Raw genomic sequence first — 113905 nt, forward strand, 5'->3', positions numbered from 1 at the left:
TGCCTTTGGGGGGCAATCGATGAAACGCAAACCGGATTTACTATGGATTCTGGTCATTTTATTTGGCCTTGGCGTCGTGACCACTGGCTATGCCCAAAGCCTGTGGGCCAACAAGACCGATGCGCCGGTCGAGCTCGCGCAATTGCAGCAACAGTCGACAGCCTTCAAGCGCTGATCCTGTTGTTTCGGCGCCGCTGATCGAAGTGGCGCCTAACCTGCGTAATACCAGGCCTTGTCCGTCACCGTTCCTTGCAGCGGCACATCCCAGCTCGCCTGAGCCAATCGCCCCACTTTCTGACATTCATGGGCCAGCCCCAACAGCGTCGGCTTGCGCCAGCCGTTTCGTCGCGCCAGGTAGGCCAGGCTCCGATCGTAGAAGCCACCCCCCATCCCCAGGCGTCCGCCAACATCGTCAAAACCCACCAATGGCAACAGCACCAGATCCAGCGCCCAGATCTTGCGCTGCCGTGCGATGTTTGCCCGTGGTTCAAGAATACGGAAGCGGTTGGGTTTGAGTTTCTCTCCGGGCCGGATGCGCTGGAACACCATTTTGGTTCGCGGCCAGGCACTCAGCACCGGTAGATAGGTGGCCTTGCCCCGGCGTTGCGCGGCACGCAGCAACAGGCGGGGATCGATTTCACCGTCGGTCGGCAGGTAGAGCGAGATGTGCTTGGCGCGGCGGAACAGCGGTTGCTGGGCCAATTGCTTGTACAGCCCGCGGGCAGCCCGGCGCTGCTGACTGGGTGTCAGGGCGCGGCGGGCCTTGCGCAGCATGCGTCGAAGTTGCGGACGGGGAAGCAGCGCAGGTTCGGTCATGGATTCGGGCTTCGCTGGTCAGGTACATGAAGCGTAACTGTAAAAAGCGGATCTATAAAAACGCCGATGCCGGTATTTAAACCGGCATCGGACTGGAATCAGGCTCCCCGAATGTGTCGCTGTCGACTTAGCCCTTGAACCCGAAAGTTCAAGGTGGAAGATGCAGTAAGCTTTAAGGCTTTCCGTCTAGCGGACATGCACACCAGCCCAACGTGCAACTTCCAGGGTATAGCAAATCGGCTCAGGGACATCGCCAACTGGCAAGCACCCCAGGGAGTGAAGGCAGTATACCGCAAGCAGCGACGTGAATCAGCCTTTGGTGACGTCCGGATCAGTGGCGAGCACCAGGTCGACGCGATCGAGCAGGTCGCGCACCTGTTCGCGGGTCGAGCCGCTGGCCTGGATATCCGGGCGCTCTTCCTTGTGCAGCAGGTCATGGGTGATGTTCAGCGCAGCCATCACGGCGATGCGGTCGGCGCCAATGACTTTGCCGCTGCTGCGGATCTCGCGCATCTTGCCGTCCAGATAACGGGCGGCGCTGACCAGGTTGCTGCGCTCTTCCTGAGGACAGATGATCGAATACTCTTTGTCGAGGATCTGCACGGTGACGCTATTGCTTGAACTCATGAGTCTTGCTCCAGGGCCTTGAGGCGCGAAATCATCGATTCGACCTTACGCCGGGCGATTTCGTTTTTTTCAATGAGGTGCGCGCGTTCCTCGCGCCAGGTCTTTTCCTGAGCTAGTAAGAGTCCATTTTGACTCTTAAGTTGCTCGACTCGGGTAATCAGTAGTTCGAGTCTGGCCATCAGCGCTTGCAGATCGGTGTCTTCCATTGTGTTCACTGTCTGATGGGGGGGCGGACTGTAGGAGCGAGCTTGCTCGCGATGAACCCGAGAACGCCGCGGAGTGTCAGGTACCCAGCGTTATCGTTGGCGACCATCGCGAGCAAGCTCGCTCCTACAGGGGTAGTCGATGTAGGATACAAGGCCTTCATTCTAGACATAGCGCCGTCTGGCGCCTAGCTGCCCATGACCATTCAGAATTCCCCGTACCAAGCCTTCGCCACCCTGCTGACTTCCAGTGGTCACAATGTCTCGCCTGCCGAACTGCACGGCCTGCTGCTCGGCCGCAGCTGCGCCGGCGCCGGTTTCGATGCCGAAGGCTGGCTGATCGATGCCGCCGAACTGCTCGAAAACGAGCCACAGGACAATGTTCGCAGCGCCCTGATCGGCCTGCAAGAGATGGTAAAAGGCGAGCTCACCGGCGATGACGTGACCGTCGTGCTGTTGCTGCCGACCGACGACGCGCCGCTGGCCGATCGCGCCGCTGCACTGGGCCAATGGTGCCAGGGTTTCCTCAGCGGTTTCGGTCTGAACTGCCGTGACAGCAGCGCCTTGAGCACCGAGGCCACCGAAGTGCTGCAGGACCTGGCGGCCATTTCCCAGGTGCAAGACGCGCTGGAAGAGTCCGACGACGGTGAAAACGACTATATGGAAGTCATGGAGTACCTGCGCGTCGCACCGCTGTTGCTGTTCTCCGAGACCAAAAAAGACGTGCCGGCCGCCGCCAAACCGTCTCTGCACTAATCGTTTGCCAGGGAACGCCATCTGCCCATGATCCATATCCCGAAATCGGAATACAGCCGTCGCCGCAAGGCCCTGATGGCGCAGATGGAACCCAACAGCATCGCCATCCTGCCCGCCGCCGCGGTGGCCATTCGTAACCGCGACGTCGAGCACGTTTACCGTCAGGACAGCGACTTCCAGTACCTCAGTGGTTTTCCCGAGCCCCAGGCCGTACTGGTGTTGATACCGGGCCGAGTGCATGGGGAATACATTCTGTTCTGCCGCGAGCGCAATGCCGAGCGCGAGCTGTGGGATGGCCTGCGTGCCGGGCAAGAAGGCGCGATCCGCGACTTCGGTGCTGACGACGCCTTTCCGATCACCGATATCGACGACATCCTGCCGGGCTTGATCGAAGGCCGTGACCGGGTGTATTCGGCCATGGGCAGCAACCCCGAATTCGACCGCCACCTGATGGAGTGGATCAACGTGATCCGCTCCAAGGCCAACCTCGGTGCCCAGCCGCCGAACGAATTCGTTGCCCTGGATCATCTGCTTCACGACATGCGCCTGTATAAATCGGCGGCAGAAGTGAAGGTGATGCGCGAGGCGGCGCGGATTTCCGCCCGGGCGCATGTGCGGGCGATGCAAGCCTGTCGCGCCGGGTTGCACGAATTCAGCCTGGAAGCCGAGCTCGATTACGAGTTCCGCAAGGGTGGGGCGAAGATGCCGGCCTACGGGTCGATCGTCGCGGCGGGGCGCAACAGTTGCATCCTGCATTACCAGCAGAATGACGCGACACTCAAGGACGGTGACCTGGTGCTGATCGACGCCGGTTGCGAGATCGACTGCTACGCCAGCGACATCACCCGGACCTTTCCGGTCAGCGGCAAGTATTCAGCGGAACAGAAAGCGATTTACGAATTGGTGCTGGCTTCCCAGGAGGCCGCCTTTGCCGAAATCGCCCCGAACAAAAACTGGAACCAGGCGCATGAAGCGACGGTCCGGGTCATAACGGCCGGGCTGGTCAAGCTCGGGCTGCTCCAGGGCGACGTTGACGAACTGATCGCCAGCGAAGCCTACAAAGCGTTTTACATGCACCGCGCCGGTCACTGGCTGGGCATGGATGTGCATGACGTCGGCGAGTACAAGGTCGGCGGCGAGTGGCGCGTGCTGGAAGTCGGCATGGCGCTGACCGTGGAGCCGGGGATCTACATCGCCCCGGACAACCAGAACGTGGCGAAGAAATGGCGCGGCATTGGCGTGCGCATCGAGGACGACGTAGTGGTCACCAAAACCGGCTGTGAAATATTGACGGGCGGCGTGCCGAAAACCGTCGCCGAGATCGAGGCTCTGATGGCCGCCGCGCGGACACAAGCGGCATGAGTCGAGTCAATCTGGCAATCATCGGTGGCGGCCTCGTTGGTGCGAGCCTGGCACTGGCCTTGCAGGCCGGCGCCAAGGCCCGAGGCTGGAAGATCGTGTTGATCGAGCCGTTCGCCCCTGGCGATACGTATCAACCGAGTTACGATGCCCGCTCTTCGGCGTTGTCCTTTGGCTCGCGGCAGATTTATCAACGGCTAGGCGTCTGGCAGGCAGTCTCCCGCCGCGCCGAGCCGATCAAGCAGATTCATGTTTCCGACCGTGGGCGCTTCTCCACCGCCCGATTGTCGGCGATGGAAGAGGGTGTTCCAGCGCTGGGTTATGTCGTTGAAAACGCCTGGCTCGGCCAATGCCTGTGGCAAGGCCTGGACAAGGACGTGATCAGTTGGCGCTGCCCGGCGGAAGTCACCCGCATGGAGCCGCTGACCGATGGTTACTGCCTGACCCTCAACGATGAAACCACCCTGGAGTGCGATCTTGCGGTACTCGCCGATGGCGGTCGTTCCGGCCTGCGTGAGCAACTGGGGATCGGCATCCGCAAGCGTCCGTACAACCAGAGCGCGCTGATCGCCAACATCACCCCAAGTGAATCTCATAACGGGATGGCCTTCGAACGTTTCACCGACGAAGGCCCGATGGCGTTGCTGCCGCTGCCGGAAAACCGCTGCGCGCTGGTCTGGACCCGCCTGGGCATGGACGCGCAACGCCTGGCGGCCCTCGATGAGCGCAGCTTCCTCAGCGAGTTGCAGGGTGTGTTCGGTTATCGCCTCGGCACGTTGAAACAGGTCGGTGCGCGGCATCTGTATCCGCTGACGCTGGTGGAGGCCGAGGAACAGGTACGTCCGCATCTGGCGGTCCTCGGCAACGCGGCACACAGCCTGCATCCGATCGCGGGCCAAGGGTTCAACCTGTCCCTGCGCGATGCCCAGGCCCTGGCCGATGCCTTGCTCGCCAGCGAAAAGCCCTTGGGCGATTTCGCCACGTTGCAAGCCTATCGCGAACGCCAGCGTCTCGATCAGAACCTTACCGTGGGCTTCTCCGATCAGGTCACGCGCCTGTTCGGCAGTACCCAGCCGCTGGTGTCCCTGGGGCGCAACATCGGCTTGCTCGGGCTCGATCTGTTGCCACCGGCCAAACGCTGGTTTGCCCGGCAGGCGATGGGCCTGGGTACCCGTCCAGATGCGTAACTGGTTGATCCGCGGGTTCGGCAAGGCGCGATTGATAAAAATACCTGCCGCAATTGCAGGTCGACATTCATGACGGCGCCGGCCACCTTGGCGCGGGTCGGGATAACCCTTTACGTGCGGCTCAAGCCGCAAGAGAGACAGGCTTAAAGCATGGAAATGCGTGCAGATCTGCTGATTGTCGGAGCCGGAATGGTCGGCAGCGCCCTGGCGCTGGCGTTGCAGAACAGCGGGCTGGAAGTCCTGCTGCTGGACGGCAGCCCCATGAGTGTCAAACCCTTCGACGCACAGGCCGCGTTTGAGCCTCGCGTGAGCGCCTTGTCGGCTGCCAGCCAGCGGATTCTCGAACGCCTTGGCGTCTGGGACGGCATCGCCGGACGGCGCAGCAGCCCCTACACCGACATGCAGGTCTGGGATGGCAGCGGCACCGGGCAAATCCACTTCTCGGCGGCCAGCGTGCACGCCGAGGTGCTGGGGCATATCGTCGAAAACCGAGTGGTCCAGGATGCCTTGCTTGACCGCTTGCACGACTGTGACCTGGGGTTGCTGGCCAATGCACGGCTGGAACAGATGCGCCGCTCCGGCGATGACTGGCTGCTGACCCTGGCCGATGGCCGCACCCTGCGCGCACCGCTGGTGATCGCGGCGGATGGCGCCAACTCGGCAGTGCGGCGCCTGGCCGGGGTCGCGACCCGCGAATGGGATTATCTGCACCATGCCATCGTCACCAGCGTGCGTTGTGCCAAATCGCATCAGATGACAGCCTGGCAGCGCTTTACCGACAATGGTCCGCTGGCGTTTCTGCCACTTGAGCGCGACGGACAACAGGATTGGTGTTCGATCGTCTGGTCGACCACGCCCGGCGAAGCCGAACGTCTCATGGCGATGGATGAACAAGGCTTCTGCAAGGAGCTGGAGCGGGCCTTCGAAGGTCGGCTCGGCGAAGTGCTGAGCGCCGACCCGCGCCTGTGTGTGCCCCTGCGCCAGCGGCATGCCAAGCGATATGTGGCTGAAGGCCTGGCATTGATCGGCGACGCCGCCCACACCATTCACCCGTTGGCCGGGCAGGGTGTGAACCTCGGATTCCTGGATGCCGCCGTACTGGCTGAAGTGTTGCTGCAAGCGGCAACCCGTGGCGAACGCCTGGCGGATGTGAAAGTCCTCAGCCGCTACGAGCGTCGGCGCATGCCCCACAACCTGGCGCTGATGGCGGCGATGGAAGGCTTCGAGCGGTTGTTCCAGGCGGATCCGTTGCCGGTGCGCTGGTTGCGTAACACCGGGTTGAAAGTGCTTGAGAAAATGCCCGAAGCCAAGGCGTTGTTCGTGCGTGAAGCGCTGGGGTTGACCGGGGATTTGCCGGCACTCGCCAAGCCCTGAGATTTTCGTTGAGGCTTATGGCCCCATCGCGAGCAAGCTCGCTCCCACATTGGTTTTGTTAACGCCAAAAAACCTGTGGGAGCGAGCTTGCTCGCGATGGCGGCAGCTCGGTCACCTTATATTCCAGCTCAAGCAACATCTGGTAACTCCTCCGCGAACGGGTTCGATTGAGAAGCTAAATGTGAGTCCTTATCATTTGCCCTCATTTTTCAATCGAGAGACCGCTCCCATGTTGGCACCGAAGCGTCTACTGACTGCACTGGCCCTGACCCTGATCGGCAGTACCGCCGCCCAGGCTGCTGACGAGGTGGTGGTCTACTCCTCGCGTATCGACGAACTGATCAAGCCAGTATTCGATGCCTACACCGCCAAGACCGGCGTGAAGGTGAAGTTCATCACCGACAAGGAAGCGCCGCTGATGCAGCGGCTCAAGGCCGAGGGCGCGAATACGCCGGCCGACCTGCTGCTCACCGTCGATGCCGGCAACCTCTGGCAAGCCGAGCAGATGGGCATCCTCCAGCCGTTCACCTCGAAAACCATCGACGCCAACATTCCGCTGCAATACCGGGCAGCCTCTCATGCCTGGACCGGCCTGAGCCTGCGGGCGCGGACCATCGCCTACTCCACTGATCGGGTGAAGTCAGGTGAGTTGACCACCTACGAAGCGCTGGCCGACAAGCAGTGGGAAGGCCGCCTGTGCCTGCGCACGGCGAAGAAGGTCTATAACCAGTCCCTGACCGCGACCATGATCGAAGTGCACGGCGCCGACAAGACCGAGGAAATCCTCAAGGGCTGGGTCAAGAACCTGTCCACTGACGTGTTCTCCGACGACACCGCCGTGCTGGAAGCGATCAATGCCGGCCAGTGCGACGTCGGTATCGTCAACACCTACTACTACGGCCGCCTGCACAAGCAGAAGCCAGACCTGCCGGTGAAATTGTTCTGGCCGAACCAGGCTGACCGTGGCGTACACGTCAACCTGTCGGGCATCGGCCTGACCCAACACGCGCCACACCCGGAAGCGGCCAAGGCCCTGGTGGAGTGGATGACCACCCCTGAAGCGCAGAAGATCTTTGCCGACGTGAACCAGGAGTTCCCGGCGAACCAGGCCGTGCAGCCATCGGCTGAAGTCGCCGCATGGGGCAAGTTCATCGCGGATACCTTGCCTGTGGAAATCGCTGGCAAGCGCCAGGCTGAGGCGATTCGTCTGATGGACAAGGCTGGCTGGAACTGACACATGCTGGTCTAAAGAGCAAAAGATCGCAGCCTTCGGCAGCTCCTACAGGGTGATCACCAACCCACTGTAGGAGCTGCCGAAGGCTGCGATCTTTTCGCGTTTCACGTACATTTCGTTGATTTATCCAGAGAGCTTTTCCTTGGCCCACCCCGCCCAACGCCGCTGGTATCCCGTCGTCTTCGCCATCGCTGCGCTGGTCCTGTTGCCCCTGAGCGTCCTGCTGCTTTCCTGGCAAACCATCGATCAACAGATCTGGTCCCATCTATGGGACACACAGATGCCGCGTTTGCTGGGCAATACCCTGACCCTGGTGCTAGGCGTCGGTGTCGGCGTGACAGTCCTGGGTGTCAGCCTTGCCTGGCTGACCAGCCTTTGCGAATTTCCCGGCAGACGCTGGCTGGACTGGGCATTGATGCTGCCCTTCGCGATTCCGGCTTATGTGCTGGCGTTCGTGTTTGTCGGCCTGCTGGATTTCGCCGGGCCCGTGCAAACCCTGCTGCGCGAGTGGTTCGGTAGTGGTCTGCGGCTGCCGCGCGTGCGCTCCACGGGCGGGGTGATTCTGGTGCTGGTGCTGGTTTTCTATCCCTATGTGTACTTGTTGGCCCGTACGGCCTTCCTGGCCCAGGGCAAAGGCCTGATGGAAGCGGCACGGGTCCTTGGCCAATCGCCCTGGCAAGCGTTCTGGCGGGTAGCGCTGCCCATGGCGCGGCCAGCCATTGGAGCGGGCGTGGCATTGGCGCTGATGGAAACCCTGGCGGATTTCGGCGCAGTGTCGGTGTTCAACTTCGATACCTTCACCACGGCTATCTACAAGACCTGGTACGGTTTTTTCAGCCTGTCCTCCGCTGCGCAACTGGCCAGCCTGTTACTGCTGGTGGTGATGCTTGTGCTGTACGGCGAGCGGCGTGCTCGCGGGGCCAACCGGGCGGGCAACGAGCGACCACGGGTCAAGGCGCTGTATCACCTGCGAGGCGTCAAGGCGCTGGCAGCCATGACATGGTGCGGGCTGGTGTTTGCCTGCGCCTTTGTCATTCCAATGCTGCAACTGTTGGTGTGGTTCTGGCAGCGTGGGCGCTTCGATCTCGACGAACGTTACGCCGGGCTGATCGCCCATACCTTGTACCTGGGGGCGATGGCGGCGTTGATCACGGTAAGCGTCGCCTTGTTATTGGCGTTTGCCCGACGACTGGCGCCCACTCGCGTCATTCGCGCCGGGGTCAGCCTGGCCAACCTCGGTTACGCCTTGCCGGGCTCGGTGCTGGCAGTGTCGATCATGCTGGCGTTCAGTTACCTGGATCGTGAACTGGTCATCCCGCTCTCGAGCTGGCTCGGGGGCACGGGCAAACCGCTACTGCTCGGTAGTCTGGCGGCGTTGCTGCTGGCGTATCTGGTGCGCTTCATTGCGGTGGCCTACGGGCCACTGGAAAACAGCCTGGCGCGTATACGGCCATCTTTGCCCGAAGCGGCACGTAGCCTGGGCGTCAGTGGGCCACGACTGTTTTTCAAAGTGTATCTACCATTGTTGTTGCCCGGCACGTTGAGTGCTGCGCTACTGGTGTTCGTCGACGTGCTCAAGGAAATGCCCGCGACCCTGCTGATGCGCCCGTTTGGCTGGGACACACTGGCAGTGCGGATCTTTGAAATGACCAGCGAAGGCGAATGGGCGAGGGCGTCTTTACCGGCATTGACCCTGGTGCTGGTCGGGCTGTTGCCGGTCATCGGATTGATCCGGCGCTCGGCACATCGAAACAGCTAGGTGTCAGTCCTACACCTTGCGGCTACAATGCGCGGCATTCGGTGCGGTCCGTCTGACAGACCAGGTGGCTGAAATCGGCTAAAGGCCTTTTGTTTCAAGGCATTCAGTCCGTGCAGCGCTTGTCCGCACCTTCGCCACGCCCGGAAGGAGAAACCCATGGGACAGCGTACGCCTCTGTATGACCTTCATCTCGCGCTCGGCGCAAAGATGGTCGATTTTGGCGGTTGGGACATGCCTCTGCATTATGGATCGCAGGTCGAGGAACACCATCAGGTGCGTCGCGATTGCGGTGTCTTCGATGTATCCCACATGACCGTAATCGATGTCTGTGGCTCCCAGGCCAAAGCCTGGCTTCAGCATTTGCTGGCCAATGACGTCAAACGCCTGCACAGCCCTGGCCGTGCGTTGTACAGCGCCATGCTCAACGAGCAGGGCGGGATCGTCGACGACATGATCGTCTACCGCCTCGATGAGGGTTATCGCCTGGTGGTCAATGCCTCCACCCGCGATCAGGACATGGCCTGGATGCAAGCCCGTCTCGACGGTTTCGACGTGCAACTTCGCGAACGTTCCGAGTTGGCGATGCTGGCCATCCAGGGCCCTCACGCCCGGCAAAAAATTGCCGAACTGGTCACCCAGTCCCGTAGCAACCTGATCCAGCTCCTCAAGCCTTTCGAAGGCCTGCCCGACGGTGACTGGTTCATCGCACGCACCGGTTATACCGGCGAAGACGGCCTGGAAATCATTCTGCCGGCCGATCAGGCACCAGGCTTTTTCAACGATCTGGTCGGTGCCGGGATTTCTCCCATCGGTCTTGGTGCGCGGGATACCTTGCGGGTCGAAGCCGGCATGAACCTTTACGGTCAGGACATCCAGCAGGATATTTCACCGCTGGCCTCCAATATGGCCTGGACCATCGCCTGGGAGCCTGCCACCCGGCAGTTCATCGGGCGCAAGGCGCTGGAAACCGAGCAGGCCGCCGGCGTACAGCACAAACTGGTCGGTCTGGTCCTTGAGGAGCGCGGTGTTTTGCGTGCTCATCAGGTGGTTCGTATCGCTGATGTTGGCGAAGGGGAGATCACCAGTGGTAGTTTCTCTCCTACGCTAAGCAAGTCGATTGCACTGGCGCGCGTGCCGATGGCAACTGCCGACCGCGCTGAAGTGGAAATCCGTGGCAAGTGGTACCCGGTTCGGGTGGTCAAACCGACCTTCGTACGCCACGGCAAAACCTTGATCTAATCTTTTCTGGCGGGTATGCCCGCCGACTATTTTCCTGAGGACACAGAACATGAGCGATATCCCTGCCGAACTGCGTTTTGCCGAAAGTCACGAATGGGCACGTCTGGAAGCCGATGGCACCGTCACCGTGGGCATCAGCGATCACGCGCAGGAAGCGCTGGGCGATGTGGTGTTCGTCGAGCTGACTGAAGTCGGCAACGTGTTTGCCGCTGAAGATCAGGCTGGTGTCGTTGAATCGGTCAAGGCCGCTTCTGATATCTACTCCCCGATTGCCGGTGAGGTGATCGCGGTCAACGAAGACCTGAGCGCTTCGCCGGAACTGCTCAACAGCGACCCGTACGGCGCGTGGATCTTCAAGCTCAAGCCAAGCAACACCGCCGATCTGGACAAGCTGCTGGACGCCGCCGGTTACAAGGCTGCCATCGGCGAATAAGCCTGATGCAACATCCCAAAGCCCCGATCCGTCGGGGCTTTTTCATTGCAGGCTCAGGCGTCGCGCAAAACCGCTTTCACGGCCGCCACCGAACGCTCGACATCTGCTTTGCTCATCGCCGTGAACATCGGCAGCGAGACAATTAGCCGGCCGACCCGCTCGGCGACCGGGAACATGCCCTCCTTGAAACCGCGCTCGCGGTAAAGGCTCAACAGGTGAATCGGCGGGTAGTGATAGCCGATCCCGACACCCAATGCCTGCATCTGCTCCATGAACGTCGCCCGTGCCGGTTTGCCATCTTTGCGTTCCGGTAGTACCAACTGGAACAAATGCCAGTTGCTTTGGGTGAAATTCGCCGGAGGCAATTGCGCCCCGTACTGCGCTTCGAAATCCTCGCCAAAGCAGGCGAAGTAATGCCGTGCGAGGTCACGGCGATGAGCGGTGATGGCTTCGATATGAGCAAATTGCCCAAGGCCAATGGCCGCCGCGACGTCGGTCATGTTGAATTTGCCGCCCAGCACGTCGACGTCCAGGCCATCGAAGCCGTTGCGGGTCACGCCCTGCAGCCGGTACTTCTCCGCCAGTCGTACTTCTTCGGCCGTGTTCAGCACCAGGCAACCGCCCTCGGATGAGGTGACGTTTTTGTTCGCCTGGAAACTGAAGGACACGAAATCACCGGTCGAGCCAATGCGCTGGCCGTTCCAGCTGGAGCCCAATGCCTGGGCCGCATCTTCGACAATCCGCAGGCCGTGCTTTTTCGCCAGGGCGTACAAACGCGTCATGTCCACCGGCAGCCCGGCGAGGTACACCGGGATGATGGCTTTGGTGCGGGGGGTAATCGCCGCTTCCAGTTGATCGAGATCGATATTGCGGGTCACCGGGTCGATGTCGGCAAACACCGGGGTGGCGCCGACTTCCAGGATGACGTTGGCGGTGGCCACCCAGGAAATCGGCGTGGTGATCACTTCATCGCCCGGCCCGACCCCGGCAATACGCAAGGCGATTTCCATGGTGCAGGTGCCGGAATTGAAGGTGCGCACCGGGCGCCCGCCAAAATACTCCGAGAGTTGCGCTTCGAAGGCCTGGACTTTTGGGCCACTGGTAATCCAGCCCGAGCGTAATACGTCGCCAACGGCGGCGATCGTGGCTTCATCGATGGTGGGTTTGGAAAACGGCAGGAAAGGCAGTTGGCTCATGGATACAGTCACCCGATCAGCGGACATTAGAGAGGCGCCGGACATGATGATCCGGATTGGTCGAGCGCGCCACGTCATCCATGCGGATATCGACTGCTATGCTGGTTTGACCGTGTTGCATCGACGCTGAGCGCCAGTCAAGAGAGAGCCCGTCATGTCCCAGTTGCCGTCCCTGAGCCAGTTACGCGATTCCAATGCCTTTCTTCGTCGCCATCTCGGACCCGATGCCGCCGAGCAACAGGCGATGCTCGATAGCCTCGGCCTCGGCAGCCGGGTCGAATTGATTGAGCAAACCGTGCCTCCAGGCATTCGCCTCAACCGGGCGCTGGACCTGCCCCCGGCACTCGACGAAGAGGCCGCGCTGGCCAAGCTGCGTGGTTATGCCGAGCAGAATCAGGTCTGGACCAGCCTGATCGGCATGGGCTACCACGGCACCCTCACACCGGCCGTCATTTTGCGTAACGTGCTGGAAAATCCCGGTTGGTACACCGCGTACACACCCTATCAACCGGAGATCGCCCAAGGGCGGCTCGAAGCGCTGCTGAACTTCCAGCAACTGACCATCGACCTGACCGGCCTGGAACTGGCCAATGCCTCGCTGCTCGATGAAGCCACCGCCGCGGCGGAAGCCATGGCCCTGGCCAAGCGGGTCGCCAAGTCCAAAAGCAACCTGTTCTTTGTCGACGAAAACTGCCACCCGCAAACCATTTCCGTGGTGCAGACCCGCGCCGAAGGTTTCGGCTTCGAGCTGATCGTCGATGCTGTGGATAACTTGAAGCAGTACCAGGTGTTCGGCGCGCTGCTGCAATACCCTGACACCCACGGCGAAATCCACGACCTGCGGCCGCTGATCGATCACCTGCACGCGCAACAGGCCCTGGCCTGTGTTGCCACGGATTTGCTGAGCCTGCTGTTGCTGACTCCGCCGGGTGAACTGGGCGCCGATGTGGTGTTCGGCTCGTCCCAGCGATTTGGCGTGCCGATGGGCTACGGCGGGCCGCATGCGGCATTTTTTGCCAGCCGCGATGAGTACAAGCGAGCGATTCCCGGGCGGATCATCGGTGTTTCGAAAGACGCGCGGGGCAATACCGCCCTGCGCATGGCCCTGCAAACCCGCGAGCAACATATCCGCCGGGAGAAGGCCAACTCCAACATCTGCACGGCCCAGGTGCTGCTGGCCAATATCGCCAGTTTCTATGCGGTCTACCACGGCCCGGAAGGGCTCAAGCGGATCGCCCAGCGGGTTCATCGGCTGACCTGCATCCTTGCCGCCGGGCTTGAGCGCAACGGTATCACCCGGGTCAACCGGCACTTCTTCGACACCCTGACCCTGGAAGTCGGCGGAGCCCAGACCGCCATCATCGAAAGTGCCCGGGCCGCGCAGGTCAACCTGCGCATTCTCGGGCGCGGACAACTGGGCTTGAGCCTCGACGAGGTCTGCGACGAAACCACGGTGGCGAAGCTGTTCGATGTGTTTCTGGGGGCCGATCACGGGCTCAGCGTCGAGGACCTGGACGGCGAAGTCTTGCCTGGCGGAATTCCCGAAGGGCTGGCGCGAACTTCGCCTTATCTGCGCCATCCCGTGTTCAGCGCCCATCACAGCGAAACCGAGATGCTGCGCTACCTCAAGCAACTGGAAAACAAGGACCTGGCGCTCAATCAATCGATGATCCCGCTGGGCTCCTGCACCATGAAGCTCAACGCCACCAGCGAGATGATCCCGATTACCTGGCCGCAGTTCGCCAACCTGCACCCGTTCGCGCCCAGGGAACAGGCTGCCGGTTATGGGCTGATGATCGAAGAACTTGAGCGCTGGCTGTGTGCGATCACCGGTTTCGATGCGATCTGCATGCAACCCAACTCCGGTGCTCAGGGCGAATACGCCGGGCTGCTGGCGATCCGCAAATACCATGAGAGTCGGCAACAGGGCGGCCGCGATATTTGCCTGATTCCTTCGTCGGCTCACGGCACCAATCCCGCGTCGGCGCAAATGGCCGGGATGCGCGTGGTGATCGTCGAGTGTGACGAGGCGGGCAACGTCGACCTGGAGGACCTCAAGGAAAAAGCCGCGCAGGCCGCCGACAAGCTCGCCTGCCTGATGGCGACATACCCTTCGACCCACGGGGTGTATGAGGAAGGCATCAGCGAAATCTGTGAAGTGATCCACCATCACGGCGGTCAGGTGTACATGGATGGCGCCAACCTCAACGCCCAGGTCGGGCTGGCGCGGCCGGCCGATATTGGCGCCGATGTCTCGCACATGAACCTGCACAAGACCTTCTGCATTCCCCATGGTGGCGGTGGGCCGGGCATGGGGCCGATCGGGGTACGGGCGCATTTGGCACCGTTTGTGGCCAACCATCCGGTGGTGCCGATCGACGGGCCGCATCCGCAAAATGGCGCCGTCAGCGCGGCGCCCTGGGGCAGTGCAAGCATTTTGCCGATCAGCTGGATGTACATCGCGATGATGGGGCCGCAACTGGCGGACGCCAGCGAGGTGGCGATCCTCGCCGCGAATTACCTGGCGCGGCATTTGTCCGGTGCCTTCCCGGTGCTCTACACCGGGCGCAACGAGCGGGTGGCGCACGAATGCATCCTCGACCTGCGACCGCTCAAGGCGTTGACCGGCATTACCGAGGAGGACGTGGCCAAGCGCCTGATGGACTACGGCTTCCATGCCCCGACCATGTCGTTTCCCGTACCGGGGACGCTGATGGTCGAACCGACCGAAAGTGAATCGAAGGCGGAGCTGGACCGGTTCATCGGGGCGATGCTGAGCATCCGCGCAGAAATCAACGAGGTGCAAAACGGTAACTGGCCGGCTGAAGAAAACCCGCTGAAAGGTGCGCCGCATACGTTGGCCGATATCACCGGCGTGTGGGAGCGGCCGTACAGCATCGTCCAGGCGGTCACGCCGGACGCGCACACCAAGGCTCACAAATACTGGCCGGTGGTGAACCGGGTGGACAATGTGTATGGGGACCGGAACCTGTTTTGTGCATGTGTGCCGGTCGATGATTACCGCTGACCCCCCAGGCAACACATAACCAATGTGGGAGCAACTGTCTTCCCCCTGCCGCTCGTCACCGCCATTCGGTGCCGTCCCTCAACATGGCATTCAGCCGGATAAGTAGGATCCGCATGCAGGCGATGAGCGCAACTTTCGCGCTCTTGCCTCGCTCCCGAAGAGCGTCATAGCGTGCCTTGAAGTTTGGCTGATGACGGATTACGACCCAGCAAGACATGTAAAGCGCACGTCTGACGCGGGCTCTGCCTCCGTAGATTTGACGTTTTCCGCTGTGATTGCCGCTGTCGTCGTTGTACGGCGCAATTCCCGCCAAGGCCGCCACTTCACGACGATCAAGCGCGCCCAATTCGGGCAGGTAAACCAGCAAGCTGGCTGTGGCCACCGTACCGATGCCTTTAACGGAAATGAGTCGTTCGGCTTTTTCGGCATCCAGCTCATGCATGCTCTGATGGATGGTTTTATCGAGCTGCTTGATTTGCACTTGCAGGTAGTGAACAAGGCCTTTGATCGCCTCGCTAACAGCGGGTAACTGAACTTGCTGAAGCCGGCGCTTGTTGTCGTCTCGTTGCTGAACAAACTGCTCGCGCAACTGGATCAACTCGCGCAGTGCTTCACGTTCCGGCGAAATGATCTTGTCGCGGGATGCATGCAGCACTTCAGCGAAGTCCGCCAGCACGGCCGCGTCGATGGGATCGGTCTTGGCATTCTTGCCCATGGCCACGGCGAAGGCTCTGGCCCGGCGGGGATTGATTCTAAGCACTTTGAAGTCGGCGCCCTGCAGTGCCGCCATGACCTTGCATTCGTAACCACCGGTGGCCTCCAGCAGAACCCGGTCAACCTCGTACTGGCTCAGGCGCTCAATCAGCTCAACAAAGCCTTCTGACGTATTGGGAAGGTCAAAACCTTCACCCTGAGGTTGAACCCATACAACCAGGTTTGATTTGGAGATATCGATGCCGACCCAGGAAATCATGGCAAAACCCTCTTACACTCAGGAGTGAGAGTGCTCTGGCCTTGCCCACGCTTGTGATTCGAGTGGCGCTCGTCCAACTGTTCGGGCTTATGGGCCAGAGTGGAAAGGTGGATGGCAGCTTGGCTCCCACACGTGCTTTTAGCACTGCGGACTCACAGCTTGCCATTCACCTCTCTCACCCCAGAGCTTATCCCTAGATCTAGACACAAGCGGGCTTGCTCGCGAAGGCGTCGTGTCAGCCAGATTTATGCTGAATGACACACCGCTTTCGCGAGCAAGCCCGCTCCCACAGGGTTTTGTGTCGGGCAAAAAAATGCCGCTCATGTGAGCGGCATTTTTCATTCGCAACGCTTATTCAGAAGCCACGGCATTCTTCGCCAGGATCGCGTTCGCCAGTTCCATGTCCGTGGCCTGCAGGCCCGGGTTGTCGGTGCGGACTTTCTGCATGGCCGCTTCCAGGTACGGACCGCGGATCCCGCCGTCACTGGCGACGAAGTTGCGCCAATGTGGGAGCGGGCTTGCTCGCGAAGGCGTCGTGTCAGCCAGATTTATGCTGAATGACACACCGCTTTCGCGAGCAAGCCCGCTCCCACAGGGTTTTGTGTCGGGCAAAAAAATGCCGCTCATGTGAGCGGCATTTTTCATTCGCAACGCTTATTCAGACGCCACGGCATTCTTCGCCAGGATCGCGTTCGCCAGTTCCATGTCCGTGGCCTGCAGGCCCGGGTTGTCGGTGCGGACTTTGTGCATGGCTGCTTCCAGGTACGGACCGCGGATCCCGCCGTCACTGGCGACGAAGCTGCTGGCGTCGTCCTGGGCCGCGACGATCAGCTTGTGATCCCTGGACGTCAGATAGCTCGAACCGGTGGTTGCGCCGGACGTAAGAATGTTACGCCAAAAAGTATCGGCCATCGCTGAACCGACAGGCAGAGACAACAGGGCGACGGTAGCGACAGCAAGTTTGAAACGCATGAAAGGGTGACTCCACTGGGTTAACTACGCGGTTGGATTGCCAACCCCCAATCGAGTTCCGTGGTCGCCGATTCCGCCGTTTCGACCAGCAGGATCACTTTGCTGTTGTTGGCCGAAGACAACTTGCCCAGCGCATCGATGTATTTCTGCGCCACGAAGTAATTGACCGCTTGCACGTTGCCACTGGCGATGGCTTCGGACACCACTTTGGTGGCCTGGGCTTCTGCCTCGGCTTGCCGCTCGCGGGCTTCGGCTTCCAGGAAGGCGGCCTGACGACTGCCTTCGGCTTCGAGGATCTGTGCCTGCTTCTTGCCTTCGGCGGTCAGGATCGCTGCGGCGCGCAGGCCTTCGGCCTCAAGGATCTGTGCGCGCTTGATCCGTTCGGCTTTCATCTGCCCTGACATCGCCACCATCAGGTCGGCGGGTGGGCTGATGTCCTTGATCTCGATCCGGGTGATCTTGATGCCCCATGGCGTGTTCGAGGTTGTTGACCTCGTAGGCAGCCTGGGCCGTGTTGACCACCTGGAAGAAGCACACGGCGTCGATTTGCACCGTGGCGTTGTCGGCGGTGATGACTTCCTGTGGCGGAATATCCAGCACGCTTTCCATCACATTCATCTTGCGCCCGATGCGGTCCATGACCGGAATGATGACGTTCAGCCCCGGTTTGAGTGTGTTGGTGTAGCGCCCGAAACGCTCGACGGTCCATTCAAAGCCCTGGGGCACGACCTTGAAACCCATGAACAGAATGGCGACCACCAGGCCGACAAAAAGCAAAAGCACGCTACCGATCTGCATAACGATTCCTTGTTGATGAGGATCTGTGGAGGTGCATTCGCTGGAGTGTAGCGCTCCCGGGTAAGAACAGCGGGGCTCAGTTCTGCTCGCTCTGGGGTGTCACTCGCAGAACCTCCTCGATGGTCGTCAGCCCGGCGGCGACTTTTTGCGCCCCGGACAGGCGCAGGCTGCGCATGCCTTCCTTGAATGCCTGACGCCGCACGGCCAGCAGATCGGTGTCGGGACTGATCAACGCTTTGATGCCATCGCTCAGTTGCATGATTTCGTAGACCCCGGCGCGACCGTGATAACCGGTGTCACGGCATTCCAGGCAACCCGTGGCGCGCTGGGCATTACCCGGCAAGGGTGCTTGCCAGGGCCGGGTCAGGGTTTGCCAGTCACCTTCGCTCAGCGTCAGTGGCGCCTTGCAGTGCAGGCACAGGGTTCGCACCAGGCGCTGGGCCATGACGCCGAGCACCGTGGCCTTGATCAGGTAGTGCGGCACGCCGAGCTCCAGCAGGCGGCTGATGGCGCCGGGCGCATCGTTGGTGTGCAGGGTCGACAGCACCAGATGCCCGGTGAGCGCAGCCTGGATTGCCATCTCCGCGGTTTCGAGGTCGCGGATCTCGCCGATCATGATGATGTCCGGGTCTTGCCGCATCAGTGCGCGCACGCCGGCGGCGAAGGTCAGGTCGATGTTGTGCTGGACCTGCATCTGGTTGAACGCCGGCTCGACCATTTCAATCGGGTCTTCGATGGTGCAGAGGTTGACCTCCGGCGTCGCCAGTTTTTTCAGGGTGGTGTAGAGGGTGGTGGTCTTGCCCGAACCCGTCGGCCCGGTGACGAGGATGATGCCGTGGGGCTGGCGGGTCATGTCCTGCCAGCGGCGCAGGTCGTCGACGGAAAACCCGAGCTGGTCGAAGTCCTTGAGCAGGACTTCCGGGTCGAAGATGCGCATGACCATTTTTTCGCCGAAGGCTGTTGGCAGTGTCGACAAACGCAGTTCGACTTCGCCGCCGTCCGGGGTCTTGGTTTTCACCCGGCCGTCCTGGGGTTTGCGTTTCTCCGCGACATTCATGCGCCCCAGGGTTTTCAGGCGGCTGACGATGGCCATGGTGACCTGGGGCGGGAATTGATAGACGTTGTGCAGCACGCCGTCGATGCGAAAGCGCACCGTGCCTTGCTCGCGCCGGGGTTCGATGTGGATGTCGCTGGCGCGTTGCTGGAACGCGTACTGGAACAACCAGTCGACGATGTTGACGATGTGTGCGTCGTTGGCGTCCGGCTCCTGGTCGCTGGCGCCGAGGTTGAGCAACTGTTCGAAGTTGCCCGGGGTACTGACCTGCGGGTCGGCGCTGTTCGCCCCGGTGACCGACTTGGCCAGGCGAAAGAACTCGACGCTGAAGCGCTGGATGTCCACGGGGTTGGCCACCACGCGCTTGACCGGCAATTTGAGCACGTGGGTCAGGTCAGCCTCCCAGCCGCTGACATAGGGCTGGGCGCTGGCCACGGTCACCGCATCACGGTCGATCGATACCGCGAGGATTTTGTGGCGCTGGGCGAAGGCATAGGACATCAGCGGTGTTACGGCCGCGACGTTGATTTTCAGTGGGTCGATGCGCAGGTAAGGCTGGCCGGCCTGCCGGGACAGCCACAGCGTCAGGCTTTCGAGGTCCAGCTGTTTGCCGGGACGGCTGAGGTCGTCCAGCTGTTGGCTGGCGATGAACTCCAGCGGATGCATCTGGCCATGGGCGGCGTTGCGGCGCCGGGCATTGAGCGCGTGTTCGGCCGAATCCTGGCTGAGAAAGCCCTGGGCGACCAGTTCGCGCAGCACATCATTGAGATCCAGCCAGCGGTCCTGAAGGGCGAGTTGTGCGGACATGCGGGCTCCTATTGAACGACAGTCCGCAAAGGATAGCCGTGACCCGGCTGACCGTTGGGCCACTACCCAACGAAGCCGTTTCGGGGTTTTTCAGCCCACCGCTTGAGCCGTTTCGGCCCACGCAGAATCAGCCTCTTGCAGCTCCACCGAGCAGACGCTGATCAGGTTACGAAGTTTTTCCGCAATCACCTGCGCGCGGTGCCAGCTCAAACCGTCGATGACGATCTCGATGGTCAGCCAGTCTTCCTGGCGCTGCACGTTGACCTGTTCCGGCGTGAGCAATTGCAAGGCGAACAGGTTGAGGGCGCGACACAGCAGGTCCGGTTCTGCCTCGGCCAGCATTTGATAGCGAGCCCGGCAGTGGGCGTTGCTGATGTTCCAGACATCGGCGCGAGTGGGCGGGGTGTTCACGGCTTCGAGATACGGCATGGTCAGGCTCCAAAATCATTGGAGAAATATTTACATCCTGTACCGGGTATTTCTTCTCTATGATTGGAAAAATGACAGGAATGTAGAATCAATCAATTCGCGTATTGATCAATAAAAGGTTTTTTTATGCAGAGCGAGCTGGACAGTTACGACCGCAAGATTCTCGCCTTGCTGCAAGAGGACGCTTCGCTCTCCAGCGCGCAGATCGCCGAGCAGGTGGGCCTTTCGCAATCGCCGTGCTGGCGGCGGATTCAGCGGATGAAAGAGGAGGGCATCATTCGTGGCCAGGTGACCTTGCTCGACCGCAAGAAGGTCGGCCTGAACACGCAGATTTTCGCGGAGGTGAAACTCAATGCCCACGGGCGTTCGAACTTCACCGAATTCACCGAGGCGATCCGTGGTTTTCCGCAAGTACTGGAGTGTTATGTGCTGATGGGGGCGGTGGACTTCCTGCTGCGGATTGTCACGGCGGACATCGAGGCTTACGAGCGCTTCTTCTTCGAGAAGCTGTCGATGGTGCCGGGGATTCAGGAGGTCAATTCGATCGTGGCGTTGTCGGAGATCAAGTCGACCACCAGTTTACCGGTCTGAGATTTTGCGGTGAGCTTGCGGGCCTCATCGCGAGCAGACTCGCACACACGGGTTGCGGTGTGCGCATAGCTCCTGTGGGAGCCCGCTCCCACAGGTTTAAGTGTTGTACTTCAGACCGCCATCGGCGCAGTCATTGGCGCGTGGTGTTCGTAGTTTTCCAGCGAAAAATCGCTCGGCTCCACCAGTTCCAGCCATTCCGGCTGGTACACGCCGGTCTTGGCAAACTCCGGCACACGGTCGGCAATCACCAGTTTCGGCATCGGGAACGGCTCGCGCTTGAGCTGTTCGTTGAGCATGTCCAGGTGGTTCTCGTAGACGTGCGCATCGCCGATGAAATAGGTGAACCAGCGCGGCGTGTAACCGGTCAGGCGCCCGATCAGGCTCAGCAGTGCAGCGCCTTCGGTCAGGTTGAACGGTGTGCCCAGGCCCAGGTCGTTGGAGCGGATGTAGAGGGTCAAGGAAATCTCTTTGGTCTCGACATTCGGGTGGAACTGGTACAACAGGTGGCACGGCGGCAGGGCCATTTCATCAAGCTGCGCGCAGTTCCAGCCGTGGAACAGGATACGGCGGCTGCCCGGGTCCTTGATGATGGTGTCGACGCACTGGCGGACCTGGTCGATGGCCTTGTACAGCACCACGTAGGCCTGACCGTCTTCTTCACCTTCGGCGATCTGGCGGTAGCCTTGTTTCAGGGTTTGCTCGATGGCGGCCTGGTTGCTGACCGGGATCTGCTTGTACGCCGGCCATTTGCGCCATTGCACGCCGTAGATCTCACCAAGGTCGTCTTCGCCCTGACGGAACGGGTTGGCCAGCCACTGGGCGTTTTCGTTGGCGTTCTGGTCCCAGACCTTGCAGCCCAACGCACGGAATTCGGCCGCGTTGTTCACGCCACGCAGGAACCCGCACATTTCGCCGATGGCCGATTTGAACGCCATCTTGCGCGTGGTGATCGCCGGGAAACCTTCCTGCAGGTCATAACGCAGCATCGCGCCGGGAAAACTGATGGTGTTCACGCCGGTACGGTTGGCCTGCCTGGTGCCGTTCTTGATGACGTGGGCGACCAGTTCGAGATATTGCTTCATGAGTTACCTGTGTCCTTGAACCCGCAGCCATCGCTGCGGGGTTCGAATGTTATATGGCTGCCGCTGGAGTTGCCGGGGCGCGGTGATACGCCAGCCAGATCAGGACCAGGCCGCCGACGATCATCGGCAGGCACAGCACCTGGCCCATGGTCAGCCAGTTCCAGGCCAGATAGCCCAATTGCGCGTCCGGCACACGGACGAACTCGACGATGAAACGGAAGATGCCGTAGAACAGCGCAAACATCCCGGAGACCGCCATGGTCGGCCGCGGCTTGCGCGAGAACAGCCAGAGGATCAGGAACAGCGCCACGCCCTCGAGGGCGAACTGGTACAGCTGCGATGGGTGACGAGGCAACTGCGCCGGGTCGCTGAACGGCGGGAAGATCATCGCCCACGGCACGTCGGTCGGCTTGCCCCACAGCTCGGCGTTGATGAAGTTGCCGATTCGTCCGGCACCCAGGCCAATCGGCACCATCGGCGCAACAAAGTCCATCAGCTGGAAGAACGACTTGTTGTTCTTTTTACCGAACCACAACGCCGCCAGCATCACGCCGATGAAACCGCCGTGGAACGACATGCCGCCCTTCCACACTTCGAAAATCAGCGTCGGGTTGGCGAGGTACGCGCTCAGATCGTAGAACAGCACATAACCCAGTCGCCCGCCGACGATCACCCCCATCGACATCCAGAACACCATGTCGGAGAGTTTTTCCTTGGTCCAGGTCGGGTCGAAACGGTTCAACCGGCGGGACGCCAGCAGCCAGGCGCCGCCGATGCCGATCAGGTACATCAGGCCGTACCAGTGGATTTTCAGCGGACCGATGGCCAGGGCCACCGGGTCGATCTGCGGGTAGGGCAGCATTGCGACTCCTCGTTAGAGTTCAAATCTTAAAAATTCCCGGGCGACGCTGCCACCTCAGGATTAAGCCAGGATTGCGCTGTGCGTCAGAGCAGATGCTTCAGACTAGAAAGTTCAGACCGACGCAGAACAGCAAAGCGGCAAACAGCCTTTTCAACAACTTTGCCGACAATCTGTGGGCCAATCGCGCACCCAGGCGGGCGAACACCATGCTGGTCAAGGCAATACCCAACAGCGCCGGCAAATAAATGAAACCCAGACTATGGGCCGGGAGCAACGGATCGTGCCAGCCCAAAATCATGAAACTTAATGCACTGGCCAGGGCAATCGGCAGACCGCAGGCCGATGAGGTAGCCACTGCCTGCTGCATCGGCACGCTGCGCCAGGTCAGGAACGGCACGGTCAGCGAACCGCCGCCAATGCCGAAAATCGCCGAAGCCCAGCCAATCACGCTGCCGGCCACGGTCAGACCGAGTTTACCCGGCACGGTTCGGCTGGCCCTGGGTTTGAGGCCCAGTGTCAATTGTGCGGCGATTACCAACGCGAACACGCCGATGATTTTCTGCAGGTTCGGCCCGGAAATCGCCTCGGCGGTCAGTGCGCCGAACCCGGCACCGATCAGAATGCCGACGGTCATCCATACGAAGATCGGCCAACGCACGGCGCCGCGGCGGTGATGCTCACGGACCGCGTTGACCGAGGTGAAGATAATCGTCGCCAGGGAGGTACCCACTGCCAGATGCGTGAGGATCGACGGATCGAACCCTTGCGCTTTGAAACTGAACACCAGCACCGGGACGATGATGATCCCGCCGCCCACGCCAAACAGCCCGGCGAGTACACCTGCACAGGCGCCGAGCGCCAGATAGAGCAGAAATTCCATGGTTGTCCCGCCCGCATCCCAAAACCGGAGCGGCATGGTAACGGATGCATAGCCTCGATCTCCACTGTGCAAGGCGATGGATCGATGAGCGATGTCTGCGTAGAGTGAGCAAAAAACACACAAGGACAGCCTTATGTGCCTGATTGTTTTTGCCTGGCGCCCGGGTCATGCCCAGCCGCTGGTCGTGGCAGCCAATCGCGATGAGTTCTACGCCCGCCCCAGCCTGCCGCTGGCGCAATGGCCCGAAGCACCTCAGGTGTACGCCGGACGTGACCTGGAGGCCGGTGGTACCTGGCTCGGTGTCGGTGCCAACGGACGCTTTGCCGCGCTGACCAACATTCGCGACCCCCGCCAGCCACCGGGGCGCAAGTCTCGTGGAGAACTGGTGGCGGGGTTTCTCACCGGGGAACTACCGATTGATGATTATTTGAGCGACGTTGTCGCACGTTCGTCGGAATATGGTGGCTTTAACCTGCTGGTCGGCAATGCCAACGAACTCTGGCACTTCAATGCCAGGGAATCTGAGCCTGTGATGTTGCCTGCCGGGGTTCATGGGCTGTCGAACGCCGGGCTGGATACGCCCTGGCCGAAACTGCTCAAGGCCAAAGCGGCGTTGAGCGAGGTGCTGGACGATCCGCAGCCTCAGGCATTGCTGGCCATACTCAATGATTCGCAGCCAGCGCCGGTTGCCGAGTTGCCGGATACGGGGGTCGGCCTGGCCACCGAGACACTGCTATCGAGTGTGTTTATCGCCAGTCAGAGTTACGGGACGCGGGCCAGTACGGCGTTGATCGTGCAGGCGGATGGGACGCGGCATCTGGTCGAACGCAGTTTCGGGCCGTTTGGCGGGCATCTTGGGGAGGTGGAGATCAGGCTTTAGGGATGTGTTGTCTGACCTGCCGTCTTCGCGAGCAAGCCCACTCCCACATTGGATCTGCGTCGTACACACAATCTGTGTGCCCTGGAGATCCAATGTGGGAGCGGGCTTGCTCGCGAAGGGAGCGGCGCAGGTTTAGAGGGCCTTGATCGCCCCCGGATTGATCATCCGCGCCAGCCCGAGGTTCTTCAGTGCCAGTTGCAACGAGCTGTGGATCACTTGCGGGTTGTCGATGGTCATCAGTTCCGCCAGCAATTCCCTGGCCTTGCTCAGGTTGATCTGGCGCAGCATCCACTTCACCTTCGGCAAGTTGGTGGCGTTCATCGACAGGCTGTCGAAACCCATCGCCATCAACAGCACGGCCGCCGCCGGGTCACCGGCCATTTCACCGCAGATGCTCACCGGCTTGCCTTCGGCATGGGCGTCGCGCACGACGTTCTGCAATGCCTGAAGCACCGCCGGGTGCAGGTAGTCGTAAAGATCGGCGACCCGCGGGTTGTTGCGGTCCACGGCCAACAGGTACTGGGTCAGGTCGTTGGAACCAACGGAGAGGAAGTCCACCTGCCGCGCCAGTTCCTTGGTCTGGTACACCGCCGCCGGAATCTCGATCATCACGCCAATCGGCGGCATCGGCACGTCGCAGCCTTCGTCGCGCACCTCGCCCCAGGCGCGGTGGATCAGATGCAGCGCTTCTTCCAATTCATGAGTGCCGGAGATCATCGGCAGCAGAATGCGCAGGTTGTTCAAGCCTTCGCTGGCCTTGAGCATGGCACGGGTCTGCACCAGGAATATTTCCGGGTGGTCGAGGGTGACGCGAATGCCGCGCCAGCCGAGGAACGGGTTGTCTTCCTTGATCGGGAAGTACGACAGTGACTTGTCGCCACCGATGTCCAGGGTGCGCATGGTCACCGGTTGCGGGTGGAACGCGGCGAGTTGTTCGCGGTAGATCGCCAGTTGTTCCTTTTCGCTCGGGAAACGCTGGTTGATCATGAACGGCACTTCGGTGCGGTACAGGCCCACGCCTTCGGCACCGCGCTTCTGCGCTCGCGCCACGTCGGCCAGCAGGCCGGTGTTGACCCACAGCGGCATGCGATGGCCATCGACCGTCACACACGGCAGATCGCGCAGCGCATCCAGCCCGAGGGCCAGTTGCTTCTCTTCCTCGACCACTTCGGCGAACTGCTTGCGCAGCACGTCACTCGGGTTGGTGTAGACCTCGCCGTGGTAGCCGTCGACGATCATCTGGATGCCGTCGACCTTGGAGTACGGCAGGTCGACCAGGCCCATTACCGTCGGGATGCCCATGGCACGGGCGAGGATGGCGACGTGGGAGTTGCCGGAGCCGAGTACCGACACCAGACCGACCAGTTTGCCTTCCGGCACCTCGCCGAGCATCGCCGGCGTCAGTTCTTCGCTGACCAGAATGGTGTTGTCGGGGTAGACCAGGGTTTGCTGGCGTTCTTCCTGCAAATAAGCCAGCAAGCGCCGACCGAGGTCCTTGACGTCCGACGCACGCTCGCGCAGGTAAGCGTCGTCCATCAATTCGAAACGGTTGACGTGATCGGTGACCACCTGGCGCAACGCGCCCTGGGCCCACTGGCCGGTCTTGATCACGGTGGTGACTTCGCTGCCCAGCGCGGCATCGTCGAGCATCATCAGGTAGACGTCGAACAAGGCCCGCTCTTCCGGGCGCAATTGCGTGGCGAGCTTGGTGGACAACGCGCGCATGTCGGCGCGCACGCCTTCGATGGCGGTCTTGAACAGGCCGAGTTCGGCGTCGATGTCGGTGATGGTCTTGTCCGGCACCACGTCCAGATCGGCCGGCGGCAGCATAACCACCGCCGTACCGACCGCGGCACCCGGCGAACCCGGCACGCCGACGAACTTGGCCTCCTGGATGCCTTTGCCCTGACGCCCAAGGCCGCGGATCGAGCCGGTGGCTTCGGCGTGGGCGATAACGCCGGCGAGCTGCGCGCTCATGGTCACGAGGAAGGCTTCTTCGCCCTCGTCGAACTGGCGGCGCTCCTTTTGCTGGATAACCAACACGCCAACGACGCGACGGTGGTGAATGATCGGCGCGCCGAGGAACGACGCGAAACGCTCTTCACCGGTTTCGGCAAAGTAGCGGTAGCGCGGGTGGTCCGCAGCGTTTTCGAGGTTCAGGGGTTCTTCGCGCGTACCGACCAGGCCAACCAGACCTTCGTTGGGTGCCATGCTGACTTTGCCGATCGAGCGCTTGTTCAAGCCCTCGGTGGCCATCAGCACGAAACGGTTGGTCTCGGGGTCAAGCAGGTAGACCGAGCAGACCTGGCTGCCCATGGCCTCTTTGACGCGCAACACAATAATCCCCAACGCCGCCTTGAGATCCTTGGCGGAGTTAACTTCCTGGACGATCTTGCGCAGCGTATTGAGCATGGCTCGGGGTCGAACTCCGTCGTCAGTCGCGCGCTAAAAGGCGCGGGGCAAGCTCTTTGAGAGCGCGTCGATACACCTCGCGCTTGAATGTCACCACCTGGCCTAACGGATACCAATAGCTGACCCAGCGCCAGCCATCGAATTCCGGTTTACCGGTCAAATCCATCCGCACCCGCTGCTCGTTGGAGATCAGGCGCAGGAGAAACCATTTCTGTTTCTGGCCGATGCACAGCGGTTGGCTGTGGGTACGTACCAGACGTTGCGGCAAACGATAGCGCAACCAGCCCCGGGTGCAGGCGAGAATTTCAACATCTTCGCGCTCCAGGCCTACTTCTTCGTTCAGCTCGCGGTACAAGGCGTCTTCCGGCGTCTCTTCGGGGTTGATTCCCCCTTGCGGAAACTGCCAGGCATCTTGATTGATTCGGCGAGCCCATAGCACCTGGCCGGCGTCATTCGTCAGAATGATCCCGACATTGGGGCGAAAACCATCGGGGTCGATCACGGCAACAACCTCGCAAACGCATGTCGCCGCATTGTTCCACAAAGGTTGTGAAGGCAGCAATGAAGGTTCCTAGCTTATGTGCACTCTTGTGAAAAGACCGTATTCTTGTCGCCTTTTTACTGACTTTTCAGCGGGTAACTGCAATGCGCCTGGCTTTATTCGATTTGGACAACACCCTTCTGGGCGGTGACAGCGATCACGCTTGGGGCGATTACCTGTGCGAGCGCGGCTTTCTCGACGCCGTCGCCTACAAGGCACGCAACGATGAGTTCTACCAGGATTACCTGGCCGGCAAACTGGATAACGCCGCGTACCTGAACTTCTGCCTGGAAGTCCTTGGCCGCACCGAAATGGCCACGCTGGATCAATGGCACAGCGATTACATGCGCGACTGCATCGAACCAATCGTGCTGCCCAAGGCTATTGAACTGCTGGCCAAGCACCGCGCCGCTGGCGACAAACTGGTGATCATCACCGCCACCAATCGCTTCGTCACCGGGCCGATTGCCGTGCGCCTGGGCGTCGAAACCCTGATCGCCACTGAATGCGAAATGGTCGATGGCCGCTACACCGGGCGCAGCACCGATGTGCCGTGCTTCCGTGAAGGCAAGGTGACGCGGTTGAATCGCTGGCTGGAGGAAACCGGGTATACGCTGGATGACAGCTACTTCTATAGCGACTCGATGAATGATTTGCCATTGCTGGAGCTGGTGGCAAATCCGATCGCTGTCGATCCTGATTCGAATCTGCGGGCCGAGGCCGAGAAGCGCGGTTGGCCGGTGATCAGTCTGCGCGGCTGAAATTGCTTTCGCGAGCAAGCCCGCTCCCACACTAGATATTCAGCGAACACAGATTTTGTGAACGACGCCGATCAAATGTGGGAGCGGGCTTGCTCGCGAAGGGGTCGACGCGGTCCCAAGCCTTAAACAGGCTTGGCGCCCATCAACCCGGCAATGGCAACAAAACAGACAAAACTGAACAACGCCAGGGCAAAGGTGAATTTCCCCACAGCACCCGGCGCCTTGCGCAGCTTGTTCAGCCGCACCAGCAACCAGAACCACGCCAGCGCCGCCACGGTGTACAACACGCTGGACGCCAGCAGCCAGGTCTGCCCCAACGGCCAGCCCACCAGATGCACCATCCACCAGCCGGTGAACGGCATGCTCAGCAGCGCCAGCCCCATCAACAGCCAGATAAATACACGCGGCCGTTGCAGGGTGCGGCTTCCCGCCGTCGCGTCACCCTTGCGCCGCGCTAGCAAAACCCAGACGCCCAGACCCAGCGCACAGGCCAGCAGTACAACAGTTGCCACCATGTGCGCCGCTTTCAGGGCTGTTAACGTTTCCATGGTTCGATTTCCTTATGCCTTGCCCATCAGCGTAGCCGTTCAACCAAGAAACAGCTGATAGGCCGGGTTGTCGCTTTCGTCCCAGTACGGATAACCGATTTCTTCCAGCGCCGCCGGCACCAGGTGGCGCTCGTCGTGGGGTACTTGCAGGCCCGCGACGACCCGGCCATCCGCCGCGCCATGGTTGCGGTAGTGGAACATCGAAATGTTCCAGCGCCCGCCGAGCTTGTTGAGGAAGTTGAACAACGCCCCCGGACGCTCCGGGAATTCGAAACGCAGAATCACTTCATCGACCACATGCGCCGCTCGCCCGCCCACCATGTGGCGGATGTGCAGCTTGGCCAGCTCGTTGTCGGTCAGGTCCAGCACCGGGAAACCTTGCTCGCTCAGACTGGCGATCAGTGCGCTGCGCGGATCGCTTTCCGGGTGCGTCTGCACGCCGACAAAGATGTGCGCTTCGCTGCCAGTGTTGTAGCGGTAGTTGAATTCGGTGATCTGGCGCTTGCCGATGGCCTCGCAGAACGCCTTGAAGCTGCCCGGTTTCTCGGGGATGGTCACGGCGATGATCGCTTCGCGGCCCTCGCCCAGCTCTGCACGCTCGGCGACGTGGCGCAGGCGATCGAAGTTGACGTTGGCCCCGGAGTCGATGGCCACGAAGGTCTGGCCACTGACGCCGCGCTGCTCGACATACTTCTTGATCCCGGCCACGCCCAAGGCGCCGGCAGGTTCGGTGATCGAGCGGGTATCGTCGTAGATGTCCTTGATGGCGGCGCAGATTTCGTCGGTGCTGACGGTGATCACCTCATCGACATGATCCTTGCAGATATCGAAGGTGTGCTGACCGATCTGGGCCACCGCAACACCGTCGGCGAAGAGGCCCACAGTCGGCAACACCACACGCTCGCCCGCCGCCATGGCGGCTTGCAGGCAATTGGAGTCATCCGGTTCGACGCCAATGATCTTGATGTCCGGACGCAGGTACTTCACGTACGCCGCAATGCCGGCAATCAGGCCACCGCCGCCCACCGGGACGAAAATCGCATCCAGTGGCTGCGGGTGCTGGCGCAGAATCTCCATGGCCACGGTGCCCTGCCCGGCAATGGTGTGGGGATCGTCGTAGGGGTGAATGTAGACGTAGCCTTTTTCATCGACCAGTTTCAGCGAGTAGGCCAGGGCTTCCGGGAACGAATCGCCATGCAGTACCACTTTGCCGCCACGGGAACGCACGCCTTCGACCTTGATTTCCGGGGTGGTCTTGGGCATGACGATGGTCGCTTTCACGCCCAACACCTTCGCCGCCAGGGCCAGGCCTTGGGCATGGTTGCCCGCCGACGCGGTGACGACACCACGAGCACGTTCTTCGTCGCTCAACTGCGTCAGCTTGTTGTAGGCGCCGCGAATCTTGAACGAGAACACCGGCTGCAAGTCTTCGCGCTTGAGCCAAATACTGTTGCCCAGCCGCTCGGAGAGCTGACGGGCAGTCTGCAATGGGGTTTCTACGGCAACGTCATAAACGCGCGAGGTGAGGATCTTTTTGACGTACTGTTCAAGCATCGGAAAGCATCACTGAGCGGGTTGGGCAGGACCAAGGAGTCTAACCCGGCTTTCGACCGCACGACCACACTAAACCGATGGTTTTAGGCCAGACGTTATACCTGTGGCGAGGGGGCTTGCCCCCGTTCGGCTGCGAAGCAGTCGTAAACCTGTTGATTCGCAGTGCCTGAAAGTATGCAGGGGGAGCGCTTCGCACTCCGACGGGGGCAAGCCCCCTCGCCACAAAAGCAATCCGGCACCAATGCTCCTGCTCTCTGCCAATCGGGCAATGACCTTACCCGCCCCGAAGCCTATAATGCCGGCCTTTCGTTCCCTCCTCGGCACCTCGGAGCCCGCATGAACCAGGATCAACTCAAACAGGCAGTGGCTCAGGCCGCCGTCGACTTCATCCTGCCGAAACTCGACGACAAGAGCATCGTCGGGGTCGGCACCGGCTCCACCGCCAACTGCTTCATCGATGCCCTGGCCCGGCACAAGGGCGCATTCGATGGTGCCGTGGCCAGCTCCGAAGCCACCGCCGCGCGCCTCAAGGGCCACGGGATTCCGGTGTACGAACTGAACACCGTCAGCGATCTGGAGTTCTACGTCGACGGCGCCGATGAAAGCGATGAACACCTGAACCTGATCAAGGGCGGCGGCGCCGCCCTGACCCGCGAGAAAATTGTCGCGGCCGTGGCCAAGACCTTCATCTGCATCGCCGACGCGAGCAAACTGGTACCGGTCCTCGGGGCTTTCCCGTTGCCGGTGGAAGTCATCCCGATGGCCCGCAGCCACGTGGCCCGCGAGCTGGTGAAGCTTGGCGGCGACCCGGTGTACCGCGAAGGCGTGCTGACCGACAACGGCAACATCATCCTCGACGTGTTCAACATGCAGATCACCAACCCGGTGGAGCTGGAGACACAGATCAATGCGATCGTCGGCGTGGTCACCAATGGTTTGTTCGCGGCGCGTCCGGCGGATCTGTTGTTGTTGGGTACCAGTGAAGGTGTGAAGACGCTGCGCGCCCAATAAGCCAGACTGCCCACCTGTTTGTGGGCAGATGAAATACCTGTGGGAGCGGGCTTGCTCGCGAAGGGGTCGTGTCAGTTGATAGAGATGCCAACTGACAGATTGCCTTCGCGAGCAAGCCCGCTCCCACAGTGTTTTGTGGTGTCGGTTAGAGTTGCGTTGGTTTTTTGAACACGTAAAACAGGTTCGGCTCACTGACGAGGTACATCGTACCGTCATCATCCATGGCAAGCCCTTCCGCTTGCGGCACGTTCTCTTGCAGGCCCTGGTGCCACTTATTCAGGGACATGGTGCTCAGTGGACGCCCGTCTACATCGAGTTCCAGAATCAACCGCGATTCATCGGACAGCGCCAGCAAATGCCCGCTGCGCTCGTCGTATTGCAGGCTCGACAGGTCGCGCACAAACATCCCGGCATCACGCTTGGGGTCGTTGATCACGTGCACCGAGTAGGACTCTTCGGGATTGAAGCGCGGAAAACCGTGCACCTCGTAGATCAGCATCGGGTCGCGCTCCTTGGCGACGAACAGGCGCTTGCCCCGCGAATCGTAAGCCAACCCCTCGAAGCCCTTGTTGGTGCCCATGTGTACGCCAATGGTCACCTGCTCCGCGTCTGCTGCGTCGACGAAGACGGTGTCCTGCTCCAGATGAATCTTGATCAGCCGTTGCTCGCTTTCATCAGCGACCACATAGGTGTCCGCGCTGATGAACTCCACCGCCTCCGGATCGCCGAAGCCGACCAGCGCCACACGGCGCAAAACCTTGCCGTCGAGGGACAACTCGATCAACTCGCTGTTTTTGTTGGTGACGGTGAACAGGCTTTTGCGCACCGGGTCGTAGGTCAATGCTGAAACGTCGTCAGCCAGGCCATCGATCACCTGCGCCTGGGTCACGACCTGATATTGGTCCAACCCCATGGACCGGGAGTTCACCGGCTGCCACAGCGTGTGCACATTGAACCACGCACGCTCGAACAGGCGCTGGTACTGGGCGATCACGGTCAACGCGATCAGCAAGACCACCGACAGGAGCAGAATCAGGAATTTGGGGCGGGCAAATCGATGCATTCGGGCGGGCTCGGGTTAAAACAGGCGGATGAAATATCACGCCTGTCTGAACTGAAGCTTAATGGCCGCTGGCCCGATCCTACAACCGAACACAGGCAATCCTGCAAATCGTAAACGTCAGTGCTGTTTTTCGAAGCGATAAAACAGGTTTGGCTCACTCACCACGTACAGCGTGCCCGCTTCATCCATGGCCACGCCTTCGGCACGGGGAATGGTATTTTTCAGGCCGTTGAAGCCACGCAGCAGGGTGATGAAACTGACCTGTTCGCCCTGCTTGTCCAGCTCCAGCAACAGGTGCGATTCGGCGGACAGCACCAGCATGTGGCCGGTCCGCGGGTCGATGGCCAGTGCCGACAGGTTACGCACGTCCAGCGCATGGCTGGCCAGCTTCAGCTTGTCACCGGTAAGGGTCTTGCCATCACCTTTCCAGGTAAACAATGCCGGCGGGCGCTCTTCACCCAGCACCAGTTGCTGATTACGAGGATCCCAGGTGACTCCTTCGAAAGCCTTGTTCTGGTCTTTGGAGGGCCCGAGGTCGTATTTCGGGAAATCGGCGATGTTCAGTTCGCGGGTGTCGGCATCGACCTTGACGATGGCGATCAAATGCTCACGCTCATCGACAATGGCCAGGCGGCCATCACCCAGAACTGTGACGCCCTCAGGATTGCTCCAGCCGATCAATGGCATTTTGCGCAGCACATCGCCCTGCAGGTTCAATTCGACCAGGAACGGGTTCTTGCCCATGACCGAAAACAGGGTCTTGGTCTGAGGGTCGTACGACAGATCCGACGCTTCGTCCTTTTCCATGCCCGGCAACGGCTTGGCATCGATCACCGCCCGATAGTCCGGAAGCCAGATACTCGCCTGACGCTCGGCCGGGCTTTTGAATTGTTCTTTCACCCAGAGCATGCCTCGCGCATCCCAGTGCATGGCGAATGCAACACCGTAGGCGACAACGGCCACCAACAGCAGCCAGGTGTGCCAACGCAGGGCGAAGCGTGAGCGGCGGGCAGATTCAAGCGTGGAAAGCGGAGGAGGGGCCATCGGGGAATGTATTCCAGAAATTCAGGCTAGGGGTAATAGCACAGTTTGGGGCCGGCTCAGAGGCCGAAAGCCCTGAAATTATCCAGACAGGATGTGAAAAAAACGGGAAATGACAGGGTGAGCCATCTACAGGCCATTACCAGACCAATGTGGGAGCGGGCTTGCTCGCGAAGGGGGAGTGTCAGGCAACACTTATGTCGACTGTCACGGCCTCTTCGCGAGCAAGCCCGCTCCCACAGGGTTTGGCAGTGCCTGGGCTAGCGAACGCTGCTGGTAAACCGGCTGGCGCCCGGCAGTTCCAGGACGATCTCGTCACCGACGTTCAGCGGCCCGACACCCACTGGCGTGCCGGTGAGGATCACGTCCCCGGCCTGCAACGAGAAGCAGCCAGCCATGTGCTGGATCATCGGCACGATTGGGTTGAGCATTGCGCTACTGTTGCCATCCTGGCGCACTTCGCCGTTGATGGTCAGACGAATACCGATGTCGGTCAGGTCGGCAAAGGTGTCGCCAGACACGAACGGAGCAAGTACCGCGGCACCATCGAAGGACTTGGCGATTTCCCACGGCAAACCCTTGGATTTCAGCTCGGCCTGCTTGTCGCGCAGGGTCAGGTCCAGGGCCGGGGCGAAACCGGAGATAGCGTCGAGCACTTCTTCACGGCTCGGTCTGGTCGACAACGGCTTGCCGATCAACACCGCGATTTCCGCTTCGTAGTGCACCGAACCGCGCTCGGTCGGAATGCTGAAACCACCTTCCAGCGGCACTACGCAACTGCCCGGCTTGATAAACAGCAGTGGCTCGGTCGGCACCGGGTTATCCAGTTCCCTGGCGTGTTCGGCGTAGTTACGGCCGATGCACACCACTTTCCCCAGCGGAAAATGAATACGCGTACCGTCTACATACTGGTGCTGATAGCTCATTACCGCCTCCTGCTTCGTTGCACTTAAGTTCGAAAGTCAAACAGCGAAGATCTTGCCCGGGTTCATGATGCCGTTCGGGTCGAACACCGCCTTGACCGCTTTCATGTACTCGATCTCGACCGGCGAACGGCTGTAGGTCAAGTAGTCACGTTTGGTCATGCCCACACCGTGCTCGGCGGAAATCGAACCGTTGTATTTCTCGACGGTTTCGAACACCCACTTGTTGACGGTGGCGCACTTGGCGAAGAACTCGTCCTTGCTCAGGTTATCCGGCTTGAGGATGTTCAGGTGCAGGTTGCCGTCGCCGATATGGCCGAACCAGACGATTTCGAAGTCCGGGTAGTGTTCGCCGACGATCGCGTCGATTTCCTTCAGGAACGCCGGGACTTTCGACACGGTGACCGAGATGTCGTTCTTGTACGGCGTCCAGTGGGAGATGGTTTCGGAAATGTATTCGCGCAGTTTCCAAAGGTTCTGCAGCTGGGTTTCGCTCTGGCTCATCACGCCGTCCAGCACCCAGCCTTGTTCAACGCAGTGCTCGAAGGTTTCCAGGGCATGGTTGGCCACTTCTTCGGTGGTCGCTTCGAATTCCAGCAGTGCGTAGAACGGGCAGTCGGATTCGAACGGCGCCGGTACATCGCCACGGGCCATGACTTTGGCCAGGGCTTTGTCGGAGAAGAATTCGAAGGCGGTCAGGTCAAGCTTGCTCTGGAAGGCGTGCAGCACCGGCATGATCGAGTCGAAGTCGGCCGTGCCGAGAACCATCGCGGTGAGGTTTTTTGGCGCGCGGTCCAGACGCATGGTCGCCTCGACCACGAAACCGAGGGTGCCTTCGGCGCCAATGAACAGCTGACGCATGTCGTAGCCGGTGGCGTTCTTGATCAGGTCGCGGTTCAGTTCCAGCACGTCGCCCTTGCCGGTGACCACTTTCATGCCGGCGACCCAGTTGCGGGTCATGCCGTAGCGAATCACCTTGATTCCGCCGGCATTGGTGCCGATATTGCCGCCAATCTGACTGGAACCGGCCGAAGCGAAGTCCACCGGGTAGTACAGGCCCTTTTCTTCGGCCACGTTCTGCAGATGCTCGGTGACCACGCCCGGCTGACAAACGGCGGTGCGGTCAGTGAGGTTCACGTCGAGGATCTGGTTCATGTAGTCGAACGACACGACCACTTCGCCATTGGCCGCCACGGCAGCGGCGGACAACCCGGTACGACCGCCGGACGGCACCAGCGCCACCTTGTGTTTATTGGCCCACAGGACAATGGCCTGGACCTGCTCGGTGGTCTTGGGAAACACGATGGCGGTCGGGGCCGGGGCGAAATGCTTGGTCCAATCCTTTCCGTAAGCATTCAGGGAGTCGGCATCGGTCAGCACCTTGCCAGGCTCAACCAGGGTCTTCAGCTCTTCAATCAGGGCAGGATTGGTCATCGACAGAACTCTCGAACAATTCATGGTCATCCTGAGAACGCTTCACGTCGCAGGAATGAGTGTTTAGCGGGGCGCATATGCTAGCATACCGACCCCGCAGGATAGTGCCCAACGGCTATTCTGCGGCGACGGCTGTCATGCCGCTCGGGTCAGCGTCTGTTGACCATTTCCTGCCAATTTTCTCCGGGATACAGGTTTACGCAGATGAGCAAGACTTCTCTCGATAAGAGCAAGATCAAGTTCCTTCTTCTCGAAGGCGTCCACCAATCGGCTGTCGACGTCCTCAAGGCGGCGGGCTACACCAGCATCGAGTACCTCACAGGTTCTCTGCCGGAAGCCCAGCTCAAGGAAAAGATCGCTGATGCTCACTTCATCGGCATTCGCTCCCGTACTCAACTGACCGAAGAGATCTTCGATCACGCGAAGAAACTGGTGGCGGTCGGCTGTTTCTGCATCGGCACCAACCAGGTCGACCTGGACGCTGCTCGTGAACGCGGCATCGCTGTGTTCAACGCGCCGTACTCCAACACCCGCTCCGTTGCGGAGCTGGTGCTGGCAGAGGCGATCCTGCTGCTGCGCGGCATCCCTGAGAAGAACGCTTCCTGCCACCGTGGCGGCTGGATCAAGAGTGCGGCCAACTCCTTCGAAATCCGTGGCAAGAAGCTGGGCATCGTCGGCTACGGCTCGATCGGTACTCAACTGTCGGTCCTGGCTGAAGGCCTGGGCATGCAGGTGTACTTCTACGACACCATCACCAAGCTGCCGCTGGGTAACGCGACTCAGGTAGGCAACCTGCACGAGCTGCTGGCGATGTCTGACATCGTTTCGCTGCACGTACCGGAAACCGCCGCCACCCAGTGGATGATGGGCGAGAAAGAAATCCGCGCCATCAAGAAAGGCGGCATCCTGATCAACGCCGCCCGCGGCACCGTGGTCGAACTGGACCACCTGGCTGCCGCCATCAAGGACAAGCACCTGATCGGCGCGGCCATCGACGTATTCCCGGTGGAGCCACGCTCCAACGACGAAGAGTTCGAAAGCCCGCTGCGCGGCCTGGACAACGTGATCCTGACTCCGCACATCGGCGGCTCTACCGCTGAAGCCCAGGCCAACATCGGTCTGGAAGTCGCGGAAAAACTGGTCAAGTACAGCGACAACGGTACTTCGGTATCGTCCGTGAACTTCCCGGAAGTGGCCCTGCCGGCTCACCCTGGCAAGCACCGCCTGCTGCACATCCACGAAAACATTCCGGGTGTACTCAGCGAGATCAACAAAGTCTTCGCCGAAAACGGCATCAACATCTCCGGTCAGTTCCTGCAGACCAACGAGAAGGTCGGCTACGTGGTGATCGACGTTGACGCCGAGTACTCGGACCTGGCGCAAGAGAAGCTGCAACACGTCAAAGGCACCATCCGTAGCCGTGTGTTGTTCTGATCACGACCTGAGCGACAAAAAAGGGAGCCTTCTGGCTCCCTTTTTCATTCACGCAACAAGGTTACTTGACGTTGACCGTGATCTTCTCGGAAACGATCGGCGGATCGAACGGAATGTGGTTGCTATCGCCCAGTTCAAGCTGCAGGGTGTGTTTGCCCGGCGTGAGCGTTATTTCCGCCTGGGTCTGTGCACCGCCGAAATGCAGGTGGTTGGCATCCTTGGGGATCGGCACACCGGCGGCTGGCAGCTCATCGACGTCGATCAGCACGTGGTGATGACCGGTGTTTTTGGTGGTATCGCCCGCCGGTGCCAGGGCAATGTTCTTGACCGCGAATTTGACGACGACTGTCTGTGGGATCGTCGCGCCGTCTTCGGGAGTAACAATGGATACTTCGGCACCTTTCGGAGCCGGCGTGGCAGCACTGGTCAGCATCGAAACACCCATCAACAGGCCAGCCAAAGCAGCTCGTGACATAAAGGTTTTCATTCTATTCTCCAGTTTTTCCGTAAAATTCGCGTGGCCATGACAACTTCGTGGCCATTCGTTGTCGAAGGCTCTCGACAACCATAGCAAAGCGAGCCTGAATCAGAGGGTCGCGATAAAAAAATCAAAGGAGTGACCATGCGCTTTCTGCCTGGCCTGATCTGCCTGCTACCCCTTCTGAGCCCTTTGGCTCACGCCGAACTGATTGATGACATCAACGACCGGGGCGAGTTGCGCATTGCCGTTGAAGCCAACACTCCCCCCTTCAATTTCAAGGAAGACGACAAACTCACCGGGTTCGAAGTCGAACTGGGCCAACTGCTGGCAAGTGAACTCGATGTCCGGGCCGACTTTGTCGTTACCGACGGCAGCGATCTGCTGAGCGGCGTCGAAAGCGGCAAATACGACATCGCCATCAATCACATAACAGAGACGCCGGATCTCAAGGATCGTTTCGACTTCAGCGAACCCTACATTCAAACCAATGCGCAATTGATCGCGCAGAAAGAAGAGCCGCGCTCCATTCTGCTGGTGCAGTCGTTGACCGAAGAGAAGCCCAAAACCAACCCGGCCGTGAGCCTGGCGATTCCGTTTCAGAAGGGAAATCCGGCGTTCCATGCCAGCCTGGAAAACGCCTTGCAGCGGATCAAGGAGGATGGGCGGCTGCAAGCGCTGGAGCAGAAGTGGCTGGGGGTGGATGCGGGTGTGGTGCCAAAGCTACAGAATTGAAGTAAATGCAGAACTTGTGGGAGCGAGCTTGCTCGTGATGGCGGCCTGACATACAACATCAATGATGACTGGACTGGCCTCATCGCGAGCAAGCTCGCTCCCACAGGGTTTTGTGTCGGTTGTCAGCTCAGTATTGCCAACGCCTGCGCCGCCTGCGGCAACTCCAGCTCACTGAATACCTGCACCCCGTGGCGCTTGAGCAACGCGGCCGTCACGCCCTCGCCACTGACCTTCACACCGCTGAACGTCCCGTCATAGGTCAGCCGATTGCCGCAGGACGGGCTGTTGGCCTTGAGGATGGCGACGCGGATGCCGTGCTTTTGGACCAGCTCCAGTGCCTGATACGCCCCCGACAGAAACTGCGCACTGACGTCCTCGCCCTCGGTAGTGATCACCAACGCCTGGCCGTCGAGGACTTGCGCGCCTTGCCCGCCGGGGATTTCCGCCGCTGCCCGAGGTGTTGGCAAACCACCGGCCACCTCCGGGCACAACGGCACGACCCGTCCTGCATCAAGCCACTGCTGAAGCTGATCGAACGGCCCGCTGGCCCCACCGTCGTAACGGACGCGGTGGCCCAGCAGACAGCGGCTGACAAGAATTTTCTGCATGATCAGAACGGCTCGTTGCCGCGCCGGCGGAACCAGCCGGTCAGCGACAGGCGATCCCGGGTCGCGGGCAGGACTTCGTGGGGCACCTCACCGGAGAGAAATACCACCAGGCAGCCGCCGATAGGCTGCACGTCGTGGGCGCGATCATTGTCGAGGTACATGCGCAACTGGCCGCCGTGTTCCGGAAGCCAGCCGTCATTGAGGTAAACCACCGCCGAAACCATGCGCCGGTCGTCATCGCGAAAACGGTCGACATGCTTCAGGTAGAAAGCACCGGGCGGGTACATCGCAAAATGACTTTCGAAATCCTCCAGGCCGAGAAACAGACCGCGATTAATCGCCTCGCGCAGGCTGTCCATCAAACTCAGGTAGCTGTCGCAGGCCTCGGCCTGGCCAGGGTCGATCCACTGGATATGGTCGCCACGAATCCCTTCGCGGATCTCCGATGACGGCCCGCGGCCCACGGCGGCCGGAGCCAGTTCACCCTCGGCGGCACGTCTACGGCACTCGGCCGCCAGCGCTCGAGTCAGATCCTGAGGCAGGAAAATATTCTGCTGCGACCAGCCGTGCTCGGCCAGGTCGTCGACGATTCGTAACAGCAGCGGGTGATCAGAGGATATTTGCATGTCGCGCATAGTATTCCTGTGCCCGGAAATCCGACAGAGCCGCGCAGCGGGTTGATACGAATTCTCGACAAGTACGGATGCCGCACGGAGAATAGTCGCCTGCTGACTGGAGTCCCTATGCGCCGTTTGCTTTTATCACTGCTGATGTTCTGCGTTTTGCCCGCCTGGGCAGACGGCCACGACCAGTTGTACAAGGTCGCCGGCTGGCCGGAACAACGCGCGCATTTCAACGACGCCCTTTCCGCTGCCCAGCAACGCTACCAGGGCAGCCTGCCTCCAGCGGTGTTTCAGGCGCTGGTCAATAACAGCAATCAGCGTTTTGCCGGCCAGGCCGTGGACCAGCGTGCCGAAGCACAATTGCGCAAGAACCTCGCCGACCCCAAACCCGCGCTGACGTTTTTCAAGTCGCCCCTGGGCAAGAAAATCGTCGCCGCCGAACTGCTGGCGACCCGTCGTGACCAACTGGCGAAAAACGCCAAGGGTCTGCCGAAGATGCAGGCGAGCGACAGCCGCATGCTGATCATCGGCCATTTGGCCCAAGCCCTGCCCGCACGCGAGGCCGGCGCGGAAGTCAGCCTGGCGATTGCTGGCGTCGCCGCGGACAGTTTGAGCTCGATGATTCCAGGGCTGTTGGGTGCCGGCCAGGCACAGGGCATGTTGAACGGACAACGTCAGCGCCTGATGGATCAGATCGGCAGTGACCTGAACAACACGCTGCTCTACGTCTATCGCGACCTGTCGGACAACGAACTGGAAGAGTTCGCGACCTTTGCCGAGTCGGCGGAAGGCCAGGCTTATTATCAGGCGGCGCTGGCGGCGATTCGCGCAGGGTTGGCGGTAGGGCAGAGCAATTCGAACCTGACCCAGTGATTTTTAGCGCCAGATAGATCGCTTTCGCGAGCAAGCCCGCTCCCACAGTGGGGTCTGTGCCTGTTCACTATTCTGTGATCACCGAAAAACCTGTGGGAGCGAGCTTGCTCGCGATGGGGCCGGAACAGGCGCTAAGGATTACGCCCCTTGATCCGCCTGGTCAAAAAACAGAAATACTCCTGCCGCATCACCAGCGTCTCATTCGCCAGATGATGCCGTGCCTCGGGCAGCATCAGCACTTGTGGCCGATCAAACTTGCCCCGCAACATTTCCAGGTTGTGCTCCCAATCCACCGTCATGTCGGCCTGCCCCTGCACGATCAACGGCCGGCGGCTACTCGTGGGCGCGGCCTCGATGCGCTTGATCCAGCGCGCCAATGCGCCCACCCAGGCCGTCGGCAGACGCAAAGGCTGCAACGGATCGGCTTGCAGGAACGGCAGAAAGGCCGGGTCGTTGGAGTTCTCGCTGAAGCGGCGGGCGATGGCTTTGACGAAAGGCTTGAGCAGGTAGTAACTCAGTTGCGACCAACCCCACGCCCGCGGCCGCACCAGCGGCGACAGCAGAATCACCTGGCCCTGGGCCGGGCTGTTCGCCCCCGCATTCAACACATGATCGATCACGATCGCCCCGCCGGTACTCTGCCCGCACAGGTGCCACGGTTGCGGCAAGTCGAGGGATTGCGCCTCGCTGAACAGCCCTTGCAACGCGTCCTGATACTCGGCGAAATCCTTGATGCTCGCCCGTTCGCCGCTGGACAGGCCATGCCCCGGCAAATCGCAGGCAATCACCGCAAAGCCCTGGTCCAGCGCCCATTCGATCACATGCCGGTAAAGCCCGGTGTGGTCGTAAAAACCGTGGATGACAAACAGCGTCGCCTTGGCCCGCTCGGGCCACCAGAACTGGCTGACCAGCTCATAACCATCGACCTCGAATCGCCCCAGGCCACTGCGCACCTGCCGCTGCGCAAAATCCAGCCCGTAGAATCGCCGGTAAGCCTGCGCCTGCGCCGACAACGGCTGCCCGGCCGCCAGTGGCAGCAAGCTTGCGCGTAGAAGATTGGGGTCGAAAGTAGCCGGCATGAACGATTCCAGAACGTGAAACGGACTTTATAAGCCTGCGATATTCATCTGTCGCCGCAAGCATGGCAAGCTAGCCGACCTTCGAGGATTGAACCGATGCGCCCGCCCTTACGCACCACTCTGTATGCCAGCCTGTTCGCCGTGGTGTGTGCCGGCGTACTGTGGGCGGCCTACGACTGGTTTCAAGGGCGTTACCTGCGGGCGTTCAGCGAGCACACGGCGATGTTTTCGGGGGATCCGCTGCGCCTTCCCGAATCCCTTGCCGGCCCCGGGGCTATCCGCCTGGTGCATTTCTGGGACCCGGCCTGCCCGTGCAATGTCGGCAATCAACAACACCTGACCGAACTGGTCGAGCGCTATGCACCCCACGGCGTGGAGTTCTATGCCGTGCAAAAAACCGGCAGCCACGGCCAGTTGCCGGGCACTTTGAGCCGCCTCAAATCCATCGACATCCTGCCCGGCTCCGAACAGGTCCCCGCCAGCCCGGCCGTGGCAATCTGGGACCGCAGCGGCAAACTCGCCTACTTCGGCCCGTACAGCGAAGGCCTGACCTGCAATTCCAGCAACAGCTTTATCGAACCGATCCTGCAGGCGCTGGATGAGGGGCGTGCGGTGAGTGCAACGCATACGCTGGCGGTGGGGTGTTACTGCCCGTGGCCTGTTGATCCAGCGAAGCAGGGAAAGACGCGGTAATACGAATCCCTCCTACGGGCGATGCGCCAAGCCGGTACGTCGTGTTACACAGTGGCACCAGGACTCACAATAACAACAAGGACTCTTATGAAACGCAGCCTGACCGCTCTCGCTCTGTTGATCGTCGTGCTGGCCGTCGGGGCCGGCGGGTACCTCTACAGCAAGCAGCCGTCACGCCAGGGCATGGTGGAACTGCAACACCTGCAAGGCTCCGTCACCGTGCGTTACGACGAGCGCGGCATCCCGCACATCCGCGCCGACAACGAAACCGACCTGTACCGCGCCCTCGGCTACGTGCATGCCCAGGACCGCCTGTTCCAGATGGAAGTCCTGCGTCGCCTGGCCCGTGGCGAACTGGCTGAAGTGCTCGGGCCGAAGCTGCTCGACACCGACAAGCTGATGCGCAGCCTGCGCATTCGTGAACGCGCCGAAACCTACTTCGCAAATCTCGACAAACAGTCGGCTTCCTTCATTGCCATGCAAGCCTATCTGGATGGCATCAACCAGTATCAGGACAGCCACGCCAAACCCGTGGAGTTCGACGTGCTGGGCATCCCCAAACGCCCGTTCACGGCCCAGGACACCATCAGCATCGCCGGTTACATGGCCTACAGTTTTGCCGCGGCATTTCGTACCGAACCGTTGCTGACATTCGTGCGCGATCAACTGGGCCCCGAATACCTGAACATCTTCGATCTCGACTGGCAGCCTAAAGGCGTGCTCAACGGCACCGCACCCACCCTGGCCAGCGTCGACTGGAAAGATCTCAATGCGCTCGCCCGCCTGAGTGAACAAGCCTTGGCTGACAACGGCCTGCCACAGTTCGAGGGCAGCAACGCCTGGGTCGTCGCGGGCAGCCGGACCCAAAGCGGCAAGCCGCTGCTGGCGGGCGATCCGCATATCCGTTTTTCCGCGCCGTCGGTGTGGTACGAAGCGCAGCTCTCGGCGCCGGGCTTTGAACTCTACGGCCACTATCAGGCTTTGATGCCGTTCGCCTCCCTGGGCATGAATCGCGACTTCGGCTGGAGCATCACCATGTTCCAGAACGACGACCTCGACCTGATCGCCGAGAAGGTCAACCCGGACAACCCCAATCAGGTCTGGTATCGCGGCAAGTGGGTGGACATGGTCATCAGCAAACAGAAGATTGCGGTCAAGGGTCAGGAACCAGTGACGCTGGTGCTGCGTCAATCGCCCCATGGTCCGATCGTCAACGATGCCTTGAGCAACAGTGTCGGCAAAACGCCGATTGCCATGTGGTGGGCGTTTCTCCAAAGCCAGAATCCGATCCTCGAGGGCTTCTACCAGCTCAATCGTGCCGACACCCTGGCCAAGGCCCGTGGGGCCGCGGCAAAAATCCAGGCCCCGGGCCTGAACGTGGTCTGGGCCAATGCCAAGGGTGACATCGGCTGGTGGGCCGCAGCGCAATTGCCCAAACGCCCGGCGGGTGTACGCCCGTGGTTCATTCTCGACGGCAGCACTGCCGAGGCGGACAAGGACGGCTTCTACCCGTTCAGCGCCAACCCCCAGGAAGAAAACCCGGCGCGGGGCTACATTGTCTCGGCCAACTTCCAGCCGGTGTCGCCGACCGGGATGGAGATTCCCGGCTACTACAACCTTGCCGATCGTGGCCAGCAGCTCAATCGCCAACTCAGCGACAAAGCCGTCAAATGGGACCTGGAAAACAGCCAGAAGCTGCAACTGGGCACTACCACCGCCTACGGCCCGCGCCTGTTGGCGCCGCTGTTGCCGGTGTTGCGCGAAGTGGTGAGCGATCCCGCCGAACTCAAGCTCGTAGAGCAACTGGCCCAGTGGAAAGGCGATTACCCGCTCGATTCGACCAGCGCCACGGTGTTCAACCAGTTCCTGTTCAACCTGGCTGACGCGACGATGCACGATGAGCTGGGTAACGACTTCTTCGAGACGCTGCTCTCGACCCGGGTGATCGACGCCGCGCTACCTCGTCTGGCCGCCAGTGCCGATTCGCCGTGGTGGGACAACCGCGACACCCTCGGCAAGGAAACCCGTGCCGATACGGTCAAGGCTGCGTGGCAGGCCAGCATCGCGCACCTCAAGACCGCCCTCGGCGCAGACTTCACACAATGGCAGTGGGGCAGGGCGCACACGTTGACCCATGGTCATCCGCTGGGGCAGCAGAAGCCACTGGACCTGGTCTTCAATGTCGGCCCCTTCGCCGCACCTGGCAGCCATGAAGTGCCGAACAACCTCTCGGCGAAAATCGGACCGGCACCATGGCCTGTCACCTATGGTCCCTCGACCCGCCGCCTGATCGACTTCGCCGACCCGGCCCACAGCCTCACCGTCAACCCGGTTGGCCAGAGCGGTGTACTGTCCGACAGCCACTATGATGATCAGGCCGAGGCCTACATCGAGGGGATGTATTTCCAGGCGCATCTGAATGATGAAGAAGTCGCGGCCAATACCCGCAGTACCTTGAAGCTGTTGCCGGCTCGGGCTGCACCTTAGATTTTTGCTGGCTGGACTGGCCCCTTCGCGAGCAAGCCCGCTCCCACAGTTGAAATGCGTTCCCCCTGTGGGAGCGGGCTTGCTCGCGAAGAGGCCCTCACAGGCAACAAAGATGTCAGCTCAAACCATCGTCGCAAAATTCAACCTGAACTGCTGCGGCGTCACCCCCAACCGGCGATTGAACACACTACGCATGTGCTGGGCATCACGAAAACCGCACTGATAGGCCACCGTCTTGAGCGGTGCCCGCGTGCTTTCGAGCATCACCCGCGCCGCATCGACCCGCGCCCGTTCGACGAACTCGGCCGGGGTTATTTTCGCTTCCCTGGCAAACACCCGGGAAAAATTGCGCGCGCTCATGTTCGCGGCATTGGCCAGGTCGGCAATGGTCAGGTCGCCCGTCAGGTTGGCGAGCACGTAATGCTGGACCATCGCCACCGCCGAGTCCGGTTCGGCATGGGGCGTGAGGAACGGGCTGAACTGCGACTGTCCGCCCGAACGCTGGGTGAACACCACCAGCCGCTTGGCGACGTTCAGTGCCACTTCCGGCCCGTGATCCCGGCCCAGCAGATACAGGGACAGATCAATCCCCGCCGTGACGCCTGCGGAAGTGAACAACTCTCCGTCCTCTACGTAAAGGCGATCCGCTTCAACCTGAGTCGACGGGCACAATGTCGCCAGCGCTGACGCATCACTCCAGTGGGTAGTGACCGTACGCGCCTCCAGCAACCCGGCCCGGGCGAGCATGAAGGCGCCGTTGCAGATCGAGCCAAACCGTTGTGCCCGCTCGCAGGCTTCGCGTAGCCAGGTGTCGAATGCCGCGCCGAAACTCATGAACGGCAGCTGCGGCCCGCCCGCTACCAATAACAAGTCGTACCCCTCCAGCGCTTCGCTGAAATGCCGATGGGCATTGAGTGCCAAACCGTTGGAGCACGCCATCATCCCGTGCTCGACGCCAATTACCTCCAGGCGATAGTGATCTGCCGGGGCAAGAAAGCGGTTGGCCTCGGAAAACACATCCATGGGGCCAGTGACGTCCAGCGACTGGACACCGGCGAACACCACGATGGCTACGGTTTTACTCATGATCTAAAAACGCCCTCAATGAATCAGGATTGACGCGTACCTGTGGCGAGGGGGCTTGCCCCCGTCCGGCTGCGCAGCAGTCGTAAACCGTTTGAACTCGGTTTACCTGAATGAGCATTGGGGCCGCTTCGCGACCCAACGGGGGCAAGCCCCCTCGCCACAGTAAACTCACCAACTGCGCTCAACCCTAGCCAATCCGCGCCCAACAAGCGAGGTTGGCGCGATATGCACGCTCATTGGCCGGGATCGCAGCCATGGATTGATTGTCCGGTTCCGGGGGCCGGAACAGACTGAAACCCTCAGCGCCGCCAAGGCGTTCACGACGAGGAAAACTCCATGAGCACCACCATCGCCGGCATCAAAATCCCCGACAGCGCGTTGACCAGGGCCACCACCGAATACATCCGCGACATCGAATCGGACCTGCTCTATCACCACTCGCGCCGGGTTTTCCTGTTCGGCGCACTGAGTGGTGAGCGTAAGCAACTGGCCTACAACCCGGAGTTGCTGTACGTCGGGGCAATGTTCCATGACCTGGGCCTGGTGGAAGGTCATCGCAGTGACCATGAGCGCTTCGAAGTCGATGGGGCCAACGCGGCAGCAGCGTTTCTCAAGCCTTACGGCTTGAACGATGACGATATCGAACAGGTCTGGTTATCGATTGCGCTGCACACCACGCCGGGCGTGCCCCGGCACTTGCGGCCCACCGTGGCGCTGGTCACGGCGGGTGTCGAGATGGACGTGCTGGGCATGGACTACGCGGCGTTCACCACCGCGCAGCGCGAAGCGGTGGTGCATGCGCATCCACGGGGCGAGGGATTCAAGGAGTGCATCATCTGCGCGTTTGCCGACGGCCTGCGCCATCGTCCGCAGACCACGTTCGGCAATGTGAAGACTGATGTGCTGGTGGATCAGGAGCCGGGGTTCAAACCGACGAACTTTGTCGAGGTCATCCGCCAATCCCCTTGGATTTCCTGACCGCCAAAGAACCTGTGGGAGCGAGCTTGCTCGCGATGGCGGCATCACAGTCAACATCGATGTTGAATGTCAGTCCGCTATCGCGAGCAAGCTCGCTCCCACAGGGGGTCGGGTTGACCGCAGTGTTGTGGTCAACCCTATTTCAGACTCAAGCCGCTTCCGGTGCCTGCGCACGACGCACGTCCGGTTGTTTCCACGAATCGGCTGCCGCTTCTTCGATCGCTTGCTGGATCGCACGCTTGCGGCTTTCTTCGGCGCGACGGCTGAAGAACCAGACCATGAAGGTCACGATCGACACCGCCAGCAGGATCAGGCTGGCCACGGCATTGATCTCGGGTTTGACACCCAGACGTACCGCCGAGAACACTTCCATCGGCAAGGTCGTGGACCCCGGACCGGACACGAAGCTCGCCAGCACCAGGTCATCCAGCGACAGGGCGAAGGACATCATGCCGCCCGCTGCCAGCGACGGCGCGATCATCGGAATGGTGATCAGGAAGAACACCTTCCACGGTTTCGCACCGAGGTCCATGGCTGCTTCTTCGATGGACAGGTCCAGCTCGCGCAAGCGTGCCGAAACCACCACCGCCACATAGGCCGCACAGAACGTGGTGTGGGCGATCCAGATGGTGACGATGCCGCGTTCCTGCGGCCAGCCGATCATCTGCGCCATGGCCACGAACAGCAGCAACAGCGACAGACCGGTGATCACCTCAGGCATCACCAGCGGCGCGGTGACCAGGCCACCGAACAGCGTGCGGCCCTTGAAGCGCGTGATGCGCGTCAGGACGAACGCCGCCAGTGTGCCCAGTGCCACCGCCGCCACCGCCGTGTAGCAGGCGATTTCCAGCGAACGCACCACCGAGCCCATCAGTTGGCTGTTGTCGAGCAGGCCGACGTACCACTTGATCGACCAGCCGCCCCACACCGTTACCAGTTTCGAGGCGTTGAACGAGTAGATCACCAGGATCAGCATCGGCAGGTAGATGAACAACAGACCCAGTACCAGCATCAGGCTGGAGAAACGGAAGCGCTTCATTCTTTACCCTCCATTTCCTTGGCCTGACTGCGGTTGAACAGAATGATCGGCACAATCAGGATCGCCAGCATCACCACCGCCAGGGCAGACGCCACCGGCCAGTCACGGTTGTTGAAGAACTCTTGCCAGAGCACTTTACCGATCATCAGGGTTTCCGGGCCGCCGAGCAGTTCCGGGATCACGAATTCGCCCACCACCGGGATGAACACCAGCATGCAGCCGGCGATGATGCCGTTTTTCGACAGCGGCACGGTGATTTTCCAGAAGCTGTTGAAGGTGCTCGAACCCAGGTCCGATGCGGCTTCCAGCAGGCTCTGGTCGTGCTTCACCAGGTTGGCGTACAGCGGCAGGATCATGAACGGCAGGTAGGAATAAACCACGCCGATGTAGACCGCCAGGTTGGTGTTGAGGATTTGCAGCGGCTCGTCGATCCAGCCCATGCCCATCAGGAAACCGTTGAGCAGGCCGTTGTTGCTGAGGATGCCCATCCACGCATAAACGCGGATCAGGATCGCAGTCCAGGTCGGCATCATGATCAGCAGCACCAGCACCGTCTGCACTTCCTTGCGGGCAACGGAGATGCCGTAGGCCATCGGGTAGCCGATCAACAGGCAGAGGATGGTGCTGAAAAGTGCCATCTTCAACGAGCCGAGGTAAGCGGCGATGTACAGCTCGTCACCGGCCAGCATCGCGTAGTTGCCCAGGTTAAGCAGCAGTTGCAGCTTCTGCTCGGCGTAGCTGTAGATTTCGGTGTACGGCGGAATGGCCACGTCCGCTTCGGCAAAACTGATCTTCAGGACGATGAAGAACGGCAGCATGAAGAACAGGAACAGCCAGATGAATGGAATTCCGATGACCATCTGACGGCCACCGGGAATTATTCGATTGAGTCGGCGTTTGAGTTTGCGCATGTTCATGAGCGAAGTACCACGCCGCTGTCGTCTTCCCAGTACACGTAGACCTGATCACCCCAGGTCGGTCGCTGCCCGCGGCGCTCGGCGTTGGCGACGAAGGACTGGACGATCTTGCCGCTCGGCAATTCGACGTAGAACACCGAGTGGCCGCCGAGGTAGGCAATGTCGTGCACCTTGCCACTGGACCAGTTGTATTCGCAGGTCGGCATGGTCGGGGTCACGAGCAGTTTTTCCGGACGGATCGCGTAGGTCACGGATTTGTCTTGCACCGAGGTGCTGATGCCGTGGCCCACATAGATCTTCCGGTCGAGGTCCTTGCAGGTGATGATCGCGTGGCCCTCGGCATCGTCGATCACTTCACCGTCGAAGATGTTGACGTTACCGATGAATTCACAGACCAGGCGGCTGGTCGGGGTTTCGTAGATGTCGATCGGGCTGCCGATCTGGGCGATCCAGCCCAGGTGCATGATCGCGATGCGTTCGGCCATGGTCATGGCTTCTTCCTGGTCGTGGGTCACCATGACGCAGGTTACGCCGACGCGCTCGATGATCTCGACCAGCTCCAACTGCATTTGCGAACGCAGCTTCTTGTCCAGTGCACCCATCGGTTCGTCGAGCAGCAACAGTTTCGGTCGCTTGGCCAGGGAACGGGCCAGGGCCACACGCTGACGCTGGCCACCGGACAACTGATGCGGCTTGCGCTTGGCGTACTGGCTCATCTGCACCAGCTTGAGCATGTCGGCCACCCGCGCATCGACTTCGGCGGCCGGCAGTTTGTCCTGCTTGAGGCCGAAGGCGATGTTCTGCGCCACGGTCATGTGCGGGAACAAGGCGTAGGACTGGAACATCATGTTGATCGGCCGCTCGTAGGGCGGCATGTCAGTGATGTCTACGCCATCGAGGAAAATGCGCCCCTCCGTGGGCCGTTCGAAACCTGCAAGCATGCGCAGCAATGTGGATTTGCCCGATCCCGAACCGCCGAGCAGGGCGAAGATCTCGCCTTTCTTGATTTCCAGGGACACATCGTCCACGGCAATCGTCTCGTCGAACTTCTTCGTGACCCGGTCGATTTTGACCAGCACCTGCTTAGGTTGCTGGTCGCCCTCGAGGGCTTTCTTATAGGCGCCGGAGGCAACTGCCATTTACGAAACTCCCAACAAAATTTGCAGTTCGCTCAAGGTGAGCCAACCTTGGATAGTTTGAGCCTTGAAGCTATTTACCCGACTTGACCTTGGTCCAGCTGCGGGTCATCAAACGTTGAATGTTTGGTGGTAACTCGATAGACACGTAAGTCTTGTCGAGCACGGCTTGCGGTGGATAAACCGCGTCGTCGGTGCGAATGGACTGTTCCATCAGTTTGTCCGACCCCGGGTTAGGGTTGGCATAGCCGACGTAATCACTGACCTGGGCAATCACCTCAGGCTTCAGCAAATAGTTGATGAAAGCGTGGGCCTGCTTGACGTTGGCCGAGTCCTTCGGAATCGCCAGCATGTCGAACCACAACGCACCACCTTCCTTGGGAATCGAGTAAGCGATGTTCACGCCTTTCTTCGCTTCAGCCGCGCGGTTGCGGGCCTGGAACATGTCGCCGGAAAAGCCGATCGCGATGCAGATATCGCCGTTGGCCAGGTCCGCGATGTATTTGGAGGAGTGGAAGTAAGTCACGTAAGGCCGGACTGCCAGTAATTTGGCTTCGGCCTTTTTGTAGTCTTCGGCGTTGGTGCTGTTTGCGTTCAGGCCCATGTAGTTGAGGACCGTCGGCATCATTTCATCGGCAGAGTCGAGGAACGCCACGCCGCAGCTGTTCAGCTTCTTGATGTTCTCCGGTTCGAATACCGCAGCCCAGGAATCGATCTTGTCGACGCCCAGCACAGCCTTGATCTTGTCGACGTTGTAACCGATGCCGTTGGTGCCCCACAGGTACGGCACGGCGTACAGGTTACCCGGATCGTTCTGTTCCAGGCGCTTGAGCAGCACCGGGTCGAGGTTCGAATAGTTCGTCAACTGCGACCTGTCGAGCTTCTGGAATGCCCCGGCCTTGATCTGCTTGCCGAGGAAGTGGTTCGACGGCACGACCACGTCGTAGCCGGTACGCCCGGCGAGCAACTTGCCTTCCAGGGTTTCGTTGGAATCGAAGACGTCATAAACCGGCTTGATACCGGTGTCTTTCTGGAAGTCGGCCAGTGTCGTCTCGCCGATGTAGTCCGACCAGTTATAAATATGCACGGTGCTGGCGGCCTGAACACTGACTGCAATCGTCAGCCCGGCGCCAACCAGCATGGCATTGCGCAACAAAGAAAAAACAGGCAAGTGGAGGTCCTCTAAAATTAGTTGGGCCCAAGTTGCCCCGCGTTACATGACAACCGTGGTTGCCCGGCAACAAAACCGGCGCGCAACTTACCCTCGAAAAACCGTTCCAGCAAAACTTTTATGCAGACCCTTGTAGGAGCGAGCTTGCTCGCGATGGTCGTCAACGATAACGCGTGGTGCCTGACACCCTGCGGTGTTCCGGCTTTTTTCGCGAGCAAGCTCGCTCCTACAGGGTTTAACTGCTTACTTGCCCGACTTGATCTTGGTCCAGCTGCGGGTCATTTCACGCTGGGTTGCCGCTGGCAGGTCGGCGATGGCATACAACTTGGCCAGCACATCGGCTGACGGGTAGATGCCTGGATCGCTGGTGATGTCTTTGTCGACCAGAGCCGTTGCAGCGGCGTTACCGTTCGGGAAGCGTACGGCGTTGGTGATACCGGCCATGACTTCAGGCTTCTGCAGGAAGGTCATGAACTTGTAGGCGCCCTGAACGTTCTCGGCATCCTTGGGAATCGCGACCATGTCGTAGAAGGTGCCAGCGCCTTCTTTCGGAATGGCGTAGCTGACTTTGACCTTGTCACCCGCCTCTGCGGCACGGGACTTGGCCTGCTGAACGTCACCCGAGTAGCCAACCGCTACGCAGATGTTGCCGTTGGCCAGGTCCGAGATGTACTTGGACGAGTGGAAGTAGGTGATCGAAGGACGAATCTTGAGGAACAGTTCCTCGGCTTTCTTGATGTCTTCTTTCTTCTGGCTGTCGGTTGGCAGGCCCAGGTAGTGCAGCGCGACCGGGAGCATTTCGGTTGGCGAATCGAGGAAGCTCACACCGCAACCCTTGAGCTTGGCGATGTTTTCCGGCTTGAGCAGCACGTCCCAGGAGTCGATGGTGTCGACGCCCAACGCAGCCTTGACTTTCTCCGGGTTGTAACCGATGCCGATCGAGCCCCACATGTACGGGAAGGCGTGCTTGTTGCCAGGGTCACTGACCGAAACGGCCTTGAGCAGATCCTGGTTCAGGTTTTTCCAGTTAGGCAGCTTGGACTGGTCCAGCTCCTGATACACGCCGGCCTTGATCTGCTTGGCCAGGAAGTTGTTCGACGGTACGACCACGTCGTAGCCGGACTTGCCCGCGAGCAGTTTGGCTTCCAGGGTTTCGTTGCTGTCGAATACGTCGTAAACGACCTTGATTCCCGACTCTTTCTCGAAGTTCGCGATGGTGTCCGGAGCGATGTAGTCGGACCAGTTGTAGACGTGCAACACCTTGTCGTCCGCCTGAACCGCACCCGCCATCATGCCCGCGATGGACAGGGCGAGAAGTGTCTTTCCAGCAAGCTTTTTACCTAATGCCTTCATGCGTCATGCTCCAAATTTTTCTTTTTTGAACCACTTTGTTCAGCGGCCGAACCCGGACAACTGGAACTGCGGCTAGTCTGGCAAGATCCGAGGCGGTCTTTCAAGAAAAGACCGGCCTTTGTGACAGCATTGAGCGAGAGCGCCGCAGCGCCCTCGCTCTGAGCCTAGCACTTAGCCCTGCAACGCACTCAGCGTCAGGTCCAGACACTTGCGAGCCTTGGTCACCAGCTCATCGATTTCCGCCGGTGTGATCACCAGAGGCGGAGCGATGATCATGGTGTCGCCGACTGCGCGCATGATCAGGCCATTATCGAAGCAGAACTGACGGCAGATCATGCCGACGCCCTTGCCCTCGTAACGCTTGCGAGTGGCTTTGTCCTGGACCAGTTCGATGGCCCCCAACAGCCCAACCCCGCGAACCTCACCTACCAGCGGGTGATCGTTCAGTTCCCGCAGACGCTTTTGCAAATACGGTGCCGTTTCTGACTTCACGCGCTCGACAATTTTTTCGTCGCGCAGAATACGGATGTTTTCCAGCCCCACAGCCGCCGCTACCGGGTGCCCGGAGTAAGTGAAGCCATGGTTGAAGTCTCCACCCTCATTGAGCACGTCCACCACTTCATCACGCACGATCAGGCCGCCCATCGGGATGTAGCCTGACGTCAGGCCCTTGGCGATGGTCATCATGTCGGGCTTGAGGTCGTAGAAATCGGTACCGAACCACTCACCGGTACGGCCGAAACCGCAAATCACTTCGTCAGCCACGAACAGGATGTCGTACTTGGCGAGGATTTCCTTGATGCGCGGCCAGTAGGTGTCAGGCGGAATGATCACGCCGCCGGCGCCCTGGATCGGCTCGGCAATAAAGGCACCGACATTGTTGACGCCGACTTCCAGAATCTTTTCTTCCAGTTGGTTGGCCGCCCAGATACCGAATTCTTCCGGGGTCATGTCGCCGCCTTCGGCGAACCAGTACGGCTGGGCAATGTGGACGATGCCCGGAATCGGCAAGTCGCCCTGCTCGTGCATGTAGGTCATGCCACCCAGGCTCGCGCCGGCCACGGTGGAACCGTGATAGCCGTTCTTGCGGCTGATGATGACTTTCTTGTTTGGCTGACCCTTGATCGCCCAGTAGTGACGAACCATGCGCAGCATGGTGTCGTTGCCTTCAGAGCCGGAACCGGTAAAAAACACATGGTTCATGCCTTGCGGCGCGATGTCGGCGATGGCCTTGGCCAGCTCCAGTACCGGCGGGTGCGCGGTCTGGAAGAACAGGTTGTAATAAGGCAGTTCGCGCATCTGTTTGCTGGCGGCATCGGCCAATTCATCTCGACCATAACCAATCGCGACACACCACAGGCCGGCCATACCGTCGAGGATCTTGTTGCCTTCGCTGTCCCAGAGGTAAACGCCCTTGGCGTTGGTGATGATCCGCGGGCCTTTCTCTTTCAACTGCTTGAAGTCGCTGAACGGAGCCAGGTGGTGATCGTTGCTCAGGGTTTGCCATGCACGGGTTTGCGGATTGTTGCTGGTCATACGAATCTCCTAAAAAATCCAGGTGAGAACGCCGCCCGACAACAGCGGCGCCCGGCGAATCAGACGGCGAATAGCAGGAATTCCCGTTCCCACGAACTGATCACGCGCTTGAAGTTTTCATGCTCGGCTCGCTTGACCGCAACGTAGCCAGTGATGAAATTTTTGCCCAGGTAACGCTCGATGGTCGCGCTGTTTTCCATGCGCTCCAGCGCGTCTTCGATAGTCAGCGGCAGGCGCAGGTTGCGGCGTTCATAGCCACGACCCACTACCGGCGCACTCGGGTTCAGGCCTTCGACCATGCCGATGTATCCGCAGAGCAGGCTCGCGGCAATTGCCAGGTACGGGTTGGCATCGGCGCCCGGCAGGCGGTTTTCCACCCGACGGTTATTTGGCCCTGCATCCGGAACCCGCAGGCCCACGGTGCGGTTCTCTTCGCCCCATTCCACGTTTACCGGTGCCGAGGTGTCCGGCAGGAAGCGGCGGAACGAGTTGACGTTGGGTGCGAACAGCGGCAGCAGCTCGGGAATGAGTTTCTGCAAGCCACCGATGTGGTGCAGGAACAGCTGGCTCATGGTCCCGTCTTCATTGGAGAAGATGTTCCTGCCGGTCTCGATGTCGATGATGCTCTGGTGCAGGTGCATGGCACTGCCCGGTTCGCCGGTCATCGGCTTGGCCATGAAGGTCGCGGCCACGTCGTGCTTGAGTGCGGCTTCGCGCATGGTGCGCTTGAACACCAGGATCTGGTCGGCCAGGGACAGGGCATCGCCGTGACGGAAGTTGATTTCCATCTGCGCCGTGCCGTCTTCGTGAATCAGCGTATCGAGGTCCAGGTCCTGCAGTTCACACCAGTCGTAGACGTCTTCGAACAGCGGATCGAATTCGTTCGCCGCTTCAATAGAGAACGACTGTCGACCGATTTCCGGGCGACCGGAGCGGCCGATCGGCGGCTGCAACGGGTAGTCCGGGTCGTCACTGCGCTTGGTCAGGTAAAACTCCATTTCCGGCGCCACGATGGGCTGCCAGCCTTTGTCGGAATAGAGTTTCAGGACTTTCTTGAGCACGTTGCGTGGCGACAGCTCGATCGGGTTGCCTTGCTTGTCGTAGGTATCGTGGATGACGATGGCGGTCGGCTCGATGGCCCAGGGCACCAGGTACACCGCGCTCTGGTCGGGGCGGCAGATCATGTCGATGTCGGCCGGGTCGAGCAGTTCGTAATAGATGTCGTCTTCGACGTAATCGCCGGTCACGGTCTGCAACAGAACGCTTTCTGGCAGGCGCATGCCTTTTTCGGCGATGAATTTGTTGGTCGGCGAAATCTTGCCCCGGGTAATCCCGGTCAAGTCGGCGATCATGCATTCGACTTCTGTGATCTTGTGGTTTTTCAACCAATCGGTGAGCTGGTCGAGGTTGTTACTCATAAATGCCTCTAGGCTTGAGTTGTCTGACCCTTTTAAGGTCAGGCGTTGTTTGACGCATCGGCGTCGCGTTGTAGAGCGTTTCCGCGGCAGATTATCGTGGTTGCCGACACGGCCGCAGAGGCCGGGCGTGCAGAATCGCAAGCGGTGCCCTGAACGATGGTCAGGCCGCTATTGTGAATCGGTTCTATATTGAATGGAGTAACCGTAATGGGGGTGCCATCGCGACCGTCCAGAATAACGGACGGGGACGGGCTAACCGTCAGGGACGGAAGGATCACCGGAGCCGCTGAAACCACGGAGCGGACGGGCGTGTCACCACTGATGTGATAAACATGCCGACCGACCTGTCTTGAGCAGTCGATGACGCCGATTATCGGCAGGCGAGACATGAAGCACCCCGGTATTATTGCTGTTATGGGTTTGATTCGAGCTTAGCCTTGTTCATTTTTTTACACAACACCCCCGTAAAAAATACAACACGGCCCGCTCAAGCCCGCGGTCGCCACCACGTCCAGCGGAGTAAAAACGCCCCAAAGTGCCTCAAAAAAGCCACGCTAGTGCTTTTTTAGGGCAAAAAAGGCCTCGCTTGACTTCGGCATGCCGTTCGGGTTGACTGAAACCAGAAAAGATCAATGATTGATATTTTTAACAACAAAGGTGTTGCATCATGTCGGTACCCCCGCGTGCCGTTCAGCTTAACGAAGCGAACGCGTTCCTTAAGGAACATCCTGAGGTTCTGTACGTTGACCTTCTGATTGCGGATATGAATGGTGTGGTGCGCGGCAAGCGCATCGAACGCACCAGCCTCCACAAGGTTTACGAGAAAGGCATCAACCTGCCGGCCTCTCTATTTGCTCTGGATATCAACGGCTCCACGGTGGAAAGCACCGGTCTGGGCCTGGACATCGGCGACGCCGATCGAATCTGCTATCCAATCCCCGATACCCTGTGCAACGAGCCATGGCAGAAGCGCCCGACCGCGCAACTGTTGATGACCATGCACGAACTCGAAGGTGACCCGTTCTTCGCCGACCCGCGCGAAGTGCTGCGACAAGTCGTGGCCAAGTTCGATGAGATGGGCCTGACCATCTGCGCCGCGTTCGAACTGGAGTTTTACCTGATCGACCAGGAGAACGTGAACGGTCGCCCGCAACCGCCTCGTTCGCCAGTGTCCGGCAAGCGCCCAATGTCGACCCAGGTGTACCTGATCGACGACCTCGACGAATACGTCGACTGCCTGCAAGACATCCTCGAAGGCGCGAAGGAGCAGGGCATCCCGGCTGATGCCATCGTCAAGGAAAGCGCCCCGGCACAATTCGAAGTCAACCTGCACCATGTGAAAGACGCGATCAAGGCCTGCGATTACGCGGTTCTGCTCAAGCGCCTGATCAAGAACATCGCCTATGACCATGAGATGGACACCACCTTCATGGCCAAGCCGTACCCGGGCCAGGCAGGTAATGGTCTGCACGTGCACATTTCGATTCTCGACAAGGAAGGCAACAACATCTTCGCCAGCGAGGATCCCGAGCAGAACGCCGCGCTGCGACACGCGATCGGCGGTGTGCTCGAGACCCTGCCTGCGCAGATGGCGTTCCTCTGCCCGAACGTCAACTCCTACCGTCGTTTCGGCGCACAGTTCTACGTGCCGAACTCGCCGAGCTGGGGCCTGGACAACCGTACCGTGGCCGTTCGCGTACCGACCGGTGCTCCAGACTCCGTACGTATCGAACACCGCGTGGCCGGTGCCGATGCCAACCCGTACCTGCTGATGGCGTCGGTGCTGGCCGGTATTCACCATGGCTTGACCAACAAGGTCGAGCCAGGCGATCCGGTGGAAGGCAACAGCTACGAGCAGAACGAGCAGAGCCTGCCGAACAACTTGCGCGATGCACTGCGTGAGCTGGACGACAGCGAAGTCATGGCCAAGTACATCGATCCGAAATACATCGATATCTTCGTGGCCTGTAAAGAGAGTGAGCTGGAGGAGTTCGAACACTCCATCTCCGACCTCGAGTACAACTGGTACCTGCATACCGTGTAAGCGGTTGCAGTAAAAAAAACGCCGCCGGCTGTAAAAGCCTGCGGCGTTTTTTTATGGCCGCCTTCGGCGGATCGCGAGCAAGCTCGCTCCCACAGGGATCTTCTGCGAACACAACATCTGCGTTGAACACAAATCCAGTGTGGGAGCGGGCTTGCTCGCGATGGCGGCCGACGAGACAACACACAACCCGACTCGTACAATGCCCGCTGCCCCGCAGGAGACTCCAATGACACGCGTAGCCACTCCCCGCAAACCCCGCGCACGCAGCCAGGCCCGGATCGATTCGATACTCGATGCGGCCCGTACGCTGCTGGCTGCCGAGGGTGTGGCCAGCCTGTCGATCTACAGCGTCGCCGAGCGCGCGGAAATTCCGCCCTCATCGGTCTACCATTTCTTCGCCAGTGTCCCGGCCCTGCTCGAAGCCCTGACCGCCGACGTCCACGCCGCGTTCCGCGCCTGCCTGCAAGCACCCATCGACCATGACGCCCTGAGTGGCTGGCGCGATTTGTCGCGACTGGTGGAACAACGCATGCTCGACATCTACGCCGAGGACGCCGCCGCCCGCCAACTCATTCTGGCCCAGCACGGCCTGACCGAAGTCACCCAGGCCGACCGCCAGCACGACATCGAGCTGGGCGACCTGATGCACAAACTCTTCGACCACCACTTCGAGCTGCCGAAGCTGCCGGGGGACGTCGATGTGTTTGCTTTGGCCATGGAGCTGGGCGACCGGGTGTATGCGCGCTCGGTGCAGCAGCACGGGCAGATTACGCCACGCATGGCTGAGGAAGGGATGCGGGTGTTTGATGCTTATGTGGGGTTGTATTTGCCACCGTATCTGCCCAAGCGCAGCATTCCAGCCTGACGGCCTCTTCGCGAGCAAGCCCGCTCCCACAGGGGGAACGCATTTCAAATGTGGGAGCGGGCTTGCTCGCGAAGGCCACGGCACCGTTCTCACTGAATCACACGCACAAAAAACCCCGAAAGGCTCAAACCCTTCGGGGTTGTCGTTTACGCGCACGATTACAATTTGGCGATCGACACCTCGGTGGATTTCACAAACGCGATCACTTCACTGCCGACCGCCAGCTCCAGCTCTTTCACCGAGCGCGTGGTGATCACCGAAGTGACGATGCCGGAAGCGGTCTGCACGTCGATTTCCGACAGTACGTCGCCGAGGACGATTTCCTTGATGGAGCCTTTGAACTGGTTGCGAACGTTGATGGCCTTGATAGTCATGGTGTTGATTCCTGTCGTTGGGTAAGACTTGCGTTATTGAGCCCAGCGCAATTGCGTGGGCAAGGGTGTGAAACAGGTTCCGGTTCCGGCGGCTGGCCGGGTAGCGCCAGCACGCGATTGAGCACTTCGGTTTCCAGCACCGCCAGCCGATGGGAACCGCGCACCCGAGGGCGCGCCAGTTCCACGTGCAGGTCAAGGCCGACTTCACCGTCTTCGATCAGAATCACCCGATCGGCAATTGCCACCGCTTCGCTGACGTCGTGGGTCACCAGCAACACCGTGAAGCCGTGCTGCTGCCAGAGCCGTTCGATCAACTGCTGCATTTCAATTCGGGTCAGGGCATCCAGCGCGCCCAAGGGTTCGTCGAGCAACAGCAGGCGCGGCTGATGAATCAACGCACGGGCCAACGCCACGCGTTGCTTCTGTCCACCGGACAGCGCGGCCGGCCACTCGTTGGCGCGGTCGGCCAGGCCCACAGCGTCCAATGCTTCAAGCGCTTGCGGCCGCCAGTTGCCCTTGAGGCCCAGACCGACGTTGTCGATGATCTTTTTCCATGGCAGCAAACGCGCTTCCTGGAACATCAGCCGGGTGTCTTCCCGCGCCTCGCTCAGTGGCGCGGCACCGGCGAGCAGCTCACCACCGGTGGGTTGGTCGAGACCGGCGAGCAATCGCAGCAAAGTACTTTTGCCGCAACCGCTGCGACCGACCACGGCGACAAATTGCCCCGCCGGAATGTGCAGGTCGATCTCGCGCAGTACCTGCCGTGAGCCAAAGGTTTTTTGCAGCTTGCGCACCGCCAGCGGAATCCCGCGCAGCAGGCGTGGAGGTTGCTCCGCGATCATGCCGCACCTCCCTTGGCAACCTGATACGCCGGGTGCCAGCGCAGCCACACACGCTCAAGTCCACGGGCCGCGAGGTCGGCCAGTTTGCCGAGCACCGCGTACAACAGAATCGCCAACACCACCACGTCGGTCTGCAAGAACTCCCGGGCATTCATCGCCAGATAGCCGATACCGGAACTGGCGGAGATGGTTTCCGCGACGATCAACGTCAGCCACATGAAACCCAGGGCGAAACGCACGCCGACCAGAATCGAAGGCAGCGCACCCGGCAGAATCACCTGCCAGAACAGACCGAAACCGGACAAGCCATAACTGCGTGACATCTCCACCAGCGCCGGGTCGACGTTGCGGATGCCGTGATAGGTGTTGAGATAAATCGGGAACAACGTGCCCAGCGCCACCAGGAAAATCTTCGCCGACTCGTCGATGCCGAACCACAGGATCACCAAAGGAATCAGCGCCAGATGCGGCACGTTGCGGATCATCTGCACCGAGCTGTCGAGCAAGCGTTCGCCCCATTTCGACAGGCCGGTGATAAAACCCAGGGTCAGACCGATGCCGCCACCGATGGTGAAACCCAGCGTGGCACGCCAGCCACTGATAGCCAGGTGGGTCCAGATTTCGCCGCTGCGCACCAGGTTCACGCCGGCCTCGATCACGGCAATCGGTGCCGGCAGGATCCGCGTCGACAACCAGCCCGCCGACACACTCAACTGCCACACCGCCAGCAACAACACCGGCAACGCCCAGGGCGCCAGGCTGTAGATGATTTTCTTCATGAGCGCGCCTCAGCTCTGGGACGCGGCTTTGGGCAGGATATCGTTGGCGACCATCTCGCCGAACGGGCTGACGTAACCGGCACTTTTCGGCAGTTCAGGACGCTCGACATCGAGGTGCGGGAACAGCAATTCGGCGACGCGATACGACTCCTCCAGGTGTGGATAACCGGAGAAGATAAACGTATCGATGCCCAGGTCCGCGTACTCCTTCACGCGGGCGGCCACGGTCGGACCATCGCCCACCAGTGCTGTACCGGCACCACCGCGGACCAGACCGACACCGGCCCACAGGTTGGGGCTGACTTCCAGGTTGTCGCGGCTGCCGCCATGCAATGCGGCCATGCGTTGCTGTCCGACCGAATCGAAACGCGCCAGCGAAGCCTGGGCACGAGCGATAGTCTCGTTGTCGAGATGAGAGATCAGCCGATCCGCGGCTTTCCATGCCTCATCGTTGGTTTCGCGCACGATCACGTGCAGGCGAATGCCGAAGCGCACGGTGCGTCCGAGCCTGGCGGCTTTGGCACGGACCTGTTCGATTTTTTCCGCAACGGCGGCCGGTGGTTCGCCCCAGGTCAGGACCATTTCCACCTGTTCGGCGGCCAGATCCTGTGCGGCTTCCGAAGAACCGCCGAAGTACAGCGGCGGACGCGGTTGCTGGATCGGCGGATAGAGCAGTTTCGCGCCCTTCACGCTGATGTGCTGGCCGTCGTAATCGACGGTTTCACCTTCCAGCACGCGGCGCCAGATACGGGTGAATTCCACCGAGGCCTGATAACGTTCTTCGTGGCTGAGGAACAGGCCATCACCGGCCAACTCTTCCGGATCACCACCGGTTACCAGATTGAACAACGCCCGTCCGCCGGACAGTCGATCCAGGGTCGCAGCCTGCCGCGCCGCTACCGTCGGGGAAATGATCCCGGGGCGCAGGGCGACAAGGAATTTCAAGCGTTGGGTCACCGGAATCAGCGATGCCGCCACCAGCCATGAGTCTTCGCAGGAACGCCCGGTCGGAATCAGCACCCCGCCAAAACCCAAGCGGTCAGCGGCTTGCGCGACTTGTTGCAGGTAACCGTGATCGACGGCGCGTGCGCCTTCGGCGGTGCCAAGGTAATGGCCGTCGCCGTGGGTAGGCAGGAACCAGAAGATATTGAGGCTCATGGAGTGGTCTCCTTGGGGAATCGAATTATTGGGCTTTGGCAACAGTGGCCGGCGGCGTCCAGATCACGTCTTTGATGCTCAACGGCTTGGGAATCAGCTTGAGTTGGTAGAAGCTGTCGGCGATTTTCTGCTGTGCCGCGACCACTTCCGGGGTGAGGAGCAGCGCGCCGTAGCCCTGGCGTTTCACCGCGGTCAGGGTGATATCCGCCGGCAGGCCGAGCAGTGGCGACACCTGTTCAGTCACCTCCTGGGGATTGGCCCTGGACCACTCGCCGACCGCGCGCACTTCTTCCACCAGGGTCTTGATCACCTCGGGATTGTTTTGCGCGTAAGGTTTGGTCGCCAGGTAGAACTGGTGGTTGTCGACGATGCCCTGGCCATCGCGCAGGGTGCGCGCTTGCAGTTGCTGTTCGGCGGCGGCCTGGTAGGGGTCCCAGATCACCCAGGCATCGACGCTGCCTCGCTCGAACGCGGCGCGGGCATCGGCCGGCGGCAGGAAGACGGTCTGGATGTCGGTGTATTTGAGGCCGGCGTCTTCCAGTGCACGCACCAGCAGGTAGTGCACGTTGGAGCCCTTGTTGAGCACGACTTTCTTGCCCTTGAGCTCGGCTACAGATTTGATCGGCGAGTCCTTCGGCACCAGGATCGCTTCGCTGTGTGGCGCTGGCGGTTCATAGGCGACGTAGAGCAGATCTGCGCCAGCCGCTTGAGCGAACACTGGCGGTGTTTCGCCGGTAACGCCGAAGTCGATGGAGCCGACGTTCAGGCCTTCAAGCAGTTGCGGGCCACCGGGGAACTCAGTCCATTGCACGTCCACGCCTTGGGCGGCGAGACGTTTTTCCAGGGTGCCTTTGGCTTTGAGCAGCACCAGAGTGCCGTACTTTTGATAGCCAATGCGTAATACGCCTTCCTGGGTAGAAAGCGCCTGAGCTTGAGTAATAACGCCGAAGGCGGCCGCAGCAAACAGAGCGACCAGACCACGACGCAAAATGACAGGGCGCATGGCGCTCTCCTTTTTGCAGTTGGGTTTTGGCTGCACCTGCTTGCCCGTTGGCGGGCGAGTAAGGCCAGTACTTCAATTTTTCGGTGAGGGTTAAATGCTCCAGCGAGCACTCAGCAAACGATCATTCAACAGGTTCGGATCGAGCGGCTTTGGCCGTCGTGCCATGGCGCTGAAAAACAGCTCCAGCGATTCATTCAGCCGTTGCTCCAGCTCCGGCGCCAACTGTGCCATGGCGCTGCCTTCGCCGTAAGCGATCTGACTGTCGACGGCGAAAATCCCTTGCAGCATTTCCTGGGCTTTCAATGCCGACAGTACCGGCTTGAGCGCGTAATCCACCGCCAGCATGTGGGCGATGCTGCCGCCAGTGGCCATCGGCAGAACCACCTTGTGGCTCAAGGCGCGTTCGGGCAGCAGATCCAGAACGACTTTCAGCGCTCCGGAAAACGATGCCTTGTAAACCGGTGTGGCGATCAGCAGGCCATCGGCGTTTTCAATCTGTTGCAGCAGGTCGATCACCTTGGGGCTGTCGAAGCGTGCGTGCAGCAAGTCCTCGGCCGGGAAGTCCCGCACCTGATAACTCACCACTTCCACGCCCTGTCCTTGTAACCAACGCTGGGAGCGGTCCAGCAGCACCCCGGAACGAGAGCGCTGACTGGGACTGCCACCGAGTGAGACAACCAACATTCAAACGATTCCTTGCACGGTGTTGGCGATTCGCGGTTTGCGATCTCGCTTCGATGGAGTGACCTTAGCAGCTGATTTATATATCTATAAATCATATTTATTCATTTAGTTATTCGTTAAGGAAATATACAAACAGACTTCTTCCGGGCAAAAAAACAGGCCGTCGAAACGGCCTGAAATCCCCTGCTTTGTGGGTGCCTTTAACTGTGAAAGCTGTGGTGTCTGATCTGGCGCCTTCGCGAGCAAGCCCGCTCCCACAGGGGGGTACGCGATCAACTGTGGGAGCGGGCTTGCTCGCGAAGGCGGCATCAGCCACACCGCAAATATTGATGACTCACCGATTCGGCTGCGGCGTCAGGCGCAAATACGGTTTAACCGCCCGATAGCCCTTGGGAAAGCGCTGTTTGATTTCATCCTCATCCTTGAGCGACGGCACGATCACCACCTCATCACCGTCCTGCCAGTTGGCCGGTGTGGCCACCTTGTAGTTGTCGGTGAGTTGCAGCGAGTCGATCACTCGCAGGATTTCGTGGAAGTTGCGGCCGGTGCTCGCCGGGTAGGTAATCGTCAGCCGGACCTTTTTGTTCGGATCAATCACGAACAGCGAGCGCACGGTCAGGGTGTCGTTGGCGTTGGGGTGGATCAGGTCGTAGAGGTCCGAGACCTTGCGGTCGGCGTCATCCAGGATCGGGAAGTTGACCACGGTGCCCTGGGTTTCGTTGATGTCCTCGATCCACTTGTGGTGCGACTCCACCGGGTCCACCGACAACGCGATGGCCTTGACTCCACGCTGGGCGAACTCATCCTTGAGCCTGGCGGTGAAGCCCAATTCAGTAGTGCATACCGGTGTGAAATCCGCCGGATGGGAAAACAGCACGCCCCAGCTATCGCCCAGCCACTGATGGAAACGAATGGTGCCGGCGCTGGAGTTCTGTTCGAAATCGGGGGCGATATCGCCAAGTCTGAGACCCATGGTGCTGCTCCTTGTGAGTGCTTGATGGGTTCAACTGTGCCTGTGTTTTTTATCTATTAAAAAGAATAAATATCGATTTATTTAGATCATTAAGAAATATTAAAGATCTGTTCACTGGACGTGCACGCACAACCCGCCGAACATCGGCCACAAGGTTCGAGAAGGCCTTGAGTTGCTGCAAAGAGGGAACTTCAGGACGGGATTACGGGGGTGAACCCGTCCTGGAAATGCAAAAGCCCCGCCCGGTGCAATACCGGGCGGGGCTTTTTTGTCTTGGTTACGCGAACGCTATTACAACAGCGGGATCGAGTAGCTGACGATCAGGCGGTTTTCATCCTGCGAACGGGTGTTCGGCAGGTCGGTGCGCCAGGTAGCGTTTTTCCACGCCAGCCCCAGGTTTTTCAGCGGACCTTCCTGAACGACGTAAGCCACGCTCAGATCGCGCTCCCACTCGGAAGCACCATTGGCCGCCTCGCCACCCTTGGCGTTAACGGTATCGATACTGTCACCGTGCAGGTACACCAGACCCGCGGTCAGGCCAGGTACGCCGACCTTGGCGAAGTCGAACGCGTAGCGTGCTTGCCAGGTTTTCTCGCCGGCACGGCCGAACTTCTGGATTTGCGAATCGGTGATGGTGTAGTTCGACGAACCGTCACCCTGGTTCAGCCAAGGGAAGTCACTGCTGCCGTTGCTGACCTGGTAACCGCCACCGAAGGTATGACCGGCAACCGAATACAGGAACAGGCCGCTGTACAGGTTGTTGTCGACCTTGCCTTTACCGTTTGGCGCGTTGTAGTTGCCGGTGGTGAAGAACAGAGGGTCGTGACCGTTGGCACCATCATCAGAGCTGTTGAAATAACGGAAATCCGACTTCAACACGCCCGGGCCGATTGCCCAGTTGTGCACCAGACCCAGGAAGTGTTGCTTGTAGAACTCTTCCAGGTTGCCGTAGTAGTACTGGGCCGTCAGGTCCTTGGTGATTTTGTAGTCACCACCGGCGTAGATGAACTTGTTGCTGTCGCGGAACTTGGTGCCGCGAGTGTTCGCACCGGAAATCGACATCTGCTCGTTGTTGCTGGAGTTACGGCCTTTAACGGCTTCGATCTGACCACCGACCAGCGACAGGTCCTTGATCTCGGCGGAAGTGATCTGGCCACCCTGCCAGGTTTGCGGCAGCAGGCGGCCGTCGTTGGTCACAATCACCGGGTTTTTCGGCTGCAGGGTGCCGAGCTTCAGTTCGGTCTGGGAAACCTTGGCCTTGGCAGTCAGGCCCAGGCTGGAGAAATCATCAACCGCCTCGCCGTTGGATTTGCTCGGGAAAACCGTGCCGCCGTAAGAGGTCGCCGTGGCGCCGTTGGTGCCGCCGCCCGAATCCAGCTTGACGCCCAGCAAACCGATGGCATCGATACCGAAGCCGACGGTGCCTTGGGTGTAACCGGAGATGAAACGCAGATCGAAGCCCTGGCCCCATTCTTCGTTTTTGTTGGCACCGGCACCGTCACGGTTGTCGGTATTGATGTAGAAGTTGCGCAGCCCCAATGTTGCCTTGCTGTCTTCGATAAAACCCGCGGCGCTTGCCTGCTGGGTCAAAACCCCTACGGCCACAGCGATGGCCAAGGTGGACTTGTTCATGTTTCGCTCCTCTCGTTTCTAATTCTTGTGTTCCTGGTCCTGGATCTAATGCCCGGGATCCTAAACGCATAAATTCGCGGCAAACCGTCTGAGCCGGTCGTTTGGCGGGCCGCAGGATACATGGCCTTAAAGCCAAAAAGAATTTTTTAGTATTTTTTAATATCGACTTGGAATATGACTTCCCACGACAGATCCGAGGTATCGGCGGTAAGGCCAATTCCTGAACCTGATCAATTGTCGAGGGACGAAATTGCCAAATCCGAGCTCAGGGAAGAGTGTCGGACAGGCGCACTTTAAGCGGGATGGCTAAAAACCAAAAAGAATAAAAAAGAAATAGCATCTTTGTTTGTGGAATATAAAACTCGGCACGAAAAAAAGCCCCGCCAACCGACGGGGCTTTTTCTGACGGCTATTACATGAAGCTGTAGGTGTAGTTGAAGATCAGACGGGTCTGGTCTTGGTCAAGGGTGCTGGTGTTGCCACGGTAGGTACCGTGACGCAGCGTCGTGCCAAACCCTTTCAGTGCGCCCGTTTGAATCACGTAATCAATACGCGCGTCGGTCTCGTGCTCACTCAGGTCTTTACCAACACCGTTGGTAGCCTTGATGTCCTGGCCATTCAAGTAAGCAATCGAAGCTTTCAAGCCAGGCACGCCCAGGGAGGCGAAGTCATAGGAGTACTGACCGTACGTGGTGTTTTCACCGGCACGGATAAAGCTGCCAACCGTGGCGTCGGTAAACGAGTAGAAGCTCGCGCCGCCGGCACCTTCAGGATTACCGTTGCTATCGACAAGGTTGCCTTGGTTCAGGAAAACGAAGCCGCCGTCATCGTTGACACGCTGATGCCCGATCAGGAACGCGTTGCCACCCAGGGTATAGGTGAACGTGGCGCTCCAGGTCTTGTTATCGACCACGCCCTTTTCTTTGGCAAAGCCATTGTTGTTGTTGAATTGGAAGCCAGGGTCGCCATTCTTGCCGTCGGAGCTGCTATCGAAATAACGGATATCGGTCTTGAACGACTGATTGGCCGCGATTGGGTAAACGTGCACCAGGCCGAGGAAGTTCTGCTTGTAGAAGTCTTCCAGGTTCGCATAGTAGTACTGCAGCATGAGGTCTTTGGTGACCTTCCAGTCAGCACCACCGTAGAGGAATTTGTTGCTGTCCTGAGTCGCGCCAGCCACAGACAGGCCAGTGGAGTTCGAGGAGGCGCGCCCCGACGCGTGCTCCAGCTGACCAAAGTTAAAGGTCACGTTGTCGATTTCTTTGGAGGTGATGGTGCCACCTTCAAAGGTCTGCGGCAGCAGACGGCTGTCGTTCGCGATCAGGATCGGCAGGTTAGGTGCCAGAGCGCCACCCAGGTGGGCTTCAGTTTTCGAGAAGCGCGCCTTGACGTTGCCATCCAGACGGCTCCACTCGTCGGCCGCCTCATTGCCATCGCTAGGGAAGAATGAGTTGCTGTTACCGGTCGGGTGATGCCCCTTGCCGCCATCCAGGTGGATACCGACGAGTGCCTGAGCATCGATACCGAAGCCGACAGTACCTTGGGTAAAACCGGACAGGTAGTCGAACTTCAGACCTTCAGCGGTTTCGCGCTGACGGTTGGCAGGAGTGCTCGCACCTTCACGCATATCGGCGTCGTAATACATGGTGCGAGAGCTGATGGATGCCTTGCTGTCTTCCAGGAAACCTGCGGCGCCTGCCTGCTGCGCCAAAACCCCAACGGTCACGGCCATAGCCAAGGTGGACTTGTTCATTGTGAAGCTCCTCTCGATTCTAATTCTTGTGTTCCTGGTCTCGAGTCGACGCCCGAAATCCTAAGATGCGCGATTAGCGCCAGAGCGTGACCCATAAGTCAATCGTAACCATATGTGTCTACGACCATAGTCTAACCCCCGGTTTTTTGGTCCCTGCAGGGTCATGAATTCGTCATGAACCTGAAAAGAATTACCCGATTCTTTTCTAATACCGTTTAGGAATTTAGCTCCCGACTCTCCAACTACCCCAGAATAGAGGGTTTTTCTTACAAGCTAATTCCTAATCGGTATTTGTTTTTGCTTTTTTAGATCGATTAGTTTCTGACGCAATTCGGAAACAAATCCTTTACCGAAAGGCAGCCCCATGACGACTAAACGCGCACTATCCGGATCAATTGTTACAGTTTGTGTATCGTTCGTATTTTCTTTCACCGCTCATGCAGCGAACCTCACCGTCGGCTATCAAACCGGAATCGACCCCAGCAAAGTCCCTCAGGCCGATGGCCTTTATGAAAAAACCATCGGCCAGCCCATCGACTGGCGACGCTTCAACAGCGGCCCGGAAGTGGTCACGGCGATTGCCTCCGGTGATGTGCAAATCGGCAATCTCGGCTCCAGTCCGCTGGCCGCTGCCGCCTCGCGCAACCTGCCAATTGTCGCGTTCATCGTTTCGGCCCAGATCAATGCCGCCGAAGCGCTGGTGGTGCGCAACGGCAGCGGCATTGAAAAGCCGCAAGATCTGATTGGAAAGACCATCGCCACGCCGTTCGTTTCAACCTCCCACTACAGCCTGCTTGGCGCGTTGAAGCACTGGGGCCTGGACAGTTCAAAAGTCAAAGTGGTGAACCTGCAGCCAGCGGAAATCGCGGCCGCCTGGAAACGTGGTGATATTGATGGCGCGTTTGTCTGGTCGCCTGCCTTGGGGGAGATCCGCAAGAGCGGCAAGACCTTGACCGATGCCGCGCAGGTGGGCCAATGGGGGGCACCGACCTTTGAGGTCTGGGTGGCGCGCAAGGATTACGCCGAAAAACATCCGCAGGTCGTGGCAAAGTTCGCCAGGGTCACCCTGGATTCATTCGCCGACTATGCCGCTCATAAAGACCAATGGACCGCCGATTCGCTGCCCGTGCAGAAAATCGCCAAACTGACCGGTGCCAACGCCGCGGATGTACCGGAGCTATTGGCCGGTTCCGCATTCCCGGATGCCCGGGCGCAACAGAGCACCGCGTTGCTGGACGGCGGCACGGCCAAGGCCATTGGCGAGACGGCGAAATTCTTGAGGGAACAAGGAAAGGTCGAGACGGTGCTGCCGGATTACTCGCCGTATGTCAGTGCGAGGTTTGTGCAGGAGTAATTGAAGGCTGCTGTGCGGCCCATCGCGAGCAAGCTCGCTCCCTCAGGGAGTTGTGTCGATCACAGACCCTATGTGGGAGCGAGCTTGCTCGCGATGGGAGCGCCGCGGTTACAGGGCTTTTTCGAAGATCTTCGAATTACGCTGATAGTTGTACAGCGACGCCCGCGCCGACGGCAGTCGGGCGACGCTGCTGGGTTCGAAGCCACGTTCGCGGAACCAGTGCGCGGTGCGTGTGGTGAGGACGAACAAGGTTTTCAATCCCTGAGCCCGTGCGCGGGTTTCAATACGTTCCAGCAGCTCATCGCCGCGACCGCCATGGCGGTACTCCGGATTCACCGCCAGACATGCCAGTTCACCCGCATCCGAATCGGCGATCTGATACAGCGCCGCACAGGCGATGATCATGCCTTCGCGCTCAACCACACTGAATTGCTCGATTTCGCGCTCCAGCACCTCGCGGGAACGGCGCACCAGAATGCCTTGCTCTTCCAGCGGACTGATCAAGTCCAGCAAACCACCGACGTCTTCAATGGCCGCTTCGCGCACCACTTCGAATTGCTCCTGGGCCACCAGCGTACCGCCACCGTCGCGGGTGAACAGTTCGGTCAACAGTGCGCCGTCTTCGGCGTAGCTGACGATATGGCTGCGGGCCACGCCGCCACGGCAAGCTTCGGCCGCGGCATCCAGCAATTCTGCCTGATAGTTGCTGCCCAACCGTTGCAGATGTGCAGGCACTTGCTGCGGACGCAGTTCGCGCACCAGGCGCCCGTGTTCATCGATCAGGCCCAGGTCGGCACCGAACAGCAGCAGCTTGTCCGCACCCAGGTCGATGGCCGCACGAGTGGCGACGTCTTCGCAGGCCAGGTTGAAAATCTCCCCGGTCGGCGAGTAGCCCAGCGGCGACAGCAGCACGATGGAGCGCTCGTCCAGCAGACGGTTGATGCCCTTGCGGTCGACCCGGCGCACTTCGCCGGTGTGGTGATAGTCGACGCCTTCGAGCACGCCGATCGGCCGTGCCGTCACCAGATTGCCGCTGGCCACCCGCAGGCGTGAACCCTGCATCGGCGACGAGGCCATGTCCATCGACAGGCGAGCCTCGATGGCAATGCGCAACTGGCCGACCGCGTCGATCACGCACTCCAGGGTCGCAGCATCGGTGATGCGCATGCCGTGGTGGTAATGCGGGGTCAGGCCACGGGCCGCGAGGCGCGCTTCGATTTGCGGCCGGGAACCGTGAACCAGCACCAAACGCACGCCCAGGCTGTGCAACAGCACCAGGTCGTGGACGATATTGCCGAAGTTCGGGTGTTCAACGCCGTCGCCGGGCAGCATGACGACAAAGGTGCAATCGCGGTGGGCGTTGATGTAAGGCGAAGCGTGACGAAGCCAATTGACGTATTCGGGCATGAACCTGGGCCTGTAATAAATAGCAGCCGAAAAAAAGGGCGAAACTGAAAACGCACAGCGGGCTGATGGTTATCGTCGGAACAGGCTTGGCGACACGCGCGCTCTCCTCATGAATACGGGTTTGAATACCGGCAATTTATACGGCTTGTCAGGCAAATCACAGACCCTGTGGGAGCGGGCTTGCTCGCGAAGGCGGTGTCTCAGTTAATACTGATATAGCTGACACGCCGCCTTCGCGAGCAAGCCCGCTCCCACATGGATTGCATTCAGCTGACGGTGGTCAGGCAATAGTGTTCGATCAGTTGCCTTAATAGATGCACCGTAGGCTGCAAACGTGACATTTCGAGGTATTCCCCCGGCTGGTGGGCGCAGGCGATATCACCCGGGCCAAGTACCAGCGTTTCACAGCCAAGGCGCTGAAGATAAGGCGCTTCGGTGCCGAACGCCACTGCTTCGGCGCTATGGCCGGTGAGCTTTTCGGCGAGCCGCACCAGCTCCGCATCCGCGGCCTGCTCGAAGGGCGGCACTTCCGGGAACAGCGGCGCGTAGTCGATCTTGACCTGATGCCGTTCGGCAATCGGGTTGAGCTTCTGCAGGATCTCGGCACGCAAGGCCTTGGGGTCCATGCCGGGCAACGGCCGCAAATCGAATTCCAGCGAACACTGGCCGCAGATACGATTGGGGTTGTCGCCGCCATGGATGCAGCCGAAATTCATCGTTGGGGTCGGCACGCCAAACTGTGGATTGCGGAATTCGCGCTGCCACAACAAGCGCAGGCCGCGCAGTTCACCGATGGCATCGTGCATCGCTTCCAGGGCGCTGTGGCCCAGGCGCGGGTCGGAGGAATGACCGCTCTGACCGAGGATGTCGATGCGCTCCATCATGATGCCTTTGTGCATGCGGATCGGCTTGAGCCCGGTCGGCTCGCCGATCACCGCCGCGCGTCCCAACGGCCGTCCCGCTTCGGCCAGCGCGCGGGCGCCGGACATCGAGCTTTCTTCGTCACACGTGGCGAGAATCAGCAATGGCTGTTTGAACGGTTGATCGAGCAGCGGTTTGACCGCTTCGATGGCCAGGGCGAAAAAGCCCTTCATGTCGCAACTGCCCAGACCGACCCAACGGCCGTCGACTTCGGTCAGTTTCAGCGGATCGGTCTGCCACAACGCAGCGTCGAACGGCACGGTGTCGCTGTGCCCGGCGAGCACCAGGCCACCGGGGCCGGAACCGAAACTGGCCAGCAGGTTGAACTTGCCGGGGCTGACTTGCCGGATCTCGCAGGTAAAACCCAGCTCACCGAGCCACGTCGCCAGCAGGTCGATCACCGGGCCGTTGGTTTGATCGAGACTGGGCTGGGTACAACTGACGGACGGTGTAGCGATCAGCGCAGCGAATTGTTCTTTCATCGATGGCAATGGCATCGCTGACTCCCGGCTCCCGAATTGAAGTCCATCATAGAACCAACCGGTGACAGGAATAAACCGTCGCGGCGCGGACTAACCTTGAGTCCTGTACACTGCACGACCTTGGCAGCCACACATTCCCCCGGCTGCGCTCCCGATCCTGGATTTTCCGGCCATGCAGAAAGAAACCGAAATCAAACTCCGCGTCAGCCGCGAAACCCTCGCCGCCCTGCGCGAGCACCCGTTACTGAAGAAACGCAACAAAAGTGGCTGGGAACGCCGTGAGTTGATGAACCAGTACTTCGACACGCCCGAGCGCGACCTGGCCCAGGCCAAAGTCGCCCTGCGCCTGCGCAAGGATGGCGACGAAGTGATTCAGACCCTCAAGACCCGTGGCCAGAGCGTCGCCGGTTTGTCGGTACGTAACGAGTACGACTGGAACCTGCCCAAAGCCAAGCTCGACCTGAAGAAACTCGACGGCGAATGCTGGCCCGAGGAACTGGCCGAACTTGACAAGAAAACCCTGAAGCCGATCTTCACCACCGACTTCGTCCGCGAACGCGCGGAAATCGCCTGGGGTCGCGGCAAGACCAAAGTAGTCATCGAAGCCGCGCTGGACCTGGGTCACGTCGTGGTCGGCAAGCAGAAAGAAGAAATCTGTGAGCTGGAACTGGAACTGCGCGAAGGCGAGCCGGCCGCATTGCTGGAACTGGCCGCCGAGCTGGCCGAGAAACTGGCCCTGATGCCGTGTGACATCAGCAAGGCCGAGCGTGGTTATCGCCTGTACGACGCCCACAGCTACTCGTTGAGCCTGCCGGCGCCGCAGATCACTGCCGAAACGCCGCTGGACGACGCGTTCGCCGCGCTGAGCTGGCATTTGCTGGGCAGCAGCCAGCGTCTGGCCGAACAGTATCGCTTCAACGGTCACTGGCGCCTGTTGCAGGACTGGGTGGAAAACCTCGCGGAAATGCGCGCCCTGATCAGCAGCCTCGGCCAGGCCGCTCCGCGTCAGTCGACCCACGATCTGCGTGTCGCCCTCGATGCCTTGCTGGAAGACTGGCGCCCGCTGGTCCAGGCCGGCCTGGAAGATGAAGACGTGCGCAAAGCCGCACCTGAGCAGTTCCTCGAAGAACTCGAAGACCCGCGCTGGGGCCTGTTTTCCCTGACCACCTCGCGCTGGTTGCTGGCCCGCACCTGGGCCGCCGACCGCAACACCCGTGGCAATCGCCAGGGCGCTGCGCAACTGGGCAGCTGGTTGCCGCGCCTGCTGGGCGAGGAAGCCACATCGCTGCAATTGCAGCGTTATCAGCAACAGCCGGAAGACCTGGCCGAGCAACTGCCACGCATCGAACGCATCCAGGTCTGGCTGCACCATGCGCGTAACGTGCTGGAGATCCCGGAAATGGATCGCCTGTACGGCGAGCTGAACAAACTGGCGCAACTGGCCAACGAATCGATCACCGACGAAGTCCTGGATGCGCGCAAGCAGCAGGCGATTGCGGTGTATCAGAACCGTGCCTGGAAAATGCTGCTGCGCCTGTAATACCGCTAGCGCGAGCAGCTTGCCGGGCGAAGAGGCCGGAACATCCAGCATCTATGTTGGCTGGTCCGGCACTTTCGCGGGCAAGCCCGCTCCACAAGGTTTTGCACAGTTCTCAGTGGCCGTGGCTACGGCCAACATGGGAATGCTCAACCTCCGTTGCCACAACCCCGCCGCTCACTTCCAGCCGCTGCAAAATCCCGCATTGATCGATATCCGGCCCTTCGCTGCAGCGTTGGCGCAGGTCGAGCAGTTGCGTCTGCAAGGCCAGCAAGCCATCGATCCGCGCCTTGACGTGGTGAATGTGCTCGTCGATCAGCGCGTTGACGCTTTCGCACTGGTCCTGCGGGCTGTCGCGAAACGCCAGCAGGCTACGGATTTCTTCGAGTGTCATGTCGAGGGTGCGACAGTTGCGGATGAAGGTCAGGCGCTCGGCGTGGACCTGGGTGTAGACGCGATAGTTGCCGTCGCTGCGGGCCGGTTCCGGCAGCAGGTTCTCGCGCTCGTAGTAGCGGATGGTTTCCACGGCGCAGTCCGTAAGTTTCGCCAACTCTCCAATCTTCATGACGACAATCTCCAAAACTCCAGAATCGGTGCTTGACCCTATAGTGGCTACAGGGTCTTAACTAGGCAACAGGCACTCTTATGGACGTAACCAATGAGCGATTCCCTGCACTCCCACAAACCCGGGGCTGAACATGCACACAGCCACAAGCTCAAGCCCGTGCAAAAGCATGGCCATGATGGTCATGGTGATTCCTGCTGTACAGCCAAAGCGACGACGCCAGCGATTGTAAAACTGAGCGAATCGCCGACGACCGGGGCCAGACTGAGCAACTTTCGCATTGAAGCGATGGATTGTCCGACCGAGCAGACACTGATCCAGAATAAGTTAAGCAAACTGACCGGGGTGCAGCAGCTTGAGTTCAATCTGATTAATCGAGTGCTCGGCGTGACCCACGATTTGCCCGGTATCGAGCCGATCGTAGAGGCCATCAAGTCCTTGGGCATGCAGGCCGAGCCGATGGAAACGGGCGCTGAAACCTCGACGCTGGAGCCCCGGAAAAAGCCGTGGTGGCCCTTGGCGCTGTCCGGTGTGGGTGCATTGCTGGCAGAAGTTATCCACTTCAGCGGTTCCGCACCGAACTGGGTGGTGGCGGCTATCGCACTGGTTTCGATCCTCAGCGGTGGCCTCGGTACCTACAAAAAAGGCTGGATCGCCCTTAAAAACCGCAACCTGAACATCAACGCGCTGATGAGCATCGCGGTGACCGGTGCGGTGCTGATCGGCCAGTGGCCGGAAGCGGCAATGGTGATGTTCCTGTTCACCGTGGCCGAGTTGATCGAAGCCAGATCCCTCGACCGCGCGCGCAATGCCATCGGCGGTCTGATGCAGATGACTCCGGACACGGCAACGGTGTTGCAGGCTGACGGCAGCTGGCTGGAACTGGATGTCAAAACCATTGGGCTCGGCGCGCGGGTACGGGTCCGTCCCGGTGAACGCATCGGCCTGGACGGCGAAGTGCTGTCCGGCCGGTCGACCATCGATCAGGCGCCGATTACCGGTGAAAGTCTGCCGGTGGAAAAGTCCGTCGGCGACAAAGTATTCGCCGGCACCATCAATCAGGCCGGGTCCCTGGAGTACGTGGTGACCGCCGCGGCAGATAACTCGACCCTGGCCCGCATCATCCACGCCGTCGAACAGGCCCAGGGTGCGCGGGCGCCGACCCAGCGCTTCGTCGATCAATTCTCGAAAATCTACACCCCGGTGGTGTTCGTCCTGGCCCTGGCGGTGGCGATCATCCCGCCGCTGTTCATGGGCGCTGTGTGGTTCGACTGGATCTACCGCGCGCTGGTGTTGCTGGTGGTGGCTTGTCCATGTGCACTGGTGATTTCCACCCCGGTGACCATCGTCAGCGGTCTGGCGGCGGCGGCGCGCAAGGGCATTCTGGTCAAGGGCGGCGTGTACCTGGAAGGCGGGTACAAGCTGGATTACCTGGCTCTCGATAAAACCGGGACGATCACCCACGGCAAACCGGTGCAGACCGATTACCTGTCCCTCGACCCGACCGCTGATGCCACGGCCCCGGCAATTGCCGCTGCGCTGGCCGGGCGCTCGGATCACCCGGTTTCCATGGCCATCGCCAAAGCGGCTGTGGATAAACAAACCACGACGCTGATTGTGGATAACTTCGCAGCGCTGGGTGGGCGCGGTGTGCGCGGCGAGATCAACGGCCAGCTCTACCATTTGGGTAACCATCGTCTGGTGGAGGATCTGGGCCTGTGCTCGCCGGCGCTGGAAGAAAAACTGTTTGCCCTGGAAAAGCAGGGCAAGTCGGTGGTGCTGCTGCTTGATTCGTCCGGCCCATTGGCGCTGTTCGCCGTCGCCGATACGGTAAAAGCGTCCAGCCGCGAAGCCATCCGGCAACTGCATGACCTGGGCATCAAAACCCTGATGCTCACCGGTGACAACGTCCACACCGCCCAAGCCATTGCTGCGCAAGTCGGCATCGACGAGGCCAAGGGCGACCTGTTGCCAGGTGACAAACTGCAGGCTATCGAGGCTCTTTATGGCCAAGGGCATCGGGTTGGCATGGTCGGGGACGGCATCAACGACGCGCCTGCGCTGGCGCGTTCCGAGATCGGTTTTGCGATGGCCGCCGCAGGCACCGATACCGCTATCGAAACTGCAGATGTCGCCCTGATGGACGACGATCTACGCAAAATCCCGGCATTCATTCGCCTGTCGCGGCAGACGTCGAGCATCCTCAAACAAAACATTGCCCTGGCTTTGGTCATCAAGGCGATCTTTCTTGGGGTAACCTTCGCCGGGCTCGCTACCATGTGGATGGCAGTGTTCGCCGACATGGGCGTGAGTCTGTTGGTGGTGTTCAACGGTTTGCGCCTGCTGCGCAAATAAAGGATGAGGGACGGTTGTGCTGAGTGCCGAGCTGAAGGCGTTTTACATGGTGGCCCGCCTGGGCAGCATTACCCAGGCTGCAAAAAAGCTCGGCCTGAGCCAGCCGACGGTGACGACACAGATCCGCAACCTCGAAAGCCAGTATGCAGTCGAACTGTTCTACCGTGGCGGCCGGCGTCTCAGCGTCAGCGAGGAGGGCGCGCGGCTGCTGCCGATGGTCAAGGTGTTGATGCAGCAGGAAGCCGACATTGAGTTTTTCCTGCGCAACTGCGGCCAGGTCCAGGGCACATTGCGCATTGCCGCCACGGCGCCGTATTACATCCTCGACCTGGTGAAGACCTTCCGTGAACGCCTGCCGCAAGTGGAAGTGTCGGTCGAGATCGGCAACTCCCAACAGGTGCTTGAAGCGCTGGAAGATTATCGGGTCGATGTCGCGGCGTCGTCGCAATTGCTCGATGACGCGCGGCTGGTCCGCCGGGTGCTCGGTAGCGATCCACTGGTGCTGGCGGTGCATCGCAATCACCCGCTGGCGGTTCACGATCATGTGCCGCTCGGCGCCTTGGCCGGACATACCTTGCTGATGCGCGAACCGGGCTCGACCACACGTCGCCTGACCGAAGAGTTGCTGGCCAGTGCCGGCGTGTGTTTCGGCCCGCTGCTGGAGATCGGCAGTCGCGAATCGATCCGCGAGGCGGTGCTGCGTAACATCGGTATCAGCATCATTGCCCGCCAGGAAGTGCCCCATGATCCGCAATTGCGGGTGCTGACCATCGAGAATGCGCCGCAGATTCCCGAGTACCTGTACTGCCTCAAGGAGCGCAAAGGCGCGCGGCTGCCGGCGGCGTTTCTGGGGTTGGCGCAGGAAATGGCCCCGGCCTGATTTTTGTGGTGCCTGTGATGACCTCGCTCCCACAGGGGATCGCGATCAACTGTGGGAGCGGGCTTGCTCGCGAAGGCGCCAGATCAAACAACACAGAGCCTGAAGGCTGAACCAAAAATCCTGAATACCACTATCGGCAGTTTTTGCCTTACTGCCACATGACGGACTCATTACAACCCTAGGATGGCCCCATCTGCTAGATGAGGTCCGTCCATGAACAACTCGATCGCAACTGCCCTGACCAACCCCGGCGCACCGATGAAAGTGCGCGGCGTACAGAAACGTTTTGGCGCCTTCACGGCGCTGGATAACGTTTCCCTCGACGTGGCGGCCGGTGAGCTGGTGTGTCTGCTCGGCCCGTCGGGCTGTGGCAAAACCACCTTGCTGCGCTGCATCGCCGGTCTGGAGAAGCAGGACAGCGGCGAGTTGTACCTGGGCGATCGTGATGTTTCCCACCTGGCGCCCCAGGCGCGGGACTACGGCATTCTGTTCCAGTCCTACGCGTTGTTCCCCAATCTCACCGTCGAAGCGAATATCGCCTACGGCCTCGCCGGCAGTGGTCGCGACGAAGTGCGCCGTCGGGTCGGTCAGATGCTGGAACTGGTTGGCCTGACCGGCAGCGAGAAAAAATACCCGGGCCAGTTGTCCGGCGGTCAGCAGCAACGGGTGGCACTGGCCCGCGCCCTGGCGCCCGCGCCTTCGTTGTTGCTGCTGGACGAACCGATGTCGGCCCTCGATGCCCGGGTGCGCGAGCATCTGTGCACCGAACTGCGCCAACTGCAACGCAACCTCGGCATTACCACCCTGATGGTCACCCACAATCAGGACGAGGCCATGCTGATGGCCGACCGCATCGCCGTGATGAACAACGGTAAGGTCGAGCAGTACGCCACGCCGCAGGAAATCTACAACCGCCCGGCCACACCATTCGTGGCGGAGTTCGTCGGCCAGGGCAACTGGTTGCCGTTCCATAGCGGCAGCGACAGCCACGCCCAGGTCGGGGGGATGAACATGCGCCTGGCCAATGGCTGCGCTAAAACCTCGTCCGGCCGTTTGTTCTGCCGTCCGGAAGCGATCAACGTCAACCCGCTGGTGCACGAGGAAAACCTGTTCCCGGCCAAGGTTCGTGAAATCACCTTCCTCGGCAACCGCTGCCGCATGAGCTTCGAGCTCGATCAATTGCCGGGCCATGCGCTGTTGGCGGAGCTGGCACCGGAAGCCATGCCGCGCCTGGGCGCCCGGCAGATCATGGTCGCCTTGCCGCCGCGCAGCCTGCAGGTGTTTGCCTGATGAGCGCGAACATCGCGCTGCCGCTGCCGCAAAAGCAGGTTCGGCAGACCAGCCGCGCCGAGATCGGTGACCGGTTGTTCGTGGTCGGCGGCAAAGTCCTCCTGCTGGTGTTGTTGGGCGTTGCCGTTTTGATGCCGTTGCTGGCGATCTTCTGGCGTGGTTTCAGTGCGGAAGCCGGGCAGGGCGGTGGCTGGGTCGCCGCCAAAGAACTAGTGACCAGCGAAAACTTCCACTGGTTGCTCGGTAACAGCCTGAAGGTTTCCCTCAGTGTCGCGGCCATTGTCGTACCGCTGGCCTATCTGTTTGCCTACGCCCTGCAACGCACCCTGATTCCGGCAAAAGGCATTTGGCGTGGCATCTCGCTGCTGCCTTTGATGGCGCCATCGATGCTGCCGGGCATTGCGCTGGTTTACCTGTTCGGCAACCAGGGCATGTTGCGTGGCTTGCTCTCGGACAACATCTACGGCTTCTGGGGCATTGTGCTCGGCGAAGTCATCTACACCTTCCCGCACGCCTTGATGATTCTGCTGTCGGCCCTGTCCCTGGCCGATGCGCGACTGTTCGACGCGGCCTCCAGCATGGGCGCCAGTCCCGCGAAAGCCTTTCGCAGCATTACCTGGCCGGCAACCCGTCAGGCCGTGTTCGCCGCGTTCTGCCTGGTGTTCACCCTGACCATCACCGATTTCGGTGTGCCGGTGGTGGTCGGTGGCGACTATCAAGTGCTGGCGCTGGAGGCCTACAAGGCTGTGGTGGGGCAACAGCAATTCGGTCGTGGTGCCTTGATCGGCATGGTGTTGCTGCTGCCCGCGCTGTTCAGCTTCGGGGTCGATGCCTGGTTGCGTCGGCGTCACGGCGACGCCATGAGCGGTCGTGCCCAGGTGTTCGAGCCTGCGTCATCGAAACTGCGCGACGGTTGCTACCTGGCCATCGTCCTGTTGATCAGCGCCGCGTTGTTGCTGGTGTTCGGCATGGCGGTGTTCTCGTCCCTGGTGAAGTTCTGGCCGTACAACCTGTCGCTGTCGCTCAACCATTACCAGTTCGACGACACCGCCGGCGGTGGCTGGCTGGCCTACGGCAACAGCCTGAAGATGGCTTTGGGCACGGCGTTGATCGGCAGCCTGCTGATCTTCACCGGTGCCTACCTGATGGAGAAAACCAAGGGGCAGCGCGGCCTGAACCTGACCTTGCGCATGCTCAGCTTCGTACCGATGGCGGTGCCGGGCCTGGTACTGGGGTTGGGTTACGTCTTCTTCTTCAACCTCACCGGCAACCCGCTGCACGTGCTCTACGGCACGATGACCCTGCTGATCGTCTGCACCATCGCTCACTATTTGACCACCGCGCAAATGACCGCCACCACCGCGCTGCGTCAGCTCGATGCCGAGTTCGAAGCGGCCGCGTTGTCGCTCAAGGCGCCGTTGTACCGCCACTACCTGCGCGTCACCGTGCCGATTTGCCTGCCGGCGTTGCTGGACATCGTGCGCTACCTGTTCGTCTCGGCCATGACCACCGTCTCGGCGGCGATCTTCCTCTACAGCCCCGACACCATCCTCGCGGCGGTGGCGGTGCTGAACATGGACGACGCCGGCAACGTCGGCGGCGCGGCAGCGATGTCGACCCTGATTCTGTTCACCTCGGCGGGCGTGTCCCTGCTGCTGGCCTGGGCTTCGCGCGGTTTGCTGCGCCGCTCCCAGGCCTGGCGGCAGACCGCGCCCGGTCACTGAATCCCTTCTCCTCAAACCGAAAGCACCCACTCAACTCAACAACAGGAAAAGATCATGTTCAAGCCTATGGCCCTGGCCGCTGCTGTCCTCACCGCTTTCAGCCTGAACGCTTATGCGGCGAAAACCGAGTTGACGGTGTACACCGCTCTCGAAGCTGAACAGCTGACCGCCTACAAGGCCGCGTTTGAAAAGACCAACCCGGACGTCGAAATCAAATGGGTGCGCGATTCCACCGGCATCATCACCGCCAAGCTGCTGGCCGAAAAAGAACGCCCGCAGGCTGACGCCGTATGGGGCCTGGCCGCTTCCAGCCTGGCGATCCTCGATCAGCAAGGCATGCTGCAAAGCTACGCACCGAAGGATCTGGGCAAGATCGGCGGCAACTACCGCGACGCCGCCAACCCGCCAGCCTGGGTCGGCATGGACGTCTGGGCCGCGACCATTTGCTTCAACACTGTCGAAGCCGAAAAACAGGGCCTGACCAAGCCAGTGAGCTGGCAAGACCTGACCAAGCCTGAGTACAAAGGCAAGATCGTCATGCCGAACCCGGCATCCTCCGGCACTGGTTTCCTCGACGTCAGCGCCTGGCTGCAAACCTTCGGCGAGAAGCAGGGCTGGGCGTACATGGACGGCCTGCACCAGAACATCGGCCAGTACGTTCACTCCGGTTCCAAGCCTTGCAAACTGGCGGCTGCTGGCGAATTCCCGATCGGTATTTCCTTCGAGTACCCGGCCGTTCAACTCAAGCGTAAAGGCGCGCCGCTGGACATTATCCTGCCGAAGGAAGGCCTGGGCTGGGAGATCGAAGCGACTGCCGTGATCAAGGGCACTGCCCACGAAGAAGCCGCGAAGAAACTGGCTGACTTCTCCGCCAGCCCCGAGGCGATGGAACTCTACAAAGAAAACTTCGCCGTGCTCGCCCAGCCTGGCATCGCCAAGCCACAGACCGAACTGCCGGCCGACTACGAGCAGCGCCTGATCAAGAACGACTTCGCCTGGGCTTCGAAGAACCGCGACGAAATCCTGACTGAATGGCGCAAGCGCTATGACGGCAAGTCCGAGAAAGTGGCGGCCAAGTAAGATCTTCATCGGCTGAAAGGGCCTCTTCGCGAGCAAGCCCGCTCCCACAGGGAAATGCATTCCAATGTGGGAGCGGGCTTGCTCGCGAAAGCGGTTTCAAATTCAGGACAAGACTTCATGACACAACACAACGACATGCTGATCGTCGGCGCCGGCATCCTGGGTTTGTCTCACGCGTATGCCGCGGCCAAACGCGGTCTGAAGGTCACGGTTTTCGAGCGCACCGAAACGCCTGTCGGCGCTTCGGTGCGTAACTTTGGCCAGGCGCTGGTCACCGGCCAACCGCCGGGACCGATGCTGGAACTGGCCCGCGCCAGTCGCGGAATCTGGGGCGATTGGGCGCAGCTCGCCGGCCTGCAACTCAAGCGCAATGGCTCGTACCTGTTCGCCCGCACCGAGGCGGAAGAACAACTGCTGGAAGCCTTCTGCGATGGCCGCGCGGTGGAGCACGGTTACCGCGTCGACCTGCTGCGCGGTGCCGCCCTGCGCGATTTGTATGGCGGCCAGTTCCGCCATCATCGCGCTGCGTTGCACGGCATGGATGACCAGCAGCTATATTCCCGCGAAGCGATTCCGGCGCTGATTGACTTCCTGCGTCGCGACCTGGGCGTCAAGTTTCACTTTTCCACCCTGGTGCGTGACATCGAGCCGGGCCGCCTGCACAGCACCGCCGGCAGCTTCAGTGCCGAGCAGATCATCGTCTGTTCGGGCCATGATTATCAGACCTTGCTGGCTGAGCAGATCGCCGAACTCGACCCGCAAATCTGCCGCCTGCAAATGCTCCGCGCCCGACCGCACATTAACCTCAACCTGCAACACGCGTTGCTCACCGGCTTGAGTTGCGTGCACTACGGCGCCTTCGCCGATTTGCCGGAGGCCGCGGCGGTGCAGGCAGAAATTCTGCAGTACGCGCCGCATCTGCACGAAAACGGCATTCACCTGCTGATCAGCCCGACACCGTATGGCGAGTTGATCATTGGCGATTCGCACCATTACGGCAGCGATCCGTCGCCCTTCAATGCCGAGCAGGTCGATGACTGGATGATCGAACTGGCCGAACAGGCCCTGGGCTGCAAGGTGCAAGTGGTCGAACGCTGGCAGGGTGTCTATGGTTCACGGGGGCCGGGACCGTTCTCGTTCCTGCGCCCGGCAAAAGGCCTGAGTGTGGCGTTGATGCACACTGGCGTTGGCATGAGCGTCGGCCCGGCAATGGCCGAACGCAACGTGGCCACGGTATTGGAGGAAATCTGATGGAACGCAATGCACGAGTGATTGCCGAGGTGTTCGGTTTGTACGAGCGCTTTGGCGACAGCGACTACATCGGCGAGCCGGTGTCGCAGATCGAGCACATGTCCCAGGCGGCGGAGCTGGCCATGGCCGAAGGCTTCGACGATGAAGTGGTGCTGGCGGCGTTCTTTCATGACATCGGGCATATCTGCGCCGAAAGTGCGGAGAACATGGGCGGCTTCGGAGTGGTCAGCCATGAGCGCCTCGGTGCCGATTACCTGCGCCGCGCCGGCTTCAGCGAACGTATGGCACGACTGGTCGAATACCACGTGCAGGCCAAACGTTATCTGACGCTCAAGGAGCCGGGGTACTACGATCGCCTGAGCGAGGCCAGCCGCCGGACCCTGGAGTATCAGGGCGGGGTGATGACGGCTGAAGAGGCTGAGGCGTCAGTTCAGGCAAAGCAAGTGTTCCTGCCTCTACAGCTGTTGTGCCAGAGCCTCTATCTGCTCCTGTCGTTCCGCCTGATTCAACTTGGGATGAGGATTGAGCGACGACCACTGCGGATGCGCCCGCGCCTTGTTCAGGGCTTCGGGCAGTTTGCCTTCGCGCCAGGTCTTGTCCTGAGGCGTGGCGACTTGAATGCTGTCCATCGCCGCGTGCCCGCGGGCGTTCAAGGCGTGCAGCAGTTGTCGCTGGCGCAGCGCCAACAGCCGCAGCACATTGTCATCGACGGTCAGTTCGCGCTGGCCCTTGATCTTGCCCAGCAAGCGGCTGCCATAACTGCGCGCCGTTTGCACCGCGCCGCCAGCGATGGCACCGGCCAGTGCGGCCGCACCGAGGGTAATGCCACCGACCAGCAGATCGACTCCGGCTCCGGCAGCGGCCCCCGCAGCAATACCACCACCGACGCGCACGCCCAATTGCTTGAGGGTTTCCGGGTTGAACAAATCGTCGCCCCAGCGGCCATCGAGCAGCGGCAAATCACTGGCCGCCGCATCCTGGGGACGGAAGGCATAGAGCTTGAGCAAGGCTTCGACGCAGCGCTGTTCACGTTGGCGCACAGCTTTGCGCAGTTCGCTGATCGCGTGCTGTTCCTGTTCGGCATCGCTGGCCACGCTGCGCCGGCAGGCCGCGCAATCAATCAACAATTCGGCAATTAGTCGCGCGGCACTCTGCTGACGTGCCAGGCGTTGCGCCTGTTGATCGGCAATCAACCGCTCCAGTTGCGGGCGGGCATGTTCTAGCAACAGCGCGAGACTTTCATAGAGTCGACGCTCGCCATCCTCGGGCGGGGCAACGCTGTCGAACCGCACCAACGCATGTAAACCAAGACGCGCCAAGGCTTCACGCCACGCCGGTTCGCGTTGGTTGGCACTGCTGACAAAATTCAGCACCGGCAGCAGCGGTTTGCCACAACCGGCCAGCACTTCCAGTTCGTCACGGTACTTGGCCAGCACCGGTTCGCGGGCGTCGATCACGTAGAGACCGGCATCGCAGGTCAACAATTGCCGCAGCACCTTGGCCTCCTGTTCGAAGCGCTGGCGTGCTTCGCTGCTCTCCAGGAATCGAGCCAGCCGCGCCGGGCCGTCGAGGCGTTCGCCGGGACGCTCCAGGCGTTCGAGGTAATCGAGCAGGGCGATGGCGTCTTCCAGGCCAGGAGTGTCGTAGAGGTCGAGCAGCGGCTCGCCGTCCACCGACAGCCGTGCGCCCTCGACATGCCGCGTGGTGCTGGGGCGATGGGACACTTCACCGAAGCCGACGTCGCGAGTCAGGGTGCGCAGCAACGAAGTCTTGCCGGCATTGGTGTGGCCGACCACGGCGAGTTTCAGAGGCTGCTTCCAGGTGTCAGTCATGACCCGTCTCCAGCCAGTTCATCGGTGCGCAATCGGCAAACGGCAGCTCAAGCTGTTGCAGCGCCACGTGCCAGTCGCCCAGGCGTTCGGCGTCCAGCGCTTCACCGGGGGGCGCCTGCAACAACCACACGCGGGTAGCGCTGGCGCTGCGGGCCAGTTCGGCAATCAAGGCCAGGCTGCCGCGATCCGGCGAGCGCCGCGGATCGCAGGCGATGGCCAGGCGCGCCGGAGGGAAACGGCTCAATTGTTCGAGGAGTTTGTGCCGCGATTCGCGACTGTCGAGGATGCCGGCGTTACTCACGTTTTTCGGCAAATGCGGTGGCCACGGGCGCTGGTCGTCCAGCTCAATGGCGACCAACAGCGCGCCGTCGCTTTGCTGCTCGGTGACACCGCTTTCCACGCGATGCAGTTGTTCTGGAGCGGCATCGCTGACGCCGAGACGCTCGCTGGTGGGCATCAAGCGTTCGCGCAATTGCGCGTAGCCGGGCAGATTCAAGTCCAGGCGCAGCGCCGTTTGACCCGTCTTCCAGCGCCACAGGCAAAACAGCGCGAGCAACAGGCGCGGCACCACGCCGTAAACCAACAGCACACCGACCAGCCACGCGGCCCAGGCCTGTCGGGCGCTTTCGATGTTCAGTGCCGCATCGCCGCTGGCGCGGATCATTTCCTCGGTCGGCACGCTGAAGCCGAACAGGGCCGGCAACGCGCCGAGGGCCTGGGTCACGGCAATAAAGGTGTCGGCGCCGAGAATCGTGGTTTCCCAGACGAAGCCGTAGCGCCGGGTTGCCATCAACATCAGCAGGATGACCAGCGCGCTGAGCATCGCCAGTAACCACAGGCTGTTGACCAGCACGCCGAGGGCCCAGCGATTGAGCTTCTGCCGTTGCAATAACAGAAGCAGGGCGGGGGCCAGTTGCGCGGCTTTGGCATCCCGGGCGAGCTTTTCGCTAAGCCACAGCCACAAGCGCCCGAGGCTGGCGCCGTGTTCACCGGCAAATACCAGGCCCAGGACCCAGCCCAGCAGCAGAATCAGATTGAGCCCGAGCAGACTGCCCAAGGCCCAGAACACATTCACCGGGTGCAGGCCGTCGCCCATTGCGGCAAAGGCCAGGCCGGCGCCGCTGATTACGGCCAGCACCGTCATTACGATCAGCGCCAGCCGTGCGCCTTGCAGCCAGTGTTTGAGGGCCGCCGCCAGGCCATCGCGTTCGGCCAGCCACAGGGCGCGGCGTTGAATGCGCGACGGCAAATCACCGCCGGCGCTGCGGGCCAGTCGGTTGGCTTCCAGATCGTCCAGGGGGCCTGCGTGTTCTTCGCGCAGGCGGATGGTTTCTGTCAGCCAGAGGGTATTGAGTTCAGTCACGCGGCATCCCGTCGCTTAAATGAGCTGTGAGCATAACCGCTGTGGCGCTTATCGGCGAAAGCACGGCTCTGGTATCCTCGCCGGCATGACTAAATCACTCCCCCTCAGCCTGATCGCAGCCCTCGGTGAAAACCGTGTGATCGGCGTCGACAACAGCATGCCCTGGCACCTGCCGGGGGACTTCAAATACTTCAAGGCCACCACGCTCGGCAAGCCGATCATCATGGGTCGCAAGACCTGGGATTCCCTCGGTCGCCCGCTGCCGGGCCGCTTGAACATCGTGGTCAGCCGTCAGGCGGACCTGGTGCTGGAAGGCGCGGAGGTTTATCCGTCGCTGGAAGCCGCCGTCGTTCGTGCCGAAGCATGGGCGAAGGAACAGGGCGTCGATGAGTTGATGCTGATTGGCGGTGCGCAGTTGTATGCGCAAGGGTTGGCGCAGGCTGATCGTTTGTACCTGACCCGCGTGGCGTTGAGCCCGGAAGGGGATGCGTGGTTTCCGGAGTTTGATTTGAGCCAGTGGAAACTGGTGTCGAATGTGCCGAACCCGGCCGAAGACGACAAACCAGCGTACAACTTCGAAGTGTGGGAAAAAGCTTAAGAGCTTCGCGAGCAAGCCCGCTCCCACAGGGGATGTGTGTCGTTCACAGATCCAATGTGGGAGCGGGCTTGCTCGCGAAGGGGCCCCCTCAGTCGCTGAAGGATTTAAGCCTGCGCCAACGCCGAATGCTCATCCGCATCCAGCAGCGCCTTATCGGTCTGCTGCATCACCTGGCTGGTAATCGCACCGGCCGTCATCGAACCGCTGACGTTCAGAGCCGTGCGCCCCATATCAATCAGCGGCTCGACCGAAATCAACAACGCTACCAGTGACACCGGCAAGCCCATCGCCGGCAGCACGATCAGCGCGGCGAACGTCGCGCCGCCACCTACCCCGGCCACCCCGGCCGAGCTCAGCGTAACAATCGCCACCAGCGTCGCGATCCACAACGGGTCCAGCGGGTTGATGCCCACGGTCGGCGCAACCATCACCGCCAACATCGCCGGGTACAGACCGGCACAGCCGTTCTGGCCAATGGTCGCGCCGAACGAGGCGGCGAAACTGGCGATGGACTGCGGGATGCCCAGACGGCTGGTCTGCGCTTCGATACTCAACGGAATCGTCGCTGCGCTGGAGCGGCTGGTGAAGGCAAACGTCAGCACCGGCCAGACCTTGCGGAAGAAGCGCAGCGGATTGATCCCGGCAACCGACACCAGCACGCCATGCACCACAAACATCAGGCCCAGGCCGATGTAGGACACCACCACGAAACTGCCGAGCTTGATGATGTCTTGCAGGTTGGAACCGGCGACCACTTTAGTCATCAGCGCCAATACGCCGTACGGGGTCAGTTTCATCACCAGGCGCACCAGGCGCATCACCCAGGCTTGCAGGGTGTCGATGGCGTTGAGCACTTTCTGACCTTTCTCGGCATCATCCTTGAGCAATTGCAGGGCCGCGACACCCAGGAACGCCGCGAAAATCACCACACTGATGATCGACGTCGGCTTGGCCCGTGCCAGGTCGGCGAACGGGTTTTGCGGAATGAACGACAGCAGCAACTGCGGCACATTCAGGTCGGCGACCTTGCCGGCGTAATCGCTCTGGATGGTTTGCAGGCGAGCCATTTCCTGGGTGCCGGCGACCAGGCCTTCGGCGGTCAGGCCGAACAGGTTGGTCAGGCCGATGCCGATCAACGCCGCGATGGCCGTGGTGAACAGTAGCGTGCCGATGGTCAGGAAGCTGATCTTGCCCAAGGACGAAGCGTTATGCAGGCGGGCCACCGCACTGAGGATCGAGGCGAACACCAGCGGGATCACGATCATTTGCAGCAATTGCACATAACCATTGCCCACCAGATCGAACCAGCCGATCGAGGCTTTCAGCACCGGATTGCCGGCACCGTAGACAGTGTGCAACGCCACACCGAACGCCACGCCCAACACCAGCGCGAGCAGGACTTTTTTCGCCAGGCTCCATGTCGTGTGGCGGGTTTGCGCCAGGCCGAAGAGCAGGGCGAGGAACACCAGCAGATTGAGGATCAGCGGCAGATTCATGAAGACTCCGATAAGACTTGTGCCGGTTGCACCCTTGGGCAACCGCGAACCGGCAAGCCTAACAGCTTGAAAAATAATGAATTAATATCAAAAACGTATGATATCCGTCGTTTTTGGAATAAGCAGATGTCGCTGTCAGAAATGCAACTGGCGCGAAAGGGACGCGGGCGGTCGCTGACAGACGAGGACTGTCACACTTATTTGTTAGCGTCGATGTCTTTCACATTCAGGATCTTTTAATAAGGGAAGCATGCCGATGAAGTTCGCACCGAAATTACTGGCTGCAGCACTTTGCCTGGGCCTTGCCGGCCAGGTTTTCGCAACGGATCTGAAACACTGGCCAGCCGATCAGGCCAAGGCACTGGACGCGATGATCGCCGCCAACGCCAACAAGGGTAACTACGCGGTGTTCGACATGGACAACACCAGTTACCGCTACGACCTCGAAGAGTCGTTGCTGCCGTTCATGGAGAACAAGGGCCTGATCACCCGCGACAAGCTCGATCCCTCCCTGAAGCTGATGCCGTTCAAGGACACCGCCGACCACAAGGAAAGCCTGTTCAGCTACTACTACCGCCTCTGCGAAGTCGACGACATGGTTTGCTATCCATGGGTCGCCCAAGTGTTCTCAGGCTTTACCCTCAAGGAACTCAAGGGCTACGTCGACGAAATGATGGCGTCCGGCAAACCGGTGCCGGCCACTTACTACGAAGGCGACGTGGTCAAGAAACTCGACGTCAACCCGCCGAAGATCTTCACCGGCCAGCAAGAGCTGTACAACAAGCTGATGGAAAACGGCATCGAGGTCTACGTGATGACCGCCGCCTCCGAAGAACTGGTGCGCATGGTCGCGGCCGATCCGAAGTATGGCTACAACGTCAAGCCGCAGAACGTGATTGGCGTGTCGATGCTGCTCAAGGACCCGAAGACTGGCGAACTGACCACCGCGCGCAAGCAGATCACCGCCGGCAAGTATGACGAGAAGGCCAACCTCGGCCTGGAACTGACCCCGTACCTGTGGACCCCGGCAACCTGGATGGCCGGCAAGCAGGCGGCGATCCTGACCTACATCGATGAGTGGAAAAAACCGGTACTGGTCGGCGGCGATACCCCGAGCAGTGACGGTTACATGCTGTTCCACAGTGTTGATGTGGCTAAGGGCGGCATCCATCTATGGGTCAACCGCAAAGACAAATACATGACCCAGATTAACGGCTTGATGGCCAAGAACGCCGCGGCCCAGACCAAGGAAGGGTTGACGGTGACTGCCGACAAGAACTGGGTGATCGTGAAGCCGGAAGAGATTCAATAAAGGCTGCATAAACCCCATGTGGGAGCGGGCTTGCTCGCGAAAGCGGTCTGCCGGTAGACAGGGTTGTTGACTGGCACGACGCCTTCGCGAGCAAGCCCGCGCCCACAGTCGGTCTCCCTTGCTTGGGAGATTTGTATCAGGCAAAAAAATGCCCCGCACTTGGCGTCATGCCGATCAGTCAGGCGAACCGCCTTCCTTGTAGCAGCTGCCGAAGGCTGCGTCCGGCTGCGCAGCAGTCGTACATCCAGCTCGCACGATCTCTCTGACGGACCGCGAACTCTGATTTTACGACTGCTGCGCAGCCGGACGCAGGCTACGCCAGCTGCTACGGATTGCGTTGTGGCTTAACTGATCGGCCTTACGCACTTGGCGGGGCACGACTTACAGCCCGTCGAGCATCGCCTTGTTACGCACAGCACCCTTGTCGGCACTGGTGGCCAGCAGGGCGTAGGCTTTCAGTGCGGTGGTGACTTTACGTGGACGCACTTCCACCGGTTTCCAGCCTTTCCTGTCCTGCTCGACCCGGCGCGCGGCCAGTTCTTCGTCGCTGACCAACAGGTTGATCGAGCGGTTCGGAATGTCGATCAGCACTTTGTCGCCGTCCTGTACCAGGCCAATCGCGCCGCCGGCAGCCGCTTCAGGCGAAGCGTGGCCGATGGACAGACCGGAAGTACCCCCGGAGAAACGGCCGTCGGTGAGCAGGGCGCAAGCTTTGCCCAGGCCTTTGGATTTCAGGTACGAGGTCGGGTAGAGCATTTCCTGCATGCCCGGGCCGCCTTTCGGGCCTTCGTAGCGAATGATGACGATGTCGCCTTCTTTCACTTCGTCGGCGAGGATGCCGCGCACGGCGCTGTCCTGGCTTTCGAAGATCTTCGCGTTACCTTCGAATACGTGGATCGACTCGTCGACGCCAGCGGTTTTCACCACGCAGCCGTCCAGGGCGATGTTGCCGTAGAGAACGGCCAGGCCGCCTTCTTTCGAGTAAGCGTGCTCGACACTGCGGATGCAGCCGTTTTCACGGTCGTCGTCCAGGGTTTCCCAGCGGGTCGACTGGCTGAACGCGGTTTGCGTCGGGATACCTGCCGGACCGGCCTTGAAGAAGTGGTGCACGGCTTCGTCGGTGGTCTGGGTGATGTCCCACTTGGCGATGGCTTCTTCCATGCTGCGGCTGTGCACGGTCGGCAGTTGGGTGTGCAGCAAACCACCACGGGCCAGCGAGCCGAGGATGCTGAAGATCCCGCCGGCACGGTGCACGTCTTCCATGTGGTACTTCTGGATGTTCGGCGCGACCTTGCACAGTTGCGGCACGTGACGGGACAGACGGTCGATGTCGCGCAGGTCGAAATCGATCTCGGCTTCCTGGGCGGCGGCCAGCAAGTGCAGGATGGTGTTGGTGGAACCGCCCATGGCGATGTCCAGGGTCATGGCATTTTCGAACGCCTGGAAGTTGGCGATGTTGCGCGGCAACACCGACTCATCGTTCTCGCCGTAGTAGCGCTTGCACAGCTCGACGATGGTGCGGCCGGCCTGCAGGAACAACTGCTCGCGGTCGCTGTGGGTGGCCAGGGTCGAACCGTTGCCCGGCAAGGCCAGGCCCAGCGCTTCAACCAGGCAGTTCATCGAGTTGGCGGTAAACATGCCGGAGCACGAACCGCAGGTCGGGCAGGCGCTGCGCTCGTACTCGGCAACCTTCTCGTCAGAAGCGCTGGAGTCGGCGGCGATCACCATGGCGTCGACCAGGTCGAGACCGTGGCTGGCCAGTTTGGTCTTGCCGGCTTCCATCGGGCCGCCGGAGACGAAGATCACCGGGATGTTCAGGCGCAGGGCAGCCATCAACATGCCGGGGGTGATCTTGTCGCAGTTGGAAATGCAGACGATCGCGTCGGCGCAGTGGGCGTTGACCATGTACTCGACGGAGTCGGCAATGATCTCGCGGCTCGGCAGCGAATACAGCATGCCGTCGTGGCCCATGGCGATGCCGTCATCGACGGCGATGGTGTTGAATTCCTTGGCCACGCCGCCAGCGCGTTCGATCTCGCGGGCGACCAGTTGGCCCAGGTCTTTAAGGTGCACGTGGCCCGGTACGAACTGGGTGAACGAGTTGGCAATGGCGATGATCGGCTTCTTGAAGTCGTCATCTTTCATCCCCGTGGCGCGCCACAGTGCGCGGGCGCCGGCCATGTTGCGGCCGTGGGTGGATGTTTTCGAGCGGTAATCAGGCATGAAGCACTCCGGGCGGCTAATCAGGTATCAAAAGGGAAGTGAGCTTCTATTGACGTCTGGAACACTCAGAAATGGCCGCGTGTCCGGAAGTTGCCGATAACTTTGCGGGATCGCCGCGCGCTTCAGCTTGAGCTCATAAACCCGCCGGGGATGACTGGCGATGAATGTTCGCGATTCTACACGGCTGGCGGCTGGAGGGAATGCCGTAGGGCGCTTGATCATCGACCGATCCTCGCATTTGTCAGCAAACCCCACAGACTGAAACCGATGAAACTGACGGCGATAGTCGCCAGCAAATGGATCCCTGCCTGGGCAAGCACAGCGCTGCTGATGGCGGCAGTGATGAACATGATTGTATTGCCAGCGGATGCAGCGGTTCCGGCGTTACTGGAAAACAGCAGCATTGCTGCAGAAATGGCTGCTGGCCGAACCAGGGTGACAGCCAATGCACTGATTAGCATCGGTACAAACAATGTGAGCGTCGTCATTGCGTCGAAGATCAGGATCAATCCTAAAACCAGGCCGGCGATGCTCAGCAGGCTCAATCCGAGGTTGATCTGTTTGTTGAGGGAGATGCGCTTCTGCGCGGCCGAAGCCAGAGCACCGCCGAGGACGTAAGCCACTCCATACGCCACGAGAACCAACGCATACTGATATTCAGACAACTTCAGGACGTCCATGAAAATCAGCGGCGTCACGCTGATAAGGGCGAAGTAAGAGGAGAAGACCAGCGCGGCGATCCACCAATAGCGAACAAAGTCTTTGCTGTTCAGGATGGTTTTCAGTGTTGAGATGATTGAAGTGGGCTCGTGGTCAACTCGGGCTGATCTGGCAGGCAATGCCGATTGCGCATGGATGAAGATACCGAGCGCTATCAGGGAAAACGCATAAAAGCTGCCTTGCCAATCAAAAGATGTTTGCAACCAGGAGCCAAGCAGAGGGGACAGTGCGACAAATGACCCGCTCAGGGTCATGTAATAAATGCGCACCCGGGCTCGATCCTTTTCTTCGAACAGATCCTCCACCAGCGCGTGGCCCAGCACAAAAAAACCGCACCCCAATGCCTGAACGGCGCGAAAGCCCATAAAAGTCGAATAATCCGTTGCCTGGGTACAGCCGATTGCACCTATTGAGCATAGGATCAGGCATCCAAGCAGCACTTCCTTGCGCCCCCATTTGTCCGAGAGGGGGCCGGTGACCAGTTGTGCGAAAGAAAAAACCAGTGTGAACAAACTAACCGCAAGCGCGATATCAACCATCGACGTATTGAATTCCAGCGCCAGGGCTGGGAAGGAGGGAAGCAGGATATTGAGTGGGAAAAAACTGATTAACGAAATACTGGTAATAAGAATGAAGCTTGAGATTTTTTGAACTGTGATGTTGTCGCTTGTCGTGGTGCTTGAGTGTTCTGACATTTTTATTGAATTCCGGGGTTTATTGGTTGGCTATTTTTGTTCAATAAACTTTGTAGTTCCTCGCAAAATGTCTCTCCATTGCTGTGTCCGGCACCTATAAAGAGAAATACCTGTTCTGACAGGTCGTCCAGCTTTATAAGTTTTTCTATTTTTGACTCGGTCAGGGCTGCGGTTAACCAGGTTTTAAATCCCAGCGATGTCGCGCACAGTTGTATTGTTTGCGAAATATGGCCGATATCCAGCAATGAAACCCGATAGGCTTGCGAGTGTCGGTATTTCCACCACATTTTATCGAGGCGCGAAGTGAGGAAAATTCCAAAAGGAATGTTGTCAGCAAAGTGTTGGCCTTGTAAAAGAGAGCCGAGAGGGCTGTTTAAGCGACTCAATAATTTTAAAGCGTGAAAGTTTGGGTGGTAGTAGTAAATCCCAGGGTCGAGTCCTTGAACGTTGTAAGCATACAGATATCCTTCGCTGGCGTTCAGTCCACCACCTGACGGGCTGCTGCGCCGTGCATTGAACATACCCGGAATCATTTCATAGGTATCCGGCTCTCGCTCCTTCAAGTAACCGAGGCAAAGGTAGAGAAGCGTACTGACATCATTCAGTGACACGCTTTTTTTCAGAAAGGAGCGGCATGTTTTCCGCTGCAACAAGACTTGCCTGAAACCGATAGGCTCCCCAAATGCCCCGTTGTCAGCGGGGGGTGGCAGGCAGAGCAGGTTTTCACGCTGAAGGTGGGCGAACGGGTGAGGTAGTGGGGGCTGTCGACTCAGCGCCTCCTGACAATGAGAGAAGTAACGATCAGCCCATTCCTTTGTGTTTATTGGGGTGTCGCCAGCACCAAGGTCTTTGGTTCCGATGTGAAAAATCTTCGAAAGGTCATCCCATTGCCAGTCATCTGGAGGTAAGTCCTGATCGACAAATATACCGGCTTCTAAAAAAACAGAGTCGATTGGGTGAGACTTATCAAATAGTGTTGTTTGCTCGATAAGCTCAACTAATCGACTTGCGTGAGCACTGTCGATTTCGAATTGCTCATGAGTTTTATAGTTCCAGATAAAAAGTCGAGGAGGCTTGGGTAGCAAGAAAGTGTAGGGGTTTAGTTGCATGCGGCATCCCTCTTGTTAAAAGCCGGACAGCAGGGTTGCTGTCCGGTTTTTCCCGAGTGATTACTTGGGTGTGCCAAGCATTGCGTGGTGGTGTACCGCCAGATTTTGCTCAAGTTGAACTTTTTTCATGACTCAATCTCCAGTTAAGGTCTTGATATCCGCCACTCAGGTATTCAAGTGGTAATTGGATGATAGGCCCGGATAAATTGAGGTCAAACGAAATGGTGTAGGGCGTTTCTCGGAGTAGTGTGGTCCCGTTCCGATAACTTTATTGTCATCAGTAACTACTTAATAAGGATGAGGTTTTTTGTTTGTATTTGAGAGGCGGTTGATCGTTCGCACAGTTGAAATGCGGACGATCAACCCAAGCACTGTCAGCAATTAGCTATTCGGCAGCAACCGGCAAGTAATGCTCTTGATATACCGAGTCTCGGCAATCGCCGGGTGCACCGGATGGTCCGGCCCCTGACCGCCACGTTCCAGCATCTGGATATTACGGTCCAGGTGACGGGCGCTGGTCAGCAGGATGTTCTGCAGGTCGTCTTCCGGCAGGTGCATCGAGCACGATGCGCTGACCAGGATGCCGTCCTTGGTCAGCAGGCGCATGGCTTGCTCGTTCAGGCGGCGGTAAGCGCCTTCGCCGTTTTTCATGTCTTTCTTGCGTTTGATGAACGCTGGCGGGTCGGCCACGATCACGTCGAAGCGTTCTTCGCTGGCTTTCAGTTCTTTGAGGGCTTCGAACACGTCGCCTTCGATGCAGGTCATTTTCTCGGCGAAACCGTTCAGCGCGGCGTTGCGCTCGACACCGTCGAGGGCGAAAGCCGACGCGTCGACACAGAACACTTCACTGGCGCCGAACGCGGCAGCCTGCACGCCCCAGCCGCCGATGTAGCTGTACAGGTCCAACACGCGTTTGCCTTTTGCATATGGCGCCAGGCGTGCGCGGTTCATGCGGTGGTCGTAGAACCAGCCGGTTTTCTGGCCCTGGATGACTGGCGCTTCGAATTTCACGCCGTTTTCTTCCAGCGCGACCCACTCCGGCACCAGGCCGAACACGGTTTCGACGTAGCGGTTAAGGCCTTCGGCGTCACGGGCAGCGGAGTCGTTCTTGAACAGGATGCCGCTTGGCTTGAGCACTTGGGTCAGTGCTGCAATCACGTCATCTTTATGGGCTTCCATGGTCGCCGAGGCGATCTGCACCACCAGGATGTCGCCGAAACGGTCAACCACCAGGCCTGGCAGCAGGTCGGAGTCGCCGTAGACCAGGCGATAGAACGGCTTGTCGAACAGGCGCTCGCGCAGGGACAGGGCCACGTTCAGGCGGTGTACCAGCAGCGACTTGTCCAGCGGCAGCTTGATGTCGCGCGACAGTACACGGGCGCAGATCAGGTTGTTCGGGCTCATGGCGACGATGCCCAGCGGCTTGCCGCCGGCGGCTTCGAGGATCGCCTGGTCGCCGGCCTTGAAACCGTGCAAAGGCGTAGCGGCTACATCGATTTCGTTGCTGTAGACCCACAAGTGACCGTTGCGCAGACGACGGTCGGCGTTGGCTTTGAGGCGCAGGCTAGGCAGGGACATGTCGTCGCTCCGGAAAAAAGAGCGGGAGTATAGCGTGTTGAGACCCCGGATTGGCCTGCAAGTGGACATGTGGTGAGGGAGAACCTCCTCACCACAGAGCGTTGTCTTGCGATATGGTTTGTCGGATCCAACTTCATAAAGGTTAGAATCGCCGTCTGACCCAGAGTGTGTACCTATGTCCCAAGAGCTGACTTCCGAACAGATCCAACAAGCCCTGCAGGGCATCAGCGTACCGGCCCAGCCGCAAATCATGGTGGATTTGCAGATGGAGCAGTACATGCCCGACCCGGATCTGGAAGTCATTGCCAAACTGATATCCCAGGATCCGGGGCTTTCCGGTTCCTTGCTGAAGATCGTCAATTCGCCGTATTACGGACTGAGCAACAAGATTACGTCGATCCAGCGCGCGGTGAATCTGCTGGGCAGCCGCTCGGTCATCAACCTGATCAATGCGATGTCGATCAAGGGCGAAATGAATGACGACACCATTGTCACCCTGAACCGTTTCTGGGACACCGCTCAGGACGTGGCCATGACCTGCCTGACCCTGGCCAAGCGCATCGGCGTTGAAAATGGCGACGAAGCCTATGCCCTGGGCCTGTTCCACGACTGCGGCGTGCCCTTGATGCTCCAGCGTTTCCCCGACTACATGGGTGTTCTGGAGCAGGCCTATGCCAACGCCAGCGCCGAATGCCGGGTGGTGGACACGGAGAATCAGGTGTTCAATACCAATCACTCGGTGGTCGGCTATTACACGGCCAAGTCCTGGCGCCTGCCGGAACATGTGAGCGCGGCGATCGCCAATCACCACAATGCCTTGGCGATATTCATCGATGAATCTTCGCGCAACAGTTCGTTGAAGAACCTGCTGGCGATCCTGAAAATGGCTGAGCACATTTGCGCGTCGCATCGGGTGCTGGGCAATCAGACCGAAGATCACGAGTGGAACAGCATCGCGCCGCTGGTGCTCGATTATGTCGGCCTCTCGGACTACGACTTCGAGACCCTCAAGCAGACGATCCGCGACCTCGGCACTCATCGTTGAGTGTCGGACCTTTCCGGGCCATGAGCCTGATCCGGGAGCACCATGCCTGAATTGCCAGAAGTCGAAACCACCCGTCGCGGCATCGCGCCGTACCTGGAAGGCCAGCGTGTCAGCCGGGTGATCGTGCGGGATCGTCGCTTGCGCTGGCCAATTCCCGAAGACCTCGATGTGCGGCTGTCCGGGCAGCGCATCGTATTGGTGGAGCGGCGCGCCAAGTACCTGCTGATCAATGCCGAAGTCGGCACTTTGATCAGCCACTTGGGCATGTCAGGCAATTTGCGTCTGGTGGAGGCCGGGCTGCCAGCGGCCAAGCATGAGCATGTGGACATCGAGCTGGAGTCGGGCCTGGCCCTGCGCTACACCGACCCGCGGCGCTTCGGCGCAATGCTCTGGAGCCTCGACCCGCTCAATCACGAATTGCTGATTCGCCTGGGGCCGGAGCCGTTGACCGACCTGTTCGACGGCGAGCGCCTGTTCCAGCAGTCCCGTGGCCGTTCGATGGCGGTCAAACCGTTCATCATGGATAACGCGGTGGTGGTGGGCGTCGGCAATATCTATGCGACCGAGGCGTTGTTCGCTGCCGGGATCGACCCGCGCCGTGAAGCCAGGAGCATTTCCCGCGCGCGTTACTTGAGGCTGGCAATCGAGATCAAGCGCATCCTCGCGGCCGCCATCGAGCGCGGCGGTACCACGCTGCGGGACTTTATCGGCGGCGATGGTCAGCCCGGTTATTTCCAGCAGGAACTGTTCGTGTACGGCCGTGGCGGTGAACACTGCAAGGTCTGTGGCACGGGGCTGCGGGAAGTGAAACTGGGGCAGCGTGCGAGCGTTTTTTGCCCGCGTTGTCAGAGCTGATCGTCAGTTATAGCTTCAGTGAGGCTGATGACGCCTTCGCGAGCAAGCCCGCTCCCACAGGGGCTTTGTGTACGGCGCAGATCCATTGTGGGAGCGGGCTTGCTCGCGAAGAGGCCCGAAAGAGCGCTGGAAACCTGAGAATCAAGCCTTGCCGGTAATCTTCCGGTACTTCTCCATCAACTGCTCTTGCGTCTCCGGATGAGCTTCGTCCAGTGGAATGCAATCCACCGGGCAGACCTGCTGGCACTGCGGTTCGTCGTAGTGGCCGACACACTGGGTGCACAGGTTCGGGTCGATCACGTAGATCTCTTCGCCCTGGGAAATGGCGGCGTTCGGGCACTCGGGTTCGCAGACGTCGCAGTTGATGCAATCGTCGGTGATGATCAGGGACATGCTAACTCCAGCCGGGGCGGCAGGCCCGGGCGCAATAAACCAATGCGTGTAATTGTGCCGCATTGGCGCCCGTGTTGCACGCGGGTGCGACGCACTGTAGGAGCCAGCTTGCTGGCGATGGACAAGAGGGCACCGAATTTATTCAGGTGGCCCTCGTTATCGTTGACGTTCATCGCGAGCGAGCTCGCTCCTACAGTATTTGCGGGGTTATTTCTTGAAGCGCTCGGTCAGTGCATCCGCCACCGCAGGGTGTACGAACTTGGTGATATCGCCGCCCAGGGCAGCAATTTCACGGACCAGCGTCGAGGAAATGAACGAATAGCGCTCGGATGGCGTAAGAAACAGGCTTTCCACATCCGGCGCCAGTTGGCGGTTCATGTTGGCCAGCTGGAATTCGTATTCGAAGTCCGACACCGCGCGCAAACCACGCAGGAACACGTTGGCATTCTGCTCTTTGGCGAAGTGCGCGAGCAGCGTCGAGAAGCCGACGACTTCAACGTTCGGCAGGTGTTTAGTGACCTCGCGCGCCAGTTCCACACGCTGTTCCAGGGGAAACAACGGGTTTTTCTTCGGGCTGGCGGCGACAGCGATGATCACGTGATCGAACAGGCGCGAGGCGCGTTCGACCAGATCGCCATGGCCCTTGGTAATAGGGTCGAAGGTACCTGGGTACAACACTCGGTTCATCGCGTCGTCCTGGCGGGAATCCGTTGGGGAGTCGGATGGTATCGCAGCCTTCCCGGTCGGCCAAGTCGCCTGTTGGGTAAGAAAGCACTATAGACGATGGGAATAATCGCTATTTTCATGGGTTTTTTAAACGTTCGGCCAGGGAAGTCGCCAGTTGCGCCGTCAGTCCATAGACCGACAGCTGCGGGTTGGCGCCAATGCTGGTGGGGAACAACGAGCCGTCGTGAATCGACAGATTGCCGAGCTGATGATGCCGGCCGAGGCTGTCGGTCACCGCGTTTGTCGGGTCTTCGCCCATGGCACAACCACCCATTACATGGGCACTGCCCAGGCGTGTGCGGTACAACTCCAGGCTCAGGCCGTCGATCAGGGTGCGGGCTTCGGCGAGGGTCTTCACGTAACGGGCGTCGGCGTGCATTGGCATCACGGCCCTGGCGCCACCGGCAAACTGGATCTCGGCCATGGTATGGAATGCCCGGCGCAATCCATCCCAGGCGTACGGTGATAGCTGATAATCCAGCACCGGCGTGTCGTCGCCGCGCAATTCGACGCTGCCACCGGGGCTGTCCGGGTGAAAGCCGTCCCGGAGCAACGCCAGCATGGCGTGGGTATGGGGCAGATTGGCCATGTGTTGCGAGTTTTCCTGGCCGAAACCGCCGAGCAACGTCGTGGCCAGTGCCGGGTGCAGGGGCGGGACTTCCAGTTTGTAGGACATCTTGCCGGTGGTGCCATCCTGCCATTGGAAATGGTCGGAATAGATCGACTGCGGTGCGCCGTAGAACGGGTTGACCACTTCGTCGAACAACGCTGCGGACATGTTCACCGGGTGCAGGAACGTGCGTTTCCCCAGGCGCTTGTGCGGGTCAGGCGCACCGGAACGCATCAGCAAGGCCGGGCTGTTGATGCCGCCACCGGCCAGCACGAAATGCCGCGCCTTGACCGTGATGGTGCGCCCGGTTGGCGCTACGCAGCGTTCATCCATCGCCGAACATTGCAGGCTGGTGACCTTGTCGCCGCTGAGCGTGAATTTCTCGGCGCGGGCCAGATAAAGCAGCTCGCCACCTTTTTCCAGGGTCGCCGGAATGGTGGTGACCATCATCGATTGCTTGGCGTTGGTCGGGCAGCCCATGCCGCAGTAGCCGAGATTCCAGCAGCCGCGAACGTTGCGCGGGATGACGTGCCATGAGTAATTCAGTGCTTCGCAGCCCTTGCGGATCACATCATTGTTGGCGTTGGGCGGCACCATCCACGGCGCGACGCCCAGGCGCTGCTCCATTTTCTCGAACCACGGCGCCATTTCCGCCGGGCTGTGACCCTTGACGTCATGTTCTTTGGCCCAGTGTTCGAGGGTCGGCTCCGGGGTGCGGAAACTGGAGGTCCAGTTGATCAGCGTGGTGCCGCCCACCGCCCGGCCCTGGAGGATGGTGATCGCGCCGTCCTTGCTCATGCGGCCGATGCCTTCCTGATACAGGCTGGCGTAGGCCTGGTCTTCGAGCAGCTTGAAGTCGCTGCTGGTCTTGAGCGGGCCTTCTTCGATCAGCAGCACTTTGAAGCCGGTCGCGCTGAGGATTTCGGCGGTGGTGCCGCCGCCGGCACCGCTGCCGATGATCGCCACGTCTGCTTCGAGTGTCAGGTCCTGGGTCAGTTGTGAGCCGTTGTGGGTTTTCCAGCCTCGGGCCATGCCTTCGCGAAATGGATCAGGTACGGGCATCTTCAGATTCTCTTTTTATTATTGGAGTAGGCGGTGGAGCGGCTGACGCTATCGCGAGCAAGCTCGCTCCCACACTGTTCTGCGTCGTTCACAAATCCCTTGTGGGAGCGAGCTTGCTCGCGATGGGGTCGACTCGATTTCAGACGGTGGGCGGCCCGGGATATCCACAATGCGCCCACGACTCCTTGCGGCCGTACCAGGCCATCATCACCAGTTGCAGCAAGGAGCTGTGGCCCATGCGCAACAGGCTCAACGAACTGTTTTCCCAGCGTTCGAGGAAGCGTCGGATATCGCTGGCGCTGGCGTTTTCCCAACTGCCCCAGACTCCGGTCAACGGTCCGCGGGTGACGGCCATGCCCAGCACATCGAACAGTTGGCGGGTCAGTTTGAGCATTTCCGGCGACAGGTGCGCGAGGTTGTAATCCAGGCTTTTAAGTGTGCCTTCGACAGCCTCGGGCATCCGTTCGGAGGTCACGGCGCCATCGAGCATGACCGGAATCAACGCTCGCAAGAACAGCAGGTCGCCGCTGCGCAGCGTGACGAAGCCACTGGCCGGGACGCTCGCCGAACAGCCGCTGAGGCTGGCGCCCAACCCGGCAGTGGCGAGAAAGGCGCTGGCGCCGAGGCTGAATTTAAGCAGCCCGCGCCGTGACAGCGCGGGTGAATCGGACAGGCTTGGGTTCATTATTGTTATTACCCGACGGTGATGATCGTTAGCGGATGAACAGCTTCTGGATCAGCTTCTGGATCGATTTGCCATACGGCGGGTAGATCAGTTTCGCCGCGTTGAACCGCTGTTTGATCAGCACACCCTTGGCCTTGCTGAAGGTCAGGAAACCTTCATGGCCGTGGTAGTGGCCCATGCCCGAAGCACCAATGCCGCCGAATGGCATGTCGTCCTGGGCGACGTGCAGCAGCGTGTCGTTCAGGCACACGCCGCCGGAATGGGTTTCGTGCAGCACGCGCTGTTGTTCGCGCTTGTCGTAGCCGAAGTAATACAGCGCCAGTGGGCGCGGACGCTGGTTGATGTAGGCAAAAGCCTGATCCAGATCCTTGTACGGCACGATCGGCAACAGCGGCCCGAAGATTTCGTCCTGCATTACCGCCATGTCGTCAGTGACATTGAGCAGCAGGCTATGGTTCATGCGGCGGCCCTGGCCCTGGTCGAACAGCGGCATCAGCAGCGCACCCTTGCCGGTGGCATCGCTGATGTAACCATTGAGGCGCGCCAGTTGTCGTTCATTGATGATCGCGGTGTAGTCCGGGTTGTCGGCCAGCTTCGGATAAAACCCGCGGACGGCCGTGCGATAGGCTTCGATGAAACCTCCGATGCGATCCTCCGGCACCAGCACATAGTCCGGGGCCACGCAGGTCTGGCCGGCATTCAGGGTCTTGCCGAAGGCGATGCGCTCGGCGGCGTCCTTGAGCGGCACGTCGCGGGAAACGATGGCCGGGGACTTGCCGCCCAGCTCCAGGGTTACCGGGGTCAGGTTTTCCGCGGCGGCGCGCATCACATGCCTGCCGATGCTGGTGGCGCCGGTGAACAGCAGGTGATCGAACGGCAGGCGTGAAAACGCCACGCCCATATCGGCCTCGCCCAGGACCACGCAAACCAGGTCTTCGGGGAAGATGCGCGCCAGCAATTGCTTCATCAGCAAGCCGGTCGCGGGAGTCGATTCACTGAGCTTGAGCATCACCCGATTGCCCGCCGACAGCGCGCCGACCAACGGACCGATGGCCAGGAACAGCGGGTAGTTCCACGGCACGATGATCCCGACCACGCCCAACGGTTGGTAAACGACTTTGGCCGACGCAGGCTGGAAGGCTACGCCCACCTTGCGCCGCGAGGCTCGCATCCAGCCCTTGAGGTGTTTGCTGGCGTAATGGATGCCGTGCAGGCTGGGCATCAGCTCGGCGAGCAGGGTTTCATCGGCGCTGCGATGACTGAAGTCCTGGCTGATCGCATCGATCAGGGCCTGGCGTTCATTGTTCAACAAATCCTTTAGCGCCTTGAGCCATTGCAAGCGCTGCGCGGCCGGTGGCATCGGGTTGGCGGCGTAGGCGGCACGCTGAGCGTCGAACAGGGCCTGAAGCTCTTCCAGCGGCTGCTGTAGGTTCTGCAGGTAGGAAATTTCAGCAGTCATGGTCGGCTCCGGATTTATTGTAATGAAGCACTTTTTAGAGTTTATGCTCTATAAAGTCAAATGACATCCGGGAACAGCTTTGTTTTATCCGCTCGCGGATAGCTCTAAGATGCCCGTCAACGCACTCTGAATTAAAGCTCAAGCCATGGCCCCACGGATCAAAACCAGCGAGCGCATCGTGCAGAACAGCCTGGAGCTGTTCAATCAACAGGGCGAGCGCAGCATCAGCACCAACCACATTGCTGCCCATATGGAAATTTCCCCGGGCAACCTGTACTACCACTTCCCGAACAAGCAGGCGATTATCGCCGTGCTGTTCAGCGAGTACGAAAGCCTGGTGGACAGCTTCCTGCGCCCGCCCCAGGGGCGCGGCGCCACGGTGGAAGACAAGCGCTTCTACCTCAAGGAGCTGCTGGCGGCGATGTGGCGCTATCGGTTTCTGCATCGCGATCTCGAACATTTGCTCGACAGCGATCCGGACCTGGCCGACCGCTATCGACGTTTCTCCCAGCGCTGCCTGATCCAGGGAGCGGCGATCTACGAAGGTTTTGTCGCCGCCGGTATCCTGAAGATGGACAAGGTGCAGATTGAATCCCTGACGCTCAATGCCTGGATCATCCTCACGTCCTGGGTGCGTTTCCTGTGCACCACGCGGGAGAACTCCAGCCACCTCAGCGAGCAAGCCATTAAGCGCGGGGTGTATCAGGTTCTGGTGCTGGAGGCCGGGTTCGTCACGGACCAGTCCCGCGATGCGGTCAATGCATTGTTCGAGGAGTTTTACGTGCCTCTGGCCCAGGCGCTGGAAGAAGTACAGTAGGATCAAGGCCGACTTAATCACAGGAGCCCGTTATGCCCATTGCGCAACTGATCAGCCCGCAAGCACTGGACCTGAAAAAGGACCAGCCGGGGCTGGTGATTCTGGATTGTCGTTTTGCCCTCGAAGACCCGGATTACGGTCAGCGCAGCTATGCCCAAGGGCACATCGCCGGTTCGAGCTACGCCGACCTTGAACGTGATCTGAGTGGCACCGTGGTCAAGGGCGTGACTGGGCGTCATCCGTTACCCGAGCCGGCGCAGTTGATCGAGCGCCTGCAAGCCTTTGGCATCAACGTCGATAGCGAAGTGGTGCTGTATGACGACGGTCCGGGCGCCTATGCGGCGCGAGCCTGGTGGTTGCTGGCCTGGTTGGGCAAGCGCGACGGTGTGTTCATCCTCGATGGCGGCCTCAAGGCCTGGCACGCGGCTGGCTTGCCGCTGAGTCTGGATGCGCCGGCGATCACCCGTGGCTCCTTCACTGGCAGTCCTGACTCTGCGTTGCTGATCAGTGCCGAGCAGTTGCAAAAGCGCCTCGCCCGGCCGGAACTGACTCTGCTCGATGCCCGCGCACTGCCGCGTTTCAAAGGTGAAGTGGAGCCGATCGATCCGGTTGCCGGGCACATTCCTGGCGCTCAATGTGCGGCGTTTACCGACAACCTGGGCAGCGACGGGCGCTTCCTCCCGGCCGATCAGCTCAAGCAGCGTTTCGCTGCAAAACTGGGCGATCGCTCGCCGAATGATCTGGTGGCGTACTGCGGTTCCGGCGTGACGGCGTGCCACAACCTGTTTGCGTTGTGTCTGGCGGGTTATCCGTTGGGTTCGTTGTATGCCGGGTCGTGGAGCGAGTGGATCAACGAGCCTGCGCGGGGCGTTGCCATCGGCGAATAAACGCCACATAACCCTGTGGGAGCGGGCTTGCTCGCGAAAGCGGTAGATCATTCAACATTAATGTTGACTGACACGATGCTTTCGCGAGCAAGCCCGCTCCTACATTGGTTTTCCGTCGCTATCAGGATTTGGGCAGTTGCCGGGCTGTGCGATACGCCCCCGGTCCAACCCCATACACTTGCTTGAACTGCCGGCTCAGATGGCTCTGGTCGGCAAACCCCAGTTGCGTCGCAACTTCCAGCGGCAGACAACCACTCTGCAGCAACGCCCGCGCCTGGGCGATACGCTGCTGCATCAACCAGGTGTGCGGCGGCATGCCGGTGGCCCGGCGGAATACCCGGGCGAAATGAAATGGCGAGAGGTTGACCGCCGCCGCCAGCGCCTCCAGTGAAGGCGGAGCTGCCAGTTGCGCGTGCAGCAATTCCTTGGCCTGGCTCACGGCCCGGTGTTCCTTGCCAGGTTTACCGCTATCGGGGACCGCCGCATGGCGTTGTAACAGCGACAGCATCAGCTCGCGCCAGGCGGTTTGCTGTTGCAGTGCGGTGGCAGGGCTTTCCAGCAAACGGTGCAATTGACAGAACCCGTTCACCAGATCCTGATCGCGATACAGCGTGGCGCTGAAGGTCGGCGGGTTGTGGGTCGGCAGTTCGAGTTCGGCCAACAGCGAGAGTATCTGTCCGCTGTCGGGATAAAACGCCCGGTACAGCCAGCCATCCTCCGTGCCCTTATGGCCGGTGTGCAATTCATCGGGGTTGATCAGCACCAGCGTGCCGCTGCCCGCGAGGTGTTCGGCGCCGCGATAGCGATAACGCTGGGCGCCCGCCATGATCATGCCGATTACATAGCCGTCATGCACATGGGGCGCGAAACGATGATCGATGTAGCGAGCGGACAACAACTCGACCCCGGCCAGTGGCGGGGTTTGCCAGAAGTGGATCGACTCGCCTTGATTCGCGCCCATGCTTCAAGCGCGCCCTACGGACGCCAGCCACTCGGGGATGCGCCGTTCAAGGTAGTAACCCGGTTGCCTGAGCGTGCCGTCGACGAAGCCGACATGCCCGCCCCTGGCCTGCAGTTCGAATTGCGTGCAAGCGGACAACTCATCGACATGCGGCAGGCTGTGAGGAAACACGAAGGGGTCATCGGCGGCCTGAATCATCAAGGTCGGCGTGCGAATCTCGCCGAGGAAGTAGCGGCTCGAGGCGCGGCGATAATAATCCTCGGCATCGACAAAACCGTTCAGCGGTGCAGTAACCCGGCCATCGAAATCCCAGAACGTACGCATGTTTTCCAGCGAGCCAAGCGCGGCCAATGCGGCCAGGCCATCCTCGCGTCCGTCGTGCTGGAACTGGCGCTGCTTGTTCTTGATGTAGGCGACCATCTCGCGCATGAAATGCGCCTGATAGACCTTTGAGAAGCCCTGGCCGATGCGGTCGGCGCAGTGGTCCAGGCGGAATGGTACCGACACTGCCACGGCGCCGATCACGCCGCTGTCGCTGCCGGTTTCACCCAAATGCTTGAGCAGGACGTTACCGCCAAGGGAGTAACCCACCGCATACAGTGGCGCGAGGGGCCGTTTGGCCCGCAGGTGCCTGATGGATTCGGCCAGGTCTTCACTGGCGCCGGAATGGTAGCTGCGCGGCAACAGATTGGGCTCGCCGGAACAGCCACGCCAGTTCAACGCGACGCTGGCCCAGCCCCGCTCGCCCAGGGCTTTTTGCATGCCGGCCACGTAAGGCGAATTCGACGAACCGGTCAACCCGTGCAGCACCAGTACCAATGGCGCCGCGGCGCTGTGCGGGCCGTGCCAGTCGAGGTCGAGAAAGTCGCCATCCTCAAGCCACAAGCGTTCACGCTCGCGTTCGATGTGCACGGTTTTTCGCCACAGCGGCCCCCACAAGGTCTGCAAGTGCGGGTTGCCGAGGCCGAAGGCTGGGGTGAAGCGTTCTGACGGATGGGGCACGTTCTTTCTCGATGCAGCGGTGCGTAGCGCGTACGCACCTTTTTCAGGCCGATCGATTAACCGGCGATCTCTGCCATACGTTGCCACAACGAGTAATACACGCGCCCGGATTTTTGCTCCCGGTGCAGGCGCCAGTTGCCCGGCAGGCCCAGGGTCGACGGCGCAGATTCGCTTTCGGTGTACACCCAGGCCTCTTCGGCCAGCCATTGGCGCTCTTCGAGCAACTTGCAAACGGCGGGCAGCAGGTTCTGGTTGAACGGCGGATCGAGGAATACCAGGTCGTAGGCCGTTGCGGTCTGGGTTTCCAGATAACGCAGGGCGTCGGCGGTCTGGACCTGGCCGTTGGTGCACCGCAAGGTGCCCAGGTGCTCCTTCAGGCTGGACACCGCGATACTGCTGGCGTCGAGCGCCTGGCCCATGGCCGCGCCACGGGACAGTGCTTCGAGGAACAGCGCGCCGCTGCCGGTAAACGGGTCGAGCACCTTGGCGCCCGGCACGTACGGCGCGAGCCAGTTGAACAGGGTTTCACGCACGCGATCCGGCGTCGGACGCAGGCCCGGGGCGTCGGGGAAGCTCAGTTTCCGGCTGCGCCATTCGCCGCCGATGATGCGCAGCTGGTTGACGCCGTTATGGACATTGCGTGCAGGTTTTTTTGGACTGGCCATTAATGCTCCGGAACCCCGAGCGGCTGCTCGGAAGGTTTATCAGTAGGGGCCGGTAACGGCTTTTGCGGCACGGTCGGGCCAGCGCTGACGATGACCATTTTGTCCGTGCTCAGGTGTTTGTTCATGGCGGCCTTGACCTGTTCGACGGTCAGGGCCTGGGATTGCTGCATGAAATCTTCCAGGTGGCTCAATGGAAGGTTATAGAAGCCAATGGCACCCAGTTGCCCGACGATGTCGGCGTTGCTGGCGGTGGACAGCGGGAAGCTGCCGGCCAGTTCACGCTTGGCGTCGTCGAGTTCTTTTTCGGTCGGGCCGGTTTTAAGGTAGTCGGCGAGCACTTCCTGCACCAGTTTCAGGGTGCCTTCACTCATTTCGGCGCGGGTTTGCAGGTTGATCATGAACGGACCGCGTACCTGCATCGGGGTGAAGCCCGAATATACGCCATACGTCAGGCCGCGTTTCTCACGCACTTCGCTCATCAACCGGGTGCCGAAGCCGCCACCGCCGAGGATCTGGTTGCCCATGGACAACGCTGCGTAGTCCGGATCGTCACGGTCGATGCCCAGTTGCGCGAGCATCAGGTTGGTCTGCTTGGACGGGAACTCGATGTGGCCGATGCTGGCCTTGGGCTCGACGGGTTGCGCGATTTTCGGCAAGGCCGGGCCTTTGGGCAGGGCGCTGGAAACCTGTGCGGCAATCGCCTCGGCTTCTGCGCGGGACAGGTCACCGACCAGTGCGATCACCACGTTACCCGCTGCGTAGGCTTTCTCGTGGAACGCCCGAAGCTGTGCCAGGGTAATCGCCGGTACGGTTGTCGCCGTGCCGTCGCTGGAGTGGGCGTACGGGTGGTCGCCGTACAGGCGGTTCATCAGTTCCAGGCTGGCCAGTTTGCCGGGGTTCTGCTTCTGGTACTCGAACCCGGCGAGCAGCTGGTTCTTGATGCGCGCAAACGAATCGGCAGGGAAGGTCGGCTTGCCGACGACTTCGGTGAACAGCTTCAGGGCCGGCTCGCGTTTGTCATTGGCGCTGAGGCTACGAAGCGAGGCAATTGCCATGTCTTTATAGGCGCCATTACCGAAGTCGGCCCCCAGGCCTTCGAAGCCTTGGGCGATGGCGCCGACATCTTTCCCTGCCACGCCTTCGTTGAGCATGGCGTTGGTCAGTTGCGCCAAGCCTGGTACGTCGCCGTCCTGGCTGCTGCCGGCGGCAAAGATCAGGCGCATGTCGAACATCGGCAGCTCACGGGCTTCGACGAACAGGACTTTTGCGCCTTCGGCGGTGCTCCAGGTTTGTACGTCGAGTTTGCGGTGGCTCGGCGCCTTGTCGTTGAGTTCGGTCAGCGATTGCAGCTTCTGGCTGGCCTTGGCTTTGTCGAGGGCTTCGCTGGCGCTGGATTCGCCGGAGCGCGACAGATAGAACGCGGCGGAGCCGATAACGGCGACGGCGATCAGGCCGATCAGGGCCAGACGGGATTTTTTACGCTCACTCATGAGTCGTCTCCAGTGGCAGTACATGGGCGACGCTGAGACGTTCGCGGGTGAAATACAGCTTGGCGGCGTTCTGGATGTCTTGCGGTGTCACGCTTTCCAGATCGGCCAGTTCGGTGTCCATCAGTTTCCATGACAGGCCGACGGTTTCCAGTTGGCCGATGGCGGTGGCCTGGCTGGTGATCGAGTCGCGCTCGTAGACCAGGCCGGCGATGACTTGCGCACGCACGCGCTCCAGCTCTTCAGCGGATGGCGCGGTGGTTTTCAGCTGCTCGAGCAGCTTCCACAAACCGGCCTCGGCCTGGGCGATGGTCTTGTGTTTCTGGCTGTTGGGTGTGGCCGACAAAGTGAACAGGCTGTCGCCGCGGGTATAGGCGTCGTAACTCGACGAACCGCCGGACACCAGTTCCTCGCCCCGTTCCAGTTGCGCCGGGATGCGTCCGCTATAGCCGCCGTCGAGCAGCGCCGAAATCAGTCGCAGGGCATTGACCGGGCGCTTGTCTTCGGCGGTGGCAATGCCCGGCACGTTGAAGGCCAGCATCAGGCTTGGCAGTTGGGTCTGCACATGCAGGGTGATCTGGCGTTCGCCGGGCTCGGCCAGCTCCAGAGGTTTTTTCGCGGCCGGTACATCGCGCCTGGCGATCGGACCGAAATAACGCTGGGCCAGGGCTTTGACTTCGTCAGGCGTCACGTCGCCGACCACCACCAGCGTGGCGTTGTTCGGCACGTACCAGGTCTGGTACCAGTGGCGCAGTTCTTCGACTTTCATCCGCTCAAGGTCAGCCATCCAGCCGATGGTCGGCGTGTGATAGCCGCTGGCCGGGTAGGTCATGGCCTTGAAGCGCTCATAGGCTTTGGACATCGGCTTGTCGTCGGTGCGCAGGCGACGTTCTTCCTTGATGACTTCGATTTCCCTGGCGAACTCGTCGGCCGGCAGGCGCAGGCTGGCCATGCGGTCGGCTTCCAGTTCGAAGGCGACGCCCAGGCGATCCCGGGCCAGTACCTGGTAGTACGCGGTGAAGTCGTCGCTGGTGAATGCGTTCTCTTCGGCGCCGAGGTCACGCAGGATCAACGAGGCTTCGCCGGGGCCGACTTTCTCGCTGCCCTTGAACATCATGTGTTCCAGGGCGTGGGACAGGCCGGTATTACCCGGCGTCTCGTAGCTGGAGCCAACCTTGTACCAGACCTGGGAAACCACCACGGGTGCGCGGTGGTCCTCACGCACGACCACCTTCAGGCCGTTGTCGAGGGTGAATTCGTGGGTGGGTTGCGGGTCGGCAGCCAGGGCCGAAAGGGGCAGGCAAACTGTGCTGAGCAGCAGGCCTGCAGCGCGGCGGGCTAGAGCATTCATTCGTTTTTAAACCTTTGGGGCTGCCCGCTTGGTCTTAGCGTCAGCGGGCGAGAGGGTGCTAGGATACTGATCCGTTTTAGCGGCGGCCACGCCTATCAGGCACGCATGTTTGATCAGGTTGTATGGGTTTGCGACGGAATGTGGATATTTATCAGCTAAACTCCGCTTTTTCGCCGATTTTGCCGCATCTGTCCCGTGTGAAATCGTTTCCTTGAGGTGGTGTTGTCCATCTCGACAAAATGTTGCGCGTGAACAAGCTGCGTCAATCGCAGTCTGTTCTGCATCGAATTTTTATTTGCCGAGGCGCCATTGGCGCGTCGCTACCGTGAGATAGCCGTCCTCCATGTTTGGTTCCAACGACGACAAGAAGACCCCAGCTACGGCTGGCGAGAAGAAAAGCCTGTTCGGATGGCTGCGCAAAAAGCCGCAGGAAGCCGTCGTCGAACAGCCACCAGCCATTCCTGAACCCGCGCCGGCCCCGGCCTCGGCCCCGGTAATAGAAGCGCCCGCACCGGTTGTCCTGCCGATTGCCGAGCCGGTGCTGCAATCGCAGGCCGAGCCTGTCAGCGAGATCATTGAGCAGCCGCTGACCACTGCTGCCGAGCCGTGGCTGACTTTGCCGGTGGCGGAAGAGCCGGTGGCGCTGGTCGAAAATGACCTGGCTCCCCACGTGACGCCACCGATTCCGGCGCCGACTGCTTTCGCGCCTGCACCGGTTGAAGCGCCTGTGGTCGAACCGGTCGTTGCACCCGTCGTTATGGCTGAGCCCGAGCCGGTTGTGATCGAGCCAGTAGCGCCGATTGCTCCGGTTGCTCCGGTTGCTCCAGTTGTCCAAGCGTCTGCGCCAGTAGTTGCGCCGGTCATCGCTCCCGTCGAAACCCCGGTCGAACCCGTACGCACTGAAGAAACCAAGGCCGGTTTCTTTGCCCGCCTCAAGCAGGGGCTGTCCAAGACCAGCGCCAGTATTGGCGAAGGCATGGCCAGCCTGTTCCTGGGCAAGAAGGCCATTGATGACGAGCTGCTCGAAGACCTCGAGACTCGCCTGCTGACCGCCGACGTTGGTGTCGAAGCCACGTCTGTGATCATTCAGCGTTTGACGCAGAAGGTCGCGCGCAAAGAGCTGGCCGACTCCGATGCCCTGTACAAATCCCTGCAAGCCGAGCTGGCTGCGATGCTCAAGCCTGTCGAGCAGCCGTTGAAGATCACCTCGCAGAACAAGCCGTTCGTGATTCTGGTGGTCGGCGTCAATGGCGCGGGTAAAACCACCACCATCGGCAAGTTGGCCAAGAAGCTGCAGCTGGAAGGCAAGAAGGTCATGCTGGCTGCCGGCGACACTTTCCGCGCCGCGGCGGTCGAGCAATTGCAGGTATGGGGAGAGCGCAACAAGATCCCGGTGATCGCCCAGCACACTGGTGCCGACTCGGCCTCGGTGATCTTCGATGCCGTGCAGGCCGCCAAGGCCCGTGGCATCGATGTGTTGATCGCCGACACCGCCGGTCGCCTGCACACCAAAGACAACCTGATGGAAGAGTTGAAAAAGGTTCGCCGGGTGATCGGCAAGCTCGACGCCGACGCGCCGCACGAAGTGCTGCTGGTGCTCGATGCCGGCACCGGCCAGAACGCCATCAACCAGGCCAAGCAATTCAACCAGACCGTCGAACTGACCGGCCTGGCGCTGACCAAACTCGACGGCACCGCGAAAGGCGGGGTGATTTTCGCCCTGGCCAAGCAGTTCGGTCTGCCGATCCGCTACATTGGTGTCGGTGAAGGCATCGATGATTTGCGTACCTTTGAAGCCGAACCCTTTGTCCAGGCACTGTTTGCCGAGCGGGAGCGTTCATGATTCGTTTCGAACAGGTCGGTAAACGCTACCCGAACGGTCACGTCGGCTTGCATGAGCTGAGCTTTCGAGTCCGTCGTGGCGAATTTCTGTTTGTCACCGGCCATTCCGGCGCCGGTAAATCCACGCTATTGCGCCTGTTGCTGGCCATGGAGCGCCCGACCAGCGGCAAGTTGCTGCTCGCCGGGCAAGACCTGAGCACCATCAGCAACGCGCAGATTCCTTTCTTGCGTCGGCAGATCGGCGTGGTGTTCCAGAATCACCAGTTGCTGTTCGATCGCACGGTGTTCAATAACGTCGCGTTGCCTTTGCAGATCCTGGGTCTGTCCAAGGCCGAGATCGCCAAGCGCGTGGACTCGGCATTGGAGCGCGTGGCGCTGTCGGATAAAACCGATCTGTACCCGGGTGACCTGTCCACCGGTCAGCAGCAGCGCGTCGGTATCGCCCGCGCCATCGTCCATCGCCCGGCCTTGCTGTTGGCGGACGAACCGACCGGTAACCTCGACCCGCGCCTGGCGGCGGAAATCATGGGTGTGTTCGAGGATATCAATCGTTTGGGCACCAGCGTGCTGATCGCCAGCCACGACCTGGCCCTGATCGCCCGCATGCGCCACCGCATGCTGACCTTGCAGCGCGGTCGATTGATCGGCGACGGGGAGGCCGCAGTATGAGTGCGACACGCAGTCCAAAGGTTTCCGAGCGCGTGGCCCCCAAGGCCGCGGATCCGCAACCGACCAAGAAAAAACACGACGATGATGACGGTCCGGACTTCGCCACGCTGTTCCGCGCCTGGATCGAAAGCCATCGCGCCAGCCTGGTGGACAGTTTGCGCCGCCTGGGCAAGCAACCCATTGGCAGTTTTTTCACCTACATGGTGATGGCGGTGGCCCTGAGTTTGCCCATGGGCCTGTCACTTTTGCTAAGTAACGTCGAGCGTCTGGGCGGGTCCTGGCAGCGCGCGGCGCAAATTTCCCTGTATCTGGACCTTGAAGCCAAACCGGCTGAAGGCGAATCGCTGCGCGATCAGATCAAGGGCATGCCTGGCGTGGCCGATGCCGAATATGTTGGCCGGGAGCAGGCCCTGGAAGAGTTCCAGCAACAGTCCGGTCTGGGCGAGGCGCTCAAGGAATTGCCGGAGAACCCGCTGCCGGGCGTGGTGCTGGTGACGCCGAACGAAGTCGACAAACCGGCCCTTGAAGCATTAAGACAAAAACTATCCGAGCTGCCGAAGGTACAGCAGGCGCAACTTGATTTAGTCTGGGTCGAGCGTCTGGCAGCCATCCTCAAGCTGGGTGACCGTTTTGTCTTCGGTCTGACCGTGCTTCTGGTTTCTGCATTACTTTTGGTGATAGGCAATACCATTCGTCTTCATATTGAAAACCGCCGCACAGAGATAGAAGTGATTAAACTGGTCGGCGGCACTGACAGCTATGTACGCAGGCCCTTTCTATATATGGGCGCGCTGTATGGCTTCGGTGCGGGGATTCTTTCCTGGGGCGTACTGGCGTTCGGCCTTGACTGGCTGAACGACGCGGTGGTTGGGCTGGCCGGTTTGTACGGCAGTGATTTTGCGCTGGCTGGAGTGCCAGTTGCCGACGGTCTGTCTCTCTTGCTTGGCGCGGTGCTGTTGGGGTATATCGGTGCATGGATTGCAGTCGCACGCCACCTGAGGGAGCTTGCGCCTAAGTAGTATCACTTTGCTCGTATTGACCTTTCAGCGTTTTTGGGAACTTGTCTTTTGGTTTCCGGTCAATTTTCGCAGTGCTGAACTGCACGAGTTTGTAAGTCGGAGGTTTTTTCGTATGACCAATTCTTTGCAACCTGCATATGCTCTGGTCCCGGGTGCGAACCTGGAGGCCTATGTGCACACCGTCAACAGCATTCCATTGCTGTCGCCGGAGCAGGAGCGTGAACTGGCCGAGAGTCTCTATTATGAGCAGGATTTGGGGGCGGCTCGGCAGATGGTGCTCGCCCACCTGCGTTTTGTCGTACATATCGCCCGTAGCTATTCCGGCTATGGCCTGGCTCAGGCTGACCTGATCCAGGAAGGCAACGTCGGTCTGATGAAGGCCGTGAAACGCTTCAACCCGGAAATGGGCGTGCGCCTGGTGTCCTTTGCCGTGCACTGGATCAAGGCGGAAATCCACGAGTTCATCCTGCGCAACTGGCGCATCGTGAAAGTCGCGACCACCAAGGCCCAGCGCAAGTTGTTCTTCAACCTGCGCAGCCAGAAGAAACGCCTGGCCTGGTTGAACAACGAGGAAGTCCATCGCGTGGCAGAAAGCCTGGGTGTAGAGCCTCGGGAAGTGCGCGAGATGGAAAGCCGCCTGACGGGTCATGACATGGCCTTCGACCCGGCTGCCGAAGCGGACGACGACAGTGCTTTCCAGTCGCCGGCCAACTATCTGGAAGACCACCGGTACGACCCGGCCCGTCAACTGGAAGATGCCGACTGGAGCGACAACTCCAACCACAACCTGCACGAAGCACTGGAAGTGCTGGACGACCGCAGCCGTGACATCCTCTACCAGCGCTGGCTGGCGGAAGAAAAAGCCACGCTGCACGACCTGGCGCAGAAGTACAACGTGTCGGCCGAGCGTATTCGCCAACTCGAGAAGAGTGCGATGAACAAGCTCAAGTTGTCGATCGCTGCGTAACCGGCGACCTGGCAATAAAAAACGCCCCGATCATTGATCCTGTGGGAGCGAGC

99 protein-coding genes, 1 other RNA gene and 4 pseudogenes are annotated in these 113905 nt (G+C 60.3%); 41 read left to right on the forward strand and 63 right to left on the reverse strand.

Going from position 1 to position 113905, the window contains the following annotated elements; all coding sequences use genetic code 11:
• The first annotated feature begins 19 nt into the window (after window positions 1-19).
• Entirely contained in the window at window positions 20-175 is a 156-nt protein-coding gene (locus ABIA48_RS15920; protein WP_007982896.1) for a hypothetical protein, read from the forward strand.
• 35 nt (window positions 176-210) lie between these two features.
• Here ABIA48_RS15920 and ABIA48_RS15925 read toward each other — a convergent pair whose 3' ends face one another.
• The 4 genes from ABIA48_RS15925 to ABIA48_RS15940 all read right to left on the reverse strand — a co-directional run bounded on the left by ABIA48_RS15925 (window position 211) and on the right by ABIA48_RS15940 (window position 1649).
• Window positions 211-816, reverse strand: a complete 606-nt coding sequence (locus tag ABIA48_RS15925; RefSeq protein WP_310055857.1) for a 5-formyltetrahydrofolate cyclo-ligase — start codon at window positions 814-816, stop codon at window positions 211-213.
• Window positions 817-916: 100 nt separating this feature from the next.
• Window positions 917-1095: non-coding RNA, 6S RNA (ssrS, locus tag ABIA48_RS15930), on the reverse strand.
• Window positions 1096-1125: 30 nt separating this feature from the next.
• Complete coding sequence (locus ABIA48_RS15935) at window positions 1126-1443, reverse strand: cell division protein ZapA (protein WP_008055229.1); 318 nt, start codon at window positions 1441-1443, stop codon at window positions 1126-1128.
• Entirely contained in the window at window positions 1440-1649 is a 210-nt protein-coding gene (locus ABIA48_RS15940) for a TIGR02449 family protein (protein WP_007982902.1), read from the reverse strand. The genes ABIA48_RS15935 and ABIA48_RS15940 overlap by 4 nt, the downstream gene beginning before the upstream one ends.
• 195 nt (window positions 1650-1844) lie before the next feature.
• On the opposite strand from ABIA48_RS15940, the gene ABIA48_RS15945 reads away from it, so the two are divergent.
• From ABIA48_RS15945 to gcvH, 8 genes are all read left to right on the forward strand, one after another.
• Window positions 1845-2402 carry a YecA family protein gene (locus ABIA48_RS15945; RefSeq protein ID WP_429489843.1) on the forward strand — a complete coding sequence of 186 codons (558 nt, stop codon included), beginning with the start codon at window positions 1845-1847 and terminating at the stop codon, window positions 2400-2402.
• 27 nt (window positions 2403-2429) lie between these two features.
• Complete coding sequence (gene pepP / locus ABIA48_RS15950; protein WP_007982913.1) at window positions 2430-3764, forward strand: Xaa-Pro aminopeptidase; 1335 nt, start codon at window positions 2430-2432, stop codon at window positions 3762-3764.
• Window positions 3761-4948: a 2-octaprenyl-6-methoxyphenyl hydroxylase gene (gene ubiH / locus ABIA48_RS15955; protein WP_429489846.1), complete on the forward strand. Its 1188-nt coding sequence runs from the start codon at window positions 3761-3763 to the stop codon at window positions 4946-4948. Before pepP ends, ubiH begins: the two co-directional genes overlap by 4 nt.
• Window positions 4949-5104: 156 nt before the next feature.
• Window positions 5105-6322 carry a 2-octaprenyl-3-methyl-6-methoxy-1,4-benzoquinol hydroxylase gene (locus ABIA48_RS15960; RefSeq protein ID WP_429492875.1) on the forward strand — a complete coding sequence of 406 codons (1218 nt, stop codon included), beginning with the start codon at window positions 5105-5107 and terminating at the stop codon, window positions 6320-6322.
• Between the two features lie 229 nt (window positions 6323-6551).
• Entirely contained in the window at window positions 6552-7556 is a 1005-nt protein-coding gene (locus ABIA48_RS15965; RefSeq protein ID WP_429489848.1) for an extracellular solute-binding protein, read from the forward strand.
• Window positions 7557-7698: 142 nt separating this feature from the next.
• Complete coding sequence (locus ABIA48_RS15970) at window positions 7699-9315, forward strand: ABC transporter permease (protein WP_429489850.1); 1617 nt, start codon at window positions 7699-7701, stop codon at window positions 9313-9315.
• A 156-nt stretch (window positions 9316-9471) separates the two neighbouring features.
• Entirely contained in the window at window positions 9472-10554 is a 1083-nt protein-coding gene (gene gcvT / locus ABIA48_RS15975; protein ID WP_429489852.1) for a glycine cleavage system aminomethyltransferase GcvT, read from the forward strand.
• A gap of 49 nt (window positions 10555-10603) precedes the next feature.
• Complete coding sequence (gcvH, locus tag ABIA48_RS15980; protein ID WP_429489854.1) at window positions 10604-10987, forward strand: glycine cleavage system protein GcvH; 384 nt, start codon at window positions 10604-10606, stop codon at window positions 10985-10987.
• Window positions 10988-11040: 53 nt separating this feature from the next.
• Here gcvH and ABIA48_RS15985 read toward each other — a convergent pair whose 3' ends face one another.
• The gene (locus tag ABIA48_RS15985; protein WP_429489856.1) at window positions 11041-12183 is read right to left on the reverse strand and encodes a DegT/DnrJ/EryC1/StrS family aminotransferase; all 1143 of its coding nucleotides are present in this window, start codon (window positions 12181-12183) and stop codon (window positions 11041-11043) included.
• A gap of 154 nt (window positions 12184-12337) precedes the next feature.
• Between ABIA48_RS15985 and gcvP the strand changes: the two genes are divergently transcribed.
• Entirely contained in the window at window positions 12338-15211 is a 2874-nt protein-coding gene (gene gcvP / locus ABIA48_RS15990) for an aminomethyl-transferring glycine dehydrogenase (RefSeq protein WP_429489858.1), read from the forward strand.
• A 55-nt stretch (window positions 15212-15266) separates the two neighbouring features.
• Here gcvP and ABIA48_RS15995 read toward each other — a convergent pair whose 3' ends face one another.
• The 6 genes and pseudogenes from ABIA48_RS15995 to ABIA48_RS16020 all read right to left on the reverse strand — a co-directional run bounded on the left by ABIA48_RS15995 (window position 15267) and on the right by ABIA48_RS16020 (window position 20244).
• Complete coding sequence (locus tag ABIA48_RS15995; protein WP_429487394.1) at window positions 15267-16184, reverse strand: IS110 family transposase; 918 nt, start codon at window positions 16182-16184, stop codon at window positions 15267-15269.
• Window positions 16185-16535: 351 nt separating this feature from the next.
• Window positions 16536-16682, reverse strand: a pseudogene (locus ABIA48_RS16000) (DUF2388 domain-containing protein); the annotation flags it as partial.
• Between the two features lie 156 nt (window positions 16683-16838).
• Window positions 16839-17156, reverse strand: a complete 318-nt coding sequence (locus ABIA48_RS16005; protein WP_429489860.1) for a DUF2388 domain-containing protein — start codon at window positions 17154-17156, stop codon at window positions 16839-16841.
• 86 nt (window positions 17157-17242) lie between these two features.
• Window positions 17243-17954: pseudogene (locus tag ABIA48_RS16010) on the reverse strand (SPFH domain-containing protein); the annotation flags it as partial.
• 76 nt (window positions 17955-18030) lie between these two features.
• Window positions 18031-19815 carry a GspE/PulE family protein gene (locus tag ABIA48_RS16015; protein WP_429489862.1) on the reverse strand — a complete coding sequence of 595 codons (1785 nt, stop codon included), beginning with the start codon at window positions 19813-19815 and terminating at the stop codon, window positions 18031-18033.
• A gap of 90 nt (window positions 19816-19905) precedes the next feature.
• Window positions 19906-20244: a hypothetical protein gene (locus ABIA48_RS16020; protein WP_429489864.1), complete on the reverse strand. Its 339-nt coding sequence runs from the start codon at window positions 20242-20244 to the stop codon at window positions 19906-19908.
• A gap of 126 nt (window positions 20245-20370) precedes the next feature.
• Here ABIA48_RS16020 and ABIA48_RS16025 point away from each other — a divergent pair, with 126 nt between their 5' ends.
• Window positions 20371-20835 carry an Lrp/AsnC family transcriptional regulator gene (locus ABIA48_RS16025; protein ID WP_007982941.1) on the forward strand — a complete coding sequence of 155 codons (465 nt, stop codon included), beginning with the start codon at window positions 20371-20373 and terminating at the stop codon, window positions 20833-20835.
• A 110-nt stretch (window positions 20836-20945) separates the two neighbouring features.
• On the opposite strand, the gene ABIA48_RS16030 is transcribed toward ABIA48_RS16025, so the two are convergent.
• From ABIA48_RS16030 to ABIA48_RS16040, 3 genes are all read right to left on the reverse strand, one after another.
• Complete coding sequence (locus ABIA48_RS16030; RefSeq protein WP_429489867.1) at window positions 20946-21917, reverse strand: thymidylate synthase; 972 nt, start codon at window positions 21915-21917, stop codon at window positions 20946-20948.
• 49 nt (window positions 21918-21966) lie between these two features.
• Entirely contained in the window at window positions 21967-22779 is an 813-nt protein-coding gene (lgt, locus tag ABIA48_RS16035) for a prolipoprotein diacylglyceryl transferase (protein ID WP_429489869.1), read from the reverse strand.
• Window positions 22780-22876: 97 nt separating this feature from the next.
• Entirely contained in the window at window positions 22877-23659 is a 783-nt protein-coding gene (locus ABIA48_RS16040) for a sulfite exporter TauE/SafE family protein (RefSeq protein WP_429489871.1), read from the reverse strand.
• A 133-nt stretch (window positions 23660-23792) separates the two neighbouring features.
• Here ABIA48_RS16040 and ABIA48_RS16045 point away from each other — a divergent pair, with 133 nt between their 5' ends.
• Window positions 23793-24539, forward strand: coding sequence for an NRDE family protein (locus tag ABIA48_RS16045; RefSeq protein ID WP_429489873.1), 747 nt, complete (start codon window positions 23793-23795; stop codon window positions 24537-24539).
• A gap of 132 nt (window positions 24540-24671) precedes the next feature.
• Here ABIA48_RS16045 and ptsP read toward each other — a convergent pair whose 3' ends face one another.
• Both ptsP and ABIA48_RS16055 read right to left on the reverse strand, forming a co-directional pair.
• A complete protein-coding gene (ptsP, locus tag ABIA48_RS16050; protein WP_429489875.1) occupies window positions 24672-26951 on the reverse strand; it encodes a phosphoenolpyruvate--protein phosphotransferase in 2280 nt (759 codons plus the stop codon).
• Window positions 26952-26973: 22 nt separating this feature from the next.
• Window positions 26974-27453 (reverse strand): RNA pyrophosphohydrolase, encoded by a 480-nt coding sequence (locus ABIA48_RS16055; protein WP_003229203.1) that lies wholly within the window; start codon window positions 27451-27453, stop codon window positions 26974-26976.
• A 143-nt stretch (window positions 27454-27596) separates the two neighbouring features.
• On the opposite strand from ABIA48_RS16055, the gene ABIA48_RS16060 reads away from it, so the two are divergent.
• A complete protein-coding gene (locus ABIA48_RS16060) occupies window positions 27597-28253 on the forward strand; it encodes an HAD family hydrolase (protein WP_429489877.1) in 657 nt (218 codons plus the stop codon).
• Window positions 28254-28375: 122 nt separating this feature from the next.
• On the opposite strand, the gene ABIA48_RS16065 is transcribed toward ABIA48_RS16060, so the two are convergent.
• Together ABIA48_RS16065 and ilvA are read right to left on the reverse strand one after the other, a co-directional pair.
• On the reverse strand, window positions 28376-28801 hold the full coding sequence (locus ABIA48_RS16065; RefSeq protein WP_429489879.1) for a DUF2269 domain-containing protein: 426 nt from the start codon (window positions 28799-28801) through the stop codon (window positions 28376-28378).
• A 39-nt stretch (window positions 28802-28840) separates the two neighbouring features.
• On the reverse strand, window positions 28841-30355 hold the full coding sequence (gene ilvA, locus ABIA48_RS16070) for a threonine ammonia-lyase, biosynthetic (RefSeq protein WP_007982951.1): 1515 nt from the start codon (window positions 30353-30355) through the stop codon (window positions 28841-28843).
• Between the two features lie 336 nt (window positions 30356-30691).
• Here ilvA and rpiA point away from each other — a divergent pair, with 336 nt between their 5' ends.
• A complete protein-coding gene (gene rpiA, locus ABIA48_RS16075) occupies window positions 30692-31366 on the forward strand; it encodes a ribose-5-phosphate isomerase RpiA (RefSeq protein WP_429489881.1) in 675 nt (224 codons plus the stop codon).
• Window positions 31367-31511: 145 nt separating this feature from the next.
• Here rpiA and ABIA48_RS16080 read toward each other — a convergent pair whose 3' ends face one another.
• From ABIA48_RS16080 to ABIA48_RS16095, 4 genes are all read right to left on the reverse strand, one after another.
• Complete coding sequence (locus ABIA48_RS16080; protein WP_429489883.1) at window positions 31512-32429, reverse strand: SdiA-regulated domain-containing protein; 918 nt, start codon at window positions 32427-32429, stop codon at window positions 31512-31514.
• 117 nt (window positions 32430-32546) lie between these two features.
• A complete protein-coding gene (locus ABIA48_RS16085) occupies window positions 32547-33473 on the reverse strand; it encodes an SdiA-regulated domain-containing protein (RefSeq protein WP_429489885.1) in 927 nt (308 codons plus the stop codon).
• A 257-nt stretch (window positions 33474-33730) separates the two neighbouring features.
• Window positions 33731-34396, reverse strand: a complete 666-nt coding sequence (locus tag ABIA48_RS16090) for a fumarylacetoacetate hydrolase family protein (protein ID WP_007982959.1) — start codon at window positions 34394-34396, stop codon at window positions 33731-33733.
• Between the two features lie 36 nt (window positions 34397-34432).
• Entirely contained in the window at window positions 34433-35827 is a 1395-nt protein-coding gene (locus ABIA48_RS16095; RefSeq protein ID WP_033052123.1) for an FAD-binding oxidoreductase, read from the reverse strand.
• Between the two features lie 204 nt (window positions 35828-36031).
• Between ABIA48_RS16095 and serA the strand changes: the two genes are divergently transcribed.
• Window positions 36032-37261 carry a phosphoglycerate dehydrogenase gene (serA, locus tag ABIA48_RS16100; RefSeq protein ID WP_007976393.1) on the forward strand — a complete coding sequence of 410 codons (1230 nt, stop codon included), beginning with the start codon at window positions 36032-36034 and terminating at the stop codon, window positions 37259-37261.
• Between the two features lie 61 nt (window positions 37262-37322).
• Here serA and ABIA48_RS16105 read toward each other — a convergent pair whose 3' ends face one another.
• Window positions 37323-37748: a DUF4399 domain-containing protein gene (locus ABIA48_RS16105; RefSeq protein ID WP_429489887.1), complete on the reverse strand. Its 426-nt coding sequence runs from the start codon at window positions 37746-37748 to the stop codon at window positions 37323-37325.
• A gap of 135 nt (window positions 37749-37883) precedes the next feature.
• On the opposite strand from ABIA48_RS16105, the gene ABIA48_RS16110 reads away from it, so the two are divergent.
• Window positions 37884-38474, forward strand: a complete 591-nt coding sequence (locus ABIA48_RS16110; RefSeq protein WP_429489889.1) for a transporter substrate-binding domain-containing protein — start codon at window positions 37884-37886, stop codon at window positions 38472-38474.
• A gap of 122 nt (window positions 38475-38596) precedes the next feature.
• Here ABIA48_RS16110 and ABIA48_RS16115 read toward each other — a convergent pair whose 3' ends face one another.
• Together ABIA48_RS16115 and ABIA48_RS16120 are read right to left on the reverse strand one after the other, a co-directional pair.
• Window positions 38597-39082: a DUF523 domain-containing protein gene (locus tag ABIA48_RS16115; RefSeq protein ID WP_429489891.1), complete on the reverse strand. Its 486-nt coding sequence runs from the start codon at window positions 39080-39082 to the stop codon at window positions 38597-38599.
• Window positions 39083-39084: 2 nt separating this feature from the next.
• Complete coding sequence (locus ABIA48_RS16120) at window positions 39085-39717, reverse strand: 2OG-Fe(II) oxygenase (protein ID WP_429489893.1); 633 nt, start codon at window positions 39715-39717, stop codon at window positions 39085-39087.
• Between the two features lie 108 nt (window positions 39718-39825).
• On the opposite strand from ABIA48_RS16120, the gene ABIA48_RS16125 reads away from it, so the two are divergent.
• Window positions 39826-40578, forward strand: a complete 753-nt coding sequence (locus tag ABIA48_RS16125; RefSeq protein ID WP_277532809.1) for a DUF2059 domain-containing protein — start codon at window positions 39826-39828, stop codon at window positions 40576-40578.
• Between the two features lie 131 nt (window positions 40579-40709).
• Here the strand turns inward: ABIA48_RS16125 and ABIA48_RS16130 are convergent, their stop codons facing one another.
• Window positions 40710-41657: an alpha/beta hydrolase gene (locus ABIA48_RS16130; RefSeq protein ID WP_429489895.1), complete on the reverse strand. Its 948-nt coding sequence runs from the start codon at window positions 41655-41657 to the stop codon at window positions 40710-40712.
• A 96-nt stretch (window positions 41658-41753) separates the two neighbouring features.
• Between ABIA48_RS16130 and ABIA48_RS16135 the strand changes: the two genes are divergently transcribed.
• Together ABIA48_RS16135 and ABIA48_RS16140 are read left to right on the forward strand one after the other, a co-directional pair.
• Window positions 41754-42350 (forward strand): DUF6436 domain-containing protein, encoded by a 597-nt coding sequence (locus tag ABIA48_RS16135; RefSeq protein ID WP_429489897.1) that lies wholly within the window; start codon window positions 41754-41756, stop codon window positions 42348-42350.
• Window positions 42351-42437: 87 nt separating this feature from the next.
• Window positions 42438-44837 carry a penicillin acylase family protein gene (locus tag ABIA48_RS16140; RefSeq protein WP_429489899.1) on the forward strand — a complete coding sequence of 800 codons (2400 nt, stop codon included), beginning with the start codon at window positions 42438-42440 and terminating at the stop codon, window positions 44835-44837.
• 120 nt (window positions 44838-44957) lie between these two features.
• Here ABIA48_RS16140 and ABIA48_RS16145 read toward each other — a convergent pair whose 3' ends face one another.
• A complete protein-coding gene (locus ABIA48_RS16145) occupies window positions 44958-45923 on the reverse strand; it encodes a GlxA family transcriptional regulator (RefSeq protein WP_429489901.1) in 966 nt (321 codons plus the stop codon).
• Between the two features lie 336 nt (window positions 45924-46259).
• Here ABIA48_RS16145 and ABIA48_RS16150 point away from each other — a divergent pair, with 336 nt between their 5' ends.
• Window positions 46260-46901: an HD domain-containing protein gene (locus tag ABIA48_RS16150; protein ID WP_429489903.1), complete on the forward strand. Its 642-nt coding sequence runs from the start codon at window positions 46260-46262 to the stop codon at window positions 46899-46901.
• Window positions 46902-47049: 148 nt separating this feature from the next.
• Here the strand turns inward: ABIA48_RS16150 and ABIA48_RS16155 are convergent, their stop codons facing one another.
• The 7 genes from ABIA48_RS16155 to ABIA48_RS16185 all read right to left on the reverse strand — a co-directional run bounded on the left by ABIA48_RS16155 (window position 47050) and on the right by ABIA48_RS16185 (window position 55471).
• Window positions 47050-47940, reverse strand: coding sequence for an ABC transporter permease subunit (locus ABIA48_RS16155; protein ID WP_413421897.1), 891 nt, complete (start codon window positions 47938-47940; stop codon window positions 47050-47052).
• Window positions 47937-48818, reverse strand: a complete 882-nt coding sequence (locus ABIA48_RS16160; protein WP_429492876.1) for an ABC transporter permease subunit — start codon at window positions 48816-48818, stop codon at window positions 47937-47939. Before ABIA48_RS16160 ends, ABIA48_RS16155 begins: the two co-directional genes overlap by 4 nt.
• A gap of 35 nt (window positions 48819-48853) precedes the next feature.
• On the reverse strand, window positions 48854-49996 hold the full coding sequence (locus ABIA48_RS16165; RefSeq protein WP_007976366.1) for an ABC transporter ATP-binding protein: 1143 nt from the start codon (window positions 49994-49996) through the stop codon (window positions 48854-48856).
• A gap of 70 nt (window positions 49997-50066) precedes the next feature.
• The gene (locus tag ABIA48_RS16170; RefSeq protein ID WP_429489906.1) at window positions 50067-51164 is read right to left on the reverse strand and encodes a polyamine ABC transporter substrate-binding protein; all 1098 of its coding nucleotides are present in this window, start codon (window positions 51162-51164) and stop codon (window positions 50067-50069) included.
• A 243-nt stretch (window positions 51165-51407) separates the two neighbouring features.
• Complete coding sequence (locus tag ABIA48_RS16175) at window positions 51408-52517, reverse strand: polyamine ABC transporter substrate-binding protein (protein ID WP_429489908.1); 1110 nt, start codon at window positions 52515-52517, stop codon at window positions 51408-51410.
• A gap of 171 nt (window positions 52518-52688) precedes the next feature.
• Complete coding sequence (locus tag ABIA48_RS16180) at window positions 52689-54053, reverse strand: aspartate aminotransferase family protein (protein WP_429489910.1); 1365 nt, start codon at window positions 54051-54053, stop codon at window positions 52689-52691.
• A gap of 59 nt (window positions 54054-54112) precedes the next feature.
• Window positions 54113-55471 carry a glutamine synthetase family protein gene (locus tag ABIA48_RS16185; RefSeq protein ID WP_204929557.1) on the reverse strand — a complete coding sequence of 453 codons (1359 nt, stop codon included), beginning with the start codon at window positions 55469-55471 and terminating at the stop codon, window positions 54113-54115.
• Window positions 55472-56138: 667 nt separating this feature from the next.
• Between ABIA48_RS16185 and ABIA48_RS16190 the strand changes: the two genes are divergently transcribed.
• Entirely contained in the window at window positions 56139-57515 is a 1377-nt protein-coding gene (locus tag ABIA48_RS16190) for a glutamine synthetase family protein (protein WP_007987674.1), read from the forward strand.
• 226 nt (window positions 57516-57741) lie between these two features.
• Window positions 57742-58380, forward strand: a complete 639-nt coding sequence (locus tag ABIA48_RS16195; protein WP_429489913.1) for a TetR/AcrR family transcriptional regulator — start codon at window positions 57742-57744, stop codon at window positions 58378-58380.
• A 158-nt stretch (window positions 58381-58538) separates the two neighbouring features.
• Here ABIA48_RS16195 and ABIA48_RS16200 read toward each other — a convergent pair whose 3' ends face one another.
• The 9 genes and pseudogenes from ABIA48_RS16200 to ABIA48_RS16240 all read right to left on the reverse strand — a co-directional run bounded on the left by ABIA48_RS16200 (window position 58539) and on the right by ABIA48_RS16240 (window position 67578).
• Window positions 58539-58754, reverse strand: a complete 216-nt coding sequence (locus tag ABIA48_RS16200; RefSeq protein ID WP_007967989.1) for a TOBE domain-containing protein — start codon at window positions 58752-58754, stop codon at window positions 58539-58541.
• Window positions 58755-58787: 33 nt separating this feature from the next.
• Window positions 58788-59596: pseudogene (gene ssuB, locus ABIA48_RS16205) on the reverse strand (aliphatic sulfonates ABC transporter ATP-binding protein).
• Window positions 59593-60375, reverse strand: a complete 783-nt coding sequence (gene ssuC, locus ABIA48_RS16210; protein ID WP_429489915.1) for an aliphatic sulfonate ABC transporter permease SsuC — start codon at window positions 60373-60375, stop codon at window positions 59593-59595. Before ssuC ends, ssuB begins: the two are co-directional and overlap by 4 nt.
• 9 nt (window positions 60376-60384) lie before the next feature.
• A complete protein-coding gene (ssuD, locus tag ABIA48_RS16215) occupies window positions 60385-61533 on the reverse strand; it encodes an FMNH2-dependent alkanesulfonate monooxygenase (protein WP_007987666.1) in 1149 nt (382 codons plus the stop codon).
• A 25-nt stretch (window positions 61534-61558) separates the two neighbouring features.
• Entirely contained in the window at window positions 61559-62536 is a 978-nt protein-coding gene (locus ABIA48_RS16220; RefSeq protein WP_429489918.1) for a sulfonate ABC transporter substrate-binding protein, read from the reverse strand.
• A gap of 90 nt (window positions 62537-62626) precedes the next feature.
• On the reverse strand, window positions 62627-63220 hold the full coding sequence (ssuE, locus tag ABIA48_RS16225; RefSeq protein WP_429489920.1) for an NADPH-dependent FMN reductase: 594 nt from the start codon (window positions 63218-63220) through the stop codon (window positions 62627-62629).
• 334 nt (window positions 63221-63554) lie between these two features.
• The gene (locus ABIA48_RS16230) at window positions 63555-64193 is read right to left on the reverse strand and encodes a peroxiredoxin (protein ID WP_310055988.1); all 639 of its coding nucleotides are present in this window, start codon (window positions 64191-64193) and stop codon (window positions 63555-63557) included.
• Between the two features lie 291 nt (window positions 64194-64484).
• Window positions 64485-65825, reverse strand: a complete 1341-nt coding sequence (locus ABIA48_RS16235) for an OprD family porin (RefSeq protein ID WP_429489922.1) — start codon at window positions 65823-65825, stop codon at window positions 64485-64487.
• 412 nt (window positions 65826-66237) lie between these two features.
• Entirely contained in the window at window positions 66238-67578 is a 1341-nt protein-coding gene (locus tag ABIA48_RS16240; protein ID WP_429489924.1) for an OprD family outer membrane porin, read from the reverse strand.
• A gap of 364 nt (window positions 67579-67942) precedes the next feature.
• Here ABIA48_RS16240 and tauA point away from each other — a divergent pair, with 364 nt between their 5' ends.
• Window positions 67943-68932 carry a taurine ABC transporter substrate-binding protein gene (gene tauA, locus ABIA48_RS16245; RefSeq protein ID WP_429489926.1) on the forward strand — a complete coding sequence of 330 codons (990 nt, stop codon included), beginning with the start codon at window positions 67943-67945 and terminating at the stop codon, window positions 68930-68932.
• Between the two features lie 108 nt (window positions 68933-69040).
• Here the strand turns inward: tauA and argA are convergent, their stop codons facing one another.
• Window positions 69041-70339, reverse strand: coding sequence for an amino-acid N-acetyltransferase (argA, locus tag ABIA48_RS16250; RefSeq protein WP_429489928.1), 1299 nt, complete (start codon window positions 70337-70339; stop codon window positions 69041-69043).
• Window positions 70340-70605: 266 nt separating this feature from the next.
• Window positions 70606-71757: an acetylornithine deacetylase gene (argE, locus tag ABIA48_RS16255; RefSeq protein ID WP_429489930.1), complete on the reverse strand. Its 1152-nt coding sequence runs from the start codon at window positions 71755-71757 to the stop codon at window positions 70606-70608.
• A gap of 157 nt (window positions 71758-71914) precedes the next feature.
• On the opposite strand from argE, the gene ABIA48_RS16260 reads away from it, so the two are divergent.
• Window positions 71915-73282, forward strand: coding sequence for an inorganic triphosphatase (locus tag ABIA48_RS16260; protein ID WP_007993156.1), 1368 nt, complete (start codon window positions 71915-71917; stop codon window positions 73280-73282).
• Between the two features lie 112 nt (window positions 73283-73394).
• Here the strand turns inward: ABIA48_RS16260 and cadR are convergent, their stop codons facing one another.
• Window positions 73395-73844 (reverse strand): Cd(II)/Pb(II)-responsive transcriptional regulator, encoded by a 450-nt coding sequence (gene cadR / locus ABIA48_RS16265; RefSeq protein ID WP_429489933.1) that lies wholly within the window; start codon window positions 73842-73844, stop codon window positions 73395-73397.
• A gap of 93 nt (window positions 73845-73937) precedes the next feature.
• Here cadR and ABIA48_RS16270 point away from each other — a divergent pair, with 93 nt between their 5' ends.
• The 7 genes and pseudogenes from ABIA48_RS16270 to ABIA48_RS16300 form a co-directional block, all read left to right on the forward strand.
• On the forward strand, window positions 73938-76199 hold the full coding sequence (locus ABIA48_RS16270) for a heavy metal translocating P-type ATPase (RefSeq protein WP_429489936.1): 2262 nt from the start codon (window positions 73938-73940) through the stop codon (window positions 76197-76199).
• Between the two features lie 16 nt (window positions 76200-76215).
• Window positions 76216-77079: a LysR family transcriptional regulator gene (locus ABIA48_RS16275; protein ID WP_429489937.1), complete on the forward strand. Its 864-nt coding sequence runs from the start codon at window positions 76216-76218 to the stop codon at window positions 77077-77079.
• A 213-nt stretch (window positions 77080-77292) separates the two neighbouring features.
• Window positions 77293-78369: a putative 2-aminoethylphosphonate ABC transporter ATP-binding protein gene (locus ABIA48_RS16280; RefSeq protein ID WP_429489939.1), complete on the forward strand. Its 1077-nt coding sequence runs from the start codon at window positions 77293-77295 to the stop codon at window positions 78367-78369.
• Window positions 78369-80093 (forward strand): putative 2-aminoethylphosphonate ABC transporter permease subunit, encoded by a 1725-nt coding sequence (locus ABIA48_RS16285; RefSeq protein ID WP_429489941.1) that lies wholly within the window; start codon window positions 78369-78371, stop codon window positions 80091-80093. The genes ABIA48_RS16280 and ABIA48_RS16285 overlap by 1 nt, the downstream gene beginning before the upstream one ends.
• A gap of 54 nt (window positions 80094-80147) precedes the next feature.
• Window positions 80148-81173, forward strand: coding sequence for a putative 2-aminoethylphosphonate ABC transporter substrate-binding protein (locus tag ABIA48_RS16290; RefSeq protein WP_277532764.1), 1026 nt, complete (start codon window positions 80148-80150; stop codon window positions 81171-81173).
• Window positions 81174-81290: 117 nt separating this feature from the next.
• The gene (locus ABIA48_RS16295) at window positions 81291-82424 is read left to right on the forward strand and encodes a TIGR03364 family FAD-dependent oxidoreductase (RefSeq protein WP_429489943.1); all 1134 of its coding nucleotides are present in this window, start codon (window positions 81291-81293) and stop codon (window positions 82422-82424) included.
• Window positions 82424-82858, forward strand: a pseudogene (locus tag ABIA48_RS16300) (HD domain-containing protein); the annotation flags it as partial. The gene ABIA48_RS16295 and the pseudogene ABIA48_RS16300, both read left to right, overlap by 1 nt.
• A gap of 21 nt (window positions 82859-82879) precedes the next feature.
• Here ABIA48_RS16300 and ABIA48_RS16305 read toward each other — a convergent pair.
• Together ABIA48_RS16305 and ABIA48_RS16310 are read right to left on the reverse strand one after the other, a co-directional pair.
• Window positions 82880-84256: a GTPase/DUF3482 domain-containing protein gene (locus ABIA48_RS16305; protein WP_429489945.1), complete on the reverse strand. Its 1377-nt coding sequence runs from the start codon at window positions 84254-84256 to the stop codon at window positions 82880-82882.
• Window positions 84249-85619 carry a DUF2868 domain-containing protein gene (locus ABIA48_RS16310; RefSeq protein WP_429489947.1) on the reverse strand — a complete coding sequence of 457 codons (1371 nt, stop codon included), beginning with the start codon at window positions 85617-85619 and terminating at the stop codon, window positions 84249-84251. Before ABIA48_RS16310 ends, ABIA48_RS16305 begins: the two co-directional genes overlap by 8 nt.
• Window positions 85620-85704: 85 nt before the next feature.
• On the opposite strand from ABIA48_RS16310, the gene ABIA48_RS16315 reads away from it, so the two are divergent.
• A complete protein-coding gene (locus ABIA48_RS16315) occupies window positions 85705-86217 on the forward strand; it encodes a dihydrofolate reductase (protein ID WP_429489949.1) in 513 nt (170 codons plus the stop codon).
• 104 nt (window positions 86218-86321) lie between these two features.
• Here ABIA48_RS16315 and ABIA48_RS16320 read toward each other — a convergent pair whose 3' ends face one another.
• Window positions 86322-87713: an L-cystine transporter gene (locus tag ABIA48_RS16320; protein ID WP_429489951.1), complete on the reverse strand. Its 1392-nt coding sequence runs from the start codon at window positions 87711-87713 to the stop codon at window positions 86322-86324.
• A 256-nt stretch (window positions 87714-87969) separates the two neighbouring features.
• On the opposite strand from ABIA48_RS16320, the gene ABIA48_RS16325 reads away from it, so the two are divergent.
• A complete protein-coding gene (locus ABIA48_RS16325) occupies window positions 87970-89025 on the forward strand; it encodes a haloacid dehalogenase-like hydrolase (protein ID WP_429489953.1) in 1056 nt (351 codons plus the stop codon).
• A gap of 381 nt (window positions 89026-89406) precedes the next feature.
• Here the strand turns inward: ABIA48_RS16325 and ilvD are convergent, their stop codons facing one another.
• The 4 genes from ilvD to ABIA48_RS16345 form a co-directional block, all read right to left on the reverse strand.
• Window positions 89407-91248, reverse strand: a complete 1842-nt coding sequence (ilvD, locus tag ABIA48_RS16330; protein ID WP_429489955.1) for a dihydroxy-acid dehydratase — start codon at window positions 91246-91248, stop codon at window positions 89407-89409.
• Window positions 91249-91466: 218 nt separating this feature from the next.
• Window positions 91467-92663 (reverse strand): MFS transporter, encoded by a 1197-nt coding sequence (locus ABIA48_RS16335; RefSeq protein ID WP_429489957.1) that lies wholly within the window; start codon window positions 92661-92663, stop codon window positions 91467-91469.
• A gap of 2 nt (window positions 92664-92665) precedes the next feature.
• Complete coding sequence (locus tag ABIA48_RS16340; RefSeq protein WP_429489959.1) at window positions 92666-93772, reverse strand: SagB family peptide dehydrogenase; 1107 nt, start codon at window positions 93770-93772, stop codon at window positions 92666-92668.
• 381 nt (window positions 93773-94153) lie between these two features.
• Window positions 94154-95350: a class I SAM-dependent rRNA methyltransferase gene (locus tag ABIA48_RS16345; RefSeq protein WP_204929505.1), complete on the reverse strand. Its 1197-nt coding sequence runs from the start codon at window positions 95348-95350 to the stop codon at window positions 94154-94156.
• A 175-nt stretch (window positions 95351-95525) separates the two neighbouring features.
• Between ABIA48_RS16345 and ABIA48_RS16350 the strand changes: the two genes are divergently transcribed.
• The gene (locus ABIA48_RS16350; RefSeq protein WP_429489961.1) at window positions 95526-96395 is read left to right on the forward strand and encodes an HDOD domain-containing protein; all 870 of its coding nucleotides are present in this window, start codon (window positions 95526-95528) and stop codon (window positions 96393-96395) included.
• Between the two features lie 42 nt (window positions 96396-96437).
• Complete coding sequence (gene mutM / locus ABIA48_RS16355; protein WP_007992625.1) at window positions 96438-97250, forward strand: bifunctional DNA-formamidopyrimidine glycosylase/DNA-(apurinic or apyrimidinic site) lyase; 813 nt, start codon at window positions 96438-96440, stop codon at window positions 97248-97250.
• Window positions 97251-97391: 141 nt separating this feature from the next.
• Here the strand turns inward: mutM and ABIA48_RS16360 are convergent, their stop codons facing one another.
• From ABIA48_RS16360 to ABIA48_RS16380, 5 genes are all read right to left on the reverse strand, one after another.
• Complete coding sequence (locus tag ABIA48_RS16360) at window positions 97392-97643, reverse strand: YfhL family 4Fe-4S dicluster ferredoxin (RefSeq protein WP_003176712.1); 252 nt, start codon at window positions 97641-97643, stop codon at window positions 97392-97394.
• 207 nt (window positions 97644-97850) lie between these two features.
• The gene (gene coaD / locus ABIA48_RS16365; RefSeq protein WP_007975368.1) at window positions 97851-98330 is read right to left on the reverse strand and encodes a pantetheine-phosphate adenylyltransferase; all 480 of its coding nucleotides are present in this window, start codon (window positions 98328-98330) and stop codon (window positions 97851-97853) included.
• Between the two features lie 115 nt (window positions 98331-98445).
• Complete coding sequence (locus ABIA48_RS16370) at window positions 98446-100041, reverse strand: GMC family oxidoreductase N-terminal domain-containing protein (RefSeq protein ID WP_429489964.1); 1596 nt, start codon at window positions 100039-100041, stop codon at window positions 98446-98448.
• Between the two features lie 139 nt (window positions 100042-100180).
• Complete coding sequence (locus ABIA48_RS16375) at window positions 100181-100726, reverse strand: twin-arginine translocation pathway signal protein (RefSeq protein ID WP_429489965.1); 546 nt, start codon at window positions 100724-100726, stop codon at window positions 100181-100183.
• A 28-nt stretch (window positions 100727-100754) separates the two neighbouring features.
• Entirely contained in the window at window positions 100755-102185 is a 1431-nt protein-coding gene (locus tag ABIA48_RS16380) for a coniferyl aldehyde dehydrogenase (RefSeq protein ID WP_429489967.1), read from the reverse strand.
• A gap of 145 nt (window positions 102186-102330) precedes the next feature.
• Here ABIA48_RS16380 and ABIA48_RS16385 point away from each other — a divergent pair, with 145 nt between their 5' ends.
• Both ABIA48_RS16385 and ABIA48_RS16390 read left to right on the forward strand, forming a co-directional pair.
• Window positions 102331-103002 (forward strand): TetR/AcrR family transcriptional regulator, encoded by a 672-nt coding sequence (locus ABIA48_RS16385; RefSeq protein ID WP_204929495.1) that lies wholly within the window; start codon window positions 102331-102333, stop codon window positions 103000-103002.
• Window positions 103003-103034: 32 nt separating this feature from the next.
• Window positions 103035-103889, forward strand: a complete 855-nt coding sequence (locus tag ABIA48_RS16390; RefSeq protein WP_429489970.1) for a sulfurtransferase — start codon at window positions 103035-103037, stop codon at window positions 103887-103889.
• A gap of 121 nt (window positions 103890-104010) precedes the next feature.
• On the opposite strand, the gene ABIA48_RS16395 is transcribed toward ABIA48_RS16390, so the two are convergent.
• Genes ABIA48_RS16395 through ABIA48_RS16415 form a run of 5 tightly spaced genes read right to left on the reverse strand, consistent with a single transcriptional unit; the run spans window position 104011 to window position 109355 of the window.
• Window positions 104011-104850: an AraC family ligand binding domain-containing protein gene (locus ABIA48_RS16395; protein ID WP_429489972.1), complete on the reverse strand. Its 840-nt coding sequence runs from the start codon at window positions 104848-104850 to the stop codon at window positions 104011-104013.
• A 3-nt stretch (window positions 104851-104853) separates the two neighbouring features.
• Window positions 104854-105852 carry a hydrolase gene (locus tag ABIA48_RS16400; protein WP_429489974.1) on the reverse strand — a complete coding sequence of 333 codons (999 nt, stop codon included), beginning with the start codon at window positions 105850-105852 and terminating at the stop codon, window positions 104854-104856.
• Window positions 105853-105908: 56 nt separating this feature from the next.
• Entirely contained in the window at window positions 105909-106517 is a 609-nt protein-coding gene (gene rsmD, locus ABIA48_RS16405) for a 16S rRNA (guanine(966)-N(2))-methyltransferase RsmD (RefSeq protein WP_429489976.1), read from the reverse strand.
• Window positions 106517-108007, reverse strand: coding sequence for a M16 family metallopeptidase (locus ABIA48_RS16410; RefSeq protein ID WP_429489978.1), 1491 nt, complete (start codon window positions 108005-108007; stop codon window positions 106517-106519). Before ABIA48_RS16410 ends, rsmD begins: the two co-directional genes overlap by 1 nt.
• Entirely contained in the window at window positions 108000-109355 is a 1356-nt protein-coding gene (locus tag ABIA48_RS16415) for a M16 family metallopeptidase (protein WP_429489980.1), read from the reverse strand. The genes ABIA48_RS16410 and ABIA48_RS16415 overlap by 8 nt, the downstream gene beginning before the upstream one ends.
• Before the next feature lie 343 nt (window positions 109356-109698).
• Here ABIA48_RS16415 and ftsY point away from each other — a divergent pair, with 343 nt between their 5' ends.
• From ftsY to rpoH, 4 genes are all read left to right on the forward strand, one after another.
• The gene (gene ftsY, locus ABIA48_RS16420) at window positions 109699-111198 is read left to right on the forward strand and encodes a signal recognition particle-docking protein FtsY (RefSeq protein WP_429489982.1); all 1500 of its coding nucleotides are present in this window, start codon (window positions 109699-109701) and stop codon (window positions 111196-111198) included.
• Window positions 111195-111866, forward strand: a complete 672-nt coding sequence (gene ftsE / locus ABIA48_RS16425) for a cell division ATP-binding protein FtsE (RefSeq protein WP_007975383.1) — start codon at window positions 111195-111197, stop codon at window positions 111864-111866. The genes ftsY and ftsE overlap by 4 nt, the downstream gene beginning before the upstream one ends.
• Window positions 111863-112885, forward strand: a complete 1023-nt coding sequence (gene ftsX / locus ABIA48_RS16430; RefSeq protein WP_429489985.1) for a permease-like cell division protein FtsX — start codon at window positions 111863-111865, stop codon at window positions 112883-112885. The genes ftsE and ftsX overlap by 4 nt, the downstream gene beginning before the upstream one ends.
• Window positions 112886-112997: 112 nt before the next feature.
• Window positions 112998-113852 (forward strand): RNA polymerase sigma factor RpoH, encoded by an 855-nt coding sequence (rpoH, locus tag ABIA48_RS16435; RefSeq protein WP_007975386.1) that lies wholly within the window; start codon window positions 112998-113000, stop codon window positions 113850-113852.
• The last annotated feature ends 53 nt before the right edge of the window (window positions 113853-113905 follow it).

This window comes from Pseudomonas sp. S30_BP2TU TE3576, from assembly GCF_050436025.1.
In the GTDB taxonomy this organism is placed as follows: domain Bacteria; phylum Pseudomonadota; class Gammaproteobacteria; order Pseudomonadales; family Pseudomonadaceae; genus Aquipseudomonas.

Bases quoted from the DNA above. Each gene is read 5' to 3' on its own strand.
- cadR (WP_429489933.1), bottom strand. From the start codon at position 73,844: ATGAAGATTGGAGAGTTGGCGAAACTTACGGACTGCGCCGTGGAAACC.
- ABIA48_RS16065 (WP_429489879.1), bottom strand. From the start codon at position 28,801: ATGGAAACGTTAACAGCCCTGAAAGCGGCGCACATGGTGGCAACTGTT.
- ABIA48_RS16080 (WP_429489883.1), bottom strand. From the start codon at position 32,429: ATGCATCGATTTGCCCGCCCCAAATTCCTGATTCTGCTCCTGTCGGTG.
- ABIA48_RS16220 (WP_429489918.1), bottom strand. From the start codon at position 62,536: ATGCGCCCTGTCATTTTGCGTCGTGGTCTGGTCGCTCTGTTTGCTGCG.
- ABIA48_RS16115 (WP_429489891.1), bottom strand. From the start codon at position 39,082: ATGCAGAAAATTCTTGTCAGCCGCTGTCTGCTGGGCCACCGCGTCCGT.
- ABIA48_RS16295 (WP_429489943.1), top strand. From the start codon at position 81,291: ATGACACAACACAACGACATGCTGATCGTCGGCGCCGGCATCCTGGGT.
- ABIA48_RS16120 (WP_429489893.1), bottom strand. From the start codon at position 39,717: ATGCGCGACATGCAAATATCCTCTGATCACCCGCTGCTGTTACGAATC.
- ABIA48_RS16150 (WP_429489903.1), top strand. From the start codon at position 46,260: ATGAGCACCACCATCGCCGGCATCAAAATCCCCGACAGCGCGTTGACC.
- ABIA48_RS16415 (WP_429489980.1), bottom strand. From the start codon at position 109,355: ATGAATGCTCTAGCCCGCCGCGCTGCAGGCCTGCTGCTCAGCACAGTT.
- pepP (WP_007982913.1), top strand. From the start codon at position 2,430: ATGATCCATATCCCGAAATCGGAATACAGCCGTCGCCGCAAGGCCCTG.
- ssuE (WP_429489920.1), bottom strand. From the start codon at position 63,220: ATGTTGGTTGTCTCACTCGGTGGCAGTCCCAGTCAGCGCTCTCGTTCC.
- ABIA48_RS16380 (WP_429489967.1), bottom strand. From the start codon at position 102,185: ATGACTGCTGAAATTTCCTACCTGCAGAACCTACAGCAGCCGCTGGAA.
- ABIA48_RS16105 (WP_429489887.1), bottom strand. From the start codon at position 37,748: ATGAAAACCTTTATGTCACGAGCTGCTTTGGCTGGCCTGTTGATGGGT.
- ABIA48_RS16125 (WP_277532809.1), top strand. From the start codon at position 39,826: ATGCGCCGTTTGCTTTTATCACTGCTGATGTTCTGCGTTTTGCCCGCC.
- ABIA48_RS16195 (WP_429489913.1), top strand. From the start codon at position 57,742: ATGACACGCGTAGCCACTCCCCGCAAACCCCGCGCACGCAGCCAGGCC.
- ABIA48_RS16110 (WP_429489889.1), top strand. From the start codon at position 37,884: ATGCGCTTTCTGCCTGGCCTGATCTGCCTGCTACCCCTTCTGAGCCCT.
- ABIA48_RS16140 (WP_429489899.1), top strand. From the start codon at position 42,438: ATGAAACGCAGCCTGACCGCTCTCGCTCTGTTGATCGTCGTGCTGGCC.
- ABIA48_RS16230 (WP_310055988.1), bottom strand. From the start codon at position 64,193: ATGGGTCTCAGACTTGGCGATATCGCCCCCGATTTCGAACAGAACTCC.
- ilvA (WP_007982951.1), bottom strand. From the start codon at position 30,355: ATGCTTGAACAGTACGTCAAAAAGATCCTCACCTCGCGCGTTTATGAC.
- ABIA48_RS16175 (WP_429489908.1), bottom strand. From the start codon at position 52,517: ATGAAGGCATTAGGTAAAAAGCTTGCTGGAAAGACACTTCTCGCCCTG.
- mutM (WP_007992625.1), top strand. From the start codon at position 96,438: ATGCCTGAATTGCCAGAAGTCGAAACCACCCGTCGCGGCATCGCGCCG.
- ABIA48_RS16320 (WP_429489951.1), bottom strand. From the start codon at position 87,713: ATGAATCTGCCGCTGATCCTCAATCTGCTGGTGTTCCTCGCCCTGCTC.
- ABIA48_RS16375 (WP_429489965.1), bottom strand. From the start codon at position 100,726: ATGAACCCAAGCCTGTCCGATTCACCCGCGCTGTCACGGCGCGGGCTG.
- gcvP (WP_429489858.1), top strand. From the start codon at position 12,338: ATGTCCCAGTTGCCGTCCCTGAGCCAGTTACGCGATTCCAATGCCTTT.
- ABIA48_RS16135 (WP_429489897.1), top strand. From the start codon at position 41,754: ATGCGCCCGCCCTTACGCACCACTCTGTATGCCAGCCTGTTCGCCGTG.
- ilvD (WP_429489955.1), bottom strand. From the start codon at position 91,248: ATGCCTGATTACCGCTCGAAAACATCCACCCACGGCCGCAACATGGCC.
- ABIA48_RS15940 (WP_007982902.1), bottom strand. From the start codon at position 1,649: ATGGAAGACACCGATCTGCAAGCGCTGATGGCCAGACTCGAACTACTG.
- ABIA48_RS16235 (WP_429489922.1), bottom strand. From the start codon at position 65,825: ATGAACAAGTCCACCTTGGCCATCGCTGTGGCCGTAGGGGTTTTGACC.
- ABIA48_RS16045 (WP_429489873.1), top strand. From the start codon at position 23,793: ATGTGCCTGATTGTTTTTGCCTGGCGCCCGGGTCATGCCCAGCCGCTG.
- tauA (WP_429489926.1), top strand. From the start codon at position 67,943: ATGACGACTAAACGCGCACTATCCGGATCAATTGTTACAGTTTGTGTA.
- ssuC (WP_429489915.1), bottom strand. From the start codon at position 60,375: ATGAAGAAAATCATCTACAGCCTGGCGCCCTGGGCGTTGCCGGTGTTG.
- rpoH (WP_007975386.1), top strand. From the start codon at position 112,998: ATGACCAATTCTTTGCAACCTGCATATGCTCTGGTCCCGGGTGCGAAC.
- ABIA48_RS16335 (WP_429489957.1), bottom strand. From the start codon at position 92,663: ATGTCAGAACACTCAAGCACCACGACAAGCGACAACATCACAGTTCAA.
- ABIA48_RS16165 (WP_007976366.1), bottom strand. From the start codon at position 49,996: ATGGCAGTTGCCTCCGGCGCCTATAAGAAAGCCCTCGAGGGCGACCAG.
- ftsY (WP_429489982.1), top strand. From the start codon at position 109,699: ATGTTTGGTTCCAACGACGACAAGAAGACCCCAGCTACGGCTGGCGAG.
- ABIA48_RS16290 (WP_277532764.1), top strand. From the start codon at position 80,148: ATGTTCAAGCCTATGGCCCTGGCCGCTGCTGTCCTCACCGCTTTCAGC.
- gcvT (WP_429489852.1), top strand. From the start codon at position 9,472: ATGGGACAGCGTACGCCTCTGTATGACCTTCATCTCGCGCTCGGCGCA.
- ftsE (WP_007975383.1), top strand. From the start codon at position 111,195: ATGATTCGTTTCGAACAGGTCGGTAAACGCTACCCGAACGGTCACGTC.
- ABIA48_RS15945 (WP_429489843.1), top strand. From the start codon at position 1,845: ATGACCATTCAGAATTCCCCGTACCAAGCCTTCGCCACCCTGCTGACT.
- ABIA48_RS16185 (WP_204929557.1), bottom strand. From the start codon at position 55,471: ATGAGTAACAACCTCGACCAGCTCACCGATTGGTTGAAAAACCACAAG.
- ABIA48_RS15985 (WP_429489856.1), bottom strand. From the start codon at position 12,183: ATGAGCCAACTGCCTTTCCTGCCGTTTTCCAAACCCACCATCGATGAA.
- ABIA48_RS16090 (WP_007982959.1), bottom strand. From the start codon at position 34,396: ATGAGCTATCAGCACCAGTATGTAGACGGTACGCGTATTCATTTTCCG.
- argE (WP_429489930.1), bottom strand. From the start codon at position 71,757: ATGCCATTGCCATCGATGAAAGAACAATTCGCTGCGCTGATCGCTACA.
- ABIA48_RS16025 (WP_007982941.1), top strand. From the start codon at position 20,371: ATGCAGAGCGAGCTGGACAGTTACGACCGCAAGATTCTCGCCTTGCTG.
- ABIA48_RS16060 (WP_429489877.1), top strand. From the start codon at position 27,597: ATGCGCCTGGCTTTATTCGATTTGGACAACACCCTTCTGGGCGGTGAC.
- ABIA48_RS16285 (WP_429489941.1), top strand. From the start codon at position 78,369: ATGAGCGCGAACATCGCGCTGCCGCTGCCGCAAAAGCAGGTTCGGCAG.
- ubiH (WP_429489846.1), top strand. From the start codon at position 3,761: ATGAGTCGAGTCAATCTGGCAATCATCGGTGGCGGCCTCGTTGGTGCG.
- ABIA48_RS16385 (WP_204929495.1), top strand. From the start codon at position 102,331: ATGGCCCCACGGATCAAAACCAGCGAGCGCATCGTGCAGAACAGCCTG.
- ABIA48_RS16390 (WP_429489970.1), top strand. From the start codon at position 103,035: ATGCCCATTGCGCAACTGATCAGCCCGCAAGCACTGGACCTGAAAAAG.
- ABIA48_RS16260 (WP_007993156.1), top strand. From the start codon at position 71,915: ATGCAGAAAGAAACCGAAATCAAACTCCGCGTCAGCCGCGAAACCCTC.
- ABIA48_RS16180 (WP_429489910.1), bottom strand. From the start codon at position 54,053: ATGACCAGCAACAATCCGCAAACCCGTGCATGGCAAACCCTGAGCAAC.
- ABIA48_RS15995 (WP_429487394.1), bottom strand. From the start codon at position 16,184: ATGATTTCCTGGGTCGGCATCGATATCTCCAAATCAAACCTGGTTGTA.
- ABIA48_RS16410 (WP_429489978.1), bottom strand. From the start codon at position 108,007: ATGAGTGAGCGTAAAAAATCCCGTCTGGCCCTGATCGGCCTGATCGCC.
- ABIA48_RS16085 (WP_429489885.1), bottom strand. From the start codon at position 33,473: ATGGCCCCTCCTCCGCTTTCCACGCTTGAATCTGCCCGCCGCTCACGC.
- ftsX (WP_429489985.1), top strand. From the start codon at position 111,863: ATGAGTGCGACACGCAGTCCAAAGGTTTCCGAGCGCGTGGCCCCCAAG.
- ABIA48_RS16345 (WP_204929505.1), bottom strand. From the start codon at position 95,350: ATGTCCCTGCCTAGCCTGCGCCTCAAAGCCAACGCCGACCGTCGTCTG.
- ABIA48_RS16395 (WP_429489972.1), bottom strand. From the start codon at position 104,850: ATGGGCGCGAATCAAGGCGAGTCGATCCACTTCTGGCAAACCCCGCCA.
- ABIA48_RS16030 (WP_429489867.1), bottom strand. From the start codon at position 21,917: ATGAAGCAATATCTCGAACTGGTCGCCCACGTCATCAAGAACGGCACC.
- ABIA48_RS16270 (WP_429489936.1), top strand. From the start codon at position 73,938: ATGAGCGATTCCCTGCACTCCCACAAACCCGGGGCTGAACATGCACAC.
- ABIA48_RS15925 (WP_310055857.1), bottom strand. From the start codon at position 816: ATGACCGAACCTGCGCTGCTTCCCCGTCCGCAACTTCGACGCATGCTG.
- ABIA48_RS16095 (WP_033052123.1), bottom strand. From the start codon at position 35,827: ATGACCAATCCTGCCCTGATTGAAGAGCTGAAGACCCTGGTTGAGCCT.
- rsmD (WP_429489976.1), bottom strand. From the start codon at position 106,517: ATGGCCAGTCCAAAAAAACCTGCACGCAATGTCCATAACGGCGTCAAC.
- serA (WP_007976393.1), top strand. From the start codon at position 36,032: ATGAGCAAGACTTCTCTCGATAAGAGCAAGATCAAGTTCCTTCTTCTC.
- ABIA48_RS16040 (WP_429489871.1), bottom strand. From the start codon at position 23,659: ATGGAATTTCTGCTCTATCTGGCGCTCGGCGCCTGTGCAGGTGTACTC.
- ABIA48_RS16190 (WP_007987674.1), top strand. From the start codon at position 56,139: ATGTCGGTACCCCCGCGTGCCGTTCAGCTTAACGAAGCGAACGCGTTC.
- ABIA48_RS16015 (WP_429489862.1), bottom strand. From the start codon at position 19,815: ATGTCCGCACAACTCGCCCTTCAGGACCGCTGGCTGGATCTCAATGAT.
- ABIA48_RS16005 (WP_429489860.1), bottom strand. From the start codon at position 17,156: ATGCGTTTCAAACTTGCTGTCGCTACCGTCGCCCTGTTGTCTCTGCCT.
- ABIA48_RS16280 (WP_429489939.1), top strand. From the start codon at position 77,293: ATGAACAACTCGATCGCAACTGCCCTGACCAACCCCGGCGCACCGATG.
- ABIA48_RS15960 (WP_429492875.1), top strand. From the start codon at position 5,105: ATGCGTGCAGATCTGCTGATTGTCGGAGCCGGAATGGTCGGCAGCGCC.
- ptsP (WP_429489875.1), bottom strand. From the start codon at position 26,951: ATGCTCAATACGCTGCGCAAGATCGTCCAGGAAGTTAACTCCGCCAAG.
- ABIA48_RS15935 (WP_008055229.1), bottom strand. From the start codon at position 1,443: ATGAGTTCAAGCAATAGCGTCACCGTGCAGATCCTCGACAAAGAGTAT.
- ABIA48_RS16130 (WP_429489895.1), bottom strand. From the start codon at position 41,657: ATGCCGGCTACTTTCGACCCCAATCTTCTACGCGCAAGCTTGCTGCCA.
- ABIA48_RS16200 (WP_007967989.1), bottom strand. From the start codon at position 58,754: ATGACTATCAAGGCCATCAACGTTCGCAACCAGTTCAAAGGCTCCATC.
- ABIA48_RS16145 (WP_429489901.1), bottom strand. From the start codon at position 45,923: ATGAGTAAAACCGTAGCCATCGTGGTGTTCGCCGGTGTCCAGTCGCTG.
- lgt (WP_429489869.1), bottom strand. From the start codon at position 22,779: ATGCTGCCCTACCCGCAGATCGACCCGGTGGCCCTGGCCATCGGTCCG.
- ABIA48_RS15920 (WP_007982896.1), top strand. From the start codon at position 20: ATGAAACGCAAACCGGATTTACTATGGATTCTGGTCATTTTATTTGGC.
- gcvH (WP_429489854.1), top strand. From the start codon at position 10,604: ATGAGCGATATCCCTGCCGAACTGCGTTTTGCCGAAAGTCACGAATGG.
- ABIA48_RS16370 (WP_429489964.1), bottom strand. From the start codon at position 100,041: ATGCCCGTACCTGATCCATTTCGCGAAGGCATGGCCCGAGGCTGGAAA.
- argA (WP_429489928.1), bottom strand. From the start codon at position 70,339: ATGCCCGAATACGTCAATTGGCTTCGTCACGCTTCGCCTTACATCAAC.
- rpiA (WP_429489881.1), top strand. From the start codon at position 30,692: ATGAACCAGGATCAACTCAAACAGGCAGTGGCTCAGGCCGCCGTCGAC.
- coaD (WP_007975368.1), bottom strand. From the start codon at position 98,330: ATGAACCGAGTGTTGTACCCAGGTACCTTCGACCCTATTACCAAGGGC.
- ssuD (WP_007987666.1), bottom strand. From the start codon at position 61,533: ATGAGCCTCAATATCTTCTGGTTCCTGCCTACCCACGGCGACGGCCAT.
- ABIA48_RS16240 (WP_429489924.1), bottom strand. From the start codon at position 67,578: ATGAACAAGTCCACCTTGGCTATGGCCGTGACCGTTGGGGTTTTGGCG.
- ABIA48_RS16325 (WP_429489953.1), top strand. From the start codon at position 87,970: ATGAAGTTCGCACCGAAATTACTGGCTGCAGCACTTTGCCTGGGCCTT.
- ABIA48_RS16305 (WP_429489945.1), bottom strand. From the start codon at position 84,256: ATGACTGACACCTGGAAGCAGCCTCTGAAACTCGCCGTGGTCGGCCAC.
- ABIA48_RS16340 (WP_429489959.1), bottom strand. From the start codon at position 93,772: ATGCAACTAAACCCCTACACTTTCTTGCTACCCAAGCCTCCTCGACTT.
- ABIA48_RS16350 (WP_429489961.1), top strand. From the start codon at position 95,526: ATGTCCCAAGAGCTGACTTCCGAACAGATCCAACAAGCCCTGCAGGGC.
- ABIA48_RS16020 (WP_429489864.1), bottom strand. From the start codon at position 20,244: ATGCCGTATCTCGAAGCCGTGAACACCCCGCCCACTCGCGCCGATGTC.
- ABIA48_RS16315 (WP_429489949.1), top strand. From the start codon at position 85,705: ATGACTAAATCACTCCCCCTCAGCCTGATCGCAGCCCTCGGTGAAAAC.
- ABIA48_RS16155 (WP_413421897.1), bottom strand. From the start codon at position 47,940: ATGAAGCGCTTCCGTTTCTCCAGCCTGATGCTGGTACTGGGTCTGTTG.
- ABIA48_RS16360 (WP_003176712.1), bottom strand. From the start codon at position 97,643: ATGTCCCTGATCATCACCGACGATTGCATCAACTGCGACGTCTGCGAA.
- ABIA48_RS15965 (WP_429489848.1), top strand. From the start codon at position 6,552: ATGTTGGCACCGAAGCGTCTACTGACTGCACTGGCCCTGACCCTGATC.